Annotated in this window: 92 protein-coding genes and 4 pseudogenes (1 of these 96 running past the window's edge); 41 read left to right on the top strand and 55 right to left on the bottom strand. The window is 66.0% G+C overall.

Annotation, left to right across the window (positions count from 1 at the left end; genetic code table 11):
- The 3 genes from ACIP1U_RS16745 to ACIP1U_RS16735 form a co-directional block, all read left to right on the top strand.
- Positions 1-438 carry the 3' portion of a response regulator gene (locus ACIP1U_RS16745; protein ID WP_400316806.1) on the top strand. The gene continues 210 nt to the left of window position 1, outside the view, so only the last 438 of its 648 coding nucleotides appear in the window; the start codon falls outside the window, past its left edge; the stop codon is at positions 436-438.
- Between the two features lie 26 nt (positions 439-464).
- Positions 465-4,004, top strand: coding sequence for an ATP-binding protein (locus tag ACIP1U_RS16740; protein WP_400316804.1), 3,540 nt, complete (start codon positions 465-467; stop codon positions 4,002-4,004).
- Between the two features lie 181 nt (positions 4,005-4,185).
- Positions 4,186-5,577: an MFS transporter gene (locus ACIP1U_RS16735; protein WP_400316803.1), complete on the top strand. Its 1,392-nt coding sequence runs from the start codon at positions 4,186-4,188 to the stop codon at positions 5,575-5,577.
- Between the two features lie 36 nt (positions 5,578-5,613).
- On the opposite strand, the gene ACIP1U_RS16730 is transcribed toward ACIP1U_RS16735, so the two are convergent.
- Positions 5,614-6,426 (bottom strand): SDR family oxidoreductase, encoded by an 813-nt coding sequence (locus ACIP1U_RS16730; RefSeq protein ID WP_400316801.1) that lies wholly within the window; start codon positions 6,424-6,426, stop codon positions 5,614-5,616.
- 50 nt (positions 6,427-6,476) lie between these two features.
- Positions 6,477-7,391: an IclR family transcriptional regulator gene (locus ACIP1U_RS16725; RefSeq protein WP_400316799.1), complete on the bottom strand. Its 915-nt coding sequence runs from the start codon at positions 7,389-7,391 to the stop codon at positions 6,477-6,479.
- Between the two features lie 729 nt (positions 7,392-8,120).
- Between ACIP1U_RS16725 and ACIP1U_RS16720 the strand changes: the two genes are divergently transcribed.
- From ACIP1U_RS16720 to ACIP1U_RS16695, 6 genes and pseudogenes are all read left to right on the top strand, one after another.
- Positions 8,121-8,798 carry a hydrolase gene (locus ACIP1U_RS16720; protein ID WP_400316797.1) on the top strand — a complete coding sequence of 226 codons (678 nt, stop codon included), beginning with the start codon at positions 8,121-8,123 and terminating at the stop codon, positions 8,796-8,798.
- A 179-nt stretch (positions 8,799-8,977) separates the two neighbouring features.
- Positions 8,978-10,333, top strand: coding sequence for an alginate export family protein (locus tag ACIP1U_RS16715; protein ID WP_400316795.1), 1,356 nt, complete (start codon positions 8,978-8,980; stop codon positions 10,331-10,333).
- 351 nt (positions 10,334-10,684) lie between these two features.
- Positions 10,685-10,840: pseudogene (locus ACIP1U_RS16710) on the top strand (thiamine pyrophosphate-binding protein); the annotation flags it as partial.
- Between the two features lie 153 nt (positions 10,841-10,993).
- On the top strand, positions 10,994-11,548 hold the full coding sequence (locus ACIP1U_RS16705) for a cupin (RefSeq protein ID WP_400316793.1): 555 nt from the start codon (positions 10,994-10,996) through the stop codon (positions 11,546-11,548).
- A gap of 45 nt (positions 11,549-11,593) precedes the next feature.
- Positions 11,594-12,631 (top strand): tripartite tricarboxylate transporter substrate binding protein, encoded by a 1,038-nt coding sequence (locus ACIP1U_RS16700; RefSeq protein ID WP_400316791.1) that lies wholly within the window; start codon positions 11,594-11,596, stop codon positions 12,629-12,631.
- Positions 12,632-12,703: 72 nt separating this feature from the next.
- Positions 12,704-13,624 carry a dioxygenase gene (locus ACIP1U_RS16695; protein ID WP_400316790.1) on the top strand — a complete coding sequence of 307 codons (921 nt, stop codon included), beginning with the start codon at positions 12,704-12,706 and terminating at the stop codon, positions 13,622-13,624.
- Between the two features lie 355 nt (positions 13,625-13,979).
- Here the strand turns inward: ACIP1U_RS16695 and ACIP1U_RS16690 are convergent, their stop codons facing one another.
- Positions 13,980-14,921 carry a zinc-binding alcohol dehydrogenase family protein gene (locus ACIP1U_RS16690; RefSeq protein WP_400316788.1) on the bottom strand — a complete coding sequence of 314 codons (942 nt, stop codon included), beginning with the start codon at positions 14,919-14,921 and terminating at the stop codon, positions 13,980-13,982.
- A 228-nt stretch (positions 14,922-15,149) separates the two neighbouring features.
- Between ACIP1U_RS16690 and ACIP1U_RS16685 the strand changes: the two genes are divergently transcribed.
- Both ACIP1U_RS16685 and ACIP1U_RS16680 read left to right on the top strand, forming a co-directional pair.
- A complete protein-coding gene (locus tag ACIP1U_RS16685) occupies positions 15,150-16,163 on the top strand; it encodes a LacI family DNA-binding transcriptional regulator (protein ID WP_400316786.1) in 1,014 nt (337 codons plus the stop codon).
- 127 nt (positions 16,164-16,290) lie between these two features.
- Positions 16,291-17,226 carry a LysR substrate-binding domain-containing protein gene (locus ACIP1U_RS16680; protein ID WP_400316784.1) on the top strand — a complete coding sequence of 312 codons (936 nt, stop codon included), beginning with the start codon at positions 16,291-16,293 and terminating at the stop codon, positions 17,224-17,226.
- Positions 17,227-17,253: 27 nt separating this feature from the next.
- Here ACIP1U_RS16680 and ACIP1U_RS16675 read toward each other — a convergent pair whose 3' ends face one another.
- The 5 genes from ACIP1U_RS16675 to ACIP1U_RS16655 form a co-directional block, all read right to left on the bottom strand.
- Entirely contained in the window at positions 17,254-17,652 is a 399-nt protein-coding gene (locus ACIP1U_RS16675; protein WP_400316782.1) for a 5-carboxymethyl-2-hydroxymuconate Delta-isomerase, read from the bottom strand.
- A 3-nt stretch (positions 17,653-17,655) separates the two neighbouring features.
- Complete coding sequence (locus ACIP1U_RS16670) at positions 17,656-19,374, bottom strand: amidohydrolase (protein ID WP_400316780.1); 1,719 nt, start codon at positions 19,372-19,374, stop codon at positions 17,656-17,658.
- Positions 19,375-19,444: 70 nt separating this feature from the next.
- Positions 19,445-20,425 (bottom strand): tripartite tricarboxylate transporter substrate binding protein, encoded by a 981-nt coding sequence (locus ACIP1U_RS16665; protein ID WP_400316779.1) that lies wholly within the window; start codon positions 20,423-20,425, stop codon positions 19,445-19,447.
- A 42-nt stretch (positions 20,426-20,467) separates the two neighbouring features.
- Entirely contained in the window at positions 20,468-21,562 is a 1,095-nt protein-coding gene (locus ACIP1U_RS16660; protein ID WP_400316777.1) for a porin, read from the bottom strand.
- 638 nt (positions 21,563-22,200) lie between these two features.
- Positions 22,201-22,569: an FCD domain-containing protein gene (locus ACIP1U_RS16655; protein WP_400317020.1), complete on the bottom strand. Its 369-nt coding sequence runs from the start codon at positions 22,567-22,569 to the stop codon at positions 22,201-22,203.
- Here ACIP1U_RS16655 and ACIP1U_RS16650 point away from each other — a divergent pair.
- Positions 22,502-22,672 (top strand): hypothetical protein, encoded by a 171-nt coding sequence (locus ACIP1U_RS16650; protein ID WP_400317034.1) that lies wholly within the window; start codon positions 22,502-22,504, stop codon positions 22,670-22,672. The genes ACIP1U_RS16655 and ACIP1U_RS16650 overlap by 68 nt on opposite strands.
- 289 nt (positions 22,673-22,961) lie before the next feature.
- On the opposite strand, the gene ACIP1U_RS16645 is transcribed toward ACIP1U_RS16650, so the two are convergent.
- Positions 22,962-23,435 carry a DUF1214 domain-containing protein gene (locus tag ACIP1U_RS16645; protein WP_400316775.1) on the bottom strand — a complete coding sequence of 158 codons (474 nt, stop codon included), beginning with the start codon at positions 23,433-23,435 and terminating at the stop codon, positions 22,962-22,964.
- A 780-nt stretch (positions 23,436-24,215) separates the two neighbouring features.
- Between ACIP1U_RS16645 and ACIP1U_RS16640 the strand changes: the two genes are divergently transcribed.
- The 7 genes from ACIP1U_RS16640 (at position 24,216) to ACIP1U_RS16610 (ending at position 31,278) form a co-directional block, all read left to right on the top strand.
- Positions 24,216-25,382 (top strand): BamA/TamA family outer membrane protein, encoded by a 1,167-nt coding sequence (locus ACIP1U_RS16640; RefSeq protein ID WP_400316773.1) that lies wholly within the window; start codon positions 24,216-24,218, stop codon positions 25,380-25,382.
- A gap of 554 nt (positions 25,383-25,936) precedes the next feature.
- Positions 25,937-26,800, top strand: a complete 864-nt coding sequence (locus ACIP1U_RS16635; RefSeq protein WP_400316771.1) for a branched-chain amino acid ABC transporter permease — start codon at positions 25,937-25,939, stop codon at positions 26,798-26,800.
- Positions 26,801-26,810: 10 nt separating this feature from the next.
- On the top strand, positions 26,811-27,839 hold the full coding sequence (locus ACIP1U_RS16630; protein WP_400316770.1) for a branched-chain amino acid ABC transporter permease: 1,029 nt from the start codon (positions 26,811-26,813) through the stop codon (positions 27,837-27,839).
- Positions 27,832-28,596 carry an ABC transporter ATP-binding protein gene (locus ACIP1U_RS16625; protein ID WP_400316768.1) on the top strand — a complete coding sequence of 255 codons (765 nt, stop codon included), beginning with the start codon at positions 27,832-27,834 and terminating at the stop codon, positions 28,594-28,596. The genes ACIP1U_RS16630 and ACIP1U_RS16625 overlap by 8 nt, the downstream gene beginning before the upstream one ends.
- Positions 28,583-29,290, top strand: coding sequence for an ABC transporter ATP-binding protein (locus ACIP1U_RS16620; protein WP_400316766.1), 708 nt, complete (start codon positions 28,583-28,585; stop codon positions 29,288-29,290). The genes ACIP1U_RS16625 and ACIP1U_RS16620 overlap by 14 nt, the downstream gene beginning before the upstream one ends.
- Positions 29,291-29,484: 194 nt before the next feature.
- Entirely contained in the window at positions 29,485-30,657 is a 1,173-nt protein-coding gene (locus ACIP1U_RS16615) for an ABC transporter substrate-binding protein (RefSeq protein ID WP_400316764.1), read from the top strand.
- Between the two features lie 150 nt (positions 30,658-30,807).
- The gene (locus ACIP1U_RS16610; protein WP_400316762.1) at positions 30,808-31,278 is read left to right on the top strand and encodes a DUF1801 domain-containing protein; all 471 of its coding nucleotides are present in this window, start codon (positions 30,808-30,810) and stop codon (positions 31,276-31,278) included.
- Between the two features lie 17 nt (positions 31,279-31,295).
- On the opposite strand, the gene ACIP1U_RS16605 is transcribed toward ACIP1U_RS16610, so the two are convergent.
- From ACIP1U_RS16605 to ACIP1U_RS16595, 3 genes are all read right to left on the bottom strand, one after another.
- On the bottom strand, positions 31,296-31,883 hold the full coding sequence (locus ACIP1U_RS16605; protein ID WP_400316760.1) for a J domain-containing protein: 588 nt from the start codon (positions 31,881-31,883) through the stop codon (positions 31,296-31,298).
- A gap of 80 nt (positions 31,884-31,963) precedes the next feature.
- The gene (locus ACIP1U_RS16600; RefSeq protein ID WP_400316758.1) at positions 31,964-34,879 is read right to left on the bottom strand and encodes a DUF6600 domain-containing protein; all 2,916 of its coding nucleotides are present in this window, start codon (positions 34,877-34,879) and stop codon (positions 31,964-31,966) included.
- 270 nt (positions 34,880-35,149) lie between these two features.
- Positions 35,150-36,478, bottom strand: a complete 1,329-nt coding sequence (locus ACIP1U_RS16595) for a putative bifunctional diguanylate cyclase/phosphodiesterase (protein ID WP_400317018.1) — start codon at positions 36,476-36,478, stop codon at positions 35,150-35,152.
- 300 nt (positions 36,479-36,778) lie between these two features.
- On the opposite strand from ACIP1U_RS16595, the gene ACIP1U_RS16590 reads away from it, so the two are divergent.
- The 9 genes from ACIP1U_RS16590 (at position 36,779) to ACIP1U_RS16550 (ending at position 47,101) form a co-directional block, all read left to right on the top strand.
- Entirely contained in the window at positions 36,779-38,413 is a 1,635-nt protein-coding gene (locus ACIP1U_RS16590; RefSeq protein WP_400316756.1) for a methyl-accepting chemotaxis protein, read from the top strand.
- A gap of 65 nt (positions 38,414-38,478) precedes the next feature.
- A complete protein-coding gene (locus ACIP1U_RS16585; protein WP_400316754.1) occupies positions 38,479-38,952 on the top strand; it encodes a chemotaxis protein CheW in 474 nt (157 codons plus the stop codon).
- The gene (locus tag ACIP1U_RS16580) at positions 38,949-40,223 is read left to right on the top strand and encodes a CheR family methyltransferase (RefSeq protein WP_400316752.1); all 1,275 of its coding nucleotides are present in this window, start codon (positions 38,949-38,951) and stop codon (positions 40,221-40,223) included. Before ACIP1U_RS16585 ends, ACIP1U_RS16580 begins: the two co-directional genes overlap by 4 nt.
- Positions 40,216-40,935, top strand: coding sequence for a chemotaxis protein CheW (locus ACIP1U_RS16575; RefSeq protein ID WP_400316750.1), 720 nt, complete (start codon positions 40,216-40,218; stop codon positions 40,933-40,935). Before ACIP1U_RS16580 ends, ACIP1U_RS16575 begins: the two co-directional genes overlap by 8 nt.
- Positions 40,932-43,238, top strand: a complete 2,307-nt coding sequence (locus ACIP1U_RS16570; RefSeq protein WP_400316748.1) for a hybrid sensor histidine kinase/response regulator — start codon at positions 40,932-40,934, stop codon at positions 43,236-43,238. Before ACIP1U_RS16575 ends, ACIP1U_RS16570 begins: the two co-directional genes overlap by 4 nt.
- The gene (locus ACIP1U_RS16565) at positions 43,235-44,266 is read left to right on the top strand and encodes a chemotaxis response regulator protein-glutamate methylesterase (protein ID WP_400316746.1); all 1,032 of its coding nucleotides are present in this window, start codon (positions 43,235-43,237) and stop codon (positions 44,264-44,266) included. Before ACIP1U_RS16570 ends, ACIP1U_RS16565 begins: the two co-directional genes overlap by 4 nt.
- 66 nt (positions 44,267-44,332) lie before the next feature.
- Positions 44,333-45,349, top strand: coding sequence for a diguanylate cyclase (locus ACIP1U_RS16560; protein WP_400316744.1), 1,017 nt, complete (start codon positions 44,333-44,335; stop codon positions 45,347-45,349).
- A gap of 385 nt (positions 45,350-45,734) precedes the next feature.
- A complete protein-coding gene (locus tag ACIP1U_RS16555) occupies positions 45,735-46,514 on the top strand; it encodes a DUF4397 domain-containing protein (protein WP_400316742.1) in 780 nt (259 codons plus the stop codon).
- Positions 46,515-46,732: 218 nt separating this feature from the next.
- On the top strand, positions 46,733-47,101 hold the full coding sequence (locus ACIP1U_RS16550; protein ID WP_400316740.1) for a VOC family protein: 369 nt from the start codon (positions 46,733-46,735) through the stop codon (positions 47,099-47,101).
- 3 nt (positions 47,102-47,104) lie between these two features.
- Here ACIP1U_RS16550 and ACIP1U_RS16545 read toward each other — a convergent pair whose 3' ends face one another.
- The 4 genes from ACIP1U_RS16545 to ACIP1U_RS16530 form a co-directional block, all read right to left on the bottom strand.
- Positions 47,105-47,413: a transcriptional regulator gene (locus ACIP1U_RS16545; protein ID WP_342917664.1), complete on the bottom strand. Its 309-nt coding sequence runs from the start codon at positions 47,411-47,413 to the stop codon at positions 47,105-47,107.
- Positions 47,414-47,630: 217 nt separating this feature from the next.
- Complete coding sequence (locus ACIP1U_RS16540) at positions 47,631-49,133, bottom strand: tripartite tricarboxylate transporter permease (protein WP_400316738.1); 1,503 nt, start codon at positions 49,131-49,133, stop codon at positions 47,631-47,633.
- Positions 49,134-49,146: 13 nt separating this feature from the next.
- Complete coding sequence (locus ACIP1U_RS16535) at positions 49,147-49,608, bottom strand: tripartite tricarboxylate transporter TctB family protein (protein ID WP_400316736.1); 462 nt, start codon at positions 49,606-49,608, stop codon at positions 49,147-49,149.
- A gap of 997 nt (positions 49,609-50,605) precedes the next feature.
- Positions 50,606-52,057: an MATE family efflux transporter gene (locus tag ACIP1U_RS16530; RefSeq protein WP_400317016.1), complete on the bottom strand. Its 1,452-nt coding sequence runs from the start codon at positions 52,055-52,057 to the stop codon at positions 50,606-50,608.
- 349 nt (positions 52,058-52,406) lie between these two features.
- On the opposite strand from ACIP1U_RS16530, the gene ACIP1U_RS16525 reads away from it, so the two are divergent.
- Both ACIP1U_RS16525 and ACIP1U_RS16520 read left to right on the top strand, forming a co-directional pair.
- On the top strand, positions 52,407-53,198 hold the full coding sequence (locus ACIP1U_RS16525) for an MHYT domain-containing protein (RefSeq protein WP_400316734.1): 792 nt from the start codon (positions 52,407-52,409) through the stop codon (positions 53,196-53,198).
- A gap of 220 nt (positions 53,199-53,418) precedes the next feature.
- Positions 53,419-54,858, top strand: a complete 1,440-nt coding sequence (locus ACIP1U_RS16520) for an NAD-dependent succinate-semialdehyde dehydrogenase (RefSeq protein WP_400316732.1) — start codon at positions 53,419-53,421, stop codon at positions 54,856-54,858.
- 63 nt (positions 54,859-54,921) lie between these two features.
- Here the strand turns inward: ACIP1U_RS16520 and ACIP1U_RS16515 are convergent, their stop codons facing one another.
- The 6 genes from ACIP1U_RS16515 to ACIP1U_RS16490 all read right to left on the bottom strand — a co-directional run bounded on the left by ACIP1U_RS16515 (position 54,922) and on the right by ACIP1U_RS16490 (position 60,608).
- Positions 54,922-55,299, bottom strand: a complete 378-nt coding sequence (locus ACIP1U_RS16515; protein WP_400316730.1) for a cytochrome C oxidase subunit IV family protein — start codon at positions 55,297-55,299, stop codon at positions 54,922-54,924.
- 8 nt (positions 55,300-55,307) lie between these two features.
- On the bottom strand, positions 55,308-56,012 hold the full coding sequence (locus tag ACIP1U_RS16510; protein WP_400316728.1) for a heme-copper oxidase subunit III family protein: 705 nt from the start codon (positions 56,010-56,012) through the stop codon (positions 55,308-55,310).
- Between the two features lie 30 nt (positions 56,013-56,042).
- Positions 56,043-56,690 carry a bb3-type cytochrome oxidase subunit III gene (locus ACIP1U_RS16505; RefSeq protein ID WP_400316726.1) on the bottom strand — a complete coding sequence of 216 codons (648 nt, stop codon included), beginning with the start codon at positions 56,688-56,690 and terminating at the stop codon, positions 56,043-56,045.
- On the bottom strand, positions 56,687-58,444 hold the full coding sequence (ctaD, locus tag ACIP1U_RS16500; RefSeq protein ID WP_400316724.1) for a cytochrome c oxidase subunit I: 1,758 nt from the start codon (positions 58,442-58,444) through the stop codon (positions 56,687-56,689). Before ctaD ends, ACIP1U_RS16505 begins: the two co-directional genes overlap by 4 nt.
- 10 nt (positions 58,445-58,454) lie before the next feature.
- Complete coding sequence (locus tag ACIP1U_RS16495) at positions 58,455-59,792, bottom strand: c-type cytochrome (protein WP_400316722.1); 1,338 nt, start codon at positions 59,790-59,792, stop codon at positions 58,455-58,457.
- Between the two features lie 312 nt (positions 59,793-60,104).
- Positions 60,105-60,608: a hypothetical protein gene (locus ACIP1U_RS16490; protein ID WP_400316720.1), complete on the bottom strand. Its 504-nt coding sequence runs from the start codon at positions 60,606-60,608 to the stop codon at positions 60,105-60,107.
- A gap of 287 nt (positions 60,609-60,895) precedes the next feature.
- Here ACIP1U_RS16490 and ACIP1U_RS16485 point away from each other — a divergent pair, with 287 nt between their 5' ends.
- The gene (locus ACIP1U_RS16485; RefSeq protein WP_400316718.1) at positions 60,896-61,075 is read left to right on the top strand and encodes a hypothetical protein; all 180 of its coding nucleotides are present in this window, start codon (positions 60,896-60,898) and stop codon (positions 61,073-61,075) included.
- A gap of 48 nt (positions 61,076-61,123) precedes the next feature.
- On the top strand, positions 61,124-61,288 hold the full coding sequence (locus tag ACIP1U_RS16480) for a hypothetical protein (protein WP_400316716.1): 165 nt from the start codon (positions 61,124-61,126) through the stop codon (positions 61,286-61,288).
- A gap of 42 nt (positions 61,289-61,330) precedes the next feature.
- Here the strand turns inward: ACIP1U_RS16480 and ACIP1U_RS16475 are convergent, their stop codons facing one another.
- Positions 61,331-61,528 carry a rubredoxin gene (locus ACIP1U_RS16475; protein ID WP_029047538.1) on the bottom strand — a complete coding sequence of 66 codons (198 nt, stop codon included), beginning with the start codon at positions 61,526-61,528 and terminating at the stop codon, positions 61,331-61,333.
- 93 nt (positions 61,529-61,621) lie between these two features.
- Positions 61,622-65,713 carry a DUF748 domain-containing protein gene (locus tag ACIP1U_RS16470; protein ID WP_400316714.1) on the bottom strand — a complete coding sequence of 1,364 codons (4,092 nt, stop codon included), beginning with the start codon at positions 65,711-65,713 and terminating at the stop codon, positions 61,622-61,624.
- Positions 65,714-65,859: 146 nt separating this feature from the next.
- On the opposite strand from ACIP1U_RS16470, the pseudogene ACIP1U_RS16465 reads away from it, so the two are divergent.
- Positions 65,860-65,970 (top strand): annotated as a pseudogene (locus ACIP1U_RS16465) (recombinase XerD); the annotation flags it as partial.
- Positions 65,971-66,464: 494 nt separating this feature from the next.
- On the opposite strand, the gene ACIP1U_RS16460 reads toward ACIP1U_RS16465, so the two are convergent.
- The 8 genes and pseudogenes from ACIP1U_RS16460 to ACIP1U_RS16425 form a co-directional block, all read right to left on the bottom strand.
- Positions 66,465-67,229, bottom strand: coding sequence for a 2-keto-4-pentenoate hydratase (locus tag ACIP1U_RS16460; RefSeq protein ID WP_400316712.1), 765 nt, complete (start codon positions 67,227-67,229; stop codon positions 66,465-66,467).
- Positions 67,226-68,656 carry an amidase gene (locus tag ACIP1U_RS16455; RefSeq protein WP_400316711.1) on the bottom strand — a complete coding sequence of 477 codons (1,431 nt, stop codon included), beginning with the start codon at positions 68,654-68,656 and terminating at the stop codon, positions 67,226-67,228. The genes ACIP1U_RS16460 and ACIP1U_RS16455 overlap by 4 nt, the downstream gene beginning before the upstream one ends.
- 26 nt (positions 68,657-68,682) lie before the next feature.
- Complete coding sequence (locus ACIP1U_RS16450; protein WP_400316709.1) at positions 68,683-69,765, bottom strand: TRAP transporter substrate-binding protein; 1,083 nt, start codon at positions 69,763-69,765, stop codon at positions 68,683-68,685.
- A gap of 16 nt (positions 69,766-69,781) precedes the next feature.
- A complete protein-coding gene (locus tag ACIP1U_RS16445; protein ID WP_400316707.1) occupies positions 69,782-71,089 on the bottom strand; it encodes a TRAP transporter large permease in 1,308 nt (435 codons plus the stop codon).
- Entirely contained in the window at positions 71,086-71,745 is a 660-nt protein-coding gene (locus ACIP1U_RS16440; RefSeq protein WP_400316705.1) for a TRAP transporter small permease subunit, read from the bottom strand. Before ACIP1U_RS16440 ends, ACIP1U_RS16445 begins: the two co-directional genes overlap by 4 nt.
- Positions 71,746-71,845: 100 nt before the next feature.
- Positions 71,846-72,799 (bottom strand): IclR family transcriptional regulator, encoded by a 954-nt coding sequence (locus ACIP1U_RS16435; RefSeq protein ID WP_400316703.1) that lies wholly within the window; start codon positions 72,797-72,799, stop codon positions 71,846-71,848.
- A 617-nt stretch (positions 72,800-73,416) separates the two neighbouring features.
- Positions 73,417-74,223, bottom strand: coding sequence for an oxidoreductase (locus ACIP1U_RS16430; RefSeq protein WP_400316701.1), 807 nt, complete (start codon positions 74,221-74,223; stop codon positions 73,417-73,419).
- A gap of 91 nt (positions 74,224-74,314) precedes the next feature.
- Positions 74,315-75,776 (bottom strand): annotated as a pseudogene (locus ACIP1U_RS16425) (efflux transporter outer membrane subunit).
- Positions 75,777-75,862: 86 nt separating this feature from the next.
- Here ACIP1U_RS16425 and ACIP1U_RS16420 point away from each other — a divergent pair.
- The 4 genes from ACIP1U_RS16420 (at position 75,863) to ACIP1U_RS16405 (ending at position 82,950) form a co-directional block, all read left to right on the top strand.
- A complete protein-coding gene (locus ACIP1U_RS16420) occupies positions 75,863-76,477 on the top strand; it encodes a TetR/AcrR family transcriptional regulator (protein ID WP_400316699.1) in 615 nt (204 codons plus the stop codon).
- 87 nt (positions 76,478-76,564) lie between these two features.
- Entirely contained in the window at positions 76,565-77,680 is a 1,116-nt protein-coding gene (locus ACIP1U_RS16415) for an efflux RND transporter periplasmic adaptor subunit (protein ID WP_400316697.1), read from the top strand.
- The gene (locus ACIP1U_RS16410; protein ID WP_400316696.1) at positions 77,677-80,799 is read left to right on the top strand and encodes an efflux RND transporter permease subunit; all 3,123 of its coding nucleotides are present in this window, start codon (positions 77,677-77,679) and stop codon (positions 80,797-80,799) included. The genes ACIP1U_RS16415 and ACIP1U_RS16410 overlap by 4 nt, the downstream gene beginning before the upstream one ends.
- Before the next feature lie 834 nt (positions 80,800-81,633).
- On the top strand, positions 81,634-82,950 hold the full coding sequence (locus tag ACIP1U_RS16405; RefSeq protein ID WP_400316694.1) for a Fic family protein: 1,317 nt from the start codon (positions 81,634-81,636) through the stop codon (positions 82,948-82,950).
- A 127-nt stretch (positions 82,951-83,077) separates the two neighbouring features.
- Here ACIP1U_RS16405 and ACIP1U_RS16400 read toward each other — a convergent pair whose 3' ends face one another.
- The 5 genes and pseudogenes from ACIP1U_RS16400 to ACIP1U_RS16380 form a co-directional block, all read right to left on the bottom strand.
- Positions 83,078-83,551 (bottom strand): flavin reductase family protein, encoded by a 474-nt coding sequence (locus ACIP1U_RS16400; protein ID WP_400316692.1) that lies wholly within the window; start codon positions 83,549-83,551, stop codon positions 83,078-83,080.
- A 54-nt stretch (positions 83,552-83,605) separates the two neighbouring features.
- Complete coding sequence (gene gcvT, locus ACIP1U_RS16395) at positions 83,606-84,772, bottom strand: glycine cleavage system aminomethyltransferase GcvT (RefSeq protein WP_400316690.1); 1,167 nt, start codon at positions 84,770-84,772, stop codon at positions 83,606-83,608.
- Between the two features lie 130 nt (positions 84,773-84,902).
- Positions 84,903-85,898: a GlxA family transcriptional regulator gene (locus tag ACIP1U_RS16390; protein ID WP_400316689.1), complete on the bottom strand. Its 996-nt coding sequence runs from the start codon at positions 85,896-85,898 to the stop codon at positions 84,903-84,905.
- Between the two features lie 31 nt (positions 85,899-85,929).
- On the bottom strand, positions 85,930-86,826 hold the full coding sequence (gene choW, locus ACIP1U_RS16385) for a choline ABC transporter permease subunit (protein WP_400316688.1): 897 nt from the start codon (positions 86,824-86,826) through the stop codon (positions 85,930-85,932).
- Positions 86,819-87,988 (bottom strand): annotated as a pseudogene (locus tag ACIP1U_RS16380) (glycine betaine/L-proline ABC transporter ATP-binding protein); the annotation flags it as partial. The pseudogene ACIP1U_RS16380 and the gene choW, both read right to left, overlap by 8 nt.
- 426 nt (positions 87,989-88,414) lie before the next feature.
- Between ACIP1U_RS16380 and purU the strand changes: the two are divergent.
- Positions 88,415-89,287: a formyltetrahydrofolate deformylase gene (purU, locus tag ACIP1U_RS16375; protein WP_400316687.1), complete on the top strand. Its 873-nt coding sequence runs from the start codon at positions 88,415-88,417 to the stop codon at positions 89,285-89,287.
- 87 nt (positions 89,288-89,374) lie between these two features.
- Here purU and ACIP1U_RS16370 read toward each other — a convergent pair whose 3' ends face one another.
- The 10 genes from ACIP1U_RS16370 to ACIP1U_RS16325 all read right to left on the bottom strand — a co-directional run bounded on the left by ACIP1U_RS16370 (position 89,375) and on the right by ACIP1U_RS16325 (position 101,807).
- Positions 89,375-90,250 carry a glycine betaine ABC transporter substrate-binding protein gene (locus tag ACIP1U_RS16370; RefSeq protein WP_400316686.1) on the bottom strand — a complete coding sequence of 292 codons (876 nt, stop codon included), beginning with the start codon at positions 90,248-90,250 and terminating at the stop codon, positions 89,375-89,377.
- An 86-nt stretch (positions 90,251-90,336) separates the two neighbouring features.
- On the bottom strand, positions 90,337-91,494 hold the full coding sequence (locus ACIP1U_RS16365) for a 2Fe-2S iron-sulfur cluster-binding protein (RefSeq protein ID WP_400316684.1): 1,158 nt from the start codon (positions 91,492-91,494) through the stop codon (positions 90,337-90,339).
- Between the two features lie 21 nt (positions 91,495-91,515).
- On the bottom strand, positions 91,516-92,754 hold the full coding sequence (locus ACIP1U_RS16360) for an SRPBCC family protein (protein WP_400316682.1): 1,239 nt from the start codon (positions 92,752-92,754) through the stop codon (positions 91,516-91,518).
- A gap of 53 nt (positions 92,755-92,807) precedes the next feature.
- Positions 92,808-93,593, bottom strand: coding sequence for an electron transfer flavoprotein subunit beta/FixA family protein (locus ACIP1U_RS16355; RefSeq protein ID WP_400316680.1), 786 nt, complete (start codon positions 93,591-93,593; stop codon positions 92,808-92,810).
- Entirely contained in the window at positions 93,590-94,762 is a 1,173-nt protein-coding gene (locus ACIP1U_RS16350; RefSeq protein ID WP_400316678.1) for an FAD-binding protein, read from the bottom strand. Before ACIP1U_RS16350 ends, ACIP1U_RS16355 begins: the two co-directional genes overlap by 4 nt.
- Before the next feature lie 4 nt (positions 94,763-94,766).
- Complete coding sequence (locus ACIP1U_RS16345) at positions 94,767-96,692, bottom strand: (Fe-S)-binding protein (protein WP_400316676.1); 1,926 nt, start codon at positions 96,690-96,692, stop codon at positions 94,767-94,769.
- A gap of 2 nt (positions 96,693-96,694) precedes the next feature.
- Entirely contained in the window at positions 96,695-98,758 is a 2,064-nt protein-coding gene (locus ACIP1U_RS16340; protein WP_400316674.1) for an FAD-dependent oxidoreductase, read from the bottom strand.
- An 85-nt stretch (positions 98,759-98,843) separates the two neighbouring features.
- Positions 98,844-99,377 carry a DUF5943 domain-containing protein gene (locus ACIP1U_RS16335; RefSeq protein WP_400316672.1) on the bottom strand — a complete coding sequence of 178 codons (534 nt, stop codon included), beginning with the start codon at positions 99,375-99,377 and terminating at the stop codon, positions 98,844-98,846.
- Positions 99,378-99,523: 146 nt separating this feature from the next.
- Positions 99,524-100,495: a dipeptidase gene (locus ACIP1U_RS16330; RefSeq protein ID WP_400316670.1), complete on the bottom strand. Its 972-nt coding sequence runs from the start codon at positions 100,493-100,495 to the stop codon at positions 99,524-99,526.
- A 37-nt stretch (positions 100,496-100,532) separates the two neighbouring features.
- Complete coding sequence (locus ACIP1U_RS16325) at positions 100,533-101,807, bottom strand: serine hydroxymethyltransferase (protein ID WP_400316668.1); 1,275 nt, start codon at positions 101,805-101,807, stop codon at positions 100,533-100,535.
- Positions 101,808-102,292: 485 nt separating this feature from the next.
- Here ACIP1U_RS16325 and ACIP1U_RS16320 point away from each other — a divergent pair, with 485 nt between their 5' ends.
- On the top strand, positions 102,293-103,318 hold the full coding sequence (locus tag ACIP1U_RS16320) for a GlxA family transcriptional regulator (protein WP_400316667.1): 1,026 nt from the start codon (positions 102,293-102,295) through the stop codon (positions 103,316-103,318).
- A gap of 222 nt (positions 103,319-103,540) precedes the next feature.
- Here ACIP1U_RS16320 and fdhA read toward each other — a convergent pair whose 3' ends face one another.
- From fdhA to ACIP1U_RS16280, 8 genes are all read right to left on the bottom strand, one after another.
- A complete protein-coding gene (fdhA, locus tag ACIP1U_RS16315; protein ID WP_400316665.1) occupies positions 103,541-104,740 on the bottom strand; it encodes a formaldehyde dehydrogenase, glutathione-independent in 1,200 nt (399 codons plus the stop codon).
- Between the two features lie 230 nt (positions 104,741-104,970).
- Entirely contained in the window at positions 104,971-106,119 is a 1,149-nt protein-coding gene (locus ACIP1U_RS16310; RefSeq protein WP_400316663.1) for a porin, read from the bottom strand.
- Positions 106,120-106,280: 161 nt separating this feature from the next.
- On the bottom strand, positions 106,281-106,745 hold the full coding sequence (locus tag ACIP1U_RS16305; protein WP_400316662.1) for a dihydroneopterin aldolase: 465 nt from the start codon (positions 106,743-106,745) through the stop codon (positions 106,281-106,283).
- On the bottom strand, positions 106,742-107,395 hold the full coding sequence (locus ACIP1U_RS16300) for a sarcosine oxidase subunit gamma (protein WP_400316660.1): 654 nt from the start codon (positions 107,393-107,395) through the stop codon (positions 106,742-106,744). Before ACIP1U_RS16300 ends, ACIP1U_RS16305 begins: the two co-directional genes overlap by 4 nt.
- Positions 107,385-110,396: a sarcosine oxidase subunit alpha family protein gene (locus ACIP1U_RS16295; protein WP_400316658.1), complete on the bottom strand. Its 3,012-nt coding sequence runs from the start codon at positions 110,394-110,396 to the stop codon at positions 107,385-107,387. Before ACIP1U_RS16295 ends, ACIP1U_RS16300 begins: the two co-directional genes overlap by 11 nt.
- Positions 110,393-110,689, bottom strand: a complete 297-nt coding sequence (locus ACIP1U_RS16290; RefSeq protein ID WP_400316656.1) for a sarcosine oxidase subunit delta — start codon at positions 110,687-110,689, stop codon at positions 110,393-110,395. The genes ACIP1U_RS16295 and ACIP1U_RS16290 overlap by 4 nt, the downstream gene beginning before the upstream one ends.
- 29 nt (positions 110,690-110,718) lie before the next feature.
- The gene (locus ACIP1U_RS16285) at positions 110,719-111,963 is read right to left on the bottom strand and encodes a sarcosine oxidase subunit beta family protein (RefSeq protein ID WP_209754379.1); all 1,245 of its coding nucleotides are present in this window, start codon (positions 111,961-111,963) and stop codon (positions 110,719-110,721) included.
- A 13-nt stretch (positions 111,964-111,976) separates the two neighbouring features.
- A complete protein-coding gene (locus ACIP1U_RS16280) occupies positions 111,977-113,365 on the bottom strand; it encodes an L-serine ammonia-lyase (RefSeq protein WP_400316654.1) in 1,389 nt (462 codons plus the stop codon).
- 403 nt (positions 113,366-113,768) lie between these two features.
- On the opposite strand from ACIP1U_RS16280, the gene ACIP1U_RS16275 reads away from it, so the two are divergent.
- Positions 113,769-114,890, top strand: a complete 1,122-nt coding sequence (locus tag ACIP1U_RS16275; protein WP_400316652.1) for a GlxA family transcriptional regulator — start codon at positions 113,769-113,771, stop codon at positions 114,888-114,890.
- Positions 114,891-115,005: 115 nt separating this feature from the next.
- Positions 115,006-115,343: alcohol dehydrogenase catalytic domain-containing protein (locus ACIP1U_RS16270; protein WP_400316650.1), on the top strand; the 338-nt coding region annotated here is incomplete at its 3' end.

Here is a 115,343-nt window from a genome sequence, read left to right as displayed (position 1 = left end):
TTCAACCTGCTGAACCGGCTCGCGCGCCGTCATCCGCTGACCCGCATCGTGGTGGTCAGCGCCCGGGACAATGCCGCCATCATCCGCCGCGCCATGAAGCTTGGCGTGCGCGCCTACGTCAGCAAGGAAGACCCGATCGATGAGGTGGTGCGGGCCTGCCTCCAGGTTGTCGCCTGCGACGGCTGCTACCACTCGCCTTCGGCGCAGGCCATCCTTGACAGCGCCGCGCTCGCCGCGGCCCCGGCGACCGAACTGACCCTGCGCGAACTGGAGGTGGTCAGGCTTTATGCGCAGGGCATCCAGCTTGCCGACATCGCCGGCAAGCTGGGGCGCTCGGTCAGCACCATTTCCAGCCAGAAGACGGTCGCCATGCGCAAGCTCGGCGTGCAGACCAACACCGGCCTGATCCGCTACGCGTACGAAAATGGCCTTATCTGACGCTGCGCCGGCCTGAATACGCGCCGATGGAAGCGACCCTGAAGCGCACGCGCGAATCGCTCACGAGCGCGTTCGATGCACTGGCCGAGCAATCCCGGCGCCAGCAGCAGCGCTACGCCGCCACCATTGCCGCGCTGATCGCCGGGGTGGTGTTCTCCGGCCTGCTGCTGGCCGGGCTGGCCGCGGGCAGGCACCTCGACTACCGGCGCGGGCACGTGGCGCAGTATGTGGCAGCGCTGTCACAGCTGCTGCAGAACGAAGCGTCGTTCCTGCGGCGCAGCGTGCTGACGATCCGCTACCAGCGTGAAACCCCGGCTTCCGGCCCGGCGCGCGATGCCGCCTTTGCATCGTTCCGGCGCACCGGCACTGCCAGCATCCACGTCGACGGGGTGGGAAAGGACTATCACCTGCTCGCCACAGATGACACGCGGCTCGCGTGGGGCGCCCGGCTGCCGGAGCGGTTCGCGGGGCTGCGCGGCATCGCGCTGGCCACCATGGCAACGCTGCAGGCGTTCCGCCTCGATCACGACGCCTTTGCCGTCGCGCTGGACGAAGACAGCGCCGTGGTCATCCGCCAGCCCGAAGACGGCGCACGCGCCCCGATGGCGCTCGACCCGACGCTGATCCCGCTGCTGCGCGCGCGCCTGACCGAAGCGCTGCGGGACCGCACCGGCCATGCCGTGCCGGTGCGCGACCAGCCGGTGTGGATCGGCCCGCTGCGGCACCCGGTCGACGATACCCCGGTCATGATGCTGGTCAGTGCCGCCTATGCCGGCGACAGGCCGACTACGCTGGTCGCCGCCTGCATCCCGGTGCAGGGTTTCCTGGCGACCCTGCACCGGCCGAGCAAGCCGGCACTATTGCTGCTGGTCAGTGAAGCCGACGAGATCATCGACGTGTCGCCGCGCGAAGACGTGGCATCGGCGGCCCAGATAGACAGCCTGACGGCGCGGGCGCGCCACATCGACCACGATACGCTGCTGTACACCGGCAACGGCGTGCTGCTGATCGAGCCGCTGCAGGCGGGCCTTGGACTGCTGGTGTACTTCCTGCCGTACCGGATGCTGGCTGCGGCGCTCGCCGCCGAGTTCGCCGGCATCGCGTTGGCCATGCTGGTGCTGGTCGGCGGCATCTTGCTGACCGCGCGCTACTGGAGCCGCCACCTGCTGCGGCGCACGCATGCCGATGCCTCGCGCGCGCTGGAAAGCGAACTGATGACGCATGTCCTGGTCAGCGCCACGCCGGTGGGGCTGTGCATCGTGCGCCAGCGCGACTACCGCGTGCTGATGTGCAACCAGCGAGCCGACACGCTGCTGCGGCTGCATGGCTCCCGGCAAATGCCCGACGCGCTGGCACAAGCGTTCGGCGCGCGGCCGCGCCGCTGCGGCGACGGTCCGGCCGCCATTGCCAGCCTGACAGTCGCCGCGCCGGCAGCGGCCCCGGAGGGCGACGCCGCATCGGTCGCGGTGCAGGCCGATGACGGTACCGCCCCGGCTGCCGACGCTACCCACGCCACTGACGTCACCAACGTCGCCGACGCCGCCAGCCGCTTCCTGCAGATCACCTATGCACCGGCGCGCTACCGCGACGACGACGTGCTGTTCTGCGCGGTGCTGGACTGCACCGCGCAACAGGCGCTGGAGGACCAGCTGCGCTCGGCGCAACAGGCCACGGAGGCCATGATGCGCGCGCGCTCGACCTTCTTTGCCGCCATGAGCCACGAGATCCGCACGCCGCTCAATGCGCTGCTTGGCAACCTGGAACTGCTCGCGCGCAGCCCGGGGCTGCAGCCGCATGCGCCGCGCCTGCAGGTGCTCGACGCGGCCGCCGAGGCATTGCGGCGCATCGTCAACGATGTACTGGATTTCTCAAAGATCGATGCCGGCAAGCTCGAACTGGTCGACGAACCCTTCCGCCCGATCGACGCACTCGAAAGCCTGGCGCTGACCTACGCGCCGATGACGGCGGGCCGGCCGCTGCGCTTTCACCTGCTGCTGTCACCATCGCTCGACGTGGAAATCACTGGCGACTGCACGCGGCTGGTACAGGTGTTCAACAATCTGCTGAATAACGCGTTCAAGTTCACCACGAGCGGACGCATTGCCTTCAGCGCGGAGCTATGCACCGAGGGCCAGGACGTGCCCCACCTGGTCTGCCGCGTCGGTGATACCGGCATCGGCATGCCGCCGTCGCTGGCGGCGCAGGTGTTCCAGCCGTTCGTGCAGGGCAATGGTGTCAACGCCGCGCGCCTTGGCGGCACCGGGCTCGGGCTGTCGATCTGTGCGCGGCTGTGCGAGCTGATGGGCGGCAGCATCACGGTGGCGAGCGTGCCCGATATCGGCAGCGCCTTCACGGTGCGGCTGCCGGTGCGGACCGCGCTGGCGGCTCAGCGGGCCACCGGGCACGCGGTCACCACTGCGCCGCAGGGCCACGTACTGGTGTTGTGCCAGGATACGCGTATCGGGGAGAACCTTGAAGCATGGCTCAATGCCGCGGGCTGGCGCACGAGCGGTCTGGCATCGCTGGCAGCGGCACAGGAATACCTGGCGTACAGGCCGGCCCGGGTCATTGTGGCCAGCGACGACTTTCCGATGGCCGCGCTCACCACGCTGCGCGAAGCGGGCGCCGCCACGGTGGTGTGGGTCACGCCGGACGGCCCGCATCGACCGCACCAGCGCGCGCCCGGAATTCTCGAGGTCACGACGTACAGCCATCATGCGTTGCTGGCGTGCGTGGCTACGGCAGCCGACAACGCCAGCCATGACTCCGCCAGTGCACGCAGGCCGGACAACAGGCCAGAAGATACCGACAGCGGAACCGAGAGCACTACCGGCATCACGCCCGCAGCGCCACTGCCTTTGCCAGTCCCGATCACGCCGCGCGCCTCCATCCTGGTGTCCGAGGACAACCCGCTGAACCAGGCCCTGATCACCGAACAGCTGCAAACGCTCGGCTACCAGCCGATCGTGGTCAGTAGCGGCAAGCAGGCGCTGGCGGTGCTGGAGAGCACGCGGGTCGATGCCGTGCTGACCGACATCCAGATGCCCGGCATGGACGGCCATGAACTGCTCGACGCGATACGTGCGCGCCATCCCGGCGTGCCGGTACTGGCCTTCAGCGCCTTCCCGCGCAGCGAATGGTCTGTGGACTGGCGCCAGCGCAGGTTCGCCGGCTACGTGGCCAAGCCGGCATCGTTGCAGGACCTGCAGGCCTGCCTGGACCATCTGCTCGGGCGCCAGGATGCCGCGCCACAGGGTCACGCCAGCATCGAGGCAGGCAACGACCGCCAGCGCTACGAGGCCATGCTGCGCCGGCAACTGCAGGAAGACCTGCCCAAACTGGAGCGCAGCATCGCGCAATGCGACCTGGCAGCCCTCGAGCGCTGGACCCATGCCACGGCTGGCGCGTTCATGATCGTGCGCCGCAAGAGCATCGTGCGCGAGTGCCGGGCGCTGGAAGCACTGTCCCGCGCGGCGCCAGGCTGGACCCCGGCGGTCGCCGCCGCTGCCGCGGCGCTGCGCCAGCGGCTGCGCAGCTATATGGAAGCCATCGGCGCCGCGGCTTAGCGCGCCTGCGGTGCCTGCAGTGCCCGCAGTGCCTGCAAGTGCCTGCAAGTGCCTGACCGGCACGTCCTACCACAATTAGCGGATTTGCGAGTACCGCCACGCAGGACGATAATGGCGAGGCCGCGCGATGGCCCGCCATCCCCGCCTTTTTGGGCGCGCCATTGTCTCCAATGTCTCTCCCATGCAGCCAGAACAAGGCCTCCCCCAGCCGCAACGCACCTGGGCGATCCTCACCGTTTTCTTCGGCCTGATCATGGCCGTGCTCGATGGATCGATCGCCAACATCGCCCTGCCCTCCATCTCGCGCGAACTGCAGGCCGAGCCGTCGAGCACCATCTGGGTCGTCAACGCGTACCAGCTCACGGTAACCGTGTGCCTGCTGCCGCTGTCATCGCTGGGCGACATCCTCGGCTACAAGCGTGTGTACCGTGCCGGGCTCGCAACCTTCCTGGTCGGCTCGCTGCTGTGCGCGCTGTCGGTCAACCTGCCCATGCTGGTGGCCGCGCGCGTGCTGCAGGGCATCGGCGGCGCCGGCATCATGAGCGTCAATACCGCGCTGGTGCGCTTCATCTACCCGCCCACGAAGCTGGGCCGCGGCATCGGGCTGAACGCACTGGTGGTGGGCGTGACCATTGCGGTGGCGCCCTCGCTGGGCGCGATGATTCTGGCGGTAGCCAGCTGGCAGTGGCTGTTCGCGGTAAACGTGCCGGTGGCCATCCTGGCGCTGTCACTGAGCCGGCGCGCGCTGCCGGAGACGCCGCCGCAGCCGCGCGACTTCGACTATCCCAGCGCGCTGCTGTCGGCGCTGGTGTTCGGGCTGTTTATCCTGGGCGTGGACGGGCTCGGCCATGCCGCCTGGCGCGCGGCCGGCGTCGCGGGGCTTGGCGCCGCAATCGTGCTGGGATGGCTGCTGGCGCGGCGCCAGCGCGGCCGCGCCGCGCCGCTGGTGCCGGTGGACCTGTTTGCCAGCCGGGCCTTTACGCTGGCGGTGGGCACCTCGTTCTGCTCGTTCATGACGCAGATGCTGTCCTTCGTCGCGCTGCCCTTCTACCTCGAATACCAGCTTGGCCGCTCGCTGCAAGAGACCGGGCTGCTGATCACGCCGTGGCCGATGATGGTGGCGGTGATGGCGGCACTGTCGGGGCGGCTTTCGGACCGCTACCCGGCCAGCATCCTCGCCGGCCTCGGGCTGGCCATGCTGGCCGGCGGGCTGATGGGATTGGCGACGCTGGCACCGGATGCCAGCAGCCTCGACATAGCGTGGCGCATGGCACTGTGCGGCACCGGCTTCGGCTTCTTCCAGTCACCCAACAACCGCGCCATGATCGGCGCCACGCCGCCGGCTCGCAGCGGCGGCGCCAGCGGCGCGCAGGCGACCACGCGGCTGCTGGGCCAGACCACCGGCACGGCGCTGGTGGCACTGCTGTTCAGCCTCTCGCCGGACGGCGCCGCGCGGATCGCGCTGTATGTGGCGGCGGCAGTCGCGACCGTCGGCGCCCTCATCAGCCTGAGCCGGCTGCGCGATCCCAGCGGCGAAGGCAACGCGCAGGCGGCGGCCGAACCGGACGCCTGAAGCCGGCCCGCGCAGGCCCACGCAGGCCCTGAGCGCTTACACCGCGATGCCGCCGAACTCCTGCATCACCTTGTCATGCAGGCGCCGCATGCCGCGCAGCCAGCGGTCGTAGTCCTGGCCCTTGCGGCGGTAGTACTCCAGCACTTCCGGGTGCGGCAGGATCAGGAAGCGCTCGTCGGCCACGCCTTCGAGCGTCACCGCTGCCACGTGCTCCGCGGTGACCGAGCCCTCTTGCAGGAAGCCTTTGCGCTCTCCCTTCTCGCCGAACAGCATGTTGGTCTGCACGCCCTGCGGGCAGATGCAGCTGACCTTGATGCCGCGGTCGCCGTAGGTGATCGACAGCCATTCGGCAAACCCGATCGCCGCGTGCTTGGTCACCGCGTACGGCGCCGAGCCGATCTGCGACAGCAGGCCTGCCGCCGATACCGTGTTGACGAAATAGCCGTCGCCGCGTTCCAGCATCTGCGGCAGCACCGCGCGCGCCGCATGGATATGCGCCATCACGTTGATTTCCCAGATGCGCTGCCATTCGGCGGCACCCGCGTCGAGGCCCTTGCGGAGGATGATGCCTGCGTTGGAGCAAAAGATGTCGACCTGCCCGAAGCGGCGCGTAGCCTCGTCAGCCAACTCCTGCACCGCGGCGGCGTCGGCCACGTCGACCGCTTGCGCGAACACCAGGCATGACGGCACCGCCTCCTGGGCTTCGGCCGCGACCTTGGCGGCGCCGGCCGCGTTCAGGTCGGCCACAGCCACGCCACGCGCACCGGCCTGTGCAAACGCCAGCGCCAGCGCGCGGCCAATGCCGGTGGCCGCCCCGGTCACCACCACGGTCTTGTTACGTACGTCCATGCGCTATCTCCTCATCGATTCTTGTTGATATGGGTCTGTCACTACGTCAGTCATTGGGCGCACGCGCCCGCCTCGGGCGCATCCGGCGGCAGCCGCATCGATGCGCGCGCGCCGCCGGGCTGCCACAGGCGCGCCTGCAGCGTTTCGGCCAGGTCGCGGATGCGCGGGCCGAGATTGCCTTCCAGGATCTCCGGCGACAGCCGCGCCGCGGACCCGCCGATATTCAGCGCCAGCACTTCGCTGCTGCCCGCCAGCCGCAGCGGCGCCGCGGCACCGCTGACGGTGCGGTCCCATTCGGCGTGCGCCACGCAGAAGCCGCGCCGGGCGTGGTCCTGCAGCGCGCGCCCGATGCCGCTGCGCACACCGGGCCAGCGCGCGCCGTAGTGGCGCGCCAGCTCGGCCAGCTCTGCTTCACGGTGCCCGGCGTCGAGCCCTGCCAGCCAGGCACGCCCGATCGCCGAGGTCGCCATCGGCAGGCGCGCCCCGGGCGCCAGCCGGATCACCAACGCGCCGCGCGGCTGGCAGCTTTCCAGGTAGACCATGGCGTGCCGGTCCGGCATCGCCAGTGCCACGGTGCAGTCGGTGGCAAACGCCAGCGACTGCATCAGCGGCTGCGCGATCTCGCGGATCGCAGCGCCCGCAATGTAGCGATGGCCGAGCACCATCGCGCCCTGCCCGAGCCGGTACTTCTCCGTGCCCTCGATATAGGTCAGGTAGCCAAGCGTGGCCAGGGTGTAGGTCAGCCGGGACACGGTAGGCCGCGGGATGCCGGTGCGGCGTGACAGCTCGGCATTGCCGAGGTAATCGTCCTGCGGCCCGAAGGCCCGCAGCAGTTCCATGCCGCGCGCCAGTGCCGTGACGAAATTGCGGTCGTCGGCCCAGCCCACGCCGGCCGACGCGTCGGCCGGCGCGAGCGCGTGGGCGGCGTCAGGCGGCGGGAACGGAATGGTGGTGGTGCGCTTCATGGACGGGCAGCAGCAATGGCAAACCACTCTTGATAGCAGCTTCCCACCCGGACCTGGCACCGCTATGTAGCGAAAGCATGTGAGCCAGAAGCGGCGCTTATAGAGCCGAATCAAAGAGTTAGGGCGTTTTCCATCGAGAAGAAGAGGTGCAGAAGCATGCCGATATGCCCTGTGGAACCAGAGACTTACCGGACATTTTGAACAGAAGAAGCTGGTGCTGTCGGCCACATCCGCCTCAGAGATCACCTCCCGGTTGCGCCTCATCCCAGGCGATTAATTGCATTTTTAGCCAAGCAACCCTTCGCACGGCAGGGCTGGCTCGGCGAGAGGCTGCCCCTCTCGCGCAACGTATCGCCCCCGTCACGTTCTACAAATAGAACGCTGAGATCAAACCTCCATGCCTACCGGACCCTACTCCTCGAACCTATCCTTCTTCCATCGCTGCGCCCCGGTTCGCAGCCTGCCAAGGAGACCTACATGAAGGAAGTGCCCGGTCTCTACAGCGCCCCACGTCCGATGCCACCGTGCTGCTGCCTACAGGCGGCCCATCGACGAACCCGTGGTCGGCTACGGCCCGTTCGTGCTGAACGGAGCCGCGGAATCCAGCAGGCGCTGGGCGACCATGACAGCGGCCGCCTCGTCCGCGTGGCAGCCTGATCTTTCCTCCCGCCGCGTCGCGCGCGGTGGGCTTTCGTCCCGCAGTACGCCCCACTGACAAGGAGCAACACCATGAGCCAACCTGCAAACTTCAATGGCAAGCGCCCCGCCATCGACCCGGCCGACACCGCCATGCTGCTGATCGACCACCAGAGCGGCCTGTTCCAGACCGTCGGCGACATGCCCATGCCGGAACTGCGCCTGCGTGCCGCGGCCCTGGCGAAGATGGCAACGCTGTGCAAGCTGCCGGTCATCACCACCGCCTCGGTGCCGCAAGGCCCCAACGGCCCGCTGATCCCGGAGATCCACGAAAATGCTCCGCACGCGAAGTACGTCGCCCGCAAAGGGGAAATCAACGCCTGGGACAATCCTGACTTCGTCGCAGCGGTTGAAGCCACCGGGCGCAAGACGCTGATCATCGCCGGCACCATCACCAGCGTCTGCATGGCATTCCCGTCGATCAGCGCAGTGGCCGACGGCTACAGGGTCTTCGCTGTGGTGGACGCCTCGGGCACGTATTCGAAGATGGCCCAGGAAATCACGCTGGCGCGCATCGTCCAGGCCGGCGTGGTGCCAATGGACACGGCCGCGGTGGCGTCGGAACTGCAGCAGACCTGGCACCGTGACGACGCCCAGCAATGGGCCGAAATCTACACCAAGATCTTCCCGTCCTATCAACTGCTGATCGAGAGCTACATGAAAGCGCAGGACGTGCAGAAGAACGGCGAGGTCCTGGATTCGGCACGCTGATCTCTGGGGCGGCATGGCTCTGGTGACCATGCCGCCCAGGGGCTCGCCTGTCGAGCGAAGCGCAGTGGTGTCGGCATGGCGTTGCACGGATGTACGCGCGCGCCACGCCGGTCACATCGCTTGCGACCATGACACGAAGCGGCGTTTCTTCCCTCCTGCTTTCCATGACCCTGGCGTGCATGCCATGCCACAGCCATGGGCAAGGATCGGCACCGCCCTACAACTTTCTGCGTTACAACGAGGACTACCGTTACCTGCAAAATCCGGCCAAACGGAGCGATCCCTGGGATCCAGTCAAGTTCATGCCGCTGGGCCCGCCAGCCACTTACCTGAGCCTGGGCGGCGAGATTCGGGAACGCTTCGAGAACTATTCCGCGCCGAATTTCGGCGTGCCGGGTCCATCCGCCGACGGCTACCTCTTGCATCGCATCCTGTTCCACGGCGACCTGCACGCCGGCAATTATTTCCGTGGCTTTATTCAGCTTGGCAACCACATTGCATTCGGCAAGGACATCGCGACGCCGCCATATGAAGACCGTCTGGATGTGCAGCAGGCCTTTGTCGACATACGACTGCCAACGACGGACCGTCCGGCAGCACCTTCCGATCTGCCACTGCTGCGCGTCGGGCGCCAGGAAATGGCGTTCGGCTCGCAGCGCCTGGTCGCTGTGCGCGATGCGCCCAATGTCAGGCGTGCCTTTGACGGTGCCCGCCTCGGCGGCAGCATCGGCGAAGTGCGGCTGGATGCTTTCGCCACGCGGCCGGTCCTGCTGAAAGCCGGCAACTTCGATGACCAGCCCAACCACGCGCAAGGATTCTGGGGAATCTACTCCACGTTCCCGAAGACGTTCATACCGGCGTCCGGCATGGACCTCTACTACCTCGGGCTCGAGAACAGCCGGGCCCTATACAGCGTGGGCACGGGAGTAGAGCGCAGGCACTCGGTCGGCGGGCGCGTGTTCGGCAGCCAGGGCCGGTGGGACTGGGACTGGGAAGCGCTGGGGCAATTCGGCAGCTTCGGCCAGCGCGATCTGCTTGCCTGGGGATTCTCTACCGACACTGGTTATGCATTCAAGCTGGCTGACTGGGGCGCGCGCGCCGGACTGAAAGCCACCGTCGGCAGCGGCGACCGCGATCCGCGTGATGGCAAGCTGGGCACGTATGGCGGATTGTTCCCCAAACTTGCCTATTTCAACCAGGCGGGCCTGCTCGGCGCCTCGAACGTGATGGACCTGCAGCCTTCACTGACACTGAAGCCGACGGCGCGGCTGCGCGTCACCGTCTCGTGGGACTTCATCTGGCGGCAGACCACCAACGACGCGGTCTACACGGCAGTGGCATTTCCCATTCCCGGCACGGCGGGACAACCCGGGCGCTATACCGGCAGCCAGCTGGCGCTCGATGTCTACTGGCAGGTCGATCGCCATATCGTGATCAATGCCGGCCTGGTCCATGTGGACGTGTCCCGGGTTCTAAGCAATGTGGGCGGGCACAATACCAACTTCACATACCTGTCGGCAGCCTATACGTTCTGATGGCCGTGTGTGACAGCCAACAGCAGCAACTGCTGCAAGGCGTTCGAGCGCCGGCTTCCTCCCGGGCCGAACGCCATGGTGTATGGCCGCGGTGCGTCGCCTGGATGTACGCAGCCGCCGACATCGATCCGCGCCTCGCCAACATGCTTTGCGATGATGCGCAAATCGAGCTGATCGGTCCGAGCCGCCCAGTTCGCCGTAGGCTTTATTGGCGCGCACCACCATGGCCAGCGCATTCCAGCACACGATCGCGGTGATGCGTTCGTCCAGGACGAGGTCGCCGGGGAATTGCGGCTGCCGGTCAAGCGGGATGGAATTCGCGTAGGGCGTATTACCCTGCGCCGTCATGGCGGTGTCGCGCTCGTGACTTCGGGGCCGGGTGTGACCAACGCCGTCACCGGCATTGCCACGGCTTATTTCGATTCGATCCCGCTGGTAGTGCTGTCCGGCAACGTGCCCACCTCAATGATCGGCGGGGACGCCTTCCAGGAGTGCGACGCCGTCGGCAGGAACTGAACCAGTGGCCGATTCCCGATACCGGCTTGTTATCGCGTCGCGCGAAAAATGGTAATGGACTTGGCGATCCGTGCTTTTTAAAGTTGCACTACAGAAGGCAATCGCCCTCTCGTTCTCCAAATTTCATTGCACCAAGGAATCAATATGGATCCCACACCACAGGAAATGGAAGCCACCCGCATCGCGCGCTGGGGCAAGGTCAAACCTTACGGTGAAACCTTCATCGAAAGCCGCTTGCCTGGCATGAAGAAGAACATCTACAAGATCATGAATCGCGGCGTTCTCGAGAACAAGGGTGTCGAGCCTGCGATTCCGGGTAACCACCGCTTTGGCGTGACCTTCATCGAAATCCCGGTCGGGCAAGGCGCCAGTCTCCACGCGCACAAGACCGAGGAAGTGTTCTGCCCGTTGAACGGCCAGATGGAAGTCATCTGGGGCGAGAAGGGCCAGTACTCGCTGATGCTGAACCAGTGGGATGTGATCTCCTGCCCGATCGGCGTGATGAGAGGCTTCCGCAACCCTAACGATCATGCCCTGGTCGTGTACTCGGTGGTCGGCGGCACCGACGAGGAGTGCGGCCGCATTGCCTGGCACCCGGACGTGGTGAAGGCAGCCGAGGCCACCGGTCTCGTCTACGGCAAGGACGGCTATATCAAAGAAGCTGAAGCGGACGCGGCGGAGCACCGCGCCGCAGACTGACGAAGGCCGCGGCAACGCAGACGAGTGGGCAACGAGGAGACGACTATGACACTGAGCGAGGCGTCACACGCGTTGCCCCCCGGTATGAGCAGGCGCAGCGCGCTAAAGGCGGTGGCGGGGCTTGCCGCGGCCGGGGTTGGGTTCGGCGCTATCGCGCAACCCGGCAGCAAGGCAACTGCGGGCTGGTCGCCGAAGGGAGCGGTGCGCATCATCGTTCCCTTTGCCGCCGGCGGCACCTCTGACATCATCGCGCGTATCGTGGCGGTCCGCCTCGGTGGTGCCTTGGGCCAGTCCGTGGTGGTCGAGAACCGCGCCGGCGCAGGCGGCAACATCGGCATTGCGGCCGTGGCACGTGCCGCGCCAGATGGCCAGACGCTGCTCTTCGTCTCCTCATCCTTCGTAACGAACCCGGCGCTTTTTGCCGACAAGCGTCCCTACGACCCGTTGCGCCAGTTCGCGCCGATCACGCTGGCGGTCAGTTCGCCCGACGTGATCGTGGTGCCGAGCAAGAGCGGAATCGTCAGCCTTCCGGGTCTGATCGAATCTGCTCGCAAGCGCCCGGGCGAGCTCACCTACTCGACGCCCGGCAAAGGCAACAGCGTCCACCTGGGTGGCGAATTGCTGTGGCAGCGTGCGGGTGTCAGTCTCTTGCACGTGCCTTTCAACGGCGCCGCGCCGGCGGTGCAAGCGGTGCTCAGCGGCCAGGTCGACTGCGGATTGACCGCGCTTCCTGCCGCCAAGGCCCATATCGCCGCCGGGTCACTCAGGGTGCTTGCGGTCGGTGGGCTTCAGCGTTGGCCTGGGCTACCGCAGGCTCCGACGGTGGCCGAATCCGGCTTTCCGGGATATCGATCGGAAACCATACAGGCGCTGTTCGCTCCGTCGGGCGCTCCGGACGCCGCCATCCTCCGCCTGCACACCGAGGTCTATCGCATCCTGCAGAGCAGTGAAGTCCGGCAGCAGGCGCGCGATCTCGGGTTCGAGGTCGTGGCGAGCCAGCCCACCGAGCTCGCTGCCCGGGTCGCCGAGGAAGTCCCGCGCTGGGCCGAAGTCGCGACCAGGGCACGGATCCAGAGCGACTGAGACCCGGCGCCGATGCCGCTCTCCTTGCCCGGCAAGCCATCAACTTTTCCATATCCAGGAGCCAACCCTACTATGACTTCTGCTTCCGTAGAAATCGCAAGCGCCCCATCCGCGTCGAAGGCGCAATCGATCCCCGCCACCCCTGAAGCACTGCTGGACGCCGTGCTCAAGGCAAATTCGGGGACGCGCGACCCACGCACCAGAACCATTCTTGACGCGCTCATCCGGCATGCACACGCTTTCGCGTCCGAGGTCCAACTGACTTATGAGGAACTCCACCACGGCCTGGACTTCATGGTCCGGGTCGGACAGGCCACCGGGCCGAAGAAGCACGAGGGCATCTTGCTGGCGGATATTCTCGGTCTTGCCACGCTGGTGCTTCTGATGGACGCCAAGGCAGTGCTTGCAGCGGGCGGTACCGAGCCTGCGCTGATCGGCCCGTTCTGGCGAGCAAACCAGCCGGTTCGCCCCAACGGATCGCACATCGCAACCCCAGACACCACAGGCGACCCGCTGCTCGTCCAGGGCCGCGTCGTGTCGCTCGACGGTACGCCGATCGCCGGCGCGCGCATCGAGACCTGGCAGGCAGCGCCGAGTGGCTTGTACGAGAATCAGGACGAGCACCAGGAGGACATGAACCTGCGTGCCGTGTTCGAGACCGATGCCAACGGGCGCTTCTGGTTCGAGAGCGTGCGGCCCTCCGGCTATGGCGTCCCGATCGACGGCCCCTGCGGCGAGCTCCTGGCGCTGCAGAACCGCGATCACATGCGCCCGGCCCATCTTCACTTCATCGCAATCGCGCCAGGGCACAAGGTGCTGACCACGCAAATTTTCGATGCGCTGGATCCTTATGCCTTCAGCGACGCGGCGTTTGGCGCCGTCGGCTCGCTGCTGCGCGATTTCGAGCCGGACGGTAAGGGCGGCTTCCGTCTCGATATGGAACTGAAGCTCGAACCTGGGGAGACTCGCCTGCCCACGCCGCCCTTGCCATGATCGTCTTTCCGCTCCAAGGCAACGAGCCCTGATGGGCTCGCTCCGGAGATCACTCAGGACACGCGACTGCCGGCATCCGACCGCCGCGCAGTCGTGAACGTGCGGGCTGCCGCCACCATCCGGCGCGGCGGCACCAGCCTCTGTGGGCCCAGCGCTTTGAACTCGGCCGCGAGATACTGCTCGACACGAGCGACACGTTCGACACGCTCGACACGAAGGTCGGCCATGAACCTACGTGGTCGAGTTCCAGGTTCTCTGCGCTTTTGGCGATGCCTACAGCGCAGCCATCCACCCCCACTTCACGTTTTTACGGCTTCATAAGCGCATTGCCCAGAAGCCGTATGTCGCGACTCTGTCAAGGCAGCAGCACGAATCGTTGGCGCGCCCCCTTGGCCTGCGCTGTCCAGACCCTGCCGATGTCCGCCAGCGGCACAGGTTCGATATCGATCTCCATGCGGCCCGCTGCTGTATGGCGGCACAGTTCCGCATACGCCTGAGCCTGCTCCGCGATAGGCGCGTGATAGTAGGCAAAGCCCAGGATGTCAAAGCAGGCCTTGCGCGCGGCCGCACCGGAGACAGTGATGACTGGGCCGACGGTGGTGCCGATATGAACCAGCCGTCCACCGTGACCGAGCACCTGCAGCGCCGCTTCCGCCGGTGCGCCGCACAGGTAATCCAGCACGACATCGACATCGCCTTGTGCCGCCTGGCGAAACGCTGCCGGCAGGTCGGCCGCCTGGTCCAGCGCAACCACGGCATCGGCGCCCAGCCGCCGGGCGCGCTCGAGCGCAAGCGGATCACGTCCCACCGCAATCACGCGCCCGGCCCCGAGCAACCTGGCAGACGCCACTGCGAGCAGCCCCGAGATGCCGGTCGCGCCGAGGATCAGCACCGTCTCCCCCGGGCGCATGCGTGCCCGCCACGACAAGGGTAGCCATGCCGCAAGCCCGGCATTGCCCAGCGCCGCGGCACGTGCGTCATCGATACCGTCGGGCACTGGGAAAGTCAGCGCCGCATCGACCAGCGCGCGTTGCGCCATCGAGCCGAAGGGCGCAGCCGGCGCATTGACGTTGAAGTAGATGCGCCGCCCGTCCGGCAGGTGCCCAACGCCCTCGCGCCCGACGATGAATTGCTCCTCCGGCGGCTTGATATAGTGGCGGCCCTCCGCGATCGCCATATCCAGCCGCGTCAGCGCCGCTGCCTTGACGTCGACCACGATTTGCCCCGGCGCGGCTTCCGGTTCGCGAAACTCCTGGTAAGCCGGCAGCCTGCCGGCAAGCGAAACCGCTCCTTTCATATGCATCTCCTGTTTAATACATCGGTGTTGACTGGGGGCTGGCACGTTCCTCTCTGATGCACTAGAATGCAATCGATTGCACGCCAAGCGCCAGCCCATGGCATCTTTGCCGATTTTAGGAAGCGCTGCTGACGAGCGTCCAATCAACTTTTTTTCGGTGCCCCATAACCGGGCGGCATCAGGCAGGACCCACTTGCACCCTGCCTGATACGCCATCCCCGAGAGCAGATGAGCAAGCCCACCATCAAGCAGATCGCACAGGCGCTCGATATCCATCCATCGACGGTATCGCGCGTGCTCAATCCCCAGACGCGCCATCGCATCGGCGATGACATGGTGGCGCGCGTGCTGAAGGCGGCACAGGATCTGCACTACTCCCCCAACCGGATCGCCGCCGCGTTGCGTACGCGCCGCTCGGGCACCATCGGTGTAGTGGTGCCGGATATCGGCAGTCCGGTGTTCCCGCCCATCGTGCTTGGCATCGAGAACACCCTGGCCCGGCAGGGCTATCTCCCGATCGTAGCCAATGCCGGCGGCGACAAGGCGCGCCAGACCTTTGTCGTCGACCAGCTGCTCGCGCGCCAGGTGGACGGGCTGATCCTGGCCACGGCGCAGCGTAACGACCCGGTGGTGGCGCACTGCCTGGAACAGGGCGTGCCGATCGTGATGGTGAACCGCAGCGATGACGCGGGCCGCGTTTCCAGCGTGGTTGGCGACAACCAACAGGCCATGGCGCTGGCGGTGGGGCACCTGCAGGCGCTGGGCCACCGGCGCCTCGGGCATATTGCCGGGCCATCCGCCTTGTCGACGGGCCACGAGCGCGAGGCGGGATTCCTGCAGGCACTGGCGGGCTGCGGCCTGTCGCCGGCCCAATGCCCCGTGGTGCGCGCCCCGGCCTACACCGAAGAAGCCGGCCGCGCGGCTTGCGCCCAGTTGCTGGCCAGGCGCGGCCGGATCACGGCCATCGTCGCCGCCAACGACTTCCTCGCCTTGGGCTGCTATGCCGCCGTGCGCGAGGCCGGAGGCAGCTGCCCGCAGGACCTGTCCATCGTGGGCCATAACGACATGCTGCTGATGCATGCGGTATCGCCGGCCCTGACGACGATCCGCATCCCCTTCTACGAGATGGGCGCGCGCGCTGCCGCGCTGATGCTGGGTGCGCTCGACGGCAGCGCGACCACAACTGCGCGCACGCTGCTGACTCCTGAACTGGTGGTGCGCGCCTCGACGCGGGCGCTATAAGGAAAGCGATGCATCGCGCGGTGTGCATCATTCTTGCCGGCAATTTGCGCAATCGATTGCACGCATTACACACATTCTGGCTTCGGATCGCTGGCAACAGCAAGAACTTACACGTTGAGGCATGACCATGGACCTGCGACAGCTTCGCTACTTCAAGGTGCTCGCAACCCTGCAGCATTTCGGGCGCGCGTCAGCCGCGCTGCATATCGCTCAACCCGCACTGAGCCGGCAGATCCGGCTGCTGGAGGAAGAGCTTGGCGTCAGGCTGGTGGAGCGCCATGTCCGCGGCGCCACGCCCACGCCGGAAGGACTGGTGCTGCTGGACCGCGCGTCCTTCCTGCTGCGCTATGCCGACCAGGTCAAGATCGACATCGCGGACCTGGCGGCTTCTCCCCGCGGCCTGGTGGCCGTGGGGCTGACCCCTGCCCTCGCGCCGCTGCTGTTCATCCCGCTGGCCGAAGCGCTGCGACGGCGCTATCCGGACATCCGCCTGCGGCTTGTGGAGAGCTTTGCCCCCGCGCTGCAGGACGCGCTGCGGCAAGGAACGCTCGACGTCGGCCTGCTGAGTGGCCCGATATCGAGCGCCGGCGTTTCGGTGATGCCGCTGGTCGCGGAAAGCCTGTGCGCCATCGGCCCCTACGGCGATACGTCGCTGGGGGAAGGTCCGGTGGATATCAGGCAGCTCCAACAGGTGCCGATCGTGCTGGCCGGCGTGCCTAAGTCAGGGGTCCGGCTGGCACTGGAGGCGCTGGCGACGCAACACGACGTGGCGCTGCAAGTGACGATGGAGGTCGAATCGATTGAAGTCGCGAGGCGGCTGGTGGCGCGCGGTTTCGGCTGGACCGTGCACTTCGCCGCGGCGATACGGGAGGATCTGCAGGCCGGGCAACTGCGGGCACAGCCAATCCGAGGCCTGGAGCTTCACCGCCTGATCGGCTATGCGTCGGCACACCCGCCCTCGCGGGCTACGCTGGCCGTTATCGAAACGCTGAAGCAGATTGCCAGCGATCTTGCCGGCACCGACCAGTGGCCGCACAGCCGCCTGCTGAATGCGACTGGCTGAGCAGGACACTGAAAATCAAATTGAGAATCAAATCGCGGTACTGCTAAAACGCTGGTGGATGTTATTCAGGCTCCGGTACGCGCCCGGACCGGCAAACTCGCGCAGTTCCAACGATAGTGCAAGGTAGCGGCGCCGGTACAGCGCGTCGAAATGCGCGGTAATGGCATCGAACAGCGCATTGACCGTGCGGTCGAGGACGTCGCGCGTACGGCCGGAAGCAACCGCCAGCGTCACATGCACAAAGGCGTCGTCATCGAAGCCATCGGCAATGCGATACGTATCCACGGCTACAGCCCGGGCACGGATGCCTCCGACAGGGAACGCGCCGCGCTGTGCGGCCAGGACGCCGCACAGCGTGTCGAGCAGGGGTTCAATGCGTGCATCGTCGCCAAGGTTGCGCGTGTATTCAACGATCAGGTGTGGCATGGCCTAGCGCGCCTTGAGGTTTGAGAAGGCGCCCTCGGCATGGACAACCTTGCCGCCGACCATCGTCAGCATCGAGCGGATTCGGTGGATCTCGTCGACCGGCACCGACAGATAGGGCTTGTCAAGCACGGCCAGGTCGGCCAGCTTGCCGGCCTCGAGTGTGCCGCGTGCGTTTTCGTCAAACGAGATCCAAGCCGCGTTGGCCGTGTACAGCCGCAGCGCTTCCAGGCGTGTCAGGCGAAAGTCTTCGCGGCGCCGTACCTCCTTGCCGATGGCAAGGCCACTCACATGGAATTCCAGCGCGCGCCACACGCCGGGGATGCCGATGCGCGTTGCATCCGTGCCACCCGCCACCTTCAGCCCTTGCCGCAATGCCAGGCGCACCGGCGGCGCCGACTCGGCCACATGATGATCGTTGGCGTGACCGATCGCGCCTGCCTCGAAGTACGGCCCCATCTGCACCGTGTAGGCAAGGCCGAGCGACTTCATGCGCCGGAAGGTCTCGGGCTTGCCGGTGTTCAGATGTGCCATGGCCCAGCGCAGCTTGCCCAGGTCATGATGCCTGGCCACCTCCTCGAAGACATCGAGGATCGCGTTGGCCGCGTCGTCGGTGTAGGCATGGATTTCCACCGGATAACCACGGCTGGCGGCAAACGAGGCCACCTTGAACAGTTCGGCGCGATCCTTCGCATCGGGCTGGAAGCCCGGCCCCATCTTTACGCCGTCATCCATGCCGAACACCAGCATTTCGCCCGGCCCGAGAAAGCGCAGTTTGCCGTCGCCGAGGAACGGCGGCAGGTAGGCCAGCGTGTGGCGGAACCATTCCGCCTCATTGCCGGCCACCATGGTCGGCACGCGGTAGCCGACGCGCAGCGACAGCCGGTCCTCGCGCCACAGCGCGAACAGGGGGTCATAGGCCGGCCCGGGCCCTGCGGTGGGATCGATCAGCGCCGTCACACCCAGGCTGTTGAGCTTGCCGAAAAACCCGGCAAGGCTGGCCTTTGCGTCGACATTGCTCTGCGCCAGGATGCGGCCAAACAGCGCAGACAGCGGACGGATCGCGCCAAAGATACGGCCGGTGAGGTGCCCGGCGGCATCGCGCTCTGCGCGCACGCCGGCTGGCAGCGCATCCGTCCGCTCAAGCCCCAGCACCTCGATCGCCCTGGCATTGACCACCGCATAGTCGTACAGGTATTGCACGTAGGCCGGGTTGTCCGGTAGCAGCGCGGTCAGTTCGGCCGAGGTTGGCGCGCGCTTCTCGGTGAACTGATCGGGGTGCCAGGAGCCGGTCACCGCCACCCATTTTCCGGGGCCGCGAGCCAGGGCCGTCTTGCGCAGCTGTTCCAGCCCGGCGGCCAGGCTGGTGGTCTCGCCTTCGTACCAATAGGTCTCGAAGTCATGGCTCTGGCCGCCGCGGATGGCGTGGATATGGGTATCGATCAGCCCGGGGATCACAGTGCGGCCGCCCAGGTCGACTACGTCGGTGCGCGGCCCGGCCAGCCGCCGGATCTCGCGGTTGGTGCCTACCGCGACAATCCTGTCGCCGCGCAGGGCAAGCGCCTGCGCAATGCCGTCGGCGCCATCCATGGTCAGCACGGTGCCGTTGACCAGAATCCGGTCCGACTTTTCCGTCGATTGCGCCGGCGCCGCCAACGTTACCCCGGCGGCCGCGAGCCAGCCGATGGCGACGGCGCGGGCCAGGGCCTGTGCAATCCCAACCATATCGAGACTTCCATCTGAAGAAGAAAAAGGCGCCCGCACATCCGGGCGCAGAAAGGGCACCGTGAGGGCGTTACTGCCCAGGCTGTGCCCCCGACTGCCTGACGATCGGCTCCAGCTTGGCAATGTCTGCCGCGATCAGCTTGTCGAAGGCAGCCGGCGTGGAAGGCTTGGCATCCGCGCCCTGGGCCTTGAGCTTTTCCTTGGTGCCCGCGGCGTTCAGCGCCTGCTGCATGGCGGTACTCAGCCGCGCAATGATGTCCTTTGGCGTCCCGGCTGGCGCCAGCACTCCGAACCACGCATCGAAGACATAACCCGGCGCACCGGCTTCGGCAATGGTGGGAACGTCAGGCATCGACGGCAGCCGGGTCGGGGTCGCCACGCCGAGGACGCGCAGCTTGCCCTCCTTGACGAACTGCGTCACGGTAATGGAGGGCGCAAAGAACATGTCGACCCGTCCGCTTATCACGTCGGTGATTGCCGCCGGCGCGCCCTTGTACGGAATGTGCCGCGCTTTCACCCCCGCCTTGACGTTAAACAGCTCGCCACTCAGGTGCGAAGAACTACCGCTGCCTGCCGAGCTGTAGGTGACGGCATCAGGCTGGGCACGTGCCGCCGCGATCAGGTCCTTGAGCGTGCGGTACGGACTCGAGGCGCTCACCACCAGCAGGTAGGGCATGGTTGCCACCGTGGAAACGCCCATCAGGTCATGCGTCGTGTCATACGGCAGCTTCGGATAGAGCGTCGGATTGACAGCGTGGCCCGCCGACGTCAGCAGCAGCGTGTAGCCGTCCGGCGCCGCCTTGGCAACCGCCGCGGTGCCGATCGTGCCCCCGGCGCCGGGTCGGTTATCCACCACGATCTGCATGTTCGAGCCGTTGCTCATTTCCGCGCTGACGATGCGTGCCAGCAAATCGGTGGCGCTGCCCGCGGCAAACGGCACCACCATCTTGATCGGCTTGGAGGGGTAGGCCTCGGCATGGACGGGTGCGTGCAAGAAGGGCAGGCACAGCGCCATTGCAAGCGCCGCCCGGAGGGTTGTCGTGAAACGCATATCGGTTCTCCTGCTATCTATCGGTCGTTTGCTGGGCGGGGCTCAGAAGGTATGGCGCATGCCCAGCGCGAAGGTTTGCGGATCGGCGCCGGCTGAAATGCCGAGCTCGTTGATGGCAAAGTCGTAAGTGGCGTTCTTCTTGTTGAAGATGCGGCTGTAGAAGCTGAACACCGACGTGCGCTTGGACAGCGGATATTCATAGCCGATGGTCGCCTGCACCGCTCCGGTATCCGGGCCGCTGCGGAAGAAGCCGATCGTCTCGGTGGCATTGCCGCGCCCGTTGCTGGCCACGCCGACGCCCGCGCGCAGGCTGCCGGTCCACAGCTTCTGCGCCACCGAAGCGTAGTAGGCATCGCGCTTCAAATCTCCGGTAGCCGTGCGGTAATGGAGCCGCTCGTAGATCGCAGAGACCTTGGTGGTCGGGAACTGATACGAGACGCCGATCTTCATGCCGTCGTCATCGCGGCCGGCGACCTGGTAATTGTTGTGCCGCTCATAGGCCAGCACCACATTCAGCGGGCCGTTGTCATAGGCCGCGGAAAATGACCAGAGACTGGGATTGCGCGGCACCGTCACGCGCTCTTCATTGATGCCCCACGTGACACCGCCGCGAAAGCCGTTCCAGCTGGCACTGCGGAAATGCACGCTGTTTTTCTGGCGCCGGTCGAACGAACTGGTGTCCTCGATGTTGTTCGAGGTTGGCGTAGAGCCGTTGCCCATGATCGCCATGTAACCGGCGGTGGTCGGATAAAACGGGTCGTAGGCAGACGTGGCTTCCAGGTAAGGCGTGGTCCAGTTGCCCATGAAGAAGCTGCCAGCCGAACCCGCCAGTCCGATGCGCGTATTGCGCCCCGCAAGCTGGCCGCCGCCGCTATCCAGCGCGATCGAACTCTCGATCTGCCAGATCGCTTTCAGGCTGCCGTACAAACCCTCTTCACCGCGCATGCCGAATACCGAGCGGTTATTGGTCAGCCGGCCGGTGCCGCCAAGCTGGGTGCCGTCGGTAGCTGTGGTGGCATCCGAATATTCGAGCGACGTATTCAGCCTGCCATAAAGCGTGACGTGGCTCTGAGCCGCAGCGGCCGTGCAGCAGGCTGCGAGCGCCACGAATGTGGCCCCCGCCAGTGGGTGTTTCATTTTGTCTCCATATATTTTTTGCGCCTGCCGAAACCAACCTTGCTTTAGCTGCCGGCCATTGCCATCAAAAACAGGCAAGACGTCTCCCTGCCAGGGCTTTCGGCATTGTTATTCGGTCATTTCCGGGTAACGCTTATTGAGTGAGGCAGATTTACGCGTATTCCAGCGTGAGGCGAATTCTAAAAAAGCAGCAACGGACCGTCCATTCGCATTTTCTTTTCGTCACCATACCGATTTGTTATCGGCGTGACGGCCCCGCACCACGCCCGGTGGGCGCCGCAGACCCGGCGCTATCCGATCTGAGCATAGGTACTCCGACGCGCATCCGATAGCCGGCGCGGCTGTGTCACTGTGTTCCAGGCATGGGACGCTGCAAGGCGACCGAGAGGACAACCGGCCAAGAACCGGCGCCCCTCTCCGCACGTGCAACTTGGTGTTTGAGGCGCACGTAGCCGGTGGAGGCCAGCACCTGCGCAATGCCGGGCGGCAGCGTCTCGACATAGTTCGGAGCGACTTCCGCAAGGGACTGTCGCGGGCGCTCGCGCCCCGCGCGGCGCGGCATGCATCAATCCAGTCGGAGGAAGGTGCGCGCAACGCCACCGGCGCAGGAAAAAGCCGGTGGCGCCTCGGCGATCGGATCAGGGCCGGAACGTGTCGGCCGGCATGCGGTCGATGAATTCGCTGGCGCGGATGAGATGTTCGCGCATCAGCTGGGCGGATTTGTCAGCATCGCCGCTCACGATGGCCTGGGCAATGAGGCGGTGCTCATTGACCGACTCTTGCAAGGCTTCGCCATGGATGGCGTTGCCGAGCTGGAACATGAGCATCGGTAGTTGCAGGCGGCCAATGAAATCGGAGAGCTTCGCATTGCCGCATTCGTCCGCGATGGCCGGGTGGAAGCGCCGGTTCTCTTCATAGTAAGCCGCCGGACTCACGCGCTTGCAGAGAGAGATCAGGAAGGTGCTGGACCAGCCGGAAACCAGGGCCAGGATGCTCGACCTCGGCATTACCCCGGTCGGCAACAGCCCGAATGAATTTAGCAAGCAGATCCACCAGGACTACGCACGATACGGCGAGGTGGTGAAGAAGGCCGGCATCACGCTCAACTAATGATTTTCCGCTATTGCCAGATGGCCGCACCGGCATAGTTGGTCGTTCCGAAGGACACGACAACGCTTTGTCTTGTCGTCACCGCGAAGGTGGAGACGGGACGAATAAGATTGTCGATTGGATAGACAAGCACGTTCGCTGAGGCGAGCACATGATGAAGGATGGGACGCGTTGGGAATGGTGTTCAACACAACGCCGAGTCAAGGCTGCAAGACGCAAGCCGGGGTAACACCCGGCGTCACGTTCGCGGTGCGGGTGTCCCTGACGCTTCGTCGCCCAGCGGTGCACATCACCCGACGCGTTGGATATCCGGCAGCTTCCAGGTCTTGTCGAACCACGGCTGCAGCGGTCCGTACAGGCGGAAAATCGTGAACCAGCTCTTGCCGGGTACCGTCTGCACCCAATTGTCGGCATTTGCCGGGCGCTTGGGACTGAAGTAGACGTCCACGCTGCCGTCCGGATTCGTCTTCGGTTTGGTCCGGCTGGAGAGGCTGGGGAAGCGCTGGTCCGTTTGCAGCATGGAGCGCGTCTGGGTGTCGTAGAGGACCACCGACCAGAAATCCTTGACCGGCACATTGGCAGGCACGCGCAAGCGATAAGTCTTTGCGCCATCGAATGCCTGGCCGTTCGCATCCAGATTGGCCGACGCGTTTGTGACCCAACCCCTGGCATGGCCACGGCCATTGCTGGGGTGTTCACCGTCGCGGCATAGAAGAACATGGTCCGCGCGTCGAAATTGCGCGCGCCGCCCTTGGTCAGCCATTCGTAGCTGCCGCCGATGAACGGCGTATTCCAGTGGGCCTCCGGATAGATCCTCGCTTCCTTGGCGCGGCTGCGAAAATCAATTGATCGGGCAATGGCGTTCCCGGTGGCGACTGCGTCGGTGAGGATCTTCTTCATCCGCGGATCGGGCGCAAAGGGCTGGCCCTTGACCAGTCCGATGGCATTAAAGATGCCCATCATGTCCGCGCCGTACGAATTCTCAGGTTCTTCCTGGACGATCTGGTCAAGTTCGGAAAAGAAGCTGAAATCGTTGGAAAGGTTTGCTTGGGACCAATAATGCGGCAACCCCGAATAGTTATCCGATTATTTTCCTCCGGGAGTTTGGTGCGTTCAAGAAGGGAGAGGCAAAAGCCAGACCCTGGCCGAAAATTTCTAAGACGACCAGAAAAAATCTTTACTTCTCGAGGTAACGCGTGCGCGCGAAAATGTCACGACGCCGCAGGCCGCGGCCAGGGTCCGGAGCCGAATGGCAGTCACCGTCCTGCATGTACCAAATCGGTGCAGACGAACGGGAGCGCTCACGTGGCATCCATACACGCAAGAACGATACATCGACCGATCCTGGCGTCCACGGCCATGGCGGCTGTTGCCCTTATCATGGCAGCGGCGCCTGCCGAGGCAACCGAGGGCGCATTACCTGACGAAGCCGCCAGCGGGTAGCTGGGTTTACGGTTCCTGCAGACGACGATAGGCACCTATGGTGGCGACGACATGCGGTGACGCGCGATCACGATGGTTGGTGGCACTTGCGACGGCGAGCTTGCTGCTGGTCAATTCGGCGATGGCTGAGGTCAATACCGAAGCAGCAACCCAGGCTGTTGGCAATGGAAACACCAAGCTCACCGCGGATCGCTCAGCCGGGAAGGAGCCAGTTCGCTTTTTCGATCCTGAAGATGGCATGCTCGATGCCAGCGACTTTCTGCTGAATCACCGCGGTGCGCTACCGGTGCCGACCATCATCACCGAGCCGGCGGTGGGATATGGCTTCGGGCTCGGCCTGATGTTCTTTTCTGAATCGATGGGAGATGCAGCGGCCAGGGCCAAGGCCAGCGGCTCCCGGATGGCGCCGCCGAACATCACGATGGTTGGCGGCATGTATACGGAGAACGGAACCTGGGGCGCTGCGGCGGCGCATTTCCATACCTGGGGCGGTGACCGCTACCGCTACCTTGGCGCTATTGCCAAGATCGACGCGCATCTCGACTACTACGGCCTGCTGAACCAGCCACGCGCCTATGAGTTGAATGGCACCGCACTGATCCAGCAATTCCTGGTACAGATCGGCGACAGCCGATGGTACATCGGCCCGCGCTACGTGTTCTTCGATTCCACAGCCACATTCAAGCCAGGCAGCAGCGCCAGTGAACTGCCAAACTTTGAGAAGGACACCCGCATTGGCATGGCGAGCCTCGTGGTGGACTACGACTCGCGCAGTAACATGTTCTTTCCCAGTCACGGCAGTTATGCCGAACTGGAGGCGCGCTTTGCCAGGAACTGGCTGGGCAGTACGCAGAGCTTCGAGATGTACAACGCGCGCGGCTACACCTGGTTGCCGGTTGCACGCACGCTGATTCTCGGTCTGCGCGCCGATACGCGATTCTCCGCCGGCGATGTGCCGTTCTACGTGCAGCCGTACGTCGACCTCCGTGGCGTGCAGAAAGGTCGTTACCAGGACCGCAATGCCGTGATGGCGGAGGCAGAGTTGCGATGGGACGTGACGCCACGCTGGTCGCTACTGGGCTTTACCGGCGTGGGCAAGGCCTATGGACGCTGGAACAGCTTCGACGACGCCAGCAACGTCTACAGCGTGGGAGCGGGCTTTCGGTACATGATCGCACGCAAGCTCGGCATCTCGATGGGCATCGACGTGGCACACAGCAAAGGGCAGAACGCGTTCTACATCCAGGTGGGAAGTGCGTGGCGTTGACTGCGGTCCCTCCCCCTCGATGCCGCTCCTGGCCACTTCGAGAGCCCAAGCCGGTTCCAGGGGCGACGCTTTGCTAGGCCGTACCGATTGGGGCTTTCCCGAAGGTCTCGATTGCCGCTATTTCGCTGTGCGGAATTCCCAACCGGTTTCCTTGACGATGCCGCGAAGCCTATGCAAAAGTCGGTGAAAACGAACGACCGTGCGGGAATACTCCCGACACTTCGTCACCGGGCTTTCGCTGCCGCCGACGGCACAGCGGCGCCCGGCTAGCCGGGCGGCCAAGTTGCCGCATCGCACAGGAGACAGCCCATGCAGTATCCGCACTTCGAGTCCGCGCCTCCGCCCCGTGTCCGTCACGGCGCGATCCCGGCCACGCCGACCGCCCCCCGCCAGCCAGGCGCTGGCACCCGCTATCCGGCGCGCACTCCGCGCACCTGATCCACACGCCCCGAATTCTTGCGTGGCAGCGCCCGGCGCTGCCGCGAGGGATCACGCGCGGCGCCTTGTCAGCGCGTGCCTGGATTTCCGATTCGCGAACCGCATGAGGTAACCCCGTGGCATTGTTTTTTCAACAGATACTCAACGGCTTGACGCTGGGCGGCGTCTACAGCCTGGTGGCGCTCGGCCTGACTTTGGTCTACGGCATCCTGCACGTGCCCAATTTCGCGCACGGCGCGTTCTACATGGCCGGCGCCTATGTGTCGTACTACCTGATGACGGCGCTGGGCGTGAACTACTGGCTGGCGATGGTCGGCGCCGCGCTGGTGGTGGCGGTGCTGTCGATGCTGGCCGACCGGCTGGTGTTCCATCCGCTGCGCAACTCGCCCGAGCTGCACGACATGATCGCGGCCATCGGCATCCTGCTGTTCCTGGAGGCCGGCGCGCAGGCGCTGTGGGGCGCGGATTTCCATCGCATGCCGACGCCGTACGGACAGATCGTCGATATCTTCGGCCTGACCGCGCCGTTGCAGCGCCTGCTGATCATTGGCGCCGCGTTTGCGCTGATGGTGCTGCTGCACCTGTTCCTCACGCGCACCATGACCGGCGCCACCATCATGGCGATGGCGCAGAACCGCGACGGCGCCGCACTGGTCGGCATCGATGCGACGCGCGTCACACTGCTGGTCTTTGCCATCTCCGGCGCACTGGCCGCGATCGCCGCCACGCTGTACGCGCCGATCAACCTGGTCTACCCGAGCATGGGCAACCTGGTGATCACCAAGGCCTTCGTCATCATCATCCTGGGTGGCATGGGCAGCATCCCCGGCGCCATCGTCGGCGGGCTGATCATCGGCATGGCCGAGAGCTTCGGCGGCTTCTACGTTTCCACCGACTACAAGGACATCATCGCCTTCGTGCTGCTGGTGGTGATCCTGTCGATCCGGCCGCAGGGCCTGTTTGCCGGCAAGGCAGCCTGAGGAGCACGACATGAAAGCACTGCAAGGAAAGACCGGCTGGATCCTGCTGCTGGCCCTGGCCATCGCGTTCCCGCTGGTCACGCCCAACAGCTACTACCTGACCGTGATGACGCTGGCCTTCATCTACGCCATCGCCACGCTCGGGCTCAACCTGATCACCGGCTACACCGGCCAGCTGAACCTCGCGCACGGCGGCTTCATGGCGATCGGCGCCTACACGCTGGGCATCCTGACCGTGGATCACCAGGTGCCGTTCTGGCTCGCCTTCATGCTGGCCGGCGTGGTATGCATGGCGCTGGGTTATGTGGTCGGCGTAGTGTCGCTGCGGCTGAAGGGCCATTACTTCTCGATCTTCACCATGTGCATCGGCTACATCATCTACCTGGTGATCGAGAAATGGGAAAGCCTGACGCACGGCACCGTGGGGCTGATCGGCATCCCGGTACCGGCGGCGATCGGACCGCTCGCGTTCGACAGCGTGCAGGCGCAGTACTACCTGGTGCTGTTCTTCCTGGCGGTGGGCACGTTCCTGATGCACCGGATCGTCACCTCGCTGCTCGGCCGCAGCTTCATGGCCGTGCGCAACAGCGATGCGCTGGCAGAAGCGCTGGGCATCAACCTGATGCGCACCAAGGTGGTGTCGTTCGTGCTGTCGGTGGGCTATGCGGGCTTTGCCGGCGCGCTGTATGCCGGCCAGGTGCGCTTCCTGGGACCGGACATTGCCCGCACCGACCTGACCTTCGACATGGTGATGTCGATGCTGGTGGGCGGCATCGGCACCCTCTTCGGGCCGCTGCTGGGCGCGGTGCTGGTGCCGTGGATCACGCAGTCGCTGCAGTTCATGCAGGACTACCGCATGCTGGTGTTCGGCCCGGTGCTGATCCTGCTGATCATCTTCGTGCCGGACGGCATCGTGGGTTCTTACCTGAAGAAGCAGGCGCGCAAGGCCGCCGCCGCACGCCGCGGCAAGCCCATGCAACCGGCGGCTGCCGGCAATAACGCTGTCCCGACCACCCGCGCCGGAGCCGACCATGCTTGAGATCCGCAACCTGACCAAGAAATTCGGCGGCCTGACCGCGGTGCACGATGTGTCGGTGACCTTCGAGCAGGGCCACATCAACGCCATCATCGGACCCAACGGCGCCGGCAAGACCACCTTCTTCAACCTGGTCGCGGGCACGCATGCGCCCTCCTCCGGGCAGATCCTGTTCAAGGGCCAGGACGTTGCCGGCCTGCGCGCCGACCAGATCGCGCGCCTCGGCGTCGCGCGTACCTTCCAGGCGACCGCGCTGTTCGACCGCGCCACGGTGCTGGACAACCTGATCGTGGGCCACCGGCTGCGCACGCGCTCCGGGCTGGGCGACGTGCTGTTCAACACGCGCCGGCTGCGCGAGGAAGAGCGCCTGTGCCGCGACAAGGCCGAAGCCGCGCTCGACTTCGTCGGCCTGTCGCACCTGGCGCATGAAATCGCCGCCGATATCACGCAGGAAGCGCGCAAGCGCGTGGCCTTCGCGCTGGCGCTGGCGACGGACCCGGAGCTGCTGCTGCTCGATGAGCCGGCGGGCGGCGTGAATCCGGAAGAAACCGTCGGCCTGGCGGAGCTGATCCGCAAGATGGTGCGCCATGGCAAGACCGTCTGCCTGATCGAACACAAGATGGACATGATCATGCGGCTGGCCGACAAGATCATGGTGCTGAACTACGGCGAGAAGATCGCCGAAGGCACGCCTGCGCAGATCCAGCAGGATCCGCATGTCATCGAGGCCTACCTGGGAGCCGACCATGTTGCAGCTTGAACGCGTCTCGCTGTCGTACGGCAGCTTCCGTGCCCTCGACAACATCACGCTGCATGCCGGAGCCGGCGAGCTGGTGGTGCTGCTGGGCGCCAACGGTGCCGGCAAGAGTTCGATCTTTCTGGCGATGAGCGCGATCCACCGCATCGGCGGCGGCAGCATGCGCTTCGACGGGCGCGAGTTGTCGGGCATGAAGCCCTCGCAGATCGTGCAGGCGGGGCTGGTGCATTGCCCGGAGGGCCGCAAGCTGTTCCCGGCGATGAGCGTGGAGAAGAACCTGGTGCTGGGTGCGTATGTGCATCGGCGCGATGGCGCCGGCATCCGCAAGACGCTGGAGGAAGTCTATGACCTTTTCCCGATCCTGCGGCAAAAGAAGAACGACCCCGCGGGCTCGCTGTCCGGCGGGCAGCAGCAGATGGTGGCGCTGGGACGCGCGCTGATGAGCCGGCCGCGCGCGCTGCTGCTGGACGAGCCGTCGCTGGGGCTGGCGCCGCTGGTCGTCAAGCAGATGTTCGAGATCATCCAGCGCATCAACCGCGCGGGGACCACGGTGCTGCTAGCGGAGCAGAACGCCTACGCGGCGCTGGGAATCGCCCATCGCGCGTATGTGATCGAGAGCGGGAAGATCGTGATGGAGGGGGACAGGGATACGTTGCTGAGGGATGAGGGGATTCGGAAGGCGTATATCGGCGGGTAGGTTTTGCTCCCTCTCCCGCTTGCGGGAGAGGGTTGGGGAGAGGGCCGGCATGTCAGACGAAGTGAATGCGTTGGCATAACCACCGCCTGCCCTCTCCCCCTGCCCCTCTCCCGCAAGCGGGAGAGGGGAGAAAACAGAGGGGTCATTGAAGACAACCGCAACTGACAAGCGCAGTACATTCAGGAGACATAGCAATGCAAAACAACATCATGAGCCGTATCTTCCCGCTGGCCGCCACCGCCGTGGCCGCGATGCTGGCTTCTGGCGCCGCGCTGGCGCAGGAAGTCGTCAAGATCGGCTATACCGGCCCGTTGTCCGGCGGCGCCGCGCTGTATGGCAAGAACGTGCTGTCGGGCGTGCAGATGGCGGTGGATGAAATCAACGCCTCCGGACTGGAAGTCAAGGGCAAGAAGGTCAAGCTGGAAGTGGTGGCCCTGGACGACAAGTACTCGCCCGCCGAAGCCGCCATCAACGGCCGCCGGCTGGTGCAGCAGCACAAGACCGCGGCGGTCTTCGTGCCGCATTCGGGCGGCATCTTTGCGCTGCAGGCCTTCAACGAGCAGGAAAAATTCCTGGTGATGGCCTATTCCAGCGTGCCGCGCATCACCGATGCAGGCAACAAGCTGACCATCCGCATCCCGCCGGCCTACACCGGCTATATCGAGCCGTTCATCAAGGCACAGATGAAGCGCTATGGCAAGAACGTGGCGCTGACGCCGGCGGATCACGACTATGCCAAGGCCTGGGTGCAGGCCTTCGTGCCGGCCTGGGAATCGGCCGGCGGCAAGGTGGTCGCCAACAACCCGATGTCGTACACCAAGGCCACCGACTTCTATAGCGGCGTGTCGCGCGCCATCAGCGAGAAGCCGGACGTGATGTTCGTCGGCGGCCCGTCCGAGCCGACCGCGCTGGTGGTCAAGCAGGCGCGCGAACTGGGCTTCAAGGGCGGCTTTATCGTGATGGACCAGGCCAAGATGGACGAGATGGCCAAGGTCACCAACGGGCTGTCGATGCTGGAGGGCTCGATCGGCGTGCTGCCGCTGGTCAACGACAACCGCCCGGCGGCGCAAGCGTTCAATGCCAAGTACAAGAAGTTGCATGACGGTCGCGATGCGACCACCGAGATGTCGCTGAACTACACCATGGTTTATGCGCTGGCCGGCGCCATGAAGCTGGCGGGCACCACCAGCGATGCCACGGCGATCCGTGCGAAGATGCCCGACGCGGTGAAGGGGCTGGCCAAGGAGGTCAATCCCAATGAAGTCGATGGCATCGACGCCAAGGGTGGCTCGATGGCAGATACCGTGGTGGGCTGGGTGCAGAACGGCAAGATCTCGCAGGTGCGCCTGTCCGAGCTGGCCAAGTAAGTTGGCCAAGTAAGTTAGCCAAGTGAGCTGACCAGGCAAGCTGGTCAGCCGCGCCGGAAAAGTCCTGCGGGCCGTGCAGCCTGCGGGGCTTTTTCTTTAGGCGGCCAACCAATAGGATTCGGCTTACGCGTCTCAGTCGGGGGGAAGCCGATGGCCAGCCAGACACCAAGGAAGCCGGCAAACGCCGCAAGCAAGGCCGCTGCCAGGGACAGCGACGGAAAGCCCCGCCTGCTCTCGGGCGGTAATCCCCAGATTCCCAAGGGTGACGGCGAGGCGCCGGTGCAGGCCTACATCGCCGCCATGCCGGGCTGGAAAAGCGATGTCGGCCGCCGCCTCGACGCGCTGGTCATGCGCCAGGTACCCGAGGCGCGCAAGGCGGTGCGCTGGAACTCGCCGTTCTATGGCGTCGAGGGCCAGGGCTGGTTCCTCAGCTTCCATTGCTTCACGAAGTACATCAAGGTGGCGTTCTTCCGCGGCGCGGCGCTGAAGCCCCTGCCGCCCGGCGAGTCCAAGGATCCGGACACCCGTTATCTCGATATCCACGAGCAGGACGACATCGACGAGGAACAACTCGGGAGCTGGATCCGGCAGGCGTCGGCAATGCCTGGCTGGATCCCATGATGCCCGTCGGCGCGCTGCTACGAGCGAACGCCGAACAAGCCGTGCCAGAACGAATCGAAGGCGCCGGGATGGCGCCTGTGGCGCTCCGGGGTGTCGTGGCCTGACGCCGCTGCTGCCATCGATTCGGGCGCTTGCGCGGCGGCCGCGCTTGCCTGCCGCGATGCCTGCAAGGCCGAAACGCTGTCGGCAATGCGAGCCGCCAGCTCCGCCTCGCAATCCCGGCCGAGCAGCACGCCATACAGGACATCGCGGTTGTTGCCGTCATCGGCAAAGCGCATGGCGATGGTGACCATCTTTTCGTACTGTTCTTGCGCAGCGAGCTGGGCCTCGCGCTGCGCGGCGCGCTCCTGCTCTTCCTGTGCTTCCTGCTCCGCCTGCCAGCGGCGCATCTCGCGCTCGAATACTTCGTCGTAGATCTGGCGCTGTTCGGTGTCGGACAGGATCGCGTAGGCGTCGCGGATTTCCTGGAAGGCCGCGTGCGCCTCGGCCTCGCGGCCGAGGTTTCGGTCCGGGTGCCATTTCATTGCGGCGCGCCGGTACGCCTGCTTGATCTCGTCAAGGGTGGCGTCGGACTGCACGCCTAGTGTCGCGTAGAGGGTGGTCATGGGGCGATGGGGGCGCTGCTGGGCTGGCGTTCATGCTAGCACGGCGCGCCGACCAATCGGGGGGATCGGGGGCATCGCCGTTACTGACGCCCGTCGCCGTCGCGGTTACGTGCCTCCATCTGCCCACGGTCGTGCTGGGCGCGCTGCTGTTGCTGGCGCTGCTGCTCCATCTGCTGGCGCTGGCGGTCCTGCATCTGCCGCTGCTGTTCCTGCTGGTGGCGCTGCTGCTCCTGCATGGCCCGCTGCTGCTCCTGCATCTGCCGCTGCTGCGCCTGCGCGGCGCGTTGCTGCTGCTCTGCCTGCTGGCGCTGCATGGCCTGCTGGCGTTGCTGCTCCTGCATCTGCCGTTGTTGTTCCTGCGCCTGCCGGTGCTGTTCCTGCATCTGACGCTGCTGTTCCATCTGCTGACGCTGGGCGGCCTGCGCCTGCCGCTGCTGGGCTTCCTGCGCCTGGCGCTGCTGTGCCTCTTGCATCTGACGTTGCTGCTCGAAGCGCTGGCGCTGCATCTCCTGCCCCTGCCGCTGCTGCTCGGCCATCTGGCGCTGGCGCTCCCCCTGCTGACGCTGCTGCTCGGCGGCCTGGCGCTGCTGGTCCATCTGCTGGCGCTGGGCGTCCTGGGCCTGACGCTGCTGGTCCATCTGCTGGCGCTGCGCGTCGTTCGCCTGGCGCTGGCGGCCTTCCTGCATCTGGCGCTGCTGGGCGTCCTGGGCCTGGCGCTGTTGCGCCTCCTGCATCTGCCGTTGTTGCTCGAAACGCTGGCGCTGCATTTCCTGCGACTGCCGCGCCGGATCGGGGCGATTCTGCCCGTCTGCCCACTGGCGTTGCTGCGCGCGCTGCTGTTCCTCCTGGCGACGCTCCATCGCTTCCTGCTGCTGTCGCTGCAGTTCGCGCGCCTGCTGCTGTTCGCGGCCCGGCTGGCCTTGCCACTGGCGCGACTGTTCCTGCTGGCGACGGTCCATCGCTTCCTGCTGCTGGCGCTGCAGTTCGCGCGCCTGCTGCTGTTCGCGGCCGGGCTGGCCTTGCCACTGGCGCTGCTGCTCCTGCTGGCGGCGCTCCATCGCCTCCTGTTGCTGCCGCTGCAGTTCGCGCGCCTGCTGTTGTTCGCGGCCCGGCTGGCCTTGCCACTGGCGCAGCTGCTCCTGCTGGTGGCGCTCCATCGATTCCTGTTGCTGCCGCTGCAGTTCGCGCGCCTGTTGCTGTTCGCGCTGCATGGCCTGCGCCTGGCGTTGCGCATCGGGCTGGCCGGCAAAGCCGCGTCCGTCGTCAGGACGCGAACTCTGCCCACGGCCATTGCCACGCCAGCCGTCCGGGCCCTGGGCCGGGTCTGGGCGACCGGCGCGTGGCTGCTGCTCGCGCGCAGCCAGTGCTGCCTGGCTCATGCGCACGTCTGGGATGGGCTGCGCCGCGCGCCCCTGGCGCCCCGGCCGCTGCTCCGAGCCGCCGCGCCATGCCGGACCCGCGCCGGGGACGACACCGCCCTCGCGGGCGAAGCGTCGAGCCAGGTCATCGGTGGCCGGCCGTCCCGGCGGGTGCGCCGCGATGGCCTGGCGCTCGAAGCCCGGGCGCGCCTGCGGTGGCAGTTGCCGCACCGGCGCGGCGCCGACAAGGCTGCTTTTGACCGGCGCCACCGGCGGGCCACCGCGTGCCTCGCCGGCCGGCAGGTTGCGCCATTCGGCGCGGTGCATGCCACGCACCGGACGTCCCTCGACGAAATTGCGCGCCGGCATGCCGGTGATCGCGCCAGGCACGTTGCGGTTGGCATACGGCGCGGGCCGTCCCCGGTCGCCCATCACGAAGTTGTTGACGGTGACGCGGTTGATGCGCGCGACATAGCTTGGACTGGCGCGGTACGCCGGCCGGTAGGCATCGCGCGGCCCCAGCGGGTACCACGCCACGCCGGGACCGCCCCCCACGTGCACGCTGCTCCAGCCGTGGCCGCCGCCACCACCACCGACAAAGGCGACCACCGCCGGCGAGTAGCACGGCCGCACACGCGGGCCCGGCACCCAGCCCCAGCGCGTACCCACATAGGCCCAGCGCCCATAGTGCGACGGGGCGAAGCCCCATGGGGCATCGTCGACCCAGGTCCAGCCCCACGGCGCGATCCACGCCCAGTGGCCGACGCTGTAGGGTGCCCAGCCGGCGCTGACGACACGCGGGAACCAGACCGCGCCATAGGCGGGTTCTTCCTGCCAGTCACCGTAGTCGTCCAGCGCCGCGTAGCCGGGCATTTCGCGCGGCAAGTAGCGCGCCGACGGCGACGCGTCTTCGCGCGCGTCGCGTGCCGCGGTCCAGCGGTCGAAGCTGTCTTCGGCAACGGGGCCGCCGCCGGCGTCAGCCAGGTCGGTGCCGGCAAAGCGCATGCGGTCGCCGCGCTGCAGTTCGATCGAGCGGCTGTCGCCATAGACCACGGCACTGCCATGCCGCATCGTCACCGTGGTGGTGCTGCCGTCCGGGGCCACGTCGAGCCGGTAGTCGCCCGGCTCGCGCGGCACGAAGGCCAGGTTGGGGGTATCGATCTCGACGGTCTGGTCCTGCGGCAGCGCGCGCACGCGCACCTGCAGCGTGCCCTGCGTCAGCTTGACCTGCGTGGTGTCGTCGTCCAGGTTCAGGATGCTGGCCGCGGTGGCGCCGCCCATGCGCATGGCGACGGTGCCGGCATGCAGCTCGGCGCGGCCGCCGGCATCCATCCACAGCCGGTCGCCGGTTGTGACCGGGCGGTTCAGGCCGGTGGCGGCCCACTGGTCCGAGCCTGCCGGCGCGAAGCTCAGGTTGCCTTCGACCACGGTCAGCGTGGCGATGCGGGCGGACGGGTCCGCCTGCGCGACCGGGGCGTCGGCCGTGGGCGCGTCCAGGTAAGGCTGGCCGGGTGCCGGCACCTGGGCCAGTGCAGCAGCCGCCACCGCCAGGGCCGCCGCGGCAGCGAGCGCGGTCAGGGCGAGCCGGCGCTGGCCGGCAGTCGGGCGGGAATCGTGGAGCTGAACGGAATCGGGCATGGACTCAAGGGGGAAAGCCAATGGCGGCGCGCCATCCTATTGTCACAATACATTGCCGGGAGCGGTGGCGGCATGGCCGGGCCGTCGCACTTTGTAAGCTTGTATTTCGCCATGCGGCAAGGGCGCGCGCGGTGCGGACGGGCACGAGGCAGGCGCGGAGCGGGCAGGCGGGCAGATGGCGCTTGCCAGGGGGTGCGCAAGGGCGCGGCAGCCGTCAAAGGTGGAAACAACTCTTGGGCAGTCCGGCCGGCGCGCGCGGCCGGTCGGCGGCTAGCCGCCTTGCTGCTGGCGCAGCAGTTCGGTCAGCCGGTCGGCCGGCATCGGCCGCCCGTACAGGTAGCCCTGGGCCTCGTGGCAGTCGTTGGCCAGCAGGAAGTCGCGCTGCTCGGTGGTCTCTACACCCTCGGCGACTACGCCAATGTGCAGGCTCTTGCCCACGTTGATCACCGAGCGGACGATCGCGGCGTCGACCGGATCCTGGGTGACATTGCGGATAAAGGACTGGTCGATCTTGAGCCGGTCCACCGGGAACGACTTGAGGAAGCTCAGCGACGCATAGCCGGTGCCGAAATCGTCGCAAGTCAACGTCACGCCGTCGCGGCGCAGCGCCTGCAACTGATCCGAAACTTCGTCGCCCTGCTGCAGCGCGATGGTCTCGGTAATCTCGATCTCCAGGCAATCCGGCGCCAGCTCCAGCGCGCGCAGCACGTGGCGCACCTCGGTCAGAAGACGGCTTTCGGACAGCTGCGCGGCAAACAGGTTGATGGCGACGCGCGGCGGCTGAGGGAACGCCAGCGACCACGCGCGCGCCTGCGCGCACGCTGTCTGCAGCAGCCACATCCCGACGTCGCTGGCAATGCTGCTGGCAGCCAGCGCATCGATAAACAGTGCCGGCACGACCAGGCCGCGGGTCGGATGACGCCAGCGCATCAGCGCCTCGGCGCCGCGGATGCGGCCGTCGCGCAGGTCCACCTGCGGCTGGTACAGCAGCTCGAACTGGCGCTGCGCGTAGGCTTCGTGCAGGGCCTGGACCAGCGACAGGCGCGTGGTCACGTCCGAGCGCATCTGCGGCTTGAAGAAGCGGATGGTGCGGCCGCCGTCGTGCTTGGCACGGGCCAGCGCCAGGCTGGCGGCGGCCAGTACGTCGGAGCCCAGTTCGCCGGCGGCGGGGACCACGCATGCGCCAATGCTGGCCAGCACATGGTGGCGGTGCCCGGCGTGCTCATGCGGGGAAGACAGCATTGACAGGATCGCCGCGCCGACATGCCGGACCAGCGTGGGATCGGAAATGGAAGGCAGCAGCACGCCGAACTCATCGCTGCCGACGCGCCCGATGGCGGCATCGCGCGGCGATGCATCGCGCAGGCGCCGGGACACACGCTGCAGGATGACGTCGCCCTCGGCATGCCCGTGCATATCGTTGAAGGCACGGAAATCGTCAATGCCGATCAGCAGCAATGCGCAGCGGGGCACCGCCTCAGCCTGCAGGCGCGCCTCCAGCCGCTTCAGAAAACCCTGGCGATTGTCAACGCCGGTCAGCGGATCGAGATCCGAGCCTGGCGAGGCGCCAGCCGCCTTCGCGCCGGACTTGGCCACCATCCCTGCCCCATCTGTAATTGTCGACATTGTTACCCGCTAGCAATTTAGCAAGTGTGACGAAAACTTGGAAAAAATCAAGAAGTTCCCGCCGGCTGCCGTAACCCCAATGCGGCGGCGCAACGCTGGCGAGTCCGGCGCGCCGTGCGCGTTGAATCGGCGTCCGGCTTACAGTACCCTACCGCGCTCCCGGGGCGTGCCGGCCGCCACGCCGCCGGATAGCCGCCCTTGACGCAGCGATGCGGGCAATGGCGCTCCGAGGCGCTTGCGCTCCGTAGCCGCTGCTCCTCCCTGAACAAGAACATGACCGGGACCTTCACCGTGAACGCTTGGACCATCCGCAACCGAATCCTGGCCAGCTTTTCCATGATCCTGCTGGTCATGGCCTTGATGGGCGTGGTCGCCTATACACGGATGAACGCGATCGAGCGCGAAACCTCGCTGATGCTGCGTGACGCGCTGCCGGGGCTGAACTACAGCACCGGCATTCGCGGTGTCTGGGGCGAACGCTACGTGCTTGCCTGGCAGACCATCAATGCCTCGAACGACGCCGAGCGTCGCAGTTTCCAGCAGCAGGGCCAGGATGCGGTCACGCGCCTGGACAAGCTGGAGCAGCAGTACGAGGCCTCGATCACGCGCAGCGAGGACCGCGTCGCCTTCCAGGCCTACCGCGACTTGCGCGCCCAGTATGAACAGGCCGCACAGGTGCTGGCCCAGCCCGGCGACTGGAACGGCGCGGCCGCGATAGCGGCGCTGCGCGGCAACGTGCATGATCGCTGGATCGCCGCGCGCAAGGCGGCCCAGCACCTGGTCGACGACAACAGCGCGGTCAATGCGCGCGCCGCGCGCGGCATCGACGACGCCGTCAACGCCGCCAAGATCGGCATCCAGGCCGCGCTGGTCGTCGCGCTGGTTGCGGCCGTGGTGTGCGGCTATCTGCTGCTGCGCGCGATCACCGTGCCGATGCAGTCGATCGTCGGCCTGCTCGCCGGCATCCGCGGCGGCGACCTGCGCCTGCGCATGGCGCTGCGCCGCAAGGACGAATTCCAGGAGGTCGAGGAAGGCTTCAACCAGATGACCGGCGAACTGACCTCGCTGGTGGGCCAGGCGCAGCGCACCGCGATCCAGGTCACCACCTCGGTCAACGAGATCGCCGCCACCGCGCGCCAGCAGCAGGCCACCGCCACCGAGACCGCCGCCACCACCACGCAGATCGGCGCCACCTCGCGCGAGATCTCGGCCACCGCGCGCGACCTGGTGCGCACCATCCATGAAGTGTCCAGCGCCGCCGAGCAGGCCGCCGGGCTGGCTGGCACCGGACAGGTGGGCCTGTCGCGCATGGAAGGCACCATGCAGCACGTGATGGAAGCCGCCGGCTCGGTCAACGGCAAGCTCGCCACGCTGAACGAGAAGGCCGGCAATATCAACCAGGTGGTGACCACCATCGCCAAGGTGGCCGACCAGACCAACCTGCTGTCGCTCAATGCCGCGATCGAAGCCGAGAAGGCCGGCGAGTACGGCCGCGGCTTCTCGGTGGTGGCTACCGAGATCCGCCGCCTGGCCGACCAGACCGCGGTGGCCACCTACGACATCGAGCAGATGGTGCGCGAGATCCAGTCGGCCGTTGCCGCCGGTGTGATGGGCATGGACAAGTTCTCGGAGGAAGTGCGCCGCGGCATGTCGGAGGTGACGCAGGTGGGCGACCAGCTGTCGCAGATCATCGCGCAGGTGCAATCGCTGGCGCCGCGCGTGGTGATGGTCAGCGAGGGCATGCAGGCGCAGGCCGGCGGCGCCGAGCAGATCAACCAGGCGCTGATGCAGCTGTCGGAAGCCGCCCAGCAGACGGTCGAATCGCTGCGCCAGTCAGGCCAGGCCATCGACGAGCTGACGCTGGTCGCCAACGACCTGCGCAGCGGCGTCTCGCGCTTCAAGGTCTAGGCGGCCGCGACGAACGGCCGCGCTGCCTTTGCCATGCTGCCTTTGCCATGCTTCGCCTCGCGCCCATGAAGCTCTTCCTGCTGTTCCGCCTTGGCGCCGACCACTACGCCCTGGATACAGCCGAGGTCGCCGAGGTGCTGCCGCTGACGCGCCTGAAGCAGGTGCCCGGCGCGCCCGCCTGGGTGGCCGGCATGATGGAGCGCCGCGGCCAGCCGGTGCCGGTGATAGACCTGCCGGCGCTGGCGACCGGCGTGCCGGCGGCGCTGCGCACCAGCACGCGCACGGTGCTGGTCCACTACCGCCATCGCGGCACCGCGCCGCCGCGGCTGCTCGGCCTGCGGCTTGAGTCCGCCACGCAAGTGCTGCGCTGCCCAGCCGAATCCTTCGTCGATGGCGGCATCGCGGGCGCCAGTCCTCGCTACCTGGGGCCAGTGCGCCATGACGCGCGAGGTCTGGTGCAGTGGGTGCGCATCGACGCCCTGCTGCCAGACGAAATCCATGCGATGCTGTTCGCCGACACGTCCGGAGACCCCGCATGAGCACTGCCACGCACATCGAGGCCCTGCTCAAGGCCCGCATCGGCCTGGACGCCGACGCCATCGGCAGCGGCGCGGTGGAGCGCGCGGTGCGCGAGCGCAGCCAGGCGGTGCAGGCGGCGGATACGCAGGCGTACTGGAACCTGCTGCATGGCACCGCCGGCGAGTTCCAGGCGCTGATCGAGGCGGTGGTGGTGCCCGAGACCTGGTTCTTCCGGCATCGCGAGGCGCTGCTGGCGCTGGGCCGCTTTGCCGCCGAGCGCGCCTTCGCCGACGGCACGCGCACGCTGCGCGTGCTGAGCCTGCCCTGCTCCACCGGCGAAGAGCCCTATTCGATCGCCATGGCCCTGCTCGATGCCGGAGTGCCGGCGGCGCGCTTCCGCATCGACGCTGTCGACATCAGCGCCCGTGCGCTGGCGCGCGCGCGCCAGGGCGAGTACGGCGCCAATGCCTTCCGCGGCGGCTCGCTGGATTTCCGCGAGCGCTATTTCACGGCCGGCCCCGCCGGCTACGCGCTGGACCCGCGTGTGCGTGCACAGGTGCGGCTGCTGCAGGGCAACCTGGTCGACCCCAACCTGCTCGCCGGCGAACCACCCTATGACTTCGTGTTCTGCCGCAACCTGCTGATCTATTTCGATGCGCGCGACCAGCGGCGCGCGGTGCAGACGCTGGCGCGGCTGACGATGGCCGACGGCCTGCTTTTCGTCGGCCCTGCCGAGGCCAGCCTGCTGAGCGCGCAGGGGCTGGCGCCGGTCGGCTTGCCGCTGACCTTTGCCTTCCGCAAACCCTCGCCGCGCGCCACACCGTCCGCTATCGCGCACCCGCCGCAGATGGCAAGGATGGCTGCGCCACCGCGCCTGCCACGCTCGCCGGTGCCGGCCAGGCCCGCGCCGGTGCGGCCAACCCCCGCGGCCGGCGCGCCGGCCGCCCCCGTCCTGCCTGGCAGTGCGCATGCCACCGAACTGGCACGCATTGCCGGCATGGCCGACCGTGGCGAACTGGAGGCCGCTGCCGCCGCCTGCCAGGCGCTGCTTGACCGCATCGGCACCGATGCCGGCGCCGCCGGCGCCTGGTGCATGCATGGCGTGCTGCACGACGCCGCGGGCCGCACCGCCCAGGCGCACGCCGCCTACCGCAAGGCGTTGTACCTGGATCCGGCGCACCAGGAAAGCCTCTACCACCTGGCCGCGCTGCTCGACACCGAAGGCGACCACGACGGCGCCATGCGCCTGCGCCAGCGCGCGCAACGCCACACCCGCAAGCACCATGGCTGAACCGCAACGCATCTTCGGCGGAAACTCCGCGGCCACCGTGGCGGTGGATGATTGCTGGCGCCGCATCGGCGTGCGCGGCGACGGCTCCTGCCCGGCGCTGGCCCAGCATGCGCACTGCCGCAATTGTCCGACGTACGCTCAAGCCGCGGCCATGCTGCTGGATGCGCAGCAGCTGGACCAGCTCGCTGATGCACTGCCCGACGCGGCAACCTTCGCCATGGAAGCCGACGACCCGTTTGCCGGGCACGGCACGGCGCTGTCGTGCCTGGTCTTCCGCATCGGCGAAGAATGGCTGGCGCTGCCGACCGCGGCACTGGGCGAAGTCACCGCACCGTGTCCGGTGCATTCGCTGCCGCACCGCCGCGATGCTGCCGTGCTGGGCCTGGCGGCCGTGCGCGGCAACCTGCTGGTGTGCCTGTCGCTGGCACGGCTGTTCGGCACTGGCAGCGCCACGCCCGCCATCGGCAACGCCGACGAGGCCGCAGGCAACCGCTTCCTGATCCTCGGGCAGGGCCGCGCCGCGCTCGCGCTGCCGGTGGCCGAGGTTTCCGGCATGGTGCGGGTACCCGGACCCGCGCTGCAGCCGCTGCCGGCCACGCTGGGGCGCGCGTCGGCACGCTACACGCAGGCTCTGTTCCTGGACCATGGCCGCAGCATCGGCCTGCTCGACGCAGCCCTGCTGCGCCAGGCACTGGCACGGAGCCTTGCATGAACCCCGAACAGTTGCGCGACGCCTCGCTGCTCGAGCTGTTCGCGCTCGAGGCCGAATCGCAGGCCGAAATCCTCAACGCCGGGCTGCTGGCGCTGGAGCGCAACCCGGCCGCCGCCGAGCACCTGGAGGCGTGCATGCGCGCGGCGCATTCGCTCAAGGGCGCGGCGCGCATCGTCGGGCTCGACGCCGCGGTGCGCATGGCGCACGCGATGGAAGACTGCCTGGTCGCCGCGCAAGGCGGCATGCCGCTGACGGCCGCGCATATCGACGCGCTGCTGCAGGGCACCGACCTGCTGCTGCGCATCGGCCATCCGCCCGGTGGCGACCCGGGCTGGGGTGACGGTGCCGGCCGCGCCGAGATCGATGCGGTGGTGCAGCGGCTGAGCACGCTGGACGGCCGCCTGGCCTTGCCGCCCGTCGCGGTTCCGCCCACCGCGCCCTCGAGGACAGGGCAGGCAGACGATGCGCCCGCGGTACCACCAGCGGCAGCCGCACCCGTCCCGCCGTCCCAGGCAGCGGGGCCACAGCCAACCGTCCCCGGCGACCCGCAGGAGCGCATGCTGCGCGTCAACGCCGATGCCCTGGACCAACTGCTGGCACTGTCCGGCGAGGCCATGGTCGAATCGCACTGGCTGCGGCCATTCGGCCAGTCGCTGCAGAAGGCCAGGCGCCAGCAGGCGCGTGCGCTGCGCGCCGCCGATGCACTGCAGGACGCGCTGCAGGACGCCCTCGCGGCCAACGCCGGCGCGCGCACGGCGCTGGCCGAATTGCGGCAACTGCTCGACGACGGACATGGCGAGCTGTCGCGGCGGGCCGACGAATTCGACCAGTACGACCACCGCGCCACGCGCCTTGCGCGCCGGCTCTATGACAGCGCGCTGGGCTCGCGCATGCGCCCGCTCGCGGATGGCCTGACCGGCTACGCGCGCATGGTCCGAGACCTGGGGCGCACGCTCGGAAAGTCCGTGCACCTGGAGCTGGTCGGCGCCGGCACCCAGGTCGACCGCGACATCCTGGAAGCGCTCGACGCCCCGCTCGCCCACTTGCTGCGCAACGCGGTGGACCACGGCATCGAGCCGCCCGCGGTGCGCCAGGCACAGGGCAAGCCCGCCGAAGGCCGGGTCACGCTGCAGGCCTGCCACAACGCCGGCCGGCTGGTGATCGAGATCTTTGACGACGGCGCGGGCGTTGACGTGGACGCGCTGCGGCGAGCGATCGTGCGGCGCAGCCTGGCCTCGGAAGAGACCGCGGCACGGCTGTCGCAAGCGGAGCTGCTTGATTTCCTGCTGCTGCCCGGCTTCAGCATGCGCGACACGGTGTCAGAGGTGTCCGGCCGCGGCGTCGGTCTGGACGCGGTGCAGGAGATGGTGCGGCACGTGCGCGGCAGCGTGCGCCTGACGCAGCAGCCCGGGCAGGGCCTGCACTTCCACCTCGAGCTGCCGCTGACGCTGTCGGTGGTGCGCACGCTGCTGGTGGAGGTCGCCGGCGAGGCCTATGCCTTCCCGCTCGGGCGTGTGCTGCGCGCCGCCGCGATCGGGCGCGCGCAGATCGAACAGACCGAAGGCCACCAGCATTTCCGCCATGAGGACCGTGCCATTGGCCTGGTCAGCGCGGCGCAGGTGATGCAGCGACCGGAGATCATTGCGCACACGCACGACGACGTGCAGGTAATCATCATCGGCGAGGGCGAGCGCACCTACGGCATCGCGGTCGACCGCATGCTGGGCGAGCGGCTGCTGGTGGTGCAGCCCCTGCCCGCCGCGCTGGGCAAGGTGAAGGACATTGCCGCCGGCAGCCTGACCGACGACGGCACGCCGGTACTGATCTTCGACGTGGAGGACATGCTGCGCTCGGTCGAGAAGCTGGTCTCCGAAGGCCGCATCGAAGGCGTGCGCCACGCCGCCGAAGCCAGCGTGCAATCGCGCGCGCGGCGCGTGCTGGTGATCGACGACTCGCTCACCGTGCGCGAGCTGCAGCGCAAGCTGCTGGCCGGGCGCGGCTACGATGTCGCGGTGGCGGTCGATGGCATGGACGGCTGGAACGTGCTGCGCGCCGAGCCTTTCGACCTGGTCATCACCGATATCGACATGCCGCGCATGGACGGCATCGAACTGGTGCGCAGGATCCGCCATGATGCCGCGCTGCGCCAGCTGCCGGTGATGGTGGTGTCGTACAAGGACCGCGAGCAGGACCGCCAGCGCGGCCTGGAAGCCGGCGCGGACTATTATCTGGCGAAGGGCAGTTTCCACGACGCCGCGCTGCTCGACGCGGTGCAGGACCTGATCGGCGAGGCACGCTCATGAAAATCGGCATCGTCAACGACTCCCCGCTCGCGGTCGCCGCGCTGCGCCGGGCCATCGCGCTGGATCCCGCCTTCGAGCTCGCCTGGGTCGCCGTCGACGGCGAACAGGCCGTGCAGATGGCCGCGGCCCGCACGCCGGACCTGATCCTGATGGACCTGCTGATGCCGGTGATGGATGGCGTCGAAGCCACGCGCCGGATCATGTCGGCCACGCCTTGCGCGATCGTGGTGGTCACCATGGATCTCGGCCGCAATGCCGCGCAGGTGTTCGACGCGATGGGACACGGCGCCATCGACGCGGTCGATACGCCCACGCTGACGGAACCCGATGCACAGCTCGCCGCCGGCCCGCTGCTGCGCAAGATGCGCAATATCGGCCGGCTGCTGGCTGGCCGCGTGGCCCCGCAGCATAAGCTGCAAGCCGCGCCCCGCGCCGTCGCCGCGCCGCGCCTGGTCGCGATCGGCGCCTCCGCCGGCGGCCCGGCTGCGCTGGCGGCGCTGCTGGGCGCGCTGCCGGCCGACTTCGGCGCGGCGGTGGTGGCCGTGCAGCACGTCGACGAGGCCTTCGCCGCCGGCATGGCCGACTGGCTCGATGGCCAGTGCGCGCTGCCGGTGCGCATCGCCCGCGCCGGCGACACGCCGCACGCTGGCGCGGTGCTGCTGGCCGGCACCAATGACCACCTGCGCCTGGCCAGCCCGACGCGCATGGTCTATACGGAACAACCGTGCGACTACTTGTACCGGCCCTCCATCGACGTCTTCTTTGAAAGCGTGGTCGAACACTGGCGCGGCGACGTGGTCGGCGTGCTCCTGACGGGCATGGGCCGCGACGGCGCGCTCGGCCTGAAAGCGATGCGCGACCGCGGCTTCCTGACGATTGCACAGGACCGCGCCACCAGCGCCGTGTACGGCATGCCGAAGGCGGCGGCCGCGCTTGGCGCGGCCGCCGAGATCCTGCCGCTGGGCCGCATCGCCCCGCGGCTGGTGCAGGCGTGCGGGCGCACCGGCCTGGCCGCGCCGCTGCCGTGAGCGCCGCCAGACTGCCAGAATGCGTCCCGGGCCAGTCCCGGGAGCGCAACACCCCAGGATGACAGCATGAATCCCCAAGACCCTGCCCTCGCCTCTAACGCATCGGACTACCCGGTCATGGTGCTGCTGGTCGACGACCAGGCCATGGTCGGCGAAGCGGTGCGCCGTGCGCTGTCCACCGAGCCAGACATCGATTTCCACTATTGCTCGCAGCCCGACGAAGCCGTCGCCGTGGCGCAGCGTACCCGGCCCACGGTGATCCTGCAGGACCTGGTCATGCCGGGTGTCGACGGCCTGACGCTGGTCCGCCACTACCGCGACAACGCCGCCACGCGCGACATCCCGATCATCGTGCTGTCGACCAAGGAAGAGGCCTCGATGAAAAGCGCGGCGTTCGCCGCCGGCGCCAATGACTACCTGGTCAAGCTGCCCGACAGCATCGAGCTGATCGCGCGTATCCGCTACCACTCGCGCTCATACCTGAACCTGCTGCAGCGCGATGAAGCCTACCGCGCGCTGCGGCAAAGCCAGCAGCAGTTGCTCGAGACCAACCTGGAACTGCAGCGCCTGACCAACTCGGACGGCCTCACCGGGCTGTCCAACCGCCGCTACTTCGACGAATATCTCGGCGCGGAATGGCGCCGGGCACAGCGCGAGCAAACGCAGCTGGCGCTGGTGATGATCGATGTCGACGCCTTCAAGGCCTACAACGACACCTACGGCCACGTCGCCGGCGACGACGTGCTGCGGCGCGTGGCCGCCGTGATCAAGGACAATTGCACGCGAGCGTCGGACCTGCCCGCGCGCTTCGGCGGCGAAGAGTTCGCGATGGTGCTGCCGGGCACCTCGCCTGGCGGCGTGCGGCTGCTGGCCGAAAAAGTGCGGCGGGCGGTGCAGGGTCTTGCCATCGCGCACAGCGGCTCGCCCACCAGCGGTTGCGTGACCGTCAGCATCGGCGGCGCGCTGCTGGTGCCGCAGGCCGGCGAGCCGTCGAGCCGGCTGGTGGAAGTCGCCGATGCGGGGCTGTACCAGGCCAAGCGCAACGGGCGCAACCAGGTCATGATGTCGCTGCCTCAGGGATGAGCCCGATCGCGCCAAAACCTTTGCCTTAATGACGGCGTCAATGGCGGCGACACGCCGGTTGCAACAACCGGTTACACAGTAATTGCCGCTGGCCCGCACAAGTCGGCGCGTCTGGCCGGCCGCGGCCAACCTATACCCGGTCACGCTTTGCCATATTTCGGACGCATTGTGGGCACTGTGCCTGTGGGATTCCTCCGACAGGGAATTCGGAGCCGTGCGCCTGTCTCGTACCAACCCTCATACCTATCGTTGCATCACGGCAGCTGCATCCATGGCACGCGCGCTCGCCGCGCCTGCAGCAGAACGCCAACTGGCCACGCTACCGGCAACCCCGCCGCGCGGCATGGGCCAGCTCGTCTCTGATTCCAACGGTAAGAGGTGACCCATGTTCCGATCCAAATCCAGTCTTATCCTCGGCCTCGTGCTGGCCGCAGCGGCAGTCCTGTCGGCCTGCGGTGGCGGCGATGACGGCATCGACGATCGTATCGGCCTGAGCAAGCCGACCGTCCGCGCGATCCATGCGATCACCGGCGGCCCCAACGTCGACATCCTGCAGAACGGCGCGCTGACCAGCTTCACCAACAAGCCGTACAAGTTTGTCTCGACCTACTTCAACGTTGAAACCGGCAACCAGCTGATCTCGTTCAACGCTGCCGGCACGCAGACCGAACTCGGCCGCGCGACCATCGTGGCCGCCACCGGCCACAAGTACACCGTAGTAGCCCTGCCAGGCGCGACTGCTGCCGAAGTGCTGCTGATCGATGATCCGTTCGAAAAGGGCCTGCTGTCGAACAAGGCGCGCGTGCGCACGCTGAACGCTTCGTTCAATGCGCAGAACGTCGATATCTACCTGACCATGCCGGCGATCGACCTCAATTCGGTCGGCCCGAACTTCAGCAACGTGGGGTACAAGCAGGCATCGCCGGCTTCCGGGTCCGACTCGGTCGACATGGACGGCGGCACCTATCGCCTGCGTATTACCACGGCGGGCACCAAGACCGTAATCTTTGATTCGGGCACGCTGACGCTGGAAAATAACGCCGACTGGCTGATCACCACCATTCCGACTGACGGCATCGGCGCGGCCGTGCCGAACAAGATCAAGGTGCTGGTGGCACGCGGCAACGACGAGTCGCAGGCTGGCCTGGAGCTGGTATCGCAATAACGCTGGTATCGCAATAGCGCGACAGGCATGATCCTGACCGTGCCAGATGCACGGGCATACGCCGCAGGCCGGTCCACTGGACCGGCCTGTTTTTCTTTCAGGCGACATTCAGCCGCCAAACCTGTACGCTATCGGCGTGGGACCGCGCTGGTGCGCGCATGTCCGTCGCGGCATGTCGACGCGCTGCTCCCCGCACACAACTATGGGGGATTGCAGATATGGCTATCCAACTCAATCACACCATCGTGTTTTCCCATGACAAGAAGGTGTCGGCCGACTTCCTCTGCGAGATCCTGGGGCGTCCCGCGGCAGTGCCGTTCGGGCCATTTCTCGCCGTCCGGCTCGACAACAACGTCACCCTCGACTTCATGGACGCCGACGGCAATGTTGCCCTGCAGCACTATGCCTTCTTGCTGAGCGACGCCGAGTTCGACCAGAGCTTTGCCCGCATCCGCGAGCGCAAGCTGATGTACTGGGCTGACCCATACCGCCGCCGGCCAGAAGAAGTCAGCACCGACGACGGCGGCCGCCGCATCTATTTCGAGGATCCGAGCAAGCATTTCCTGGAAATCTTTACCAGGGAATGACGCTCAGGCCTGCTCGCCCTCGTCCGGCGCCAACTCGGCCTTCAGCACCGCAAGGTGCGAGATGTACTGCTCCAGTTCGGCACGCCCGCGCTCCGTGATGCAGTAGACACGGCCACTGCCTTCAACCAGTTCGGCCGTGATGGCACGCGCCATCATCAGGCTGCGCAGCACCGGCCGCAGCGAGCGGATGTTCTTGTCGATGCCCCGTTCCCGCAGGCGTTCGACCAGGCTCAGCACCGTCGAAGGACTCGACTGCACGAGCTTAAGGACATAGATACGTGAGAAAAACCGGTCAAGGGTTGGCGGTTTCATGGGCGCTGTCGGTGCACCCGATAGTGCGGGAATCCTGATCATCATGCGCAGCCATGACTGCTGCCGCAGTCGGGCACTCTATTGTCGTGATGTCGGGCCGTGCGGCCCGAGCCAAAGAAAAACGGGGTGCACAGAGGCACCCCGAAACGCTTGCGTTGTCATGCGCCGCCTGGGGTGAACCGTTCCGACGGTGCAGTCCCGGGGAGCACGCGCGGTGCTACTCTTCCTGGAACGCCTCTTCGCGCTTGGCCTTGATCGACGGCAGGGTCACCACCGCCACCAGTGCCGCGGCGGCAATCAGCAGGCCGACTGACAGCGGACGCGTCACGAACACGCTGAAGTCACCACGCGACAGCAGCAGCGAGCGGCGGAAGTTCTCCTCCATCATCGGCCCCAGCACGAAGCCCAGCAGCAGCGGCGCGGGCTCGCACTTGAGCTTCAGGAACAGGTAGCCGATGATGCCGAAGCCGGCAGCCATGAACACATCGAAGGTCTGGTTGTTGACCGAGTAGACGCCGATGCAGCAGAACGTCAGGATGGCCGGGTACAGGAAGCGATACGGCACGGTCAGCAGCTTGACCCAGATGCCGATCATCGGCAGGTTCAGGATGATCAGCATCAGGTTGCCGATCCACATCGAGGCGATCAGGCCCCAGAACAGCGCCGGGTTGCTGGTCATCACCTGCGGGCCGGGCTGGATGTTGTGGATCGTCATCGCGCCCACCATCAGCGCCATCACCGCGTTGGGCGGAATGCCCAGCGTCAGCAGCGGGATGAACGAGGTCTGCGCCGCGGCGTTGTTGGCCGATTCCGGACCCGCCACGCCTTCGATCGCGCCCTTGCCGAACTCGTGCGCAAACCTGGAGGTCTTCTTCTCCAGCGAGTAGGCCGCGAACGAGGCCAGTGCCGCACCGCCGCCCGGCAGGATGCCCAGCGCCGAACCCAGCGCCGTGCCGCGCAGCACCGCGGGGATCATGCGCTTGAAGTCTTCCCTGGTCGGGAACAGGTTGGTGACCTTGTTGGTGAAGGTCTCGCGGGCTTCCTTCTGCTCCAGGTTGGCAATGATTTCAGCGAAGCCGAACATACCCATGGCCAGTGCCACGAAGTCGATACCGTCGGTCAGTTCCGGCACGTCGAACGAGAAGCGAGCGGCGCCCGAGTTCACGTCCGTGCCAATCAGGCCCAGCAGCAGGCCCAGCACGATCATCGAGATCGCCTTGACCAGCGAACCCGAGGCCAGCACCACGGCACCGATCAGGCCGAGCACCATCAGCGAGAAGTACTCGGCAGGGCCGAACTTGAACGCGATTTCCGACAGCGGCGTGGCAAACGCAGCCAGGATCAGCGTGGCCACGCAGCCGGCGAAGAACGAGCCCAGGCCGGCGGTGGCAAGTGCCACCCCCGCTCGTCCTCGTCTTGCCATCTGGTAGCCGTCGATGGTGGTCACCACCGAGGACGATTCACCCGGCAGGTTCACCAGGATGGCGGTGGTCGAGCCGCCGTACTGGGCGCCGTAGTAGATGCCGGCCAGCATGATCAGCGCGGCCACCGGCGGCAGCGTATAGGTGATCGGCAGCAGCATGGCGATGGTAGCCAGCGGCCCCAGGCCCGGCAGCACGCCGATCAGCGTACCCAGCACGCAGCCCAGGAAGGCGTAGGCCAGGTTCTGCAGCGACAGGGCTGTGGAAAAGCCCAGCGCAAGATGGTCAAACAATTCCATGGTGTGCGACTCCTTAGCTTGCCAGGAACGCCGGCCACACCGGCATCTGCAGGTTAATGCCGTAGACGAAGGCACCGAGACTGATCAGCACCAGCACTACGCTGTTGAGCAACGCGCCCTTCCAGCTGAATTCGTGGCTCGCCATCGACGACACCAGCACCAGCACGAACACCGACAGCACCATGCCGAGCGGCTTGAGCAGCAGGCCGAACAGCACGACCGAACCCAGGATCCACAGCAGGGTCTTCAGGTCCCAGCGGGCAAGGTTGTCTTCCTCGCCCTTGGCCGAGAGCGAGCCCAGCAACACTACCGCGCCCAGCACGGCGAGCACCAGGCCCAGCAGGAAGGGGAAATATCCGGGTCCCATCTTTGCCGCCGTTCCCATGGAATAGCCGCGTGCGACCCAGGAAAAGCCAAGACCGACCAGGATAAACATCAGGCCGGAGGCAAAGTCCTTTTGGCTGCGTATGCGCAAAACGATTCTCCTCAAAGTTCATGAAATGCGAGGCCGGGAGGTTGCGCCGGCTCTGACAGCAACGCGGCATGCCAGGGGCCATGTTCCCGACGGTTGGATCGAACCTTAAAGAGGTGATCTTTCAGCGGCCTTTCATTTGTCTTTGTTTACGGGTATTTACCGATGTACCTTGAAATAAGGGGTTTTTGATGGATGAGAAGTTCAAATACATCATGATGTGATGTATTTGTCCGAAGTGCTTTTTTGAATGAGAAATGGTGATCGGCGCAGGCGATATGCGGGTGCTTTTTTCCTGGCGAATAAGACGGCGCGCGCGCTTGCGTCAGGGCAAGGCGCGGCCGTTAAGACGCGCTTGATTGTGCGAGCGCGTGTGCTGGGAGGGAGTGCCAGCGGTGGCAGGATGACAGGTTGATCTTTCGAATGGCTTTCAGGGGGTTGGATTATTTTTTTGCGCTGCGGCTTGGCATCTGGCGGATATTTGATATGCCCGGTTCCGCCCTGAAGGGCGGGTAACTCTTTGTCCGAGCGACAAAGAGTCACCAGAAAGCGCGTTGACTGCCCTGCGGGCGGCCACTCTTATCGTAGTGTCCGGAGGCTCTCGTACGGGGCTGAGCTTCGTTGCGGAGCAGGACTGCCTGCCGCAAGGGTGCACCACGGCGGCGGGATTGACATGCTGGTTGAACGAGCCCAGAAGGTTGGGGGCCCCTGCTGCCGACGTCAACGCAGGAACGCCTACGGCTGCGCTGCGCGCCGGCAACATCTCAGGCCAGGGGTCCCGGGCACAGAACGCGTCGCTGCCCTCGCTTGGCGCTATCGCCGATGAGCCCCAGGCCTGTCCCTTCCCGCCTGTTTGCTCCCCTCTCCCGCTTGCGGGAGAGGGGCCGGGGGTGAGGGCCGCAGGCTCCACGAAGTGAAGCCAGCCAACTTGCCGGCGCCGCGCCAGACCTCGTAAGCGCCAGCCATATCGCCAAGCTGCAGCACAAAACTCGAAGAAACCTCAACGAACCTGCTCAACAACATCCTCACAAGGCGTCCCCATACTCGTATCCGGCGCCTGCCCCACCGCCTCCCCAGGATGCCCGCCAGCCGGAAGAATATGACTACGCCGCCAGCCCCCCGATTGGTAATACCCCACCGCCAGCACCAACGACACTACCGAGCCCACAGGAAAGCTCCACCAGATCGCGTCCGCGCCGATACGCTCGCCAAGCAGCCAGGCAAACGGCAACCTGATCACCCACATCGACAAGAACAAGATCACCAGCGGCGCCATCACGGCGCCTGTAGCGCGCACCGTACCAAAGATCACGATCGTGAAGCCAAACAGAATGAACGACCACAGCACCACCACATTGATATGCTGGGCGATGCCAATCGCAACGCTGTCGTCGCCAAGAAAGATGCCGAGCGAATGCCGGTTGAACAAGTAGATCAGTCCGACCAGCGCCCCCGTCATGGTCACATTGAAAAGCAGCCCCACGCGCGTGATACGCGACACCCGCTGCCACAACCCGGCCCCTACGTTCTGCGCGACCATGGATGAAACGCTGGCGCCCACGGCCAACGCCGGCATCTGCACATACGTCCATAGCTGCGATGCCACCCCATAGGCCGCCGTCGTCTGCGACCCGTAAGCATTGACCAGCGCCATCATCACGATCGCGGACGACGAGATCACCACCATCTGCAACCCCATCGGCAGTCCCTTCATCACCAGCGCACGCAGGATCGCCGGATCCGGGCGCAGCAGCGCAAGCTGGCTGCGATGCAGCAGCAGGAAATGGCGACGCCGATAGAGCAGCACCATCATCGCCGCCAGGCTGGCCAGCTGCGCGATCAACGTCGCCAGCGCAGAACCGGCAATGCCCATCGCCGGCACCGGCCCGACACCGAAGATCAGCACCGGGTTAAGCACCACATCCAGCACCACCGACAACAACATGAACCAGAAGGGCGTACGCGAATCGCCCGCGCCGCGCAGCGTCATCATCACGAAGTTGTAGAAATACATGAACGGCAGCGCCAGGAAGATGATGCGCAGGTAGCTCACCGCCAGCGGCGCGGCATCTTCCGGCGTATGCATCGCTGCCAGGATGTCGGGTGTATAGACAAAGCCGAGCACCGACGCCAGCGCCGACAGCGCGACAAAGAACGTAGTGCTGGTCCCGACCACGCGCCGCGCCTCGTCCAGGTCGCGCGCGCCCACGGCCTGGCCGATCATGATGGTGTTGGCCATGCTGATGCCGAATACCACGCCCAGCAGGAAGAACAGGATGATGTTGGCGTTGGAGGTCGCCGTCAGCGCGGCTTCCCCGAGGTAGTGTCCGACCCAGACCGAATTGATCGAGGCGTTCAGCGATTGCAGGATATTGCTGCCGAGCACCGGCAGCGAGAACAGCAGCAGCGTACGGCCGATCGGGCCGGTGGTCAGTCTGGCATCTGGCTTCATCAGGGGCATGGCGCGTGGCTGCGGCGGCCTGCGCCTCGCCCCGGCGCCCAGGTGGCGTTGGATGGCAATCGGGAATCGGGCCAGTCTATCGCTGCGGAGCAGGCGTCACAAGCGTGTGCGGCGCGGCGTTGCCCCGTAATTTTTACCTGAATGAGTTATTCCGGGCCGATGCTGCTCCGCGGCATACTCCGCGCGGGGCAGCGCCACGCCGGCGCACCACGGATCGGCCCGCAGAGGCCCGCCTTTCGCCCCTGGCAGTTTGCTCTCCCGCAATTCAGTCCGGCAGCAAACGCCGCGTACCGGCGTACGCGCGCGCTCTCAGTCGCGGTACCTTCGAGGAGGTATGGTCATGTTCGTCGGTTTCCAGCCCGTTCCCGGCACCGTGGTGCCATTCGCCTATGACTGGCCCATGGTGGCCCTGTCGTTTCTGATCTCGGTTTGCGGTGCCTACGTGGGGCTGCGCTGGTCGCGGCGTATACGGTTGCCCGACGGGCGGCTGGACGTTGACCGGCTGCTGTGCGCCAGCGTGGCGCTGGGCGGCGGTGCGGTCTGGTCGATGCATTTTATCGGCATGGTCGCGTACCGGACGCCGACGCACCGCGAGTTCGGGCTGTTCATGACGCTGGCTTCGCTGGTCGTCGTCATGCTGCTGGTCGGCGCCGGCCTGGCGCTGGCCTCGCGCCCGCGCGGCAGCCGCACCGACAACGTGGTGAAGGGCGGCGTGCTGACCGGGCTGGGCGTGGTGGCGATGCACTACACCGGCATGGCGGCAATCCGCTCCAATACGCGCTTTGACTGGGACCTGAGCGTGATCGCACTATCGGCGGTGATTGCCGTGGTGGTGTCGGTGGTGGCGCTGTGGCTGGCCACCACCGTGAAGACGCTCGGCAAGCAGCTGGCCGCGGCGGTGGTGATGGGCGTGGCGGTCTGTGGCATGCACTACACCGGCATGTCCGCCGGCACCATGGTCTGCACCAGCCCCACCTATGCGCCCAGCCTGTTCGCCATCGAAGGCGACAGCATCGGCTATGCCGTGTTCGGCCTGACGCTGATCACGCTGCTGGTGATTCTGGTGGTGGAAGCCACCCGCACCGGCGCCACCACTGTCAGCACGGCCGCCCGGCCGCGCGACCTGGCCTGAGTGCCGCGGGCGCAGCCCGCTCCGGCCCGCATCCACCCCTGCCGGCGGCGGGACGGGTGCCGCACTTTCCTCCCTGCCTGCGCCCGCCCCGGGCGCAGCGTCCACTGCATGATCGCCGCAGTCGCGGTAAGCTTGCGTTTTCACTGACGGCCGCGGCTGCGGGGTTGCCCGCCGCCGCGGCCTTGCCTTCGCCCATCGAACGCCACCAAGGAGAATACGCATGTACCAGGATCTCGCCCTCTATATCGACGGTGAATTCATCAAGGGAGGCGACAGGCGCGAGCAGGACGTCATCAATCCGGCCACCGAGGAAGTGCTGGGCAAGCTGCCGCACGCCACCCGCGCCGACCTTGACCGCGCGCTCGCCGCTGCGCAGCGCGCGTTCGAGACGTGGAAGAAATCCTCGCCGCTGGAGCGCGGCAAGATCCTGCGCCGCGTGGGCGAGCTGGCCCGCGAGCGCGCGAAGGAGATCGGCCGCAATATCACGCTGGACCAGGGCAAGCCGCTGGCCGAAGCCATCGGCGAGATCATGGTCTGCGCCGAGCATGCCGACTGGCACGCCGAGGAATGTCGCCGCATCTACGGCCGCGTGATTCCGCCGCGCCAGCCCAATGTGCGGCAGATCGTGGTGCGCGAGCCGATCGGGGTCTGCGCCGCGTTCACGCCGTGGAACTTCCCGTTCAACCAGGCGATCCGCAAGATCGTCGCCGCGGTGGGCGCGGGCTGCACGCTGATCCTGAAGGGTCCGGAGGACTCGCCCAGCGCGGTGGTGGCGCTGGCCCAGCTGTTCCATGATGCCGGCCTGCCGCCGGGCGTACTGAACATCGTCTGGGGCGTGCCCAGCGAAGTCTCGACCTACCTGATCGAGTCGCCGATCGTGCGCAAGATTTCGTTTACCGGCTCGGTGCCGGTGGGCAAGCAGTTGGCCGCGCTGGCCGGCGCGCACATGAAGCGCGTGACCATGGAGCTGGGCGGCCATTCGCCGGTGCTGGTATTCGACGACGCCGACATCGAGCCCGCCGCCGAAATGCTGGCGCGCTTCAAGCTGCGCAATGCCGGCCAGGTGTGCGTGTCGCCGACGCGCTTCTACGTCCAGGAAAAGGCCTACGACAAGTTCCTGGCGCGCTTCACCGAGGTGATCGGCTCCATCAAGGTCGGCAACGGCCTGGAGGATGGCACCCAGATGGGCCCGCTGGCGCATGAGCGCCGCGTGCTGTCGATGGAGCAGTTCCTGGACGATGCCAGCCAGCGCGGCGGCAAGGTGGTGGCCGGCGGCTCGCGCATCAGCGCCCTCGGCAGCGACAAGGGCTATTTCTTCGCGCCGACCGTGGTGACCGACCTGCCCGACGATTCGCGCCTGATGACCGACGAGCCGTTTGGCCCGGTTGCGCCGGTCACGCGCTTCAAGGACACCGCTGAAGTGCTGCGCCGCGCCAACAGCCTGCCCTTTGGCCTGGCCTCGTATGTGTTCACCAACTCGCTCAAGACCGCGACGGAAGTCTCCAACGGGCTGGAAGCGGGCATGGTCAATATCAACCACTTCGGCATGGCGCTGGCCGAAACACCGTTCGGCGGCATCAAGGATTCGGGCATCGGCAGCGAGGGGGGCCTGGAGACGTTCGATGGCTACCTGGTGACCAAGTTCATCACCCAGGCCTGAACGTCCTGCGGGCACAAGGCGGACTGCCGCCGGCTCCCTCCCGGAGCCGGCGGCGCCTCCCCGTCAGCGGAAGAAGCTGCCGCGCGTGAGGAACGTATAGTTCGCTTCTTCCGCCATCAGCCAGACCAGCACCAGCAGGCACAGCGGCGGCACCAGGATGGCGCAGATCAGCGCCATGCGCTCCCATGCCATATGCATGAACACCGCCACGATCAGCCCCGCCTTCAGGAACATGAACACCAGGATCAGCGTCCAGCGCAGGTAGCCGGTGACATGGAAATAGTCGACCAGGTAGGACAGCGTCGACAGCACGAACAGCAGCAGCCAGATCTTCAGGTACAGCCCGATGGGGTGCTGCTGGCCGGTGTGCGCGCCGGCATGCCCGGGCTCGTGCCCGGACGGCTGCGTGGGGGTTGCGGGGGTTGCGGGAGTCGATGCCATGGCCGCCCTCACCAGAGATAGAAGAACGCAAAGATAAACACCCAGACCAGGTCAACGAAGTGCCAGTACAGGCCGGCGATCTCGACGATCTGGTAATTGCCGGTGGCTTCGTAGCGCCCGCGCAGCACGCGCGTGGCCACCACCAGCAGGTAGATCACGCCGCACGACACGTGCAGTCCGTGGAAGCCGGTGATCATGAAGAAGGTCGAGCCGAACTGCGCCGCGCCCATCGGGTTGCTCCACGGCCGCACGCCCTCTTCGACGATCAGCTTGGTCCATTCAAAGGCCTGCATGCCGACGAACAGCGCCCCGAACAGCGCCGTCACCAGCATCAGCGTGGCGCACTGGCGGCGCTGGCGCCGGTACGCGAAATTGACCGCCATGGCCATGGTGCCGCTGCTGGTGATCAGCACGAAGGTCATGATGGCGATCAGCAGCAGCGGGATGTCGGCGCCGCCTACGTGCAGCGCGAACACTTCGCTGGGGTTGGGCCATGGCACCGTGGTCGACATCCGCACCGTCATGTAGCCGGTCAGGAAGCAGCTGAAGACGAAGGTGTCGGACAGCAGGAAGATCCACATCATGGCCTTGCCCCACGACACCTTGAAGGCCTGCTGGTCCGATGACCAGTCGGCCAGCATGCCGCGCAGCCCGCCCGACGGCGGCGGTGCCACGGGCGGCGTGGCCGAGGGTGAAGACAGTTGCGTTGACATGCCGCTCTCCTCCTCTTCTGCGTGCATGCCCTAAGCCGTGCCGCAGAGATAACGCACCAGCTCGGGCGTGAGCCAGCCCAGCGCAGCCAGCAATACCGCCCACACGGCGAGCAGGAAATGCCAGTAGCGCGCGCACAGCCGCATGCGCAGCGCGGCGCTGTCGCCGCTGCCTCGCGCTGCCGCCGCGAAGCCCCACCCGATCAGGCCGCCCAGCACGTGCAGGCCATGCATGGCGGTCAGCAGGTAGAAGAAGCTGCCTGCCGGATTGCCTGCCGGCATGACCTGCATCGCGCCCAGGGCCTGCCAAGCCCACAGCTGCGAGACCACGAAGGCGGCCGCGCCCAGGCCGCCCAGCCGCAGCGCCAACCGCGCCACGCCCATGCTGCCGCGGCGCGCCGCGCGCGACGCCACCTCCATCGCCACACTGCCGGCGGCCAGCAGTGCCGTCGACAGCCACACCTGCCACGGCAAGGCAATGCGGTGCCAGTCCGGACTGTCCATGCGCAGCGCATAAGCGGTCAGGAACAGCGCAAACAGCGACGTGACCACGCCCATGAACACCCACAGGCCGATGCTTGCCGACGAACGGCGCTGGGGGTGGCGGTGCGCGGCATTCTCGCCTGAGGGATTGCCGCCGAAGTCGTCGCGGCTGACCTTGTAGACGGCGTCGGCGTTCATGCTACGGCTCCGCGGCTGGCATGGGGTTCGGGCTCCGATCCGCCCGCTTCGGGAGGCGCGTTCTGCGCAATGAAGTCCTCGGGCGCGCCCGGCACGCTGTAGGCATAGGCCCAGCGGTACACCACCGGCAGGTGCGGCCCCCAGTTGCCGTGCACCGGTGGCGTCTGCGGCGTCTGCCACTCCAGCGAGGCCGCGCGCCAGGGGTTGCCGTCGGTCTTCTGGCCACGGCGCAGGCTCCACACCATGTTATAGACAAAGAGCAGCTGCGCCGTGGCGACCACGAAGGCCGCCACCGAGATGTACATGTTCATCACGTGCGCGGATTCGGGGATGAAGGCGTAGTTCTCCCATGCGTAGTAGCGCCGCGGCATGCCCAGCACGCCAAGGTAGTGCATCGGGAAAAAGATCGCGTAGGTGCCGATGAAGGTAATCCAGAAATGCACGCGGCCCATGGTGTCGTTGAGCATGCGCCCCGTCACCTTGGGATACCAGTGGTAGATGCCGCCGAACACCACCAGGATCGGCGACACGCCCATCACCATGTGGAAGTGCGCCACCACGAAATACGTGTTCGACAGCGGGATATCCACGCTGACATTGCCCAGGAACAGCCCCGTCAGCCCGCCGATGACAAAGGTGCTGATAAACGCGATGGCAAACAGCATCGGCACCGAGAAATGGATGTCGCCGCGCCATAGCGTGATGACCCAGTTGTAGACCTTGATCGCCGTGGGCACGGCGATGATCAGCGTAGTGGTGGCAAAGAAGAAGCCGAAGTAAGGATTCATGCCGCTGACGAACATGTGGTGCGCCCACACCACCACCGACAGCACGCCGATCGCCAGGATCGCCCACACCATGGTGCGATAGCCGAAGATGCTCTTGCGCGCATGCACGCTGACCAGGTCGGAGACGATACCGAAGGCCGGCAGCGCGACGATATACACCTCGGGGTGGCCGAAAAACCAGAACAGGTGCTGGAACAGCAGCGGACTGCCGCCCTTGTAGTCGAGCTGCTGGCCCATCGACACCATCGCGGGCATGAAGAAGCTGGTGCCCAGGGTCTTGTCCAGCAGCATCATCACCGCCGATACGAACAGCGCGGGGAATGCCAGCAGCGCAAGGATGGTGGCCATGAAGATGCCCCACACCGACAGCGGCATGCGCAGCAGCGTCATGCCCTCGGTGCGTGCCTGCAGCACCGTGGTGACATAGTTCAGGCCGCCCATCGTCGCCGCCACGATAAAGATCGCCAGCGACACCAGCATCAGGATGATGCCCCAGTCATGCCCCGGTGTGCCGGGCAGGATGGCCTGCGGCGGGTACAGCGTCCAGCCCGCGCCGGTGGGCCCTCCCGGCACGAAGAAGCTGGCCAGCAGCACGATCACCGACAGCAGGTAGACCCAGAAGCTGAGCATGTTGAGGAAGGGGAACACCATGTCGCGCGCCCCCACCATCAGCGGGATCAGGTAGTTGCCGAAGCCGCCGAGGAACAGCGCCGTCAGCAGGTAGATCACCATGATCATGCCGTGCATGGTGACGAACTGGTAATAGCGATTGACGTCAATGAACTCGAAGCGCCCCGGGAAGCCCAGCTGCATCCGCATCAGGTTGGACAGCGCCACGCCCACCAGCCCCACCACGATCGCCACGATGGTGTACTGCACGGCGATCACCTTGTGGTCCTGGCTCCAGACGTAGCGGGTCCAGAAGCTCTGCGGCGCGTGATGGGCGGCATCGTCGGCGTAAGCCATGCGGGTCTCCTCACTTGCGGGGCGGCGCGGGCGCCGCGCCAGGCGGCACGGCCACTGCGGTCGACGTCGTATAGGTGCCGGAGGCAGCGCCCGGCGCCGGCGCGGGTGCCGCCGTGCCGGCCGCGGCGGTCGTGGCCGCGCTGGTGGCGGCAGCGGGCGCGCCCGGCGCGACGTCTTCCGGCGCGGCAGCCCCAGTCCCTGCCGACTTGATATACGCGATCAGCGCCGCAACCTCGTCTTCGCTCATCGGCAGCTTGGGCATGACCGGACCGAAGCCCTTCACCAGGCGCGCGTTCGGGTCCATGATCTCCTTGTGCAGGAAGGCGTCGTCGACCGCCGCGCTGCTGCCGTCGGCAAAGGTTTCGGTCTTGCCGTACAGGCCCTTCCACGTCGGCCCCACGCTCGGGTTGCCGTCGATGCTGTGGCACGCGGTGCAGCCCTTGCTTTGCGCCAGGGCGCGGCCCTTCTCGATCACGCCGGCGTCGCCGGCGGCGCCCGGTGCTGCAGCGGCCATGGCCGCCGGCGGGGCCGCCGCCTTCGCCAGCGCCATGGCAAAGGTCTGCTGCTTCGCCAGCCAGGCTTCATACGCGGCGGGTTCTTCCACCACCACGATGCCGCGCATGTTGTAGTGCCCCACGCCGCACAGCTGCGCGCACAGGATTTCAAAGCGCCCCGTTTGCGTCGGTGTGAACCAGAACGACGTCACCATGCCCGGCACCATGTTCATGCGCGCGCGGAACTGCGGCACGTAGAAATCGTGCAGCACGTCCTTGGAGCGCAGCAGCACTTTCACCGGCTTATTCAGCGGCAGGTGTACCTCGGGCCCCACGATGACGATGTTGTCCTGTCCGCGCGGGTCGTCCGGGTCAAGGCCCAGCGGATTGGAACCGGTGATGAAGCGCGGGTCGGAGGCACCCAGCTCGCCGCTCTTGCCGGGAAAGCGGAACGCCCACGACCATTGCTGGCCAACCACCTCCAGCACCATCGCCTCGCGCGGCGGGCGCACGTAGTCGGCGTAGACGAACAGGCCCGGCGCCAGCAACGCCGCCACGCCAAGGGTGGTGCCGCCGATCAGCCACCACTCGAGCTTGGGGTTTTCCGGCTCGTAAGCGGCGCGGTGACCGGTGCCGCCATTGGGGTGTGGCGCATTGTGACGGTAGCGCCAGACGATATAACCGATGAAGAGGTTGATGACGACGAAGAATATCCCGGTGATGACGAGGGTAATGGTCAGCGTGTCGTCCATCTGCTTCCAGTTGGACGCCAGCGGGGTCGCCCACCACGGGCTCAGGAAATGGAAGAGCACCGAAGCGACGACGATGACGACGAGTGCAATGGCCAACGCCATAACCACCCTCCTCCTCGCGCGCGGCGAGGGATGCGGAAGTCACGCAGGGTTAGATAAGACTAGTGCATGCCGTCAGGTCACTGCAAGGCGACATGCCGAGCCAATGCGTGCCACCAGGCACACGCGACCCGCAGAGAAAAAGCGGCGGCAGGAACCCTCGGTTCCATGCCGCCGCCATGGTCGCGCGCGGACCCGTGTAGTGGCCAAAGCGCGCTGGAAATGTGCATGCGTCTTGCCGTGCCGTTCGGGCACGATCCCCGGGTTAAAAAAATCTCGATTCGGCCGCTGAGCGCTGCGGCTCGGTGCGACACCTCAGTGCGACACGTCCTTGCTTTCCAGCTTCCAGTAGCACGCCGCCGCCGTCATGCCGAAGATCAAGTGGCCGATGAACGTATGCCAGCCACGTACCTCGATAAACCACGGGAACGCGCGCGTCATCACATAGAAGTTGAAAAAGTAGACCACCAGCCCGAACACGGCGCCGGCCAGCATCGCCATGCCGAGGCTCGAGTCCAGCGTGAACGGCGCGATGATCGCCGCCAGGATCATGCCCAACACCGCGCCGAGCACAAAGTGAATCACCAGTGCCGCCGCCACGGTACCGACGGTGAACAGCGACGTCTGCAACTCGTCCGGCCCCATCACGATCGCCGCGATCATGCGCGTGGCCACCCACGGATTGACGCCCGACACCATCGACGACCAGAACAGTTCCAGCACCAGCAGCAGCGCGCCTGCGGCCAGCCCCGACACCGCTGCCGCGGTCCAGTCTGGCAGGCGCCGCACGTAATGGTGCGATCGCATGTGAAGTTCCATAGCCACCTCCGTCTCTCTCGAATCGGCGGGGCATTCGACATGGTTGGGACCGGGCCCCGCGTCTCTGATCAGCATAGGACACGCGCTTCCCGTGAGGTTGCCGGCACGGCGAAAAACACGCCCCGCTTCGTGCGTGGCGCAACGCCTGCAGCGCGGAATGTGCCGGTGCCGATACCTGCGGCGCCCGCCTGCTGTGCGCACTACGGGACAATCCCGATGCGCGCTGCCTTGCGCGCGGCACACACTGCCTATACTGGAATCACAAAAGAGAGAGACAGGAGACCACCATGCACTTCAACGCGCATGATCTTGTATTCCTGATTCCGATGGCGCTGGTAGGCGTGATCGCCATGGGCTCGATCCCGGTGACCGCCAAGTACCTGCGTATCAGTTGCCGGACCATGGGGGCGCTGATCGGCGCGCTGGTCGCGGTACTGGTGCTGGAAGCGTTGCCGATGCTGATCTGAGCCCGTCCCGCAAGGTGTTTCGCTGCATTTGCGAGAGGGAGGGCCGCCATGTCCATCGGCCTGCTTGCCGCCATCATGGCCGCGCTGCTGTTTGTCACCGTTCTGCTGGCACTCTGGCGCTGCAGCTACCCATACCGGATGCGCTACCGGCGTTGCGCCGCGCAATCGCAGCGCACCGGGCTGTGCCGGCCGCCGTTGCGGCGGCATGGCTAGAGGAGCACGTCGGCGCGCAAGGCACGTAAGGCGCCGCTTGCGTTACAGCTCGATCATCGCGAATTCGCCCTTGCCGACGTCGCATTCCGGGCAGCGCCAGTCGTCGGGGATGTCTTCCCAGCGTGTGCCGGGGGCGATGCCGTCCTCGGGCCAGCCTTGCTCTTCGTCGTACACCCAGCCACAGATCACGCACACCCAGGTCTTGTAGGCGACGGCGGCTTCAAGTTGATCCTGCTGCAAAACACACTCCTGATTCGGTCATGACAGATAGCCCGGGCCGAATCATACCGTCTTTTGCCGGCGGCACCGTGACAGGCGCCGCCGGCAACCCGGCTACTGGCGGATCGAGAAGTCCACCCGGTTCGGCGCCCCCTTGTCCTTGATGCCCTCGGCCGTGAGCTTGGGCGCGGTGAGGAATAGCCGGCTCTCCGGCACCTTGCCTTCGCGCTCCAGAGACTGCTTGACCACCAGCGCGCGCTGCTCGGCAAGCCGCTTCAGGTCGGCGTCGGAGACAGTGGCGTTGGCCATCAGCAGCTTCTCCATTTCCTCGGGCGGGAGCGACTTGGCAAAGCCGACGAAATTGCGCGGCTTCTTCATCGAGGTGCGCTTGTAGACCTCTTCCAGGTACTTCGGGTATTCCTGCTTCGAAACCTTGACCTCGGCGCCCTGCTCGCCAGACTCGTCATCGCCAGCCTCGGCGCCGTTCTGCGCGCTGTTGCGAAGGTCGCGCCGCTTCTGTTCGGCCACGCGCGCATCCAGCCACGCGCGACGCGCGCCGGCCTCGTCGGTGGCCGGGTCGATGCGGCCGCTGATTTCCAGCCGCAGCGAAGGCCGGTCGTTCAGCGCCTGGCCGAGCTTGCCGATCTTGTCCTTCGCCGCCGGCGACAGCGTCGACGTGCCGGGCGCGAACTCGACATAGCCGAGTTCTTCGCCACTGCCGCCGAAGGCCGACGCGATCAGCGAAAACGGCGAAGTGATCGCTTTGGTCAGCAGGTTGACGATCACGCGCACGATCACGCCGCCAATGCTGAACTCCGGGTCCGACAGCGAGCCGGAGACCGGCAGGTTCACGTCGATCACGCCATTGCGGTCCTTCAGCAGCGACACCGCCAGCAGCACCGGCAGCTTGGTGGCGTCCGGGCTGTCGACGCGCTCGCCGAAGGTGAGCTGGTCGAGGAACAGGTGGTTACGCGCATCGAGCTTGCCGTTCTCGATCTTGTACGCGACGTCGACGGTCAGCTTGCCCTTGGTGATCGGGTAGCCGGCATACTTGGCCGCGTACGGCGTCAGCCGCGTCAGCTCCACCCCCGAAGCCTTGGCGGCAATGTCCAGGAACAGCTGCTCGCCCAGCGGGTTGAGCTTGCCGCTGATGGTGACCGGCGCGTCGTCGTCGATGCGGCCGTCGAGCACCAGGTCGGCCGGCGCGGGATCGCCCGACGACACCTTGGACACCGAGCCTTTCATGCCGGTCAGGTTGGCTGTGTAGTTCGGCTTGACGAAGAAATCCGAGAAATTGATGTTGCCCTGGTTCACCGACACACCACCGATGCGGATCTGCGGCTTGGGCCCGCCCGGCTTCTGCTCGACCTGCGCGGTGCGCGTGTCGCCGGCCTGCACCGGCGGCGCTGCCGGCGCCGAGGCCGGGTTGGCCTGCGTCAGGCTGGTGGAGGGCGCTGCCTCGCCCTTGGCCGCGCCGCCCGCCATCACGTCCTGCAGGTTCAGGCGGCCGTTGGCGTTCAGGATCACGCGCGCATAGAAATCGGACAGCGCGATATTGCCCAGGCTGACGCGCATCGGCCCCTTGCTCTCGTCCATCGCGAAATCGATGCCCGACACCGCGAGCGAGCGCCAGCGCAGGAAGTCTTCGCCGCTGACGCGGTCGACCGTACGGACGTTGCCGGCCAGCACGTTGCCGGCAAAGTACGCGGCGATCGGCTTGCCGCTGGGGGCATCGACATTGAGCTTGCCCTTGACGGTCAGCGTGCCGCTGCGCAGCGCCGCATTGAGGCGGTCGGCCAGGTACGGCTGCAGTGGCCCCACTTCCACCTGGCGCAGGTCCAGCTGCAGGCGGCTCGCCGGCATGGCGGGCAATACGGTGCCGTCGATGCCGATCACGCCGCGCCGGCCGGATTCGGCATGCAGCTTCACCGGCACCGCCGCCGGCGTCAGCGGCCAGGCAATGGCGCCGGTGCTGAGCTCGATATTGCGGAACTGGTGGATTACCGGGCGGCCGCGGTTGGCTTCGGCCGGCTGGTAGTCCGCCACGCGCGCATTGCCGCCGTCCACGGCGATCTTGCCGATCTTGGCCTGCCAGCCACCTGCTGCGGCACTGCCGCTTCTGCCGCTTCTGCCATTGGTGCCATGGGTGCCATGGGTGCCATGGGTGCCATGGGTGCCATTCGTGGCGTTGGTGGCATTCGTGGCATTCGCAGCGGGGGCCGGTGCCTTGCGCGGCGTGGCGCGCGCCTGCTGGGCCGACTCGCTGGCCCACAGCCGCGCCATTTCGAGCAGTTGGCCGCTGTGGTCGCGCGTGGCCGCGATCTGCGGCTGCGCCAGCGTCACCTGGCTGGTCTCGAAGGTCTGGCGTGCGAGGTCGAGCTGGATATCGTCGAGCACCAGCTTCTCGGCACGCAGCAGCGGCAAGTTGGCGCCTGCACGGTCGGCGTCGGCGCGCTCGCGCGCACGGCGGCTGGCACGCCGCGGGGCCTGCGCCGCCGCTTCCGTCGCGGTGTTGGCGGTGGCGGCGGTGGCGGCGGGCATAGCCGGCATCACTACCGGATCGCGCGTGGCGACATAGAGCGGCGCCAGTTCCACCCGGGATTTTTCCAGCACGAACTGGAATTGCGGCGCGGCCCACGACATGCGGTAGTGCAGCTCGGCATTGACCGCGGTCTCGCCGAACTGGCTGCGCAACTCGCGCGGCCACCATGCGGCGAAACCCTGTGGCCGCAGCCCCGTGGTCTCGAGCGTGCCGGCCAGCGTGCCGTCGCGCAGCAGCAGGTCGCCGGTATGGTGCAGGGTCTGGCCGTCGGCCACGGTCAGGGTGGCGTCGATATGCGCCGGCTTGTCGCCTTCGGTGCCGGCAAAGCCCTTGACCTCGGCGTCGAGCGGGCCGAGCGCCAGCTTGCCCGGGCCCGACGGGGCCAGCGCGTCTTCAAACCCGAAGCTGGCCTGCTTTACCACGATGCGGTCAACCGCATAGCGCCACGGCTGGTCCTTGGGCGCGGGGCCGGCCGGCGCGGCTTGCGCGGAAGAAGCCGAAGGCGGAGCGGCAGGCGCAGACGCCGCCGGGGCCGGCGTTGGAGCCGGGGCTGGCGCCACGCCGTCGGTCGACTTGCTTACCGTCTGCGGCAGGAATGCTGTCGCAAGGTTCAGCGTGCCGTCGGCGCGCCGCACGGCTTGCACCCCCAGCCCTTCGATTTCCACGCTGCGCAGCTGGGCCTGGTGCGCCAGCGGCTCGATCCGGGCGATGTCCAGCGCCAGCCGGCCGCTTTTTACCAGCGGCTGGCCGGCGCGCGTGCGGATATCGGCATCGCGCAGCGCGGCGGTGCCCATCAGCAGCATTTCCTGCGTGTCTTTCTGCTGGCGGAACGCCACCGTCAGGCGCGTATCGAGCTTGCCGGACTTGACCTCGGCATCGCGCAGCGGCGGCGCGAAAGCCATGAAGCGCGTCACGTCGAGCCCGTCGAGGTTCACATTGAGCCGGGTCTGGCGTGAATCGGCGAACGGCAGCACCTCGCCGTCGAGCGCCAGCGGCGTGCCGTTGACCTGGGCGCTCAGTGTCGGCCGCGTGACGATTTCGACGTCGTGCGGCAGGTTAGACAGGAACGGCAGCGTCAGCGTCAGGTGGTCGACCCGCAGGCTGGTGTCGAGCAACTTGTCGTCATAGCTGAAGCTGCTGCCAGTCACGGCAATATTGTTGACCGAGAAGCGCGCAGGCTTGGCATCGGCCGGCTTGGGCGGCATCGCCGCGAATTTTTCCTGGACATCGGCAAAGCTCATGCGGCCGTCGGCGCCGCGCGCCACGCGCACGGCGAGGCGGTCGACGTGCAGGTTGTCCACCACCGGGGCAAGGTGCCAGACCGATGCCAGCGAAGTATTGGCCTCGACCTCGCCCAGCGTCAGCGCGGGCGTCTTGCCGTCGCGCTCGAAAACCGTCAGTTCGGACAGCGTGGCGGCCAACTCGAATGGCCGCACGTGCGCCTTGCCTAGCGTGACCTTGCGCCCCAGCGCTTCAGTCGCGTTCTTTTCGATCAGGTATTTGAGCAGCGGCGGTCCGCCGAAATAGCCCGCCAGCCCGAACACCGCGAGCGTGGCGACCACGCCACCGACAAGGCGGGTTGCCAGCCGGCCGCGCGGTGTAGCGGCCACTGCCTGAATGGATTGCTTGAATTCCATGTCGTCCCAGAAAATCTGACCCCGCATTCCGACGTTACACGCTTCTTTGTGCCCCGGGTTTCACTTTTTCGTCGACATTATGGCAACGGTTTCGGACAAAGCAAAGAAAGTCATCAGAATTGCGGCGTCAACGCCAAAATCGCCGATCTGGTATCTTTACGGCCTTTGCGAATCGGTATGTCAGGGATAATTTTGGGCACAGCTCAATCTCGACCACGAGCGGTTACCTGCACAGCGAGGAGGATGCGCGGCACCGAGCTACGCAGGAGCGGCATCGGATCGGTTCATCGCTTTTTGGAGGGCACCCGACACGTTGCCACATGGGTTGCCACCGCGCGGATGACTGCTGCTGCCACAGGAAACCGCGCTGGATGGTGTCGACCGCAGATCGCGATCCGCTCAAGATTTCTCGCGACAGGCTGCAGGCATCGATCGTGGAAGAGCTGGCCAACCGCTTCCGGCTCGGTGTTTAGCGAGCTCGCGTTGCTGATGGATTTTAACGGATCGCACGGCCGCCGCGGTACTCATGGAGCTGCGCAGTGATCTACGGCTGCAGCCTCCGTATTGGTGGCCCACCGGCGTGTGCGACGCGCTGGTCACCGTTGATGCCTGTGTCGCCCGGTTGGCCCAAGCAGAGGCCCTCAGACTCGGCTCAATAGCCAGGCCGACAGCAAGTCAGCAGCAGTCACCCGTGATGGCGATCACGGTTTTTCCGGGTTGGGGACCCCTGAGGCGGACCTGGCGTCGCCCGCGTCAGCACCTGGCGTACCCAGATGACCTAGAACCGCACCGTCACCGTCCCCAGCCCTTCAATTGCACCGCTGACGCGGCTTCCCGCAGAGGCAAGCAGCAGCCCAGTGCAGGTACCGGTAGTCACCACCTGCCCGGCCTTCAACCCGACGCCGCGCGCCGCGCAGTGGTTGGCCAGCCAGACCAGCAGCGCACCGATGTCCGGGCTCTGGTGCCCGCCAATCGTATGGGCGACGGTCCGCCGGCCAAAACGCAGCGTGGCTTCCAGCGCGCCCAGGTGCAGCCAGTCGCGCGTGAACACCCTTGGGCGTCCCATCACAAGTGCGCCATGGCTGAGCAGGTCTGCCAACTGCGCGTCGCGTCCGGCCCCCAGCCAGTCTTCCAGGCGGCTTTCCACGATTTCAATCGCCGGCACCACATGGGCGAGCGCGGCCTCGATATCGTGGTGCGTGTAGGGCTTGTCGCGCGGCGGCAGGCTGGCGCCGAGCACGAAAGCGACTTCGACCTCGATGCCGCGCAAGCGCCAGCCCGACCCCTGCAGGGCCACGCCATGCGGCAGCAGCCCGGCTGCCGGCAGCGGCGCGCAGGTGGGCTCCTGGCCAGGCCCGCCCGCGCCGACCTTCCAGCCGCCAACTGGGCCGATCCTGGCAAGCGTGGCGTCCTGCACGGCGTAGCTGCCGTCGCGGGCGAGCGCGCCCAACAGCGCCGGATCGACCCGCTCGCCCAGCTCGCGCGCGCCGCAGAGCAGCTGCGCAAGCGCGGCCGGCGTGCCGGGCGCAACGAGGGTCGTCATAGGCCGTCCCCGTCCAGTGGGAATCCAGGCTGAGTCGGGAACGCCTGCTCGAACTGGCGGGCAATGGCCAGCAGCAGCGCGTCTTCGGCCGGTGCGGCCACCAGCTGGATGCCAACTGGCAAACCTTCCGCAAAGCCGCACGGCAGCGCAATCGCGGGCAGCCCGGCTGCATTGGCGAAGGCGGTAAAGACCGCATGGCCACGAGGCCCCACCTCACGGCCCGCAATGACCGGCGGGTGCGTCTGCGCGGCCGGCCATGGCAATGCGGCTGCGGCTGGCGTCAGCAGCAGGTCGTAGCGATCGAACAGTAAGGAGAGCTCGGCGCGCATGCGCTCCACGGCCATCAGCAAGTCAAACAGCTGCACGGCGCGCAGGTCTGCGCCTGCCGACACATTGGCCTGCGCGGCCGTATCGAACGTGCCCGCATCGAGCCGCGGGCAGAACGGCAATTGCCGGCCGCCCTGCTCCACCAGCCACGCCAGGCCGGTCTGCGACAACAGCGACCACTTTTCATTGACCTCTTCGGCCAGCGTAAAAGCTTGCGCGGTTTCCACCGTGTGGCCCAGCGCGCGCAGTCCCTGTGCTGCCTCCTCAGTCCGGCCAGCGATGCACGCATCCACGGGATGGTCGCCAAAGCGCGGCACGTACAGGACGCGGCAGGGCCGCGGCGGCAGCTGCAGCGGCACGTCGGCAAAGCGCCGCGAATCGGGATCGCGCGGGTCGAAATCGCCCAGCGCTTCGGCCATGGCCATCGCGTCGGCCATGCAGCGGGCCAGCGGGCCGACTACCTCATAGCGCATGAATATCTCGGGCAACCCGCCGCCGCGCGGCAGGCGACCGGGCGATGGCTTGAAGCCCACCAGCCCGGTATGCGAGGCTGGGCGCCGGATCGAACCGCCGCCGTCGGTGCCCAGCGCAAGCGGGCTGCAACCGGATGCCACCGCGGCAACGGCGCCGCCGGAGGACCCGCCCGGCGTCAGGGCCGGCTGCCACGGGTTGCCGCTCGTGCCGAAGACCAGGTTGTCGGTATAGCCCTGCATGGCGAACTCAGGCACATTGGTCTTGCCGAAGATCAGCGCCCCGGCGGCGCGCAGGCGCGCCACCGGCAGTTCGTCGCTGTCCGGGACGAAACCCGCCAGCGCGCGGCTGCCCCAATGCGTAGGCATGCCGCGCACGTGCAGGTTGTCCTTGACGGTGATCGGCACGCCGTCGAGCGCGCCAAGCGGCGCGCCGCGGCGCCAGCGCGCGGTGCTCTCCCGCGCCGCCGCCATGGCGCCTTCAACGTCGAGTGCGATCACCGCGTTCAGCACCGGATTGCATTGCGCTGTGCGCGCCAGGCAGGCCTCCAGCGCCTGCTGCGGGGTGAAGCGGCCGGCGGCGTAGCCGTTGGCAAGCTTATGTGCCGGCAGTTTCCAAAGATCGTCCATGGTCATCTCCGCCGCGCCCTGCGTCGTCACTTGAGCCCGATCAGCGGCCCGATGGTCTGCTTCCAGATGGCCGAGCACTGCGGGTAGGACTTGTCGCAGACATCGGTCCAAGTCGGCAGCGAGACCGTGGTCAGGGCATCGCGGACCAGTTGCAGGTCGGCAGCACGCACGGGCACTTCCTTCATGGAGAACTTCTTGCCGGTCTTGCACGGCTCCTTGCCGACGTTGCAGCGTGAAGCATCCTCGAACAGCTCGCGCGAATAGGCCCAGGTATCGCGCTCGAAACGCTGGAAGACCTCGGCCAGGCGCGCCTGCTGCTCGGGCGGCAACGCGTTCCACCGACTGAGCTTGATGGCGTAGGCATTGAGCGCGATTTGGAAGCCGACCGGCATGAAGTACGAAGTGACCTCGGGCCAGCCCGCCGTGTTCGCCGAGCTGGGCCCGGTGATCGCGCAGTCGGTGACGCCGCGCTCGAGTGCCTGCTGGGTCTCGCCAAAAGGTATCGTCACCGGAATGCCGCCAAGCTTCTCGATGAACTTGGCGAGCGACTGGTCATAGACGCGCACCTTCTTGCCCTTCAGGTCGGCCAGGCCGCCGATCTGCGTCTTGCAGAAGACCACCTGCGGCCCGAACGGCCAGATTCCCAGCAACTTGGCGCCGTAGCGTTCCTGCAAGCGCTTGTCGAATGCATTGCGGTACGCGTCCACGGCCTTGGCTGCGGCGCCGTAGTCGGTGCTCAGGCCAACGATATCGGGGCCGAGGAAGAAGGGCTCGTCGCGCGAGACCTGGGCCAGGCGCAGGCTGACGATGTCGAACAGCCCGGAGCGCAGCACGCGCAAGCCGTCTGCATCCTTAATGCCGAGCACATCCATGGGCTTGTAGTCGGCATCGAGCGGCAGCCCGGTATTTTTGGCGAAGTTCTCGAAGAAGGGCTGCTCCTTGTTCTGCTGGATCAGGCCCGTCGCCACGAGGTTGCCCGCTACGCGCAGCTTCGTGTGCTGGGCCGGTTGCGTGGCCTGTGCCTGGGCAGTGCCCGGCAGCAACGTGCCGGCAATGCAGGCAACGTGGGCGGCCGCGATCAGCGCGCCGGCGATTCGTTTGGCTTTCATGGGGAGTTCCTTGCAGTCATTGGCCGAACATCAAGTTGGGCAAGTAGGTGGCAATTGCCGGGAAATGGATCAGCACGGCGGTCATCACCACCATGGCGGCAAAGAACGGCAGCGTGCCCTGGAAGACTTCATTGATCGATCCTTCGCCACGCACGCCCTGGATCACGTAGAGGGTCATGCCGATCGGCGGGCTGATCAGCGACATCTCGCACATCAGCACCATGAACACGCCGAAGAACACGGGGTCGATGCCGGCCGCCTGCACAATGGGGAATACCACCGGCACTGTGCCGACCAGCATCGGCATCGTCTCCAGCGCAATACCCAGCACCAGGTAGAGGACCGCCAGCAGCCACAGCAGCACCGCTGGCGACACGTCCACCTGCTTCATCAGGCCGGCCAGCGCCTGCGGCACGCCCAGCATGGACAGCACGAAGTTCAGGTAGAGCGCGGCCACCAGGATCAGCGCCGTCATCGAGGTCAGGCGCAGCGTGGAGCGGAAGCATTCGTGCAGCATGGCGACGCTGAGCTTGCCATAGGCCGCCGCCACCGGCAGGCAAACCAGCACGCCGAGCGCGGCGCTCTCGGTGACCGTGGCCCAGCCGGTGTAGATGCTGCCCATCACCACGGCAAACACCAGCAGCGGACCCGCCAGGTGGCGCGTATTGTTTAACCTGGCGAGCAGCGCGACGCGGGCCTCGCGCGGGCCGCCCGCCTCGGGCTTCCACAGGCAGATCAGCAGGATCGTGGCCAGAAACAGCACCGTCATGATGGCGCCGGGCAGCACGCCCGCGACATACAGCCGCGCCGCCGACGTATTGGTCATCGAACCGTAGATGATGAACGCCACGCCGGGCGGGATCAGGTTGCCCAGGCTCGCGCCGGCGGCGATCGAGCCCAGCACCATGCGCTGGTCGTAGCCGCGGTTGCGAAAGGAAGGCAGCGCGACCGTGGAGATGGTGGCGGCAGTGGCCACCGAGGAGCCGGACACCGCAGAGAACAACGCCGAGGCGCCGATATTGGTATGCAACAGACCGCCCGGCAGCCGGTTCAGCCAGTCGCCAAGGGACTGATACATCTTGTCCGTGGCGCCGCCGCGCATCAGGATCTCCCCGAGCAGGATATACAGCGGGATCGACAGTAACAGGTAGTCTTCGCCGGCGGCCCACAGCTGTTCGCCGACCGCATCGATGGCGGGCATGCCGAAATGGAGCAGCGCCCCGACCACGCCCACCACCAGCATGCTGCTGGCCACATGGAAGCCGAGAAACATCAGCCCCATCATCAGGAACAGCCCGATCAGAATTTCCATGGCGCCGATCATGCTGCGACTCCTTCACTCTTGCCTCCAGCCTTGTCCTGGCCCGTGGCGGCAGCTCCGGGCGGCGCGGTGGCGACGCGGATATCCGCCTCCGCCTCAATCTCCTCGGCCAGGGTCTGGGGCCCGAACTGGCTGTTCAGCCGGACCCAATCGCGCCGCACCAGCAGTTGCAAGGCGTGCCATGCCGCGCTGGCTGCCACCAGGGCAAACAGGGCGTAGCCGGCCAGCCACAGCGCCTGGGGCATCCACAGGGGCGTGGCCAGCGGCGTGGACGCAGTGCTGTGCAGGTCGATGGTGTCCGCCAGCACGTGGCCGCCGCGCCAGACGCAAAGTCCGACCATGGCGGTCAGGCTCAGCATCGCCAGCAGGTTCAGCACCGCCTGCACCTTGACGGGAAAGCGCGTCATCAGGAAGTCCACACGGGTATGGCCGCGCGTGACCAGTGTGTAGGCAAATCCGAATGCGCCGAGGATGGCGTAGGTATAGCCACCGATCTCATCGATGCCCTGCAGGCTGAAGCCGCCCAGCTTGCGCCCCAGCATTTCGACGCAGGTCGCGACCGACAGCACGATCAGCCACCATCCGCACAGAATGGCGATGCGGTCAATGCCGGCGGTAAGTCGTCGGCTCCAGGGCGTATCGGCGAGTAGTGTCTTCATGATGCGCGGGTGTCGTAGCGTTCCTTACATTGAAGCGCATGACTGAACCCGCGCGGCGGCTTTCCCGCAGGCCGGAAAGTCTTGAATTAATCCTTATGAATCAAGGACTTTCCGGTGCAGCAGCATGGAAATGCATGGGCAAGGCAGGCATTGGCTGCGGGCAGGGCACACTGGTGCAGCGCCCGCCGTAGGCGGCGCTGATCTCCGCGGCAGCCCAGCGCACCCACGCGCCAAGCTCATCGAAGCGTGCGCGCACGATGCGCTGGCTGGACCCCGCCAGCGAGACCGCGGCAAAGGGCCGGCCGTGCTCGTCGTAGACGGCGGCGGCAATGCAGCACAGGCCGACCGCATTCTGTTCGTCGTCCACCGCATAGCCGCGCCGGCGCACTTCGGCCAGCGTCTCGTGCAGGCGCGAGGGACGAGCGATGGTGTTGTTGGTCAGGCGCGGCAGGCCGAAGGTGCGCAGGTATTGCAGCACGTCAGGTTCGCTCTTGGCAGCCAGCACCGCCTGGCCCATGGCGGTGCCATGCAGCGGCGCGCGCTGTCCTGGCCTGGCCAGCGCATGGCTGCCATTGCGGCCCTCCACCTGGCAGGCAAAGACGATCTGCCCTTCACTGGCCACGCCCAGGTTGATGGTCTCGCCGGACAGGGCGCTCAGGCGATGCATCACCGGCAGCGCGAGTTCGCTGATACGCCGCCGGCGGGCAAAAGCAGTGCCCACCGCGAAGCAACGCACCCCGACGTACCATAGACTGCGCTCGCGATCGAACTGGACAAACTGGCGCTGCTCCAGCGTGGTCAGCAGACGATGGACGGTGGATGTCGACAGGCCGCTGCGCGCAGCCAGATCCACTAGCCGGTAACCCTCGTCGTCGTCGGACAGCAGCTCGATCAGCTGGAGCGCACGCGTGAGCGACTGCACCGTGCTGTCGCCGTCCCGGCACTCCCGCCCCTCCCTTGGAGAAGGATCGGCCGTAGCCGCCGGCGCCACTGGCGCGGCACGCACCGCGCCCTCCTTCCTGGCCTCCCTGGCCCTGATCGTGGAGCTTGCCATGTGATTCCCCCTTGCTTGCGTTGCCGCACGCGGAGGCAAGTTCCGGGCCATTGTCCCGGCGGAGACATGGCCCGAGCCCGGCGAGCGCCGTGCGGATTGCCCGCACCGCCGCAGTGCCGCCTGCATGCGCTCCGCCCCAACTCGGCCCGCCCCCCCCACCCGACTTTAGTGCACACAATTTTGTACAAGCCTTTAATCATTAAGGATATCTCGGCCTCCGGCGGGAACACGAAGAGGGAAATCCCTTGTTTCGCTGGCTTGCATCTTGTGGGATGACAGTCGTCGTCGGCATACAAAAGTGGCGCCGAGGCCTGACATCGTTGAGACTGGGAGGTGGTGTTCGGCTAGTTGGCGGGCCCTTGCCGCGCGGGTATCAGCTTCCAACAGCTTGCAGGCACGCGAGGATAGCCGACATCGCGGTTGCAGATCGCTTCTATGGGAATGGTTTGTCAAGTAGAGGCATACCCAGAATACTGGCCAAGGTGATGCGGTGTTGATCTGTGCATTGGGCAAAGCCGGAGCAATCGTGGCAGAGGCCGCGGTTATTGAGCTGTCAGGATTCGTCATGGGGCTTCTTCCGATGATGTGTGCGCCGGAACTGTTTCTGGTAACGCGCTTCAGGACAGCCCGAACGTCTTCCGCAAACTTGCATCGACCGGGCCTGCCGGCATGAAACGGCGCAACTTGCTCAGAAGGAAGGCCTCGCCTTTGGGTGTACGGCGCATCTCCCACGCACCGAGGGCGGCATCGACCACTGTGCTAGCGACGCCATCGGGTTCCGGTGCTTTTTGGACACTTTTCTGGATAGCCTGCGAAACGACGCTGCGCTCGTCGTCGTAGGCGGATAGCTGGGAAGCCGTATGGGGCGCGTTGATATCCAGGCTGGTCTTGATGAATGAAGGTTCGACAAGCACCACACGGATGCCGAACTTGCGCACCTCGTGGTCCAGCGTCTCGGACATTCCCTCCACGGCATGTTTGGACGCCGAATAGAGACTCATGTACGGCGCCGGCAGAAAGCCGAGCACCGAGCTAACGTTGATGATTCTTCCCGACCGTTGCGCGCGCATGTGCGGCAATACGGCTTGCGTGGTGCGCAAGATGCCGAACACATTGGTGTCGAACAGCGCCTGCGCTTCGGCGATCGACGTTTCTTCGGTCGCGCCGAGCAACGTCACGCCGGCACTATTGACCAGCACATCGATGCGCTTGGCCTGCGCGATGACGGTCTGGATTCCCTGCTGAACCGAAGCTTGATCGCGGATATCCATCTCGACCAGTTCAACGCCCGGTATCGACTGCGCTTTCGCCAGGTTGCGCACGGTGCCGAATACCCGGCAGCCCCGCGACGCAAACTTCGCGGCGGTGGCACGGCCGATGCCCGAAGACACACCGGTAACCACGACAACTTTGGAATTGGACATGGCGATTTCTTTCTGTATGGGTGAATTGGAGCTGCGGTAAATCGGTGGTTGCAATCCCTACCGCCGGATGCGCAGCCTTATGCGTGGGCGACTATTTGCTTGCAACGGCGGTCGCTTCGTCGGGCTGCCAGCCACCGCCCAGCGCCTTGAATGCCGCAACGGCGGCGCGCGCCGATTCCGTTTGGGCCTGTGCGCGCGCGTCTGATGCGCGCAACAGGCTTTCGTCGGCTTGCAGGACTTCGATCAGGCTGACGACGCCTTTTTGATACGCGGCAAATGAAGCATTGCGCGCGCGGCCGAGCGAATCCACGCCTTGTGTAAGCACGGCCGCTTGCTGCTCGCGCTTGACCAGGGCAGAAAAGGCGTTTTCCACGTCTTCCGTGGCGCGCAGCACGGCGAGCCGGTACGCGGCCAGCATCTCCGCCTCCTGGCCTTTGGCCTGATCGATTTGCGCGTTGATACGACCGAAATCGAACAAGCGCCAGCGCAGCCCGAGCACGCCGGCAAATTGACTGGCGCCGCTGCTGAACAGACTGCCGGCTCCCACGGATGTGGCGCTGCCGATCAGGCCGCTAAGCGAGAACTTCGGGTAGTACTCGGCAATGGCGACACCGATGCGCGCGTTGGAAGCGGCTAGGCGGCGCTCGGCGACGATAAGGTCGGGGCGGCGTCTCAGCAATTCGCCCGGCGATCCGCTGATCGCAATTTGCGGAGCGGCCGGGATGCCGCCGCCGTCTGCCAGTTCGGTCCGGTGCGTGCCCGGCAGCGAGCCCAGCATCACGTCCAGTGCGTTCATCGCCGCATCGAGGCCGGCCTCGAGCGGTGGGATGGAAGCGCGAACCTGGGCGAGTGCACCTTCGGCCTGCCGGATCTGAAGCTCGGCCGCCAGTCCCTTGCCGTACAGCAGGTTGACGGTGGAGAGCAATGCCTCTTGCGTCTGCACCTGGTGGCGAGCCACCTTCAGGCGTGTCTGCAATCCCCGGATAGTGATGTAGATATCGGCAGTCTGTGCGGCCACGGCCAGGCGTGTGGCGATAGCGCCTGCCTGGGAGGCCTGGTAGTCGGCAAGTGCCGCCTCGCGGCCACGGCGCAGGCCGCCGAATACGTCCAACTCCCAGCTCGCGCTGACATCGGCCTCAAACGCGTTGCCGTAGCGGTCAAAGCCCCGGGCTCGAATTCAAGACCCGGCCCAGCGGCGTTTCGACGGACTGGTAGATCCTTGCGGCCTGGCCCGTGACATTACCGGATGGCAGTAACGCCGCATTTGCGGCACCAAGGCCGGCCCGCGCTTGCGTAACGCGGGCGAATGCCTGGGCGAGGTCCAAATTTTGTTCCAGCGCGACTTGCACGAACCGCGTCAGTTGCGGATCCGCAAATCCAGCCCACCATGCGATCAGATCCGCTCCAGCGGCGGCTGTCCGCTGTTCAACCGCAGTCTGGCCCTGGAATCGCTCGGGAAGCGGGGCATCCGGCTTCACATAGTCGGGTCCGACGGCGCAGCCGGTTGCCAGGCTGGCAATGAAGATGGCGACAAGGGAGTATTTTGGCAACATAAGCGTCTTCCGTCAGGATAGCTGTGACTATAGTACAAAACAGTCACTAGTTGTTTAACTATCGCGACTCGCGTAAGCTGGAGCCCATGAAGACCACTCCCTACCCCGTTCCCGCCCGCGGCCCGGTGGACCATGACGTGCGGGACCAGATCGTTGCCGCAGCGACCGAGCACTTCAGCCGCTACGGCTACGAGAAGACCGCCGTTTCCGATCTGGCCAAGGCCATCGGTTTTTCCAAGGCCTACATCTACAAGTTCTTCGAGTCCAAGCAGGCCATTGGCGAGATGATCTGCGCCAACTGCCTGCGCGAGATCGAGGCCGACGTCAGCGCTGCCCTGGCCGAGGCCGATTCCCCGCCGGAAAAGCTCCGGCGCATGTTCAAAGCCTCGACGGAGGCCAGCCTCCGGCTGTTCTTCCAGGACCGCAAGCTGTACGAGATTGCCGCCTCGGCGGCAACTGAACGCTGGCAAGCGGTGCTCGCCTACGAAGAACACATTCAGAAGGTGCTGCGCGATGTGCTGCAGGAGGGCCGGGAGACCGGAGACTTCGAGCGCAAGACCCCGCTGGACGAAGCCACAATGGCCATCTACCTGGTCATGCGGCCGTACCTCAATCCGTTGCTTTTGCAGCACAGCTTTGACTACACGGAAGGCGCGCCGGCGCTACTCTCCAGCCTCGTGCTCCGAAGTCTTTCACCCTGACGCGCAGATTTTTTCTTTGTGACCATTGACTAAAATGGTCACACGAACCAGAATGAAAGCCAAGATCAGTTTGTTGATGGGGCTTTCATGCTTTCGCATTGCTTTGTTACCGCTACCGTTATCTGTGCGTTGCCGCTCGCGTTGAGCGCTTGCAGCGAAAAGACCCCTGCCGACCCGCGTACCGAGGCGCCTCTGGTGCGTGCCGCGTTGGTTCAGCCAGTCGCTTTCGCATCCCGGTCATTCACGGGGGTTGTCGCAGCCCGGGTGCAGAGCGACCTCGGGTTCCGCGTGCCCGGCAAGGTGCTGGAGCGGCTCGTGGATGCGGGCCAAACCGTGAAGCGCGGGCAACCGCTCATGCGCATCGATCCCGTCGATCTGAAGCTCGCCGCGCAGGCACAACAAGAAGCCGTGAGCGCTGCGCGGGCACGCGCGCAACAGACGGCGGAAGACGAGGCGCGCTACCGCGATCTGCGTGGAACGGGTGCAGTTTCCGCCTCGGCCTATGACCAGGCCAAGGCTGCGGCGGACGCGGCCAAAGCCCAACTGAGCGCGGCGCAAGCGCAGGCTGACGTTGCGCGTAACGCCAGCCGCTACGCAGAACTCGTTGCCGATGGCGACGGCGTGGTCATGGAAACGCTGGCCGAGCCCGGCCAGGTCGTCACCGCCGGGCAGGCTGTGGTGCGTCTGGCCCATGCGGGCCGCCGCGAAGCGGTTGTCCAGTTGCCGGAAACGCTGCGCCCGGCAATCGGGTCTGTCGCCCAGGCCACGCTTTTCGGCAAGGAAAGCGCGGACGTACCTGCCAAGCTGCGGCAACTTTCGGATGCGGCGGATCGGCTCACCCGCACCTTCGAAGCGCGCTATGTGCTGGACGGTGAGCTGGCCAATGCGCCGCTGGGCGCCACGGTGACGATCCAGATTCCTGATCGGCTTGCCACCGCGCAAGGCGATCTGCAAGTACCGCTGGGCGCCGTCTTCGATGCAGGTAAGGGCCCGGGCGTGTGGGTCATCCAGGGGGATCCGGCCAAGGTTTCGTGGCGGTCCGTCACCATCGTGCGCCTCGGTGACGAAGGCGCCCGGGTTGCGGGCCAAATCAAGCAAGGGGACCGGATCGTCGCGCTTGGCGCACAGTTGCTGCGCGAAGGACAGCAAGTCCGCGTGGCGGGTCAAGGTGCCAGTGCGACCGTCGCGGGGGTGCGCCTGTGAGCCAAGGTCGCTTCAACCTGTCGGCACTCGCCGTGCGCGAGCGGGCCGTCACCCTGTTCCTGATCTGCCTGATTTCTCTGGCAGGACTCATTTCTTTCTTCAAGCTGGGCCGTGCCGAAGACCCGGCATTTACGGTCAAGGTGATGACGATCATCACCGCCTGGCCCGGCGCCACCGCGCAGGAAATGCAGGACCAGGTAGCCGAGAAGATCGAAAAGCGCATGCAGGAGTTGCGCTGGTATGACCGTACAGAAACGTACACCCGGCCCGGCCTGGCGTTCACGACGTTGACGTTGCTCGACAGCACGCCGCCATCGGAAGTCCAGGAAGAGTTCTATCAGGCGCGCAAGAAAGTCAGCGATGAGGTAGTCAACCTTCCGCCCGGCGTGATCGGGCCGATGGTCAATGACGAATATGCGGACGTGACCTTTGCGCTGTTCGCACTCAAGGCGCAGGGCGAGCCGCAACGTGTGCTCGTGCGCGACGCGGAGACACTGCGCCAGCGATTGCTGCACGTGCCTGGCGTGAAGAAGGTCAACATCATCGGCGAGCAGTCGGAACGCATCTATGTCGAGTTTTCGCATGATCGGCTAGCGACGCTGGGCGTGAGTCCACAAGACGTGTTTGCGGCGCTCAACAGCCAGAATGCACTGACGGCTGCGGGCTCGGTGGAAACGAAGGGGCCGCAGGTCTTCATCCGCCTGGACGGCGCATTCGACGCGCTGCAGAAGATTCGCGATACGCCGGTTGTGTCGCAGGGGCGCACGCTGAAGCTGTCGGACATTGCCACGGTCAAGCGTGGCTATGAAGACCCCGCCACCTTCATGGTGCGCAGCGGGGGGCAACCTGCCCTGCTGCTGGGCATCGTCATGCGCGAAGGCTGGAACGGGCTGGACCTGGGCCAGGCGCTGGACAAGGAGGTCGGCACCATCAACGCTGAAATGCCGCTCGGCATAAGCTTGACCAAGGTGACGGACCAGGCGGTCAACATCAGCGCCGCAGTCGACGAGTTCATGCTCAAGTTCTTTGCCGCGCTGTTGGTTGTCATGCTGGTGAGCTTCATCAGCATGGGCTGGCGCGCGGGCCTGGTGGTGGCCGCAGCTGTTCCGCTGACACTGGCCGTGGTGTTCGTGGTGATGGCGGCCACAGGCAAGAACTTCGACCGCATCACCCTCGGATCGTTGATCCTGGCGCTGGGCCTGCTGGTGGACGACGCCATCATTGCTATCGAAATGATGGTGGTGAAGATGGAAGAAGGTTACAGCCGCGTCGCCGCTTCGGCCTATGCGTGGAGCCACACCGCGGCGCCCATGCTGTCGGGGACGCTGGTGACGGCTGTCGGCTTCATGCCCAACGGCTTTGCCCGATCCACTGCGGGTGAATACACCAGCAACATGTTCTGGATCGTGGGCATTGCGTTGATTGCGTCCTGGGTGGTTGCGGTGGTGTTCACGCCTTACCTGGGCGTGAAGATGCTGCCCGACTTCAAGAAGGTGGCGGGCGGCCACGATGCGATCTACGACACGCCGCGCTACAACCGCTTCCGTGCGCTGCTTGGGCGCGTGATTGCGCGCAAATGGCTGGTCGCGGGTTCGGTCGTCGGTCTCTTCGCCGTGGCCATCCTGGGCATGACGGTGGTCAAGAAGCAGTTCTTTCCGATCTCGGATCGGCCCGAAGTACTGGTCGAGCTGCAGATGCCCTATGGTACGTCGATCAACCAGACCAGCGCTGCCACGGCCAAGCTGGAAGCGTGGCTGGCCAAACAGAAGGAGGCCGGGATCGTGACGGCTTACGTTGGCCAGGGCGCGCCGCGCTTCTATCTGGCGATGGGACCGGAACTGCCCGATCCGTCGTTCGCCAAGCTCGTGATCCGCACCGATAGCCAGGAAGAGCGTGACGCATTGAAGCAGCGCCTGCGCCAGGCTATTGCCAACGGTCTTGCCCCCGAGGCGCGCGTTCGGGTCACGCAGCTCGTGTTCGGCCCTTATTCGCCGTTCCCGGTTGCCTACCGCGTGACCGGCCCGGATGCGCAGACGTTGCGTCGCATCGCGGCCGATGTCCAGCAGGTGATGGACGCAAGCCCGATGATGCGCACGGTCAATACCGACTGGGGAATGCGCGTACCCGCGCTGCACTTCACCTTGCAGCAGGACCGCCTGCAGGCTGTGGGGCTGACTTCCAGCGCCGTGGCGCAACAGCTGCAATTCCTGCTCAACGGCATTCCGGTGACGTCAGTGCGCGAGGACATCCGCACCGTGCAGGTGACCGCACGCTCGGCCGGCGACATCCGGCTTGATCCCGCAAAGATCGGCGACTTCACGCTGGCAGGCGCCAACGGGCAGCGCATTCCGCTCTCTCAGGTGGGCAAGATCGATGTGCGCATGGAAGAGCCCATCATCCGCCGGCGCGATCGCATGCCGACCATTACGGTGCGAGGCGACATTGCCGATGGCCTGCAACCGCCCGACGTGTCGACAGCGATCAGCAAGCAGCTTCAGCCGATCATCGAGAAACTGCCCGGCGGATACCGCATTGAACAAGCGGGCTCCATCGAAGAATCGGCCAAGGCGACGAAGGCCATGCTGCCGCTGTTTCCGATCATGCTGGCAGTTACCCTGCTGATTCTCATCTTCCAGGTGCGGTCCATTCCGGCGATGGTGATGGTGTTCCTGACCAGCCCGCTTGGCTTGATTGGCGTGGTGCCCACTTTGATTCTGTTCGGGCAGCCGTTTGGCATCAACGCGCTGGTCGGCCTGATTGCGCTATCGGGCATCCTGATGCGCAACACGCTGATCCTGATCGGGCAGATCCAGCACAACAAAGAGGAAGGGTTGGATCCGTTCAGGGCGGTGGTGGAGGCCACCGTCCAGCGGGCGCGGCCTGTGATTCTCACCGCATTGGCCGCCATCCTGGCCTTCATTCCGCTGACCCATTCGGTGTTCTGGGGCGCACTCGCTTACACGCTCATCGGCGGGACGTTTGCCGGGACGGTTTTGACCCTGGTGTTCCTGCCGGCCATGTATTCCATCTGGTTCAGGATCCGGCCCGGCAACGCGGCCGATGCGCAACACGATCGGCAAGCGGCTGCGCAGTCCGCCGGACAATTGCTGCCCGAGTAGTCTCACCGGCAAGGGCAGGTGCCGAGCACATTGCCCTTGATTCACTTCTCTTGTGCCGAAGTCAGCATGAAAGAGACTCCGCCGGGCGTACTGTAAGCGAGGGGCATCAAAGCTCAACAATAGTAGAGCAGAGATATCGGCGCTGAATCGCAAGCTAGCAGCTTTTCCTGACGTAGCTACGCGTGCATCACCAGCACTTCTTTCGTCCCGCCTGCCCATTTCTACCTCTGTTCTCTCCGACTTTGGGCAGGCGGCTTTTACGGCGTGAAGCCGTAGGCTTTAGCCAAGTCGCGCAACTGCGTATTTCATCGTATGCAGCCATTTATCAGCGTCTATCAAACGAGGCGCTGAATCGGGATGATGGTGTTCACCTATTTCAGGAGGACACCGATGACAGAGAAGTCCCCGGAACTGAAAGTCGCCAGCTGGTTCAGGAAGACGTAAGGCACGAGCGTGGCATGTGAAAAGCATCCCCGAACTGCGCGCACAGCCCTGATCACGTCGTCTACTCCTCCGCCATGGCACCAGTGCCATGCAGCCGCTCGACCCTATGATCCGCGGCCTGTTTGGGCAAAGGGGCGTCCGTCCAGCAGAGGCTGGGATCGTGCCAAGAGCCATGTCCTCAGGGCCACACATACTGGACCTTCTCCGCGGCACGATTTTGCGCCTATTATGTCACTTATTACCCTCTACCGCGCCAAATCTGCTTCAATGGACGGCGCAGTTTAAAGAACTGCGCCACAATTGCGCCACCCTTAAGCGAACTGCGCCACGTCCGACATGCCCCCTGCCCACGCCATGCTAGAGAGTATCCGGAAAGCCTCCGCGGGACTAATGCTTACCGAGTTGCTGGCACAGCATCCCGACGTTGCACGGCGGACAGCACAACGCTGGATCAGCCAATGGATCGATGGTCGACAGATCATGGCGATCGGCGAAGGTCGCGCCCGTCGTTATTTCGCTGCGAAAGCGACCGAGTTTGCCGCTGCCTCCCCGGAGGAAGACCGCTTCCCGGGTTACATCCCGCTTTCCGTCGATAGCCGCGACATCGTGGCGTATATCGATCAGCCTCCGGAGGCGCGCAAGCCTGTGGGGTACCAACGCGACTTCCTTGACGCCTATCAGCCCAATGTCACACGGTACCTGTCGGAATCGCTTCGGCGTCAGTTACACAAGATGGGCAAGACGGCGCAGGCTGATGCGCCCGCTGGAACCTACAGCAGGGCCATCCTGAACCGGCTACTGATCGACCTGTCATGGGCATCGAGTCATTTGGAGGGCAACACCTATTCCCGCCTCGACACCCTGGAGCTGATCGAGCACGGGAAGGCGGCGCAAGGCAAGGCGGCCATCGAAACACAGATGATTCTCAACCACAAGACTGCCATCGAACTGCTGGTGGAGAACATCGGTCCGGTGGGTTTCGACCGCTATACCTTGATGAACCTGCATAGCGCCTTGTCGGAAAACCTGTTGCCCAACCCTGCGGATGAAGGCCGTATTCGACAGCACGCCGTAGACATTGGCAGAAGTGTTTATCGCCCCCTGTCAGCAGCACAGCAAATTGAGGAAGCACTAGATGTCCTGCTCGGGAAAGTGAATCAGATTGCCGATCCCTTCGAACAGTCATTCTTCGTGCTGGTGCACCTACCATATCTGCAGCCATTCGCGGACATGAACAAACGAACCTCCCGCCTGGTCGCCAATCTGCCGCTGTTCCGCGAAAACCTTTGTCCGCTCACATTCCTGGATGTACCGGAGCAAGCTTATAGTCGCGCCATCCTCGGCATGTATGAAATGACCCGCGTCGAATTGCTGCGCGATCTCTACGTTTGGGCTTACGAGCGCTCAACGCAAGAGTACCTGGCCATCAAACAGGATCTGGCGGAACCCGATCCGCTACGCCTTGCTTGGCGTGATGTGATCAAACAAACGATCCGTGACGTCGTGCTGCAACCCGATCATGATGCGCTATCCGTGATTCGGCAGGCCGTCATGGCAAGAGTGCAAGAGGCTGATCGTGACAACGTGCAAGGGCTGATTGTAGAAGAACTCCGGCGCCTGCACGAGGGCGTACTGGCCCGATACGGCTTGCGACCCTCGGAGCTCGCAGCTTGGAAGGCATCGCAGTTGGAGGCGCCACCCAACTAATTGCTTGCCACCGCAGCGAGAATTACTGGCCTGGGAAGCCCCCGCTGTGCGGGAAGCATTGCGGGAATTGTGCGAACCGGGGCCAGGGGCGCGCCGAAGGCAACTCGCCGGACGCCGCACCCTGACATCAGGCCGCCGCCGTCATGGCGGCATTGATGAACCGGCCATACTCCCCACGCGCATACAGCAGCGAAGCTGAATCCCCGGCGTCCAGGCGAACATCGGTAACGTCGCCAATCAAGACGAGGTGAGTGCCGGATTCGATGACCTCGGACACGCTGCACTCGAAAACAGCCGTGGCGGAGGACAGCCATGGCGCAGCGCCCGGCCTCACATTCCACTCGCCGACGGCGAACTTCTCCGCCGGGGCCGCACTGGTGGCAAATTTTCCAGCCACCTCGATGTCGTTCGGCGAAAGTATATTGACCGCGAACTGGCGCGACTTCGCGATCGCCTGGGCTGTCCTGCTGCTCCGGTTGAGGCAGCACAGCAGCGAGGGTGGTTCCGCGCAAAGCGAGCATACCGCTGTCGCCGTCAGCCCGACGACTTCGCCCTCGTCGCGGGCGGTGATGACCGTCACGGAAGCGGCGAGTCGTCGCATGCCCTGCTTGAATAGTGCCGCACACATGGTTGAACGCCTCCTTATCCTTGCTGACTACACCCGCTGCCAGCCGAGCCGTGGCGTAGAGCGCCCGTCCCGTACAAATGGCGGCCGCACCACCTTCGCAGCAATGCGATGGCGATACACCTCGACATCCACATACGCGCCGAACGGGATGTCCGGGTCGATCAGTGCCAGGGCGATGGCGATCTGAAGTGTCGGACTATACGTTCCGCTGGTGACCGTTCCGATGACCTCGCCCTGGAGGTTCATCACCGGGCTAGCCGTGCGGGCGACCGCAGCGCTTTGTTCAAATGCCAGCCCGACGAACTGCCGGGTCTGACGACGTGTGCGCAGCGCTGCCTTGCCAACAAACTCCCGCTCCGAGTCAAGATCGACACTCCATCCCAGGCCGACATCGAAGGGTGAGCACCTTGGGTCCATGTCTCGCCCGACCAGTTGCATGCCAGCCTCAAGCCGAAGCGTCTCCCAGGCGTCCAAACCCGCCGGGACGATGCCCGCCGACCGCAGCATGTCCCACACTTGCACGGCATGCTTTGCCAGCATGATCAGCTCGAAGCCATCCTCGCTGGTCTTCCCTGTCCTTGCCAGCATCAGCTCGCCTACGACAGCGTCATGCACGATGATCGAATTGAACGGCTTTACCTGCGCGGCAACCTGGGTGGACGGTATCGCCCGGAATACCGTCTCCCGAGCATTGGGACCATGGACGGCAATCGTTGCCAATGGCTCTACACCTTCCGCGACAAGATCCTGGCGCCGTGCCACCACGGTAACCAGGCTGTCCGTCCCCGCAATTTGCGAGCGGATCCATTCAAGGTTGCCGCTTGCCGTGTGCGCGCTCAGGACGATGCGGAAGTGATCGTCGGCCAGAAAGTAGACAACGAGGTCATCGATCACCCCTCCGTCTCCGTCAAGCATGCACGAATACATTGCTTTGCCTGCCGACTTCAGCCTGGCGACGTCATTGGCGAGAAGCTTGCCAAGAAACGCGCGAACATCCGCGCCATGCAAGTCGACCACGCACGCGTGCGAAAAGTCAAACATGGCGGCGTCCTGCCGCACGGTGTGGTGCTCCTGGATCTGGGAGCCAAAGGCAACCGGCATTTCCCAGCCGCTAACATTAGCCATGCGCGCGCGGCTGGAACGGTGGCATTCGTACAGCGGCGTGCGCAAAAGGTGCGAGGTGTTCTGGCTCATGGGAATCATGGGAATGTCGTAGTCGGTAACAGGCTCGTGCGCTTGCGCACGAAATTCCGGGCGGCACCCGCCCCACGATGGGTATTCATGGCTTCTGCCTCTGGTAGGTTGCGTTGTGCGCTGCGCAGGATTATCCCGGTGGCCGGCGTTCGTGGCTGGGTGCATGGCCGAATTGCGCGCGATACGCCTTGCTGAAATGGCACGGCGAATGGAAGCCGCAGACCGCCGTGACACGCGCAATCGACGCATTGGTCGTACGCAGCATCTCGCGCGCGCGCTTCAGGCGCAGTGTCAGGTAGTAGTGGGTCGGCGACACGTTCAGGTAGAACTTGAACATCCGTTGCAGATGCCGCTGCGACAGCCGCACGAGCCGCGCCAGTTCATCGAGCGACAGCGGTTCCTCGATATTCGCCTCCATCAACCGGACGACCTCGATCAACTCTGCCCGCGAGAGGCCAACCCGCGCATAGACAGGGATCGGCTGCGCATCGCTGGCGCTACGAATCCGCTCGAGTATGAACTGTTCGGAAACCTGCGCCGCAAGTTGCTGGCCGAAGCGCAAGCCAACCAGGTTCAGCATCATGTCGATCGGTGCGGTGCCGCCCGTGCAGGTGAGCCGGTCGCGGTCGATGACGAACAGTTCGTCAGCGAACTTCACCAACGGAAATTCTTCGTGCAGGGCGGACCGGTTCTCCCAATGCACCGCGCAGCGGTATCCGTCCAGCAGCGTGCTCGACATCAGCGCATAGGCGCCCGTACAGATACCGCCTAGCGGCATGTCCTGCCCGGCGAGCTGCGCAAGCATGGTCCGCGTGCCGTCGTCGACGGCCTCGCGGATCCGGATGCCGCCACAGACAATCAACACATCCGGCAGCGCGCAGCGATCCAGCGCACGCGTCGGACGGACCACGATGCCGTTGCTCGCCTGCACCGGCGCGCCGTCGGGCGTATAGATCGACCATGTGTAATGGTCGGCACGCCCGACGTAATTCGCCATGCGCAGCACTTCGACCGCGCTCGAGAATGCGATCATCGAGAACTCGGGCAATGTCAGGAAGCCGAAATGCGCGAGGGCCGACATCGACGCTGGATGGCTCTCGGTTGGCACGGCGTCGGCGGATCTCACGTCGCTCTCCTGGCGAACGGATGACCTGGCCTCAGGCTTGCGCCGTGCTGGCCTTGGCGCAGAACAGTTGCCTGATCCCCGAGAAAAGCGGCGCCTTCGCTGTACCCGGCACACGCCCGAAACTCTCCGTGATGCGGTCGAGGATGATTGCCAGCAGCACCACCGACAGGCCGCTTTCAAAGCCCAGGCCGATGTCGAGCCGCTGGATGCTCGCCAGCACCTCGTTGCCCAGGCCACCCGCGCCCACCATCGAAGCGATGATGACCATCGACAGCGCCATCATGATGGTCTGGTTCACCCCCTGCATGATCGACGGCAGCGCGTTCGGGAACTGCACCTTGTACAGCAGTTGCCACGGCGTGCAGCCGAAAGCATGGCCGGCTTCGACGATTTCCATGTTCACCTGGCGGATGCCGAGGCTCGTCAGGCGCACCGCCGGCGGCATGGCGAAGATGACCGTAGCCAGGATGCCCGGCACGCGGCCGAGCCCGAACAGCATCGCGGCGGGAATCAGGTAGACGAACGCAGGCATGGTCTGCATCAGGTCTAGGACCGGACGCACGGTGGCCGCGACCACCCTGCTCCTGGCCGCCCAGATGCCGAGCGGAACGCCGAGCAGCAGGCTGATGATGGTCGACGACAACGTGAGGCCCAGCGTGATGATGGTCTGGTCCCAGAAGCCGGTCGCGAAGATCACGAACAGCGACGCGCCCGTGAACAGCGCAAAGCGCCAGCCGACGCGCCACAGCCCGATGCCGATGAAGATCGCCACCATCAGCCACATCGGCACGGCCTGCAGGCTGCGCTCGATCAGTTCAGCGAGCCCCCCGATGGCGCGGCCGATGGCATCGAACGTGGCCGCGTCGTGATCGAGGAGGTAATGGACGGACTGGTCGACCCAGCGGCCGAGCGGAAGGAGTTCAGACATGGTTGCCTCGCGAGCGCGTGATTGCTTTCAGGATGACGGCGCGGCTGACCGAGCCGCAATAGCAGCCGTCGTCGTCGACGACCGGCAGCGCATTCGGGTTCGCGACCACGCGCTCGACGACATGGTCGAGCGAAGCGTTGCGCCGGATGCTCTCCACGGGACGCACGCTCTGGGAGGCGTCGCGTGTGACGAAGCCACGAAGCTTGCGCTGCGCATCGAGCACGAAGGCATAGTCTTCGCTGCCGTTCAGGGTCGCGGCGATGTTCGCCGCGTCGAGTCTGGACAGCGTCGGCACGGCGTTGGTCTGCATCAAATCGCCAGCCGTCAGGTAGCGGCTGGTATCGATGCCGTCGAAGAACGTGCGGACGTAGTTGTCGGCCGGGTTGGCAATGATCTCCTGCGGCGTGCCGACCTGGACCAGCCGGCCGCCCTCCATGATCGCGATCCGGCTGCCGATGCGCAGTGCCTCCTCCAGGTCGTGCGACACGAACATGATCGTCCGCCGGCTCTCCTTCTGAAGCTGCAGCAGCACGTTCTGCATCTCCTTGCGCTTGAGCGGGTCGAGCGCGGAGAACGCCTCGTCCATGATCATCAGCGACGGATTGACCGCCAGCGCGCGCGCCAGGCCCACACGCTGCTGCATGCCGCCCGACAGCTCGCGCGGCAGCTTCTGCGCGAACGTCGCCAGTCCGACCTGCTCCAGCACGTCCATGGCGCGGCGCTCGCGCTCCTTCTTGCCGATGCCTGCCACCTCCAGGCCGAACGCGGCATTCGACAGCACCGTGCGCTGCGGCATCAGCGCGAAGGACTGGAACACCATGCTCATGTCCTTGCGGCGCAGAGCGATCAGCTCGCCGCGGCTGACGGCGGCCACGTCTCGGCCGCCGATCAGCACCTTGCCGGCGGTCGGTTCAACCAGCCGGTTGACCAGGCGGATCAACGTTGACTTTCCGGAGCCCGACAGGCCCATCAGCACGAAGATTTCGCCTTCCTTCACGTCGAACGACACGTTGTGCACGCCGACCACATGGCCGGTGCGCCGGAACACTTCATCCTTCGTCGAACCGGCGGCGAGCATGTCGAGCGCCTGTTTAGGGTTGCTGCCAAATACCTTGCACAGACCTTCGACCACGACCTTGGGACTATCCATCGAAACTTCTCCTGGTCCTGTGGGGACTCTTACGTCATGTGGCATGCCAACGCCATTTCCACTCGTCCGGGAAGCGCTGGCGGCGCGTTTCTACCTCTCTCCCTGGAATGCCTGAGCAAACCTTTCCGTCGCTTCGCAACCTGCGTTGTGCGATTCCCTACATAGTTGCCAAGAAACGCCCTTGCCTGCCGACGAATTCCGACAAGTGCTTGCAGAAATGCGACACCGGCAAACGGGGATGGCGATTTTGACGGCGACTGTCCACAAACGACGCATACGATCCGGAATGGGCGCGTACGGGGCGCCGTCCGGCGTGGCGGGTCGATACCAGCCCCGCGGCGCATCGGTTCTATCCGCTGGCCGCGCGGCCTGATCTACTTGCCGCATGGCATGTGCGCGCACGATGCGTCCGCGGCCAGTCAACCACAGAGGAATCGCATGAACGCGCTGTCTCCTTCACAGCAGCACATCCTGACGCTGTCGTGCCCGAGCGCCCCCGGGCAGGTGGCCGCCACCGTCGGCCTGCTCGAGCGCCATCGCTGCTATATCGATGCACTGACCGTCTTCGACGACGACCTGAGCAACCGCTTCTTCCTGCGCTGCGGGTTCCACCCGACGGACGCACAAGGGCTGGATGTCGGCCGGCTGCGTGAGGAATTCACGCCAATTGCGCAACGCTACGGCATGCAGTGGTCGGTTCACGACGCGCACGCCCGCCCCAAGGTGCTGATCATGGTGTCCAGGCTCGAGCATTGCCTGGCGGACCTGTTGTTCCGCTGGCGCATGGGCGAGCTGAAGATGGACATTGTCGGGATCGCCTCGAACCATCCCGACCTCGAGCCGCTCGCGCGCCAGCATGACCTGCCGTTCCGGCACTTCCCGATTACGCCAGAGACCAAGGCCGAGCAGGAAGCGCGCTGGCTGGATCTGTTCGAGTCGAGCGGCGCGGAGCTGGTGATCCTGGCGCGCTACATGCAGGTGCTCTCGGCCGCGACCAGCGCCAGGCTCGCCAACCGCGCGATCAACATCCACCATTCGTTCCTGCCCGGGTTCAAGGGCGCGAAGCCCTATCACCAGGCGCACACGCGCGGCGTCAAGCTTATCGGCGCGACCGCGCATTTCGTCACCGACGATCTCGACGAAGGTCCGATCATCGAGCAGGCCGTCGAGCGCGTCGATCATTCGTACCGGCCTGACCAGCTGCTTGCGGTCGGGCGTGACGTGGAATGCATCACGCTGGCGCGCGCGGTGAAGGCGTTCATCGAGCGGCGGGTGTTCCTGAACGGAGACCGCACAGTCGTGTTCCAGTAAGCGCAACGACGCCGGCCACGATCGCGATGCGATCGTGGCCGGCGTTTTATTGCGTGTAGCGCAGGTGGATGGAACTACTGCGTGAATTTACTGCGCGGCACCCTGCGTGCTTTCCAGCCACGCACTGACGCGATCACCATGCGCGGCGATCCACGCGTCGGCGGCGGCATCCGGCTTCGTTCCATTCTGGATCGCCAGCATCACGCTATCGATCTCGCCCGCCTTCCACTGGAACTTCCTCAGGAAGGCCACGACCGGCTTCGCCTTGGCCTCGAGGCCCGGATTCACGATGTTATCGACGTGCTCGGCCTCGCCGAACACCTTCTTCGGGTCGTCGAGGAAGCGCAGCTTCCACTTGGCGAACATCCAATGGGGCGCCCAGCCGGTGACGACCACCGGCTTGTTCGCGTTCATCGAGCGTGCCAGCTCGACCGTCATCGCGCTGCCGGAGCTGGGCATCAGCGAATAGCCGAGGCCATAGCTCTTGATCGCCTCGGACGCCTTGCGCATCACGCCGGCGCCGGCATCGATGCCGACGATGCGGCCTTCGAACGACGCCTTCTGCGCATTCAGTTCATCGATGCTCTTTACGCTGACCGACGCCGGGACGATCAGTCCGATCCTCGCCTCGGTGAAGTTGGGCCCCAGATTGACCACCTTGGTCTTGAACTGCTCCCAATAGGCGCCCTGCGTAACCGGCAGCCAGGCGGACAGCGTCGCGTCAAGGTCGCCGCGCGCGACGCCCTGCCACATCACACCCGCCGCCACCGGCACGAGCTGCACCGGATACCCCAGCTTCTTCTCGATGATGCGGGCGGCCACGTTGGTGGTGGCGACGCTGTCGTCCCAACCCTCGACGTAGCCGATCTTCAACGTTGGCCTGGTGTCCCCAAGCGCGAGCGCGCTCCATGTCAGCATGACCGATGCAGCGCCAGTGCAGAATAGTTTTCCGAGAAGTTTCATGTCTACCCTCCTTTAATCGGCGCCGAGGCGCTCACCTTCTGCTTACCTTCCGAATACAAAGCGTCGGCCGCCGTGCGCGTCAGACCTCACTTGTCGATCACGAGGTCTGACAGCGGCTTGCTGCAGCACAGCAGCACCATGCCCTGGTCGATCTCGCGCTGGCGGATGCCACCGTTGTGCTTCATGTCGACCTGCCCGCTGACCAGCTTGACCTTGCAGGTTCCGCACATGCCTTGCGTGCAGGACGCAGGCAACCGCACGCCCGACTGCCGCGCCGCGTCCAGCACGTTCTGCCCCGCGCCGCAGGCAATGTCCCGGGCGCTCTTGGCGAAGCTGATGTTGAACCGCGCCGTGTCCGCATGGCCGTTGGCCGCCGATGCGCGGCCCTCGACCGTCTCGACGGCTTCGCCGGGGGCGGGCTCCGCAGTCAAGGTCTCGAAGGAGAAGCTCTCCTCGTGGTAGCGCCTGCGATCGAAGCCGGCTTCGTCGAGCAGCTCGCGCACCGCCTTCATGTAAGGGGCCGGGCCGCAGGTGAAGATCTCGCGCTCCATGAAATCCGGTGCGACCAGCTTCAGCAGCGGCAGAGACAGGAAGCCGGTGACGCCCGGCCAGTTGGTCCGCGCGCCGACCCGCTCGCAGACGAACGCGGTGCGGAAGTTCGACTGGTTCGCCGCGATCAGGTCGAGTTCGCGGGCAAAGATGATGTCGTCCGGCGTGCGCGCGCTGTGCAGGAACACGATGTCGCGGTCCTCGGCAAGATCGTGGTGCGCGCGGCTCATCGACATCAGCGGCGTGATGCCCGAGCCCGCGGACAGGAACAGGTACTTGGGCGCCGGATGCCGCGCACACGTAAACTCGCCGCCCGGCCCGAGCATGCGGATCGGCGTGCCGGGCGTCACGGTGTCGTGCAACCAGTTCGACACCTTGCCACCCGGCACCCGCTTGACCGTGATCGAGACCGTGTGCGGCCGCCCGGGCGAAGACGAGATCGTGTAGCAGCGATTGATCGTCTCGCCATCGATGTCGAGTTCCAGCGTGATGAACTGTCCCGGTTCGAACACAAAGGCGCGCCCCTGAGGTGAACGAAAAAAGAAGCTCTTTACATCGTGCGTTTCCTGGCGAACGTGGCAGCACACGAGCGTCTCCTCGACATCGCTCGTCCAACGCTCGGGAAGCGCGTTCCAGAACGCCGGGCGCGTCACCCGGCTGTCCGCTGATTCGAAATGCACCGCATCGCGCATCATGTCGACCTCCGCTCCTTGCGTCTACGCGCCGATCTGCTCGGCGAGCCGGCGGACATACCAGGCCGAGAACTTCTCGACCAGGCCTTCGGTGAACGGCGAGTAAGGGCCGGGCTCATACGCGCTGCTCGCCGCGCCCCGCTGCGAGTACTCGACCAGCGCGCGATCCTGGTCATTGGTCGCATTCCAGACCGCGGTCAGGTTCTTCACGTCGTAGTCGACGCCCTCGCGCGCATCCTTGTGGACCAGCCATTTGGTGCGCACGAGCGTCTCGCCGGCCGACAATGGGATTACCGAGAACGTGACGATGTGGTCGCTCATGAAGTGATGCCACGAGTTGGGCTGGGTCCAGAAGGAAAGCCCGCCGAGGTCTGCCTGCTCGAAGTTCCCAAGCAACTTCTTCGATGCCACCTTCGCGTCCAGCGTCTGCGATTCGCCGCTGCGGTCGAGCGGCAGGCGCTGCGTGCGGAAGCCGGTGGTCTCCAGCAGCCGCTCAATTTCGGCCGATGGCAGCTTCATCGCTTCCCATTGCGCCGCACGCGTCTCGCAGGTGCGCTCGAACGCTTCCATGCCCTCCGCGTTGGCGGGGGAGCGCTGGTAGCCGAAGCCGTACTCGTACAGCGAGATGGTCAGCTCCGGATGGTTCGCCACGCAGTGGTAGCACTCGCGGTTGTTCTCCATCGTGAGCTTCCAGTTGCCCTGCTCGATGATGTCGACCTGCGCCGCGATCTTCGTGTTCGGCAGGTCGTGCGGCAGCAGGTACGGCTCCATGGCGGCGCGCATCGCCGCGAAGTCCGGCGGCTCCGCGGCCAGGCACACAAAGATCAGCCCCGCAAGGTTTTCCACGTGGACGGACTTCAGGCTGTGCTTGCAGCGGTCGAATTTCTCGCCCATGTGCTCGGCGAACATCAGTTCGCCGCTCAGGTTGTAGGTCCAGCTGTGGTACGGGCAGACGATGTTGCCTACCGTACCCTTGTCTTCGTTGCACAGCCGCGCGCCGCGATGGCGGCACACGTTGTGGTAAGCGCGGACCTGCATGTCGTCGTCGCGCACGATCAGGATCGAATCCTGGCCAAGCTGGACGGTCACGTAGTCACCCGGCTCTGGCACGTCGGGCTCGACCGCCACGTGTATCCAGTGCTGGCGGAAGATTGCCACCATGTCGAGCGCGAAAACCTCATCGCTCAGGTAGAAAGGCGCCTCGAGGCTGTGGCCCGCCTTGCGCCGTTCCACCAGTGCGCGAATGTCTGCCGATACTTTCATCGTTTGCTCCGGATTCCCTGCATTCCTGGTTATTTGCCGACAGACCGGCAACGTCAGTAGTCGATGAGTTGATGCTCGCGCAAATACGCGAGGATGATTTGTGCTTTTTCGACCGAAGTCCCACCGTTTACGACGTTTCCGCCGCGGCTTTCGGTCGTCGTTGCCGACAGCATCCGGGCATGGCCGGACCGCTTTTCGGCAGCCGCCAGCCTGACCGGCTTGCGCTCGACGGCGCCGAGCACCCATGCCGCGGCATCGTTGTCGTCGCATCGCGTTGCCGGCACCGTGCGGATCGCACCGCCGCGCAGGCGCGCGTAGGCGTAGCGCGGCTGCGCGTTCGCGAGCGGGTGCACCGCCACCACCGCGGGCAGCGCCGAATCGACGCGCCGGCGCAGCCCCTTGGGCAGGAACTGCCGCACGGCGACGCGGCCGCCCTCGATATCGACGTCGACGGCAGCGCCCACGAGCGGGCGGCCAAGTACCGCGGCAAGCCGGTACGGCAGCATCCCGGTGTCGTAGGCACCCTCCGCGCGGGTGCCGGTCAGCACGAGGTCGCAGTGCTTCGCATGCGCGGCGAGCACCCGCGCCGCATCTTCACCGGCCGCGCACGCCAGCACCTGGACGTCGCTCGCACCGAGTGCCAGGTAGTCGGCAAGTGCCGGATCCGTGGCATCGCCCGCGTGCAGCACGGCCAGTTCGGCGCCATGCCTTTCCGCCAGGCCGCGGCCCAGTTCCAGCGCAGCGGCGTCGTTGCGGCTGTAGCGCGGTGCGCCGCTGACCGGATGGCGGCCAATGGAGACCAGCACCGCGATGCGTTTCACTTGTCGGGGGGCGTTCATGCTGCGACTCCTGCGAGTTCCCTGGAACGTGCTTCCTCGGGCTGGCCACGCGCGGGGCGGGCGGCCTGCACCGACTCCATCAGCGCGGCGATCGTCGCCTGCGCGTCGCCGACAATGGTCAGGTTGGCGCGCTTGGCGATCGGCGCACTGCCGTCCACGTTGACGGCGATCACGTGACGGCAGTCCTTGATGCCTTGCAGGTGCTGCACCGCGCCCGAGATGCCGAACGCGATGTAGACGCTCGCCTCCACCGTCTTGCCGGTGGCACCGACCTGCTTGTCGCGCGTGAAATGCCCGTTGTCCACCGCCACCCGGCTGGCGGCGACCGCCGCGCCGAAAGCGCCCGCAAGCCGTTCGAACGCGCCGATGTCGGTCACGCCGTTGCCGGCTGCCACGATAAAGTCCGCTTCCTCGAGCGCGACCCGCGCGGCATCGATCTCCTCGATGCCAAGATCGCGGTACGGGTGCGTGCTGCGCCCCTTCGCGCAAAGAAAATCGGGCGACAGACGCTCGCCCGCGCCGGTGAACGGCAGCCTGGCATCGACCGCGCCCGCCGCCAGCAGGATCACATCGGGCAGCGCACGGGTCGCGAACGCGCGCCTGGCGTGCGCATACGTGCCGACGTGGCGCGCATCGATTTCGACCACGTGCGTCGCGACGCTTGCACCGGCCTCGGCCGCCACAGCCGCATACCGGCGGCCGAGATCGCCGTCGCCGGACGCGTTGTCGGGAATGAAGACATGGCGGGCCGACAGCGCCGTGGCGCACGCCTGCAACGCGCGCAGCTCCGCCTCCGGCGCGAAGGTGCGGCGGTCGAACTCCGGCAGAGCGATCAGCTTGTCGGCACCGAGTTCCGCCGCATCGTCCTTCATCTCGCCGAACACCAGCAGCGCGACTTCGGTCTGCGCATCCGCCAGCAGCGCCGCGGCGGCGACCGCCTGGCGCGCATGCTCGTCGAGCGCGCCGCGCTCGCTGTGCGCGGCAACCAGCAGCACATGGCGCGGATCGCTTACCATCCGGCGCGGCTTTACCGCCGCGGCATGTCCGTGCGCGGGCCAGGGCGCCGTGCCTGCGTCGGCGCTGCCGGCTTCGCCGAGCGTAATCCGCATGAGGCCCGCCGCCGTGATGATGAACGGCCGGCGCGGATCGATTCGTTTGATCGTGTCCATCAATTCACTCCAGCGAAGCGGCAACCAGTTCGGCCACGTCGAGCACCTCCGGGCGCGGGCCGACGACGCCCTCGAGCATCGCGGTGCAGTTCGGGCATCCGACCGCGACCACTTCCGCACCCACCGCGCGCGCATCGGCGATGCGGATGTCCGGGATGCGCTGTTTGCCCGGGATGTCGGTCAGCGGCGCGCCACCGCCGCCTCCGCAGCAGCGGCCCTGCATGCCGTGGCGCTCCATCTCGACCACCTGGATGCCAATGGTCTTCAGCAGCTTGCGCGGCGCCTCGGTTTCGCCGTTGTAGCGGCCGAGGTAGCACGGGTCGTGGTAGGTGGTGCGCTTTTCGCGCAGCGCTTCCACGGCCTTGGGCGCGATCAGCCCGCTCGACGCCAGTTCGGCGAGATACGTGGTGTGGTGCTTCACCGTGACACGCAGGCCCAGCGCGCGGTATTCGTTGCGCAGGCTGTGCATCACGTGCGGATCGGCGGTCACGATCTGCTTGAACGACAGCGCGCCGAGGGTGCCGATCAGGTGTTTGGCCAGTTGCTGGAAAGTGGCCTCGTCGCCAAGGCGGCGCGCGACATCGCCGGTGTCGGTTTCCACCTCGCCGAGCACCGCATAATCGACGCCGGCCTTGTTCAGCACCTTGACCAGGGCGCGCAGCGTGCGCTGGTAGCGCATGTCGAAGCCGCCTTCGCCGGCCACGATCAGCACGTCGACCGCCTTGCCCGGCCGCGCGACCGGCGCGTTCAGATCGACCGACCAGTCGTAGCGCGCGGCGTTGTCGTAGCCGCCCATGGTGCCGGTCTCGCGCAGGTTTGCGAGCACTTCGGCCCCTTTGCCCGGCACCGTTCCATGCACGAGAGTCTGGTTGCGGCGCATGTCGACGATGGCATCGACGTGCTCGATCAGCATCGGGCATTCCTGTACGCAGGCGCGGCAGGTGGTGCACGACCACAGCGTCTGCGCCTCGATCAGGCCCGACACGATCGACCCGTTGGGCTCGCCGCGATGCCTGCCGACCGGAATCCCGGGGGTCGGACTGCCCGCATAGGCGGCATCGGTCCCCCCTGCCATGCCGACCACCAGGTCCTGGATCAGCTTCTTCGGGTTGAGCGGCTGGCCGGCGGCGAACGCCGGACACGCCGCCTCGCACTTGCCGCACTGCACGCAGGCGTCGAAGCTCAGCAACTGGTTCCAGCGGAACTCGACCGGCTTCGCGACACCGTATTCCTTGTGCTCAAGGTCGGGCATCTTCAGGGCGGTCGGCGGCGTGGCCGTGCCGCTCCCGGTATACGACTCGGGCGTCGCGGCGAACCGCTCCTGGCGCGGGTGGAAGGCAAGGTGCAGCAGGCCCGCCATCGCATGCTTCATCGGTCCGCCCGTGGCCGCGCCGACCGTCATCGCGAACGCGCCGACGCCGATCAGCACCGCGCACAGCACGGCGAACGCCCCCGACATGACACCGGCCGGCACCAGCGTGTACAGTGCGAGGCCGAGCGCGAACGAGCCGAGCAGCCAGGGCAGCGTATTCCACGGCCCCTTCGACAGGCGCGCCGGCACATCCTTCGCCTTGCGGCGGCGCCAGACGAACACCGCGCCGACCAGCATCGCAAGCGCCGCGACAAGGATGAGCTTGTCGAGCCAGGGCGAGTAGATCGCGAGACCGTAGTTGACGAACACGAGCGCCAGCGCGGCGATCGCGCCGCCCGCGGTGGCCACGTGCGTCTTCGCGATGTACGGATCGCGCGCGACCACGTGGTGCAGGTCGACGAAATAGCGCTTCGGGATCGCAAACAGGTTGGCAATGCCGAACGAGCCGGGCGTGGCCGCCCGTCCGAGCCGCCAGTACGACGCACGCCGCAGCACCGCGAAGGCAAGGCCGGCCACCGACAGCCAGAGCAGGACAGTAATCAGCAAGGACGGATTCATGGTCAGAAGTCCTTCACGAGCCGCAGCGCGTCATAGATCGCGCCGTGGATGTTATGCATCGAGATGCAGTCGCCAACGCGGAACAGCAGGAAGCGGCCGTTGCCGAGCGTCTCCAACAGGCATGGCTGGGGCTCCGACGCAAACAACTTGTGCACGTCGACCTGGCCGCGGTTGACCGATTCCGGCTTGAGCTTCCAGTAGAGCGCGTCGTTCGGCGTCGAGCCATTCTCGATCACGACCTGGTCCACGGCGCGTTCCTCGAGTTCTTCCGTGTACTCGTTGCGCAGCACCGCGATCGTCTTGCCGTCTTCCTCGTAGACGCGGTCGAGCCAGTAGTTCGGGGTATGGATCACGCCCTGCGCGTACAGGCGGCGATAGAAGATCGGGAACGTCGTGCCGCCACAGTCGTCGGCGACCTTCACGTCCGGCGTGACGATCTCGACCTTGGCGCCGCGGCTTGCCAGGTAGTCGGCGACGCCCGCGCCGGCGTGCGTGCTGACGCCGTCGTAGACCAGCACGTTCTGCTTCGCCTCGACCCGGCCGGACAATACATCCCACGAGCTGACCGCGAGGCCTTCGGCGACGCCCCACGCCGGCACCTGGTCGGAGAAGGCACGGCCGCCCGTCGCCAGTACGATGATGTCCGGCTGCTCGGCCATGATGGTCCTGGCGTCGGCTTCGACGCCCAGGCGCCGGTCGACGCCCAGGCGCTTGGTCTCCATGTCGAACCAGCGCACGATGCCGGCCATCTGCTCGCGCTGCGGTGCCTTCGAGGCGAGCATGATCTGGCCGCCTACCTCGGTATTCTTCTCGAACAGCACCACGTCATGGCCGCGCGAGCGTGCGACGCGTGCCGCCTCCAGGCCGGCCGGGCCTGCGCCGACCACGACAACCTTGCGTTTGGGCCCGCGCGATTTCTCGATCACGTGCGGCATCGTCGCCTCGCGCGAGGTGGCCGCATTCTGCACGCACAGCACGTCCAGGCCGTTGTACTGGCGGTCGATACAGTAGTTCGCGCCCACGCATTGCTTGATTTCGTCCTCGCGGCCGTCGCGGATCTTGATGACCATGTGGGGATCCGCCATCTGCGCGCGCGTCATGCCGACCAGGTCGACCATGCCGCTCGCGAGCAGGCGCTCGGCCTGGCCCGCGTCGCGGATGCTCTGCGCATGCATCACCGGGATCTTGACCACCGACTTGATCCCCGCCGCCAGGTGCACGAACGGCTCGGGCGGCAGCGCCATCGGCGGCATGCAGTTGGCCAGCGTATTGTGCGTATCCGCGCCCGATCCGATCACGCCGAGGTAGTCGATCAGCCCCGACTCGGACATGGCCTGCGCAATCTCCTTGAGCTGCTGGTGGTCAAGGCCGTCCTCGTGGAACTCGTCGCCGCACATGCGCAGGCCGACGCAGAAATCCTTGCCGACCGCCTCGCGCACCGCCTGCAGCACCTCGACGCCGAAGCGCAGCCGGTTCTGCAGGCTGCCGCCCCACTCGTCGGTGCGGAAGTTGGTGCGCGGGCTCCAGAACTGGTCGATCAGGTGCTGGTGCGCGGCCGAGATCTCGATGCCGTCCATGCCCGCGTCCTTCACGCGCTTTGCCGCGGCGGCGAAGTCGGCGATGATGCGGCGGATCTCCTCGACCTCGATGATCTTCGCATTGCCGCGGTGCACCGGCTCGCGCACGCCGGACGGCGACATCAGGTGCGGCCAGTGCTCGCCGTGGAACGCCGAGCGGCGGCCCATATGGGTGGCCTGGATCATGATCTTCGCGCCGTGGCGGTGCATCGTCTCCGCCAGCCGCGACAGCGGCTCGACGATCCTGTCCGTGGCAAGGTTCACCGACTTCCACCAGCCCTGGGGGCTGTCGATCGATACCGGGCTGGAGCCGCCGCAGATCGCCAGGCCGACACCGCCCTTCGCTTTTTCTTCGTAGTAGCGGATGTAGCGGTCGCCCGGCAGGCCGTCCGGCTCGGCATACACCTCGGCGTGCGCAGTGCTGACGATCCGGTTGCGCAGCGTCAGCTGGTTGAGCTGCAAGGGTTTAAACAGGTGGGGATAGCGCATCGCAGACGACCTCTGGCGTTCGTATGTCTTTAGTGTTGCGGATGAAATCTGGCTCGGCGGGGGCTTAGCGTCGGCTTAGCGAGGTTCAGTGGGCGATCGCCGACACCTCGAACACGCAATGATCGTGGCCCTCGGCCGCGCACTGCACTTCCTTCGATTGCGCGCGTGGCCCGCCCGTGCCGGCAGGCGCCGTGTCGTTGACCCAGTCCATCGCACCGGCGAACCAGCCGGCGAACATGTAGCAGAGCTTGCCTTCCTTGCCCGGCTGCGCGAGCACGAACGACGAGTGGTGCAACGCGATGCGCGCATGTGCCGTGGCCGGATCGGCTTCGAGCAGGGAGAAGAGGCCCCAGCCGCGCTGCGACAGCCGCTTCAGGTAGTGCTCGTACACGGCCATGCCGGTGAGGCCGTGCAGCTGTGCCTCCTTGTCGCACCAGTGGTAGGCGGACTTGTAGCCTGCCTTGTAGAGGATCTCGGCGTACGTATCGACTCCGAGCGTCTCCTCGACGGCGACGTGGTTGTTGGTGAAGAAATGGCGCGGGACGTACAGCATCGGCAGCGCGTCGGTGGTCCAGACGCCGGTGTCGGGATTGACATCGATCGGCAGTTGCGGTTGCATCGTGGTGGCTCCGTGAGGAAAAATTCGCCGCTTGCGTCTTCGCGCAGGCGCGGCATTGCCCGCGTGCCCGCGCGGCGCGCGGGCACGTCCCGTTGGTAGTGAATCGCTTGAAGAGACGAAAGAGAACCGGCTTGTATCGCGCGGGTTCAGCCGCCCCAGACTTCCTTGAAGACCCGCACCCAGTTCTCGCCCATGATCTTGCGGATGCGCGATGTCTTCCAGCCCGCGCGCTCCATCGCCGCGGTCAGGTTCGGGAATTCGCCGATGGTCCGGATGCCCTCCGGATTGATCACCTTGCCGAAGTTGGTCAGCCGGCGATAGCGGCCCTTGTCGTGCGTCAGCATGTCGAAGAACTCGGTGCTGTAGCCCTGCGTGAAGTCGGTGCCGATGCCGACCCCATCCTCTCCGACCAGGTTCACGACGTAATCGATCGCTTCGATGTAGTCGTCGACGGTCGCGTCAATGCCGCGCTTCAGGAACGGCGCGAACATGGTCACGCCGACGAAGCCGCCGGCATCGGCGATCTCCTTGAGCTGCACGTCGCTCTTGTTGCGCGGATGCTCCTTCAGGCCCGAGGGCAGGCAGTGCGAGTAGCAGACGGGCTTTTTCGAGAAGGCGATCGCTTCGGAGGAGGTCTTGCCGCCGACGTGCGACAGGTCGACCATGATCCCGACGCGGTTCATCTCGGTGATCACTTCGCGGCCGAAGTCGGACAGCCCGCCATCGCGCTCGTAGCAGCCGGTGCCCACCAGGTTCTGCGTGTTGTAGCAGAGCTGCACGACACGCACGCCCATGTCGGCGAACGCTTCGATGTAGCCAAGGTTGTCCTCGAACGCATGCGCGTTCTGGAAGCCGAGGATGACGCCGGTCTTGCCTTCTCGCTTCGCGTTGAGGATGTCGTCGGTGGTGCGCACCAGCGTCAGCAGTTCGCCGTTGTCGCGGATCTGCTTCTTCATCAGTGCGATGTTGTCGACGGTCTTGGTGAAATTCTCCCAGACCGAGACGGTGCAGTTCGCGGCGGTGACGCCACCCTTGCGCATGTCTTCGAACACCGACCGCTCGAACTTCGAGATGTTCAGGCCGTCGATGATGATGCTGTCCTCGTGCAGCGGGCTCATAGGTATTGCTCCAGTCTGGCTTTTTGTACTTCGGCGCTCAGTAGATCGGGAAGCGTTCGCACAGCGCGAAGATCTCGCGCCGCACCCGCTGCTCGGTGGACTGATCCCCTTGCGGGTTCGCGCGCAGCGCCTCGAACACCTCCAGGATCAGCCGCCCGATCTCGCGGAACTCCGCGACGCCGAAGCCGCGCGTGGTGGCGGCCGGCGCGCCCAGGCGGATGCCCGATGTGATCGTCGGCTTCTCGGTGTCAAAAGGAATGCCGTTCTTGTTGCAGGTGATGCCGGCGCGCTCGAGCGCCTGCTCGACCTGTGTCCCCTTGAGCCCCTTGGGGCGCAGGTCGACCAGCAGCAGGTGGTTGTCGGTGCCGCCCGTCACCAGGTCGACGCCTCCCGCCTTCAGCACTTCGCCGAGTGCTTGCGCGTTCGCCAGCACGTTGTCGATGTAGCGCTTGAATTCCGGCTGCAGCGCCTCGCCGAACGCGACCGCCTTGCCCGCGATCACGTGCATCAGCGGGCCGCCCTGCAGGCCCGGGAACACGGCCGAGTTGATCTTCTTGGCGATCTCCTCGTCGTTGGTCAGCACGAAGCCGCCGCGCGGGCCGCGCAGGGTCTTGTGCGTGGTCGACGTGACGACGTGCGCATGCTCGACCGGATTCGGATGGCGGCCCGCGGCGATCACGCCAGCGATGTGCGCCATGTCGACCATCAGCCTGGCGCCGACGCTGTCGGCAATCGCGCGGAAGCGGGCGAAATCCAGCTTGCGCGGGTAGGCGGAGAAGCCGGCAATGATCAGGCTCGGCTTGTGCTCATGCGCGAGCGCTTCGACCTCGTCGTAGTCGATCAGCATGGTGTCGCGGTTCACGCCGTACTGCACCGCGTTGAACCACTTGCCCGACAGGGCGGGCTTGGCGCCATGGGTCAGGTGGCCACCGGCATCGAGCGACATGCCCAGCAGGGTGTCGCCCGGCTTGGCCAGCGCGAGCATCACCGAGCCATTGGCCTGCGCGCCGGAGTGCGGCTGCACGTTGGCGAAGCCGGCGTTGAACAGCTGCTTCACGCGGTCGATGGCGAGCGCTTCGACCTCATCCGCAAACTCGCAGCCGCCGTAGTAGCGCTTGCCCGGGTATCCCTCCGCGTACTTGTTGGTCAGCACCGAGCCTTGCGCCTCGAGCACCGCGCGCGACACGATGTTTTCCGATGCGATCAGCTCGACTTGCGATTGCTGCCGCTCAAGCTCCTTCAGGAGTGCACCGCGCACCCGCGAGTCGCGCTCGGCCAGGGACTGCGAGAAGAAAGACTGGGTGTTCGACATAGAAGATCCGTGACTGATTGAGATGGCTGCCTGACGGGGCGGGAGGCCCGCTGCACCGGGGCTCTCCGGCCTGGTCGGCGCAGCGTTGCCGACGGATCTATTCTTGTCGTTCGGGTTTTATGTCGATTGGTGAATTCAGACGCGTTCTTTTCCATTTCCGCCATTGGCGTCCGTTTTGAACAAGTCGGGCGTGGCGCGCATGCGAGCGCGTGGCCTCTGCCGTTTGCGTGACGCGGTGACATAAGGCTTCCGCACTGCACCTGTGGTTGCGTGGCGAACCGCACCGGCGCGGTGCATCCGCGCAGCTAGGCGAGCTGCCATGCCACGCATCCGGTGCATTTCGGCGCTTGCGGGCATTGCGCCCCTCATTAGTAGGGGTTTCGCCGTATGGCACGTTTGTTGCGCCCGCATTATGAATATCCATAGACGGCGCCGCGGCCTCCCCCAGGCCTGAATGCCCATCAAAATTCCAAGGATCGCCCCCCATGTCCCCCGACCGAACCGCGTCGCTGTCCCACTTCGCGTTCATGCCGCTGCCCAACTACACGATGATTGCGTTCACCAACGCCATCGAGGTGCTGCGGATGGCGAACTACCTCAGCGGGCAGGAGCTGTACCGCTGGTCCGTCATCAGCCCGGAAGGAGGCCCGGTGACGGCGAGTAACGGACTGACGATCGATACCCGTCCGGCCGACAGCATCGGGCGACCGGACATCGTGTTTGTCTGCGGTGGGATCGACGTCCAGCGCTCGACCGGGGCTGACCATCTGTCGACGCTGCGCCGCGCGGCGCGCGAGGGCCTGATGCTCGGCAGCCTGTGCACCGGCACCTATGCCCTGGCCAAGTCAGGCTTGCTCGCCGGCTATGCCTGTGCCATCCACTGGGAGAACATGTCGGCGCTGAAGGAGGAGTTTCCAGACACGCGCTTCCTGAAGGAACTGTTCGTGATCGACCGGGACCGCGTCACCTGCACTGGCGGCGTCGCGCCGCTCGACATGATGCTGTACCTGATCGCCAGCCGAGTCGGCACGGCCCGCGTCACACAGATTGCCGAGCAGTTCATCGTCGAGCATGTGCGCGACACGAGCGCGCAGCAGAAGATGCCGCTGGTCGCGCGGCTGGGGTCGGCGAACAAGTCTCTGTTCGAGGTGATCTCGCTGATGGAGAACAACATCGAGGAGCCACTATCGCGCGAGGAACTCGCAAGGCTGGCGAGCATGTCGCAGCGGCAGCTGCAGCGGCTGTTCCGCGACCATCTCGGGATGACGCCGACGCACTATTACCTGACGCTGCGGCTGCGTCGCGCGCGTGAACTGCTGCTGCAGACCGACATGTCGATCATGCATATCACGATGGCATGCGGCTTCCAGTCCGCATGCCATTTCAGCAAGAGCTACCGCGAGGCGTTCGGGGTCGCGCCGACACGTGAACGCCGGGCACAGTCGGCGCCGCTGGCGAAACTGCCGGCACATGGCAAGGCGCCTCGGTATGCGCCGGTGTTGCACGCGTGAGGCTGCAGGAGCGGCAGCGATTTCCGCCGCGTGCGACGCGCCAATGAAAACGGGCGGCCCGACTGCGGCCGCCCTCAGATTGCTGACAAAGGGAGAATTCCAGATTGTTTGCTCCCCTCTCCCATAAATGGGAGAGGGGAGACAACATTCGCTGCCTTTGACTTTGTCAGCAGCCAAAGGGAGGCCCGACTACGGCCGCCCTTTTTGCGCCTGAGGAACCGCTCAGGCAGCAGCCAGCATGCCGTGCGGATCGATGACGAATTTGCGCGGCGCGCCGCCATCGAACTGCTGGTAGCCCTCCGGCGCCTGGTCCAGTGAAATCACCGAAACATTGACGATTTCCGCGATCGGCAGCCGATTGTGCAGGATGGCCTGCATCAGGTTGCGGTTGTACTTCAGCACGGGCGTCTGGCCAGTATGGAAGGAATGCGACTTGGCCCAGCCAAGGCCGAAGCGGATGCTCAGGCTCCCCCGCTGCGCCGCGGCATCCCTGGCACCCGGGTCATCGGTCACGTAAAGGCCCGGGATGCCGATCGCGCCCGCAGGCCGCGTGATCTCCATCAGCGAATTGAGCACCGTCGCCGGCGCCTCCTCGACGTGGCCCGATGCGCCGTGGCCGTGCGCCTCGAAGCCGACGCAGTCGACCGCGCAATCGATCTCGGGCGTGCCGAGGATGGCGGCGATCTGCTCGCCGAGCGTGGCGTCCCGCGACAGGTCGACGACCTCGAATCCCATCGCCTTGGCGTGGGCAAGGCGCGCGGGGTTCATGTCGCCGACGATGGTGCAGGCCGCGCCGAGCAGGCGTGCCGATGCCGCGGCAGCCATGCCGACCGGGCCCGCTCCGGCGATGTAAACGGTCGAGCCCGGCTTCACGCCGGCAGTCACGGCGCCGTGGTAGCCGGTCGGCAGGATGTCCGACAGGCAGGTAAGGTCGCGGATCTTCGCCAGCGCCTGGTCGCGGTCGGGGAATTTCAGCAGGTTGAAGTCGGCGTACGGCACCATGACGTACTCAGACTGCCCGCCGATCCACCCGCCCATGTCGACGTAGCCGTACGCGCCGCCGGCACGCGACGGATTGACGCTCAGGCATACGCCGGTGTGTTGCTCCTTGCACATCGCGCAGCGCCCGCAGGCGACGTTGAACGGCACCGAAACCAGGTCGCCGATCTTCAGCGTTTCGACGTCGCGGCCGATCTCGATCACCTCGCCGGTGATCTCGTGGCCGAGCACGAGGCCCACCTCTGCGGTGGTGCGGCCGCGCACCATGTGCTGGTCCGACCCGCAGATATTCGTGGTCACGACCTTGAGGATTACGCCGTGGCCGATCGCGCGCCCCGTCGGATCGGCCATTTTCGGATAGTCGATGCTCTGTACCTCGACCTTGCCCGGCCCAAGATATACGACACCCCGGTTGTTGCTCATCGCATTGTCTCCATGTCTCGTTACATGTCTCGTTAGAGCATGCCGCGGCCGCGCAGTCCGGCACCGCATTCGCGGCATGCGTCTTCGAGAGTAGTGCGGGACGCCTTGCAGCTTTGTGCAAAATCCGACGCGTGCTTGAACCTGGCCGACATCGTCCCCGGCCGCACAATCCCACAAGCGGGGCTCTGGCCGTAGGCAGCCAGATCACCGCGGCACTAGGACGATACGGCTTAGAACTTGTGGCGAATCGCGGCCCGGACCAGGACCTGGCTGGACTTCGACGACGAATCGGCCGCGCCGGGTATGTAGGCTTGGTCCAGTGCCGTGCCGGTTTTGTCCCCGCTCACACGCTGGTAGACCCCTTGCAGGTAGACGTCGGTCCGCTTCGAGAAGTTGTAGTCCGCCATCAGGCCGATGCTGTGGACCTTGGGCCTGGCCTCGCCCGACGACGCCTGGAACTTCTCCGTGGTCAGCGTGTAGACCGCACCGGCATAGAACGCCGGCGTGAACTGGTACTTGAAATTGAATTCGAAGTTCTGGAACTTGAGCGCATCCAGCGTGCCGCCGGCCGGCAGGATGGAACCTGAGATGTACGAGGTCGACAGCGGCTGGGTCAGGTTCGTGTTGGAGTAGGCGAAGCCGGCCGTTGCTGCGCCGAACGTGTAGTTGACGCCGGCGCCGAAGATGCGCAGGCGCCTGGCAAGGAAGTTCTGGTCGCCGCCGCTGCTGATGGCGCCGTTGGCAGTGGCCGACGGGTTGTCAGCCTCCAGGTAGGCGGCGGCCAGCAGCAATCCGCCGCTCGCGTACTGCATCCCCGCGCCGTACTGGCGGTTGTTGGCAAAGTTGGTGTCGTTGCTGAAGCTGTAGGTGCCGCCGAACTGGAACCCGCCAAGCGATGGGCTGGTGTACTTGACCGTGTTGTTGACCCGAAACGAGTAGACCATGTTGTCGTTGTCGTAGGGGTGGCCGAACATGTATCCGCCCCAGTTTCCGACGACGGTGGTCGGCGCCAGGTAGTCGATCACCGAGTCATACTGGCGTCCGAGCGTGATAGTGCCCAACTGGTCGTCGGCAAGGCCGACATAGGCTTGCCGGCCGAACAGCACGCCGCCCTGCGCGGCCCTGCCGGTGCTGGCGTTGAAGCCGTTTTCCAGCTGAAACAGCGCCTTGACGCCGCCTCCCAGGTCTTCCGAGCCCTTCAGCCCCCAGCGGCTGCCTTGCGCAAAGCCGCTTTGCATCTCGGTCAGGCGATCTCCGCGGACGTTGTTGGTGTAGTTGATGCCTTCGTCGATGATGCCGTACAGCGTGACGCTGCCTTGAGCAAAGGCGGACGTGGAAAACAACAGGGCGATGGTTGGGCTTAGTGTGGCTTTTTTCATTGGATTTCCTCCTCGTATCGGTGGCGCGCGCCGCCGCCACGCCTATCGGCACGGCAGCGGCGCTGCCTACGAGAGTAGTCCCCAAGGGCACACCGGCTGCATGCAAAACCCGACGCGCGCTTGGCCGGCGCCGCCATCGCGCTGGCAGGCCCTGGCCGCGCTCAGGCCGCCTTGCCGCCGCGGCGCAGGTAGTCGGCGCGCGTCCATTCCAGCTCGACGCCGACGCGCTGCGTGCCCGGCCGGATCTTGGGCTTGTGCACGGCAAGCTTAAGGGTGTCGAGCGCCGGCCATTCGCGGAACGAAAGCTCCGCGATGTCAGCCACCAGCGTCTCCAGCAGGCGCGTGTGCGGCTTGCGCGCGAGATACGCGGCCACGCGCGTGCAATAGCCGTCGTAGTCGATCCACCCGTTCTCTTCGCTCGGCTCGCGCCGGTAGCCAAGGCGCGCGTCCATCACGATCGGCTGCGGCGCGTCATGCTCGTGCGGGTGGATGCCGATGCGCACCGGCACTGTCAACGCATCGACAAACACGCTCCAGCCCCGCCCCCGCAGCTGCGGGGCATCGAGACCACCTCGCCCGTCAAGCCCCGCCAGCGGCTCGCTGAACACCGTGTCGACCGGCTTCATGACAGCAGCGGCGTCGCCGCGTCGAGCAGGATGCGCAAGAAGTAGTCCGCGAAGCTGCGTCGCACCACGATCTCGAAGCGGTCGTCGCCGGTCGGCACGACCACGATCGATGCCTTGAAGTAGTGGCTCTGGGCGCATTGCCCCGCTTTCAGCACACGCGGATGCAGGTCAAGCGGGCAGCCCCGCGCCAGCACGTCGCGCACGCGTGCGCCGCTGAGTCCGACGACGGTGTAGCCGCTGCCGACGTCGACCGCGGCGGAATATGTGCCGGCGATGGCCGGGGCCAGCTTGTCCTCCAGCACGCCGGCCGGCACCGGCCCGTTCGAGCGCACCAGCCACTCGTCCGGGCCCAGCCACAGCACGTCGTACGCGGCGCTGCGCGCGACCGTGTTCGGAGCGGCCGGCGGACAGCAGCCGACCACGCCCTCGAACCCATCGACGAAGGCGGGATCGGCCAGCTCTCCCCGCACCATGACCAGATCGAGGAACGGACGTTCGCGCAACGTGAAGTGCTTCGACGCACGCACGTGCGGTGCCTCCAGCAGGCCGCCCGCGCCGATGAGCGGCGACTCCAGGCGCACGTCACGCGTGCGCGCGTTGGGTACTGGCGCATTGGCCAGCGCCGTAGCAACACCTTGATCATTCCACATTCTGGCGCACCCCTTCGGTATCGTAGAAAACAGGGCTGGAGATCTTCGCGCTCACCCGGCGTCCATCAGCCAGCGGGATCGCGACACTCTCGCCCATCTTGCCCAGCCCGCCCTTCACCACGGCCAGCGCGATCGAGCGCTTCAGGATCGGGCTGTAATAGCTCGACGTCACGTGGCCGATCATCGGCGTCGGTTCGGTCGTCGACACGCGCGTGCCCGGCGCGATGATCTGCGCGCCCTCGGGCAGCACGAACTGCGCGTCGTCGGTCAGCAGGCCGACAAACTGCTTGCGGCCTTCCTTCACGGTGTCAGAGCGCGTCAGCGAGCGCTTGCCGAGGAAATCCTTCGACTTCGCCACCAGCCCGCCCATGCCAAGGTCGTACGGCGTGACCGAGCCGTCGGTATCCTGGCCGACGATGATGTAGCCCTTCTCCGCGCGCAGCACGTGCATGGTCTCGGTGCCGTACGGCGTGATGTCGAACTCGGCGCCGGCGGCCATCAGCGCCTCCCACACCGCGCGGCCGGCGTTCGCGGGCACGTTGACCTCGTAGGCCAGCTCGCCCGAAAAGCTGATGCGCATCACGCGGGCCCTGGCGCCGGCAACGGTGCCGTTGCGGTAGCTCATGAACGGGAAGGCAGCGTTGGCGAAGTCGATATCGGCGCAGACCTTCTGCAGCACCTTGCGGCTCTTCGGCCCGACCACCGCGAACGTCGCCCAGTGATCGGTCACCGAGGACAGGCGGACCTTCATGTCGGGCCACTCGGTCTGCAGCCAGCGCTCGAGCCATGTCAGCACGCGCGCGGCGCCGCCGGTGGTGGTGGTCATCATGAAATGCTGCTCGCCAAGGCGCACCGTCACGCCGTCGTCGAACACCATGCCGTTCTCGTCCAGCATCAGGCCGTAGCGGCACTTGCCCACTTCGAGCTTGCCCCACGGGTTGGTGTACATCCAGTTCAGCAGCGTGACCGCGTCCGGGCCCTGGATGTCGATCTTGCCCAGCGTCGACGCGTCGAGGATGCCCACGCTGTTGCGCACCGCCAGGCATTCGCGCTTCACCGCCGCGTGCAGGTCCTCGCCCCGCTTCGGGAAGTACCAGGGGCGCTTCCAGTTGCCGACGTCCTCGAACAGCGCGCCATTCGCGACGTGCCATTCATGCACGCAGGTCTTGCGCACCGGGTCGAGGAAGTCGCCGACCTCGCGCCCCGCAAACGTGCCGAAGGTGACCGGCGTGTAGTTGGGGCGGAACGTGGTGGTGCCGGTCTCCGGGATCGACTTGCCCAGCGCCTGCGCCAGGATCGCCATGCCGTTGATGTTGCCGAGCTTGCCCTGGTCAGTGCCGAAGCCCATCGCGGTGTAGCGCTTCACGTGCTCGACCGACTCGAAGCCTTCGCGCGCCGCCAGCAGGATGTCCGAGGCCGCGACGTCGTTCTGGAAGTCGACGAACTGCTTGGGCCCGCGCGCGGCGGCCTCGCGGCTGCCGACGAGCCACAGCGGCAGCAGCGCGCCCTCGGCGACAGCGCTGACCTTTGGCGCGGCCGGCTGCTTCGTGGTGGCGAAGCCGGTGCTCCTGGCCGCATCAGCGCCCGCTTCGAGCGCCAGCGGCAACGCTAGCGCGAGGTTGAACTCGCCCGCGGCCGCGCCGATGCTGGTTTCGGCCTGCAGCGACTTGCCCGGCACGAAGCACGTCTTCTCGTCGCTCCACTGCGCCTTGCCGCCCGATTGCGCGAACAGGTGCAGCACCGGGCTCAGGCCGCCCGACATCGCGACGAGATCGCAGGCGATCTTCGACACCTTGCCGCCGACCTTGCCGTTGGCATAGGACGCAACGCTGACGGACGAGACGTGCTTCTTGCCGGCGGCAGCCACCACGACCGCGCCGTTCATCACGTTCACACCCTGCCGCTTCGCCGCCGCGGGCAGCGCGCCGCTGGTCGTGGCACGCGGGTCGACGATGGTCACCTTCGCGCCGCATCCCTTCAGGTCGAGCGCCGCCTGGTAGCCGCGGTCGTTGTTGGTGAACACCACCGCCTCGCGCCCCGGCAGCACGCCGTAGCGGTGAATGTAGGTCGACACCGCCGACGCCATCATCACGCCCGGCAGGTCGTTGTTGCCGAAGACGATGGGACGCTCGTGCGCGCCGGTCGCGAGGATCACGCGCCTGGCGCGGATCTTCCACAGCAGCTCGCGCGAGCCGTGGCGCATCGCTACCGACAGGTGGTCCGTCAGGCGCTGCGTGACAGTGACGAGATTGTGGTCCTGGTAGCCGAAGGCATTGCTGCGCGACAGGATGGTCACGTCCGGCAGCTTGCGCAGCTTGCCCTCGATCTCGGCAACCCACTGCAGCGCGGGCTTGCCGTTGATGTCGGCGCGCCCGGACAGCAGGCTGCCGCCAAGTTCGCACTGGTCGTCGACCAGGATCACGCGCGCACCGGTCACCGCCGCCGCATGCGCGGCGGCGAGGCCGGTGGGCCCGCCGCCGACGATGAGCACGTCGCAGTGGGCGTAGCGCTTGTCGTAGCGGTCGGCATCCAGCGTCGTCGGTGCCTTGCCGAGGCCGGCCGCCTCGCGGATCTTCTCCTCATACCTGGGCCACATCTTGCGCGGCCACATGAAGGTCTTGTAGTAGAAGCCCGCGGGCATGAAGCGCGCGAACTTCTGGTTGACCGCCATGCGGTCGCGCTCCAGATCCGGCTCCGCGTTAACGCTCGCCGCGACGAGGCCCTGGTACAGCTCGATTTCCGTTGCGCGCGCATTCGGGACCGTGTAGGCCCCGCGCTCCAGCTGCACCACGGCATTCGGCTCCGCCACGTCGGCGGTCATGATGCCGCGCGGGCGGTGGTACTTGAAGCTGCGCGCGACGAAGCGCACGCCGTTGGCGAGCAGCGCCGAAGCCAGCGTGTCGCCCTGGAAGCCCTGGTACACGCGCCCGTTGAAGGTGAAGGTCAGCGGCTTGCCGCGATTGATGCGGCCGCCCGTGCCGAGACGGTCTTTCTGGCTCATTGCTTGCCCCTTCCTTGCTGTGCGTTGGCGGCGGGCTGGCCGAAGGTTTCGTAGCCCTTGATGTCATAGCTGACGGTGTCGCGCTCGATCTTGAACCAGCGGCGGCAGCCCTGCGCGTGGAGCCACTGCTCGCGATGCACGCCGCGGGTGTTGGTGCGCATGAACAGGTAGTCGCCCCATTCGCGGTCGGACAGCTTGTCGGTCTCGAGCGGGCGTGCGATGTCGGCTTCGCCGCCGCACGAGAATTCGGATTCGGCGCGCGGGCCGCACCATGGACATTGGATCAGCAACATGTCTTTCTCCTGCTTGCGTTCAGTGCGGTTCAGTGCGCGACGGCGGCGGCGCCGTGCTCGTCGATCAGGTGGCCGGTATAGAAGCGGTCGAGCGAAAAGGGTGCGTTCAGCGCATGCGGCTGGTCGCGCGCGATGGTGTGCGCGTACGCCCACCCCGAGCCAGGCGTCGCCTTGAACCCGCCGGTGCCCCAGCCACAGTTGAAATAGAGACCCTTGACGTCGGTCTTGCTGATGATCGGGCACGCGTCCGGCGATGTATCGACGATGCCGCCCCACTGGCGGTTCATGCGCACACGCGAGAACACCGGGAACATCTCGACGATGGCCTGCAGCGTGCCTTCGATGACCTGGAAGCTGCCGCGCTGGCCAAAGCCGGTGTACTGGTCGATGCCCGCGCCGATCACCAGGTCGCCCTTGTCGGACTGGCTGATGTAGGCGTGCACCGCGTTGGACATGATCACCGAGTTGACCACCGGCTTGATCGGCTCGGACACCAGCGCCTGCAGCGGGTGGCTTTCCAGTGGCAGGCGGATGCCGGCCATGTCGGCAAGCGTGGTGGTATTGCCGGCGGCGACCACCGCCACCTTCTTCGCCTTGATAAAGCCCTTCACCGTCTCGACGCCGACCACCGCGCCGCCGTCGCGGCGGATGCCGGTGACCTGGCAGTTCTGGATGATGTCGACGCCGGCGCGGTCGGCGCCGCGCGCGAAGCCCCAGGCCACGGCATCGTGCCGGGCCACCCCGGCGCGCCGCTGGATCGACGCGCCCAGTACCGGGTAGCGGCTGTTCAGGTTGATGGTGGGCTCGATCTCCTTGACCTGCGCGGGCGTCAGGAACTCGGCGTCGACGCCGTTCAGGCGGTTCGCGTTCACGCGCCGCTCGGTGTCGCGCACGTCCTGCAGCGTGTGCGCCAGGTTCATCACGCCGCGCTGGCTGAACATGACGTTGTAGTTCAGGTCCTGCGACAGCCCCTCCCACAGCTTCATCGCCTTTTCGTAGAGCGCCGCGGATTCGTCCCACAGGTAGTTCGAGCGGACGATCGTGGTGTTCCGTGCGGTGTTGCCGCCGCCGATCCACCCCTTCTCGAGCACGGCGACATTGGTGATGCCGTGCTCCTTTGCCAGGTAGTACGCGGTCGCCAGGCCGTGCCCGCCGCCGCCGACGATGACCACGTCATACTCGCGCCTGGGCTCGGGACTTTTCCACTGCTTCTCCCAGTTCTCGTGGTAGGACAGCCCATTGCGGAACAGACTGAATATCGAATAGCGGCTCATTTCATGCACCCCTTTAGCATTCAATGACGTTCACGGCCAGACCGCCGCGCGACGTCTCCTTGTATTTCGTCTTCATGTCGGCACCGGTCTCGCGCATGGTCTTGATCACCGAGTCGAGCGACACGTAATGCTGGCCGTCGCCCTTGAGCGCCATGCGCGAGGCGTTGAGCGCCTTGATTGCGCCCATAGCGTTGCGCTCGATGCAGGGAATCTGCACCAGCCCGCCAACCGGGTCGCAGGTCATGCCGAGGTTGTGCTCCATGCCGATTTCCGCGGCGTTCTCGACCTGGTCCGGCGTACCGCCCATCACCGCCGCGAGCGCGGCCGCGGCCATCGAGCACGCCACGCCGACCTCGCCCTGGCAGCCGACCTCGGCGCCGGAGATCGACGCCGTTTCCTTGTAGATCATCCCGATCGCGGCCGCGGTCAGCAGGAAATCGACGATGCCATCGTCGTTCGAGCCCGGCACGAACTTCGCGTAGTAGTGGAGCACCGCCGGGATCACGCCGGCCGCGCCGTTGGTCGGCGCGGTGACGACGCGGCCGCCCGCCGCGTTCTCCTCGTTGACGGCCATCGCGTACAGGTTGACCCAGTCGAGCATCGACAGTGGGTCGCGCAGCGATTCCTCGGAGCGCGTGCGCAGGCGGTGGTTGAGCTCGGCCGCGCGGCGCTTCACGCGCATCGGGCCGGGCAGTTCGCCCTCGACCTTGCAGCCGCGTTCGACGCAGGCGGCCATGGTGCGCCAGATCGCCAGCAACCCTTCCCGCACGTCGTCGGCGGGGCGCAGCGCGCATTCATTGCGGAAGATCAGTTCGGCAATCGACAGCCCGCTGTCGCGGCACGCCTGCATCAGCTCGGCGCCGGTGCGGAACGGATACGGCACCTCCGCGGCCGCGCGCACGCCGTTGACACGGTCGCCGTCGCGGTTGACGACGAAGCCGCCGCCAATCGAGTAGTACTCCTTCTCGACCAGCAGCTGCCCCTGCTCGTCGAACGCCTGGAAGCGCATGCCGTTCGGGTGCACCACGCTGCCGGTGCCGCTCATCATCCGGCGGAAAAAGCCGAGGTGCTCCTTCTCGTCGAAGCCGATCTCGTGCTTGCCGAGCAGCAGCACGCGCTTGTCCTTGCGGATCTGCGCCAGCCGCGGCTCGATCAGGTCCGGATCGATCCGGTCGGGCAGCGCCCCTTCCAGGCCAAGCAGCACCGCCTTGTCGGTGCCGTGGCCCTTGCCGGTCGCGCCGAGCGAGCCATACAATTCCGCTCGCACGCGGCGAACGAAGCCGAGCAGGTTCGCATCCTCGAGGTGGGATACGAAGCGGCACGCGGCGATCATCGGGCCGACCGTATGCGAACTCGAGGGTCCGATACCGATCTTGAACAGGTCGAAAACGCTGACATTCATCTGACTGCCTCTCTGCGGGTGCTGGGTTGCTGTCGTTGGAAGCCAGTACATCAGAGCGCAGGATTTGCAGATAGAACAAAACCGGCATCGGCGTGGGATGCCACCGCCAGTCGGCGGTCCGCAGGGGCCCGGATTTCGCTTTGGCGATGATTCGCGTCGCAATTATGCAAGTCCGCTGCAGGCGGATCGGCGACGCTGGCTGTGACGGAGCGCGTTGTTCGACCGCGGGCAAGCCAGGGGCAAGACCGGGGCAAAGCGGCGCGGCGGGAGGCCACAGGGATGCAGTACGCATCACCGGCGTCCGCGTGCCCGACGTGCCCAAGGCGCCCTCGCCCGTGTCGGGCGGGTTCCGGGGTAGCCCGGATGTGCCTGCCCATGCGAGCCTGTCAAGATGGATGCCGCCATGACACCAGATGTTCCCGTTTCTCCCGTCGCCGAGCCCGCGCCCCGGCGCATCCGCTTCGGCATCGTGCTGCTGCCGAACTTCACGCTGACCGCGTTTTCGGGCTTCGTCGACATGCTGCGGCTGTCGGCGGACGATGGCGACTACAGCAAGCCGGTGGGCTGCGTCTGGAGCGTGATCGGCAACACACTCGCGCCGGTGCGCGCAAGCTGCGGAATCCAGGTCGCGCCGTGGGAGACCTTTGACGAAGCGGAGCCATTCGACTACGTGGTCGTCGTCGGCGGGCTGCTCCACTCGGGGCCGCAGGCCGGACCCGAAACACTGGACTTCATCCGCCGCGCGGCGGGCGGCGGCGCGACCATCGTCGGCATCTGCACCGGCGTTTTCACCCTGATGCGCGCGGGCGTGCTCGACGGCTACCGGGCTTGCGTCAGCTGGTTCCACTACTGGGATTTCATCGAGCGCTTCCCGTCGGTGGATCCCGACTTGCTGGTCGCCGACCGGCTGTTCGTGATCGACCGCCGGCGCATCACGTGCTCGGGCGGGCGCGCGTCGATCGACATGGCCGCCGCCATCCTGCTGCGCCACTTCGATCATGCGACCGTGCAGAAGGCGCTGCGGATCCTGCTGGTCGGCGAGATGCAGAAAGGCAACGCGCCGCAGCCGCACCCGCCCGGCCTCGAACCGGCGACGCACCCGAAGGTCAAGCGCGCGATCCTGCTGATGGAGCAGCACGTCGGGCGCGCGCTGCCGCTCGAGGCGCTCGCATGCAAGCTTGACCTGTCGGCGCGCCAGCTCGAGCGCCTGTTCAAGGCACAGACCGGCAAGAGCCCGCAGGTATTCGCCAAGCATGTGCGGCTGCGCACCGCCGCGTGGCTGCTGACCAGCTCGGATCGTACCGTTGCCGACATCGCATTGAGCTGTGGCTTTGCCGACGCCTCGCATCTTGGGCGCGAGTTCCGCAAGCAATTCGGCGTACCGCCCGCGGCCTACCGCGACAAGGGAGCCCCTCCCGCCGAGCCGGTGCTGTCCGACGACGACGCCGGCGCACTGTGCATGCCCGATGATGGCGAAGGCGAAGCTGAAAGTGAAGGTGAAAGTGAAGGTGAAAGCCAGCTTTGATGGCGGCCGTCGGCCAACTTGGGCCAGTTTTCGGACAAGTGCATGCCGGCCCGGCCAATACCCATGCCAGGCCACTTATAGTCTGGCCCCACCAGCTTATCGATAGAACAGACCGATGAAAACACGCGCAGCAGTTGCCTGGGGTGCGGGAAAGCCGCTAACGATCGAAGACGTGGACCTGGACGGCCCGCGCGCCGGGGAAGTGCTGGTGGAAGTGAAGGCTACCGGCATCTGCCATACCGATTACTACACCCTCTCCGGCGCCGATCCTGAAGGCATCTTCCCGGCAATCCTGGGCCATGAAGGCGCCGGCATCGTCACCGACGTCGGCCCCGGCGTGACCTCGCTCAAGCCGGGCGACCACGTGATTCCGCTGTACACGCCGGAATGCCGCCAGTGCAAGTTCTGCCTGTCGCGCAAGACCAACCTGTGCCAGGCGATCCGCGCCACCCA

The sequence above is a fragment of the Cupriavidus sp. NPDC089707 genome (genome assembly GCF_044748965.1).
Classification (GTDB): domain Bacteria; phylum Pseudomonadota; class Gammaproteobacteria; order Burkholderiales; family Burkholderiaceae; genus Cupriavidus.
This window is presented reverse-complemented; position numbering and strand designations above follow the sequence as displayed.

Bases quoted from the DNA above. Each gene is read 5' to 3' on its own strand.
- ACIP1U_RS16740 (WP_400316804.1), top strand. From the start codon at position 465: ATGGAAGCGACCCTGAAGCGCACGCGCGAATCGCTCACGAGCGCGTTC.
- ACIP1U_RS16735 (WP_400316803.1), top strand. From the start codon at position 4,186: ATGCAGCCAGAACAAGGCCTCCCCCAGCCGCAACGCACCTGGGCGATC.
- ACIP1U_RS16730 (WP_400316801.1), bottom strand. From the start codon at position 6,426: ATGGACGTACGTAACAAGACCGTGGTGGTGACCGGGGCGGCCACCGGC.
- ACIP1U_RS16725 (WP_400316799.1), bottom strand. From the start codon at position 7,391: ATGAAGCGCACCACCACCATTCCGTTCCCGCCGCCTGACGCCGCCCAC.
- ACIP1U_RS16720 (WP_400316797.1), top strand. From the start codon at position 8,121: ATGAGCCAACCTGCAAACTTCAATGGCAAGCGCCCCGCCATCGACCCG.
- ACIP1U_RS16715 (WP_400316795.1), top strand. From the start codon at position 8,978: ATGCCATGCCACAGCCATGGGCAAGGATCGGCACCGCCCTACAACTTT.
- ACIP1U_RS16705 (WP_400316793.1), top strand. From the start codon at position 10,994: ATGGATCCCACACCACAGGAAATGGAAGCCACCCGCATCGCGCGCTGG.
- ACIP1U_RS16700 (WP_400316791.1), top strand. From the start codon at position 11,594: ATGACACTGAGCGAGGCGTCACACGCGTTGCCCCCCGGTATGAGCAGG.
- ACIP1U_RS16695 (WP_400316790.1), top strand. From the start codon at position 12,704: ATGACTTCTGCTTCCGTAGAAATCGCAAGCGCCCCATCCGCGTCGAAG.
- ACIP1U_RS16690 (WP_400316788.1), bottom strand. From the start codon at position 14,921: ATGAAAGGAGCGGTTTCGCTTGCCGGCAGGCTGCCGGCTTACCAGGAG.
- ACIP1U_RS16685 (WP_400316786.1), top strand. From the start codon at position 15,150: ATGAGCAAGCCCACCATCAAGCAGATCGCACAGGCGCTCGATATCCAT.
- ACIP1U_RS16680 (WP_400316784.1), top strand. From the start codon at position 16,291: ATGGACCTGCGACAGCTTCGCTACTTCAAGGTGCTCGCAACCCTGCAG.
- ACIP1U_RS16675 (WP_400316782.1), bottom strand. From the start codon at position 17,652: ATGCCACACCTGATCGTTGAATACACGCGCAACCTTGGCGACGATGCA.
- ACIP1U_RS16670 (WP_400316780.1), bottom strand. From the start codon at position 19,374: ATGGTTGGGATTGCACAGGCCCTGGCCCGCGCCGTCGCCATCGGCTGG.
- ACIP1U_RS16665 (WP_400316779.1), bottom strand. From the start codon at position 20,425: ATGCGTTTCACGACAACCCTCCGGGCGGCGCTTGCAATGGCGCTGTGC.
- ACIP1U_RS16660 (WP_400316777.1), bottom strand. From the start codon at position 21,562: ATGAAACACCCACTGGCGGGGGCCACATTCGTGGCGCTCGCAGCCTGC.
- ACIP1U_RS16655 (WP_400317020.1), bottom strand. From the start codon at position 22,569: ATGCCGAGGTCGAGCATCCTGGCCCTGGTTTCCGGCTGGTCCAGCACC.
- ACIP1U_RS16645 (WP_400316775.1), bottom strand. From the start codon at position 23,435: ATGGCTGACCAAGGGCGGCGCGCGCAATTTCGACGCGCGGACCATGTT.
- ACIP1U_RS16630 (WP_400316770.1), top strand. From the start codon at position 26,811: ATGAAAGCACTGCAAGGAAAGACCGGCTGGATCCTGCTGCTGGCCCTG.
- ACIP1U_RS16625 (WP_400316768.1), top strand. From the start codon at position 27,832: ATGCTTGAGATCCGCAACCTGACCAAGAAATTCGGCGGCCTGACCGCG.
- ACIP1U_RS16620 (WP_400316766.1), top strand. From the start codon at position 28,583: ATGTTGCAGCTTGAACGCGTCTCGCTGTCGTACGGCAGCTTCCGTGCC.
- ACIP1U_RS16615 (WP_400316764.1), top strand. From the start codon at position 29,485: ATGCAAAACAACATCATGAGCCGTATCTTCCCGCTGGCCGCCACCGCC.
- ACIP1U_RS16610 (WP_400316762.1), top strand. From the start codon at position 30,808: ATGGCCAGCCAGACACCAAGGAAGCCGGCAAACGCCGCAAGCAAGGCC.
- ACIP1U_RS16605 (WP_400316760.1), bottom strand. From the start codon at position 31,883: ATGACCACCCTCTACGCGACACTAGGCGTGCAGTCCGACGCCACCCTT.
- ACIP1U_RS16600 (WP_400316758.1), bottom strand. From the start codon at position 34,879: ATGCCCGATTCCGTTCAGCTCCACGATTCCCGCCCGACTGCCGGCCAG.
- ACIP1U_RS16595 (WP_400317018.1), bottom strand. From the start codon at position 36,478: ATGGTGGCCAAGTCCGGCGCGAAGGCGGCTGGCGCCTCGCCAGGCTCG.
- ACIP1U_RS16590 (WP_400316756.1), top strand. From the start codon at position 36,779: ATGACCGGGACCTTCACCGTGAACGCTTGGACCATCCGCAACCGAATC.
- ACIP1U_RS16585 (WP_400316754.1), top strand. From the start codon at position 38,479: ATGAAGCTCTTCCTGCTGTTCCGCCTTGGCGCCGACCACTACGCCCTG.
- ACIP1U_RS16580 (WP_400316752.1), top strand. From the start codon at position 38,949: ATGAGCACTGCCACGCACATCGAGGCCCTGCTCAAGGCCCGCATCGGC.
- ACIP1U_RS16575 (WP_400316750.1), top strand. From the start codon at position 40,216: ATGGCTGAACCGCAACGCATCTTCGGCGGAAACTCCGCGGCCACCGTG.
- ACIP1U_RS16570 (WP_400316748.1), top strand. From the start codon at position 40,932: ATGAACCCCGAACAGTTGCGCGACGCCTCGCTGCTCGAGCTGTTCGCG.
- ACIP1U_RS16565 (WP_400316746.1), top strand. From the start codon at position 43,235: ATGAAAATCGGCATCGTCAACGACTCCCCGCTCGCGGTCGCCGCGCTG.
- ACIP1U_RS16560 (WP_400316744.1), top strand. From the start codon at position 44,333: ATGAATCCCCAAGACCCTGCCCTCGCCTCTAACGCATCGGACTACCCG.
- ACIP1U_RS16555 (WP_400316742.1), top strand. From the start codon at position 45,735: ATGTTCCGATCCAAATCCAGTCTTATCCTCGGCCTCGTGCTGGCCGCA.
- ACIP1U_RS16550 (WP_400316740.1), top strand. From the start codon at position 46,733: ATGGCTATCCAACTCAATCACACCATCGTGTTTTCCCATGACAAGAAG.
- ACIP1U_RS16545 (WP_342917664.1), bottom strand. From the start codon at position 47,413: ATGAAACCGCCAACCCTTGACCGGTTTTTCTCACGTATCTATGTCCTT.
- ACIP1U_RS16540 (WP_400316738.1), bottom strand. From the start codon at position 49,133: ATGGAATTGTTTGACCATCTTGCGCTGGGCTTTTCCACAGCCCTGTCG.
- ACIP1U_RS16530 (WP_400317016.1), bottom strand. From the start codon at position 52,057: ATGAAGCCAGATGCCAGACTGACCACCGGCCCGATCGGCCGTACGCTG.
- ACIP1U_RS16525 (WP_400316734.1), top strand. From the start codon at position 52,407: ATGTTCGTCGGTTTCCAGCCCGTTCCCGGCACCGTGGTGCCATTCGCC.
- ACIP1U_RS16520 (WP_400316732.1), top strand. From the start codon at position 53,419: ATGTACCAGGATCTCGCCCTCTATATCGACGGTGAATTCATCAAGGGA.
- ACIP1U_RS16515 (WP_400316730.1), bottom strand. From the start codon at position 55,299: ATGGCATCGACTCCCGCAACCCCCGCAACCCCCACGCAGCCGTCCGGG.
- ACIP1U_RS16510 (WP_400316728.1), bottom strand. From the start codon at position 56,012: ATGTCAACGCAACTGTCTTCACCCTCGGCCACGCCGCCCGTGGCACCG.
- ACIP1U_RS16505 (WP_400316726.1), bottom strand. From the start codon at position 56,690: ATGAACGCCGACGCCGTCTACAAGGTCAGCCGCGACGACTTCGGCGGC.
- ctaD (WP_400316724.1), bottom strand. From the start codon at position 58,444: ATGGCTTACGCCGACGATGCCGCCCATCACGCGCCGCAGAGCTTCTGG.
- ACIP1U_RS16495 (WP_400316722.1), bottom strand. From the start codon at position 59,792: ATGGCGTTGGCCATTGCACTCGTCGTCATCGTCGTCGCTTCGGTGCTC.
- ACIP1U_RS16490 (WP_400316720.1), bottom strand. From the start codon at position 60,608: ATGGAACTTCACATGCGATCGCACCATTACGTGCGGCGCCTGCCAGAC.
- ACIP1U_RS16485 (WP_400316718.1), top strand. From the start codon at position 60,896: ATGCACTTCAACGCGCATGATCTTGTATTCCTGATTCCGATGGCGCTG.
- ACIP1U_RS16480 (WP_400316716.1), top strand. From the start codon at position 61,124: ATGTCCATCGGCCTGCTTGCCGCCATCATGGCCGCGCTGCTGTTTGTC.
- ACIP1U_RS16470 (WP_400316714.1), bottom strand. From the start codon at position 65,713: ATGCGGGGTCAGATTTTCTGGGACGACATGGAATTCAAGCAATCCATT.
- ACIP1U_RS16460 (WP_400316712.1), bottom strand. From the start codon at position 67,229: ATGACGACCCTCGTTGCGCCCGGCACGCCGGCCGCGCTTGCGCAGCTG.
- ACIP1U_RS16455 (WP_400316711.1), bottom strand. From the start codon at position 68,656: ATGGACGATCTTTGGAAACTGCCGGCACATAAGCTTGCCAACGGCTAC.
- ACIP1U_RS16450 (WP_400316709.1), bottom strand. From the start codon at position 69,765: ATGAAAGCCAAACGAATCGCCGGCGCGCTGATCGCGGCCGCCCACGTT.
- ACIP1U_RS16445 (WP_400316707.1), bottom strand. From the start codon at position 71,089: ATGATCGGCGCCATGGAAATTCTGATCGGGCTGTTCCTGATGATGGGG.
- ACIP1U_RS16440 (WP_400316705.1), bottom strand. From the start codon at position 71,745: ATGAAGACACTACTCGCCGATACGCCCTGGAGCCGACGACTTACCGCC.
- ACIP1U_RS16435 (WP_400316703.1), bottom strand. From the start codon at position 72,799: ATGGCAAGCTCCACGATCAGGGCCAGGGAGGCCAGGAAGGAGGGCGCG.
- ACIP1U_RS16430 (WP_400316701.1), bottom strand. From the start codon at position 74,223: ATGTCCAATTCCAAAGTTGTCGTGGTTACCGGTGTGTCTTCGGGCATC.
- ACIP1U_RS16420 (WP_400316699.1), top strand. From the start codon at position 75,863: ATGAAGACCACTCCCTACCCCGTTCCCGCCCGCGGCCCGGTGGACCAT.
- ACIP1U_RS16415 (WP_400316697.1), top strand. From the start codon at position 76,565: ATGCTTTCGCATTGCTTTGTTACCGCTACCGTTATCTGTGCGTTGCCG.
- ACIP1U_RS16405 (WP_400316694.1), top strand. From the start codon at position 81,634: ATGCTTACCGAGTTGCTGGCACAGCATCCCGACGTTGCACGGCGGACA.
- ACIP1U_RS16400 (WP_400316692.1), bottom strand. From the start codon at position 83,551: ATGCGACGACTCGCCGCTTCCGTGACGGTCATCACCGCCCGCGACGAG.
- gcvT (WP_400316690.1), bottom strand. From the start codon at position 84,772: ATGAGCCAGAACACCTCGCACCTTTTGCGCACGCCGCTGTACGAATGC.
- choW (WP_400316688.1), bottom strand. From the start codon at position 86,826: ATGTCTGAACTCCTTCCGCTCGGCCGCTGGGTCGACCAGTCCGTCCAT.
- purU (WP_400316687.1), top strand. From the start codon at position 88,415: ATGAACGCGCTGTCTCCTTCACAGCAGCACATCCTGACGCTGTCGTGC.
- ACIP1U_RS16370 (WP_400316686.1), bottom strand. From the start codon at position 90,250: ATGAAACTTCTCGGAAAACTATTCTGCACTGGCGCTGCATCGGTCATG.
- ACIP1U_RS16365 (WP_400316684.1), bottom strand. From the start codon at position 91,494: ATGATGCGCGATGCGGTGCATTTCGAATCAGCGGACAGCCGGGTGACG.
- ACIP1U_RS16360 (WP_400316682.1), bottom strand. From the start codon at position 92,754: ATGAAAGTATCGGCAGACATTCGCGCACTGGTGGAACGGCGCAAGGCG.
- ACIP1U_RS16355 (WP_400316680.1), bottom strand. From the start codon at position 93,593: ATGAACGCCCCCCGACAAGTGAAACGCATCGCGGTGCTGGTCTCCATT.
- ACIP1U_RS16350 (WP_400316678.1), bottom strand. From the start codon at position 94,762: ATGGACACGATCAAACGAATCGATCCGCGCCGGCCGTTCATCATCACG.
- ACIP1U_RS16345 (WP_400316676.1), bottom strand. From the start codon at position 96,692: ATGAATCCGTCCTTGCTGATTACTGTCCTGCTCTGGCTGTCGGTGGCC.
- ACIP1U_RS16340 (WP_400316674.1), bottom strand. From the start codon at position 98,758: ATGCGCTATCCCCACCTGTTTAAACCCTTGCAGCTCAACCAGCTGACG.
- ACIP1U_RS16335 (WP_400316672.1), bottom strand. From the start codon at position 99,377: ATGCAACCGCAACTGCCGATCGATGTCAATCCCGACACCGGCGTCTGG.
- ACIP1U_RS16330 (WP_400316670.1), bottom strand. From the start codon at position 100,495: ATGAGCCCGCTGCACGAGGACAGCATCATCATCGACGGCCTGAACATC.
- ACIP1U_RS16325 (WP_400316668.1), bottom strand. From the start codon at position 101,807: ATGTCGAACACCCAGTCTTTCTTCTCGCAGTCCCTGGCCGAGCGCGAC.
- ACIP1U_RS16320 (WP_400316667.1), top strand. From the start codon at position 102,293: ATGTCCCCCGACCGAACCGCGTCGCTGTCCCACTTCGCGTTCATGCCG.
- fdhA (WP_400316665.1), bottom strand. From the start codon at position 104,740: ATGAGCAACAACCGGGGTGTCGTATATCTTGGGCCGGGCAAGGTCGAG.
- ACIP1U_RS16310 (WP_400316663.1), bottom strand. From the start codon at position 106,119: ATGAAAAAAGCCACACTAAGCCCAACCATCGCCCTGTTGTTTTCCACG.
- ACIP1U_RS16305 (WP_400316662.1), bottom strand. From the start codon at position 106,745: ATGAAGCCGGTCGACACGGTGTTCAGCGAGCCGCTGGCGGGGCTTGAC.
- ACIP1U_RS16300 (WP_400316660.1), bottom strand. From the start codon at position 107,395: ATGTGGAATGATCAAGGTGTTGCTACGGCGCTGGCCAATGCGCCAGTA.
- ACIP1U_RS16295 (WP_400316658.1), bottom strand. From the start codon at position 110,396: ATGAGCCAGAAAGACCGTCTCGGCACGGGCGGCCGCATCAATCGCGGC.
- ACIP1U_RS16290 (WP_400316656.1), bottom strand. From the start codon at position 110,689: ATGTTGCTGATCCAATGTCCATGGTGCGGCCCGCGCGCCGAATCCGAA.
- ACIP1U_RS16285 (WP_209754379.1), bottom strand. From the start codon at position 111,963: ATGAGCCGCTATTCGATATTCAGTCTGTTCCGCAATGGGCTGTCCTAC.
- ACIP1U_RS16280 (WP_400316654.1), bottom strand. From the start codon at position 113,365: ATGAATGTCAGCGTTTTCGACCTGTTCAAGATCGGTATCGGACCCTCG.
- ACIP1U_RS16275 (WP_400316652.1), top strand. From the start codon at position 113,769: ATGACACCAGATGTTCCCGTTTCTCCCGTCGCCGAGCCCGCGCCCCGG.